98 protein-coding genes and 1 riboswitch (1 of these 99 running past the window's edge) are annotated in these 115,343 nt (G+C 70.9%); of the genes, 54 read left to right on the forward strand and 44 right to left on the reverse strand.

The window, feature by feature from the left end; all coding sequences use genetic code 11:
- Positions 1-331: 331 nt before the first annotated feature.
- Positions 332-5,164 carry a polymorphic toxin-type HINT domain-containing protein gene (locus AB0C35_RS27910; protein WP_358461763.1) on the forward strand — a complete coding sequence of 1,611 codons (4,833 nt, stop codon included), beginning with the start codon at positions 332-334 and terminating at the stop codon, positions 5,162-5,164.
- Between the two features lie 7 nt (positions 5,165-5,171).
- Positions 5,172-5,609, forward strand: a complete 438-nt coding sequence (locus AB0C35_RS27915) for an SUKH-3 domain-containing protein (protein WP_358461766.1) — start codon at positions 5,172-5,174, stop codon at positions 5,607-5,609.
- A 635-nt stretch (positions 5,610-6,244) separates the two neighbouring features.
- Here the strand turns inward: AB0C35_RS27915 and AB0C35_RS27920 are convergent.
- From AB0C35_RS27920 to AB0C35_RS27945, 6 genes are all read right to left on the reverse strand, one after another.
- Positions 6,245-6,424, reverse strand: coding sequence for an IS30 family transposase (locus AB0C35_RS27920; protein ID WP_358461769.1), 180 nt, complete (start codon positions 6,422-6,424; stop codon positions 6,245-6,247).
- Positions 6,425-6,861: 437 nt separating this feature from the next.
- Complete coding sequence (locus AB0C35_RS27925; RefSeq protein ID WP_358461772.1) at positions 6,862-7,902, reverse strand: IS3 family transposase; 1,041 nt, start codon at positions 7,900-7,902, stop codon at positions 6,862-6,864.
- Positions 7,899-8,318, reverse strand: coding sequence for a hypothetical protein (locus AB0C35_RS27930; RefSeq protein ID WP_358461775.1), 420 nt, complete (start codon positions 8,316-8,318; stop codon positions 7,899-7,901). The genes AB0C35_RS27925 and AB0C35_RS27930 overlap by 4 nt, the downstream gene beginning before the upstream one ends.
- Before the next feature lie 119 nt (positions 8,319-8,437).
- On the reverse strand, positions 8,438-8,650 hold the full coding sequence (locus AB0C35_RS27935; RefSeq protein WP_358461778.1) for a hypothetical protein: 213 nt from the start codon (positions 8,648-8,650) through the stop codon (positions 8,438-8,440).
- Positions 8,651-8,653: 3 nt separating this feature from the next.
- Positions 8,654-9,499, reverse strand: a complete 846-nt coding sequence (locus AB0C35_RS27940) for an IS110 family transposase (protein ID WP_358461781.1) — start codon at positions 9,497-9,499, stop codon at positions 8,654-8,656.
- 91 nt (positions 9,500-9,590) lie between these two features.
- Positions 9,591-10,289 carry an IS30 family transposase gene (locus AB0C35_RS27945; RefSeq protein ID WP_358461784.1) on the reverse strand — a complete coding sequence of 233 codons (699 nt, stop codon included), beginning with the start codon at positions 10,287-10,289 and terminating at the stop codon, positions 9,591-9,593.
- Between the two features lie 385 nt (positions 10,290-10,674).
- On the opposite strand from AB0C35_RS27945, the gene AB0C35_RS27950 reads away from it, so the two are divergent.
- Positions 10,675-11,577 carry a hypothetical protein gene (locus AB0C35_RS27950; RefSeq protein ID WP_358461787.1) on the forward strand — a complete coding sequence of 301 codons (903 nt, stop codon included), beginning with the start codon at positions 10,675-10,677 and terminating at the stop codon, positions 11,575-11,577.
- A 13-nt stretch (positions 11,578-11,590) separates the two neighbouring features.
- On the opposite strand, the gene AB0C35_RS27955 is transcribed toward AB0C35_RS27950, so the two are convergent.
- From AB0C35_RS27955 to AB0C35_RS27965, 3 genes are all read right to left on the reverse strand, one after another.
- On the reverse strand, positions 11,591-11,788 hold the full coding sequence (locus tag AB0C35_RS27955; RefSeq protein WP_358461789.1) for a DUF397 domain-containing protein: 198 nt from the start codon (positions 11,786-11,788) through the stop codon (positions 11,591-11,593).
- The gene (locus AB0C35_RS27960; RefSeq protein WP_358461792.1) at positions 11,785-12,606 is read right to left on the reverse strand and encodes a helix-turn-helix transcriptional regulator; all 822 of its coding nucleotides are present in this window, start codon (positions 12,604-12,606) and stop codon (positions 11,785-11,787) included. The genes AB0C35_RS27955 and AB0C35_RS27960 overlap by 4 nt, the downstream gene beginning before the upstream one ends.
- Positions 12,607-12,708: 102 nt before the next feature.
- Positions 12,709-13,710 carry an SGNH/GDSL hydrolase family protein gene (locus AB0C35_RS27965; protein WP_358461795.1) on the reverse strand — a complete coding sequence of 334 codons (1,002 nt, stop codon included), beginning with the start codon at positions 13,708-13,710 and terminating at the stop codon, positions 12,709-12,711.
- 187 nt (positions 13,711-13,897) lie between these two features.
- Here AB0C35_RS27965 and AB0C35_RS27970 point away from each other — a divergent pair, with 187 nt between their 5' ends.
- Positions 13,898-15,289 carry a cystathionine beta-synthase gene (locus AB0C35_RS27970; protein WP_358461798.1) on the forward strand — a complete coding sequence of 464 codons (1,392 nt, stop codon included), beginning with the start codon at positions 13,898-13,900 and terminating at the stop codon, positions 15,287-15,289.
- 160 nt (positions 15,290-15,449) lie between these two features.
- Here AB0C35_RS27970 and AB0C35_RS27975 read toward each other — a convergent pair whose 3' ends face one another.
- On the reverse strand, positions 15,450-17,606 hold the full coding sequence (locus tag AB0C35_RS27975; RefSeq protein ID WP_358461801.1) for an MMPL family transporter: 2,157 nt from the start codon (positions 17,604-17,606) through the stop codon (positions 15,450-15,452).
- Between the two features lie 170 nt (positions 17,607-17,776).
- Between AB0C35_RS27975 and AB0C35_RS27980 the strand changes: the two genes are divergently transcribed.
- Together AB0C35_RS27980 and AB0C35_RS27985 are read left to right on the forward strand one after the other, a co-directional pair.
- Positions 17,777-18,934: a cystathionine gamma-synthase gene (locus AB0C35_RS27980; RefSeq protein ID WP_358461804.1), complete on the forward strand. Its 1,158-nt coding sequence runs from the start codon at positions 17,777-17,779 to the stop codon at positions 18,932-18,934.
- Positions 18,935-18,982: 48 nt separating this feature from the next.
- Entirely contained in the window at positions 18,983-20,074 is a 1,092-nt protein-coding gene (locus AB0C35_RS27985; protein WP_358461807.1) for an alpha/beta hydrolase, read from the forward strand.
- Between the two features lie 36 nt (positions 20,075-20,110).
- Here the strand turns inward: AB0C35_RS27985 and AB0C35_RS27990 are convergent, their stop codons facing one another.
- The 3 genes from AB0C35_RS27990 to AB0C35_RS28000 are packed head-to-tail and all read right to left on the reverse strand — an operon-like array spanning position 20,111 to position 24,287.
- Positions 20,111-20,671, reverse strand: a complete 561-nt coding sequence (locus tag AB0C35_RS27990; protein ID WP_358461810.1) for a hypothetical protein — start codon at positions 20,669-20,671, stop codon at positions 20,111-20,113.
- 27 nt (positions 20,672-20,698) lie between these two features.
- Positions 20,699-22,813: a hypothetical protein gene (locus AB0C35_RS27995; RefSeq protein ID WP_358461813.1), complete on the reverse strand. Its 2,115-nt coding sequence runs from the start codon at positions 22,811-22,813 to the stop codon at positions 20,699-20,701.
- Between the two features lie 37 nt (positions 22,814-22,850).
- Complete coding sequence (locus AB0C35_RS28000) at positions 22,851-24,287, reverse strand: sigma 54-interacting transcriptional regulator (protein WP_358461816.1); 1,437 nt, start codon at positions 24,285-24,287, stop codon at positions 22,851-22,853.
- A 206-nt stretch (positions 24,288-24,493) separates the two neighbouring features.
- On the opposite strand from AB0C35_RS28000, the gene AB0C35_RS28005 reads away from it, so the two are divergent.
- The 3 genes from AB0C35_RS28005 to ilvA are packed head-to-tail and all read left to right on the forward strand — an operon-like array spanning position 24,494 to position 27,913.
- Positions 24,494-25,657: an FIST N-terminal domain-containing protein gene (locus AB0C35_RS28005; RefSeq protein ID WP_358461819.1), complete on the forward strand. Its 1,164-nt coding sequence runs from the start codon at positions 24,494-24,496 to the stop codon at positions 25,655-25,657.
- Positions 25,658-25,671: 14 nt separating this feature from the next.
- Positions 25,672-26,649, forward strand: coding sequence for an ROK family protein (locus AB0C35_RS28010; protein ID WP_358462118.1), 978 nt, complete (start codon positions 25,672-25,674; stop codon positions 26,647-26,649).
- Between the two features lie 25 nt (positions 26,650-26,674).
- The gene (gene ilvA, locus AB0C35_RS28015; RefSeq protein ID WP_358461822.1) at positions 26,675-27,913 is read left to right on the forward strand and encodes a threonine ammonia-lyase; all 1,239 of its coding nucleotides are present in this window, start codon (positions 26,675-26,677) and stop codon (positions 27,911-27,913) included.
- A 79-nt stretch (positions 27,914-27,992) separates the two neighbouring features.
- Here ilvA and AB0C35_RS28020 read toward each other — a convergent pair whose 3' ends face one another.
- The 5 genes from AB0C35_RS28020 to hppD all read right to left on the reverse strand — a co-directional run bounded on the left by AB0C35_RS28020 (position 27,993) and on the right by hppD (position 34,335).
- Positions 27,993-29,414 (reverse strand): M1 family metallopeptidase, encoded by a 1,422-nt coding sequence (locus tag AB0C35_RS28020; protein ID WP_358461824.1) that lies wholly within the window; start codon positions 29,412-29,414, stop codon positions 27,993-27,995.
- A 284-nt stretch (positions 29,415-29,698) separates the two neighbouring features.
- Positions 29,699-31,270: a M1 family metallopeptidase gene (locus AB0C35_RS28025; RefSeq protein ID WP_358462121.1), complete on the reverse strand. Its 1,572-nt coding sequence runs from the start codon at positions 31,268-31,270 to the stop codon at positions 29,699-29,701.
- A 58-nt stretch (positions 31,271-31,328) separates the two neighbouring features.
- The gene (locus tag AB0C35_RS28030) at positions 31,329-32,117 is read right to left on the reverse strand and encodes an RDD family protein (RefSeq protein WP_358461827.1); all 789 of its coding nucleotides are present in this window, start codon (positions 32,115-32,117) and stop codon (positions 31,329-31,331) included.
- Between the two features lie 77 nt (positions 32,118-32,194).
- Positions 32,195-33,106, reverse strand: a complete 912-nt coding sequence (locus tag AB0C35_RS28035; protein WP_358461830.1) for an RDD family protein — start codon at positions 33,104-33,106, stop codon at positions 32,195-32,197.
- A 104-nt stretch (positions 33,107-33,210) separates the two neighbouring features.
- On the reverse strand, positions 33,211-34,335 hold the full coding sequence (gene hppD, locus AB0C35_RS28040; RefSeq protein ID WP_358461833.1) for a 4-hydroxyphenylpyruvate dioxygenase: 1,125 nt from the start codon (positions 34,333-34,335) through the stop codon (positions 33,211-33,213).
- A gap of 128 nt (positions 34,336-34,463) precedes the next feature.
- Here hppD and AB0C35_RS28045 point away from each other — a divergent pair, with 128 nt between their 5' ends.
- On the forward strand, positions 34,464-34,973 hold the full coding sequence (locus AB0C35_RS28045; RefSeq protein ID WP_358461836.1) for an Lrp/AsnC family transcriptional regulator: 510 nt from the start codon (positions 34,464-34,466) through the stop codon (positions 34,971-34,973).
- 63 nt (positions 34,974-35,036) lie between these two features.
- On the opposite strand, the gene greA is transcribed toward AB0C35_RS28045, so the two are convergent.
- Together greA and AB0C35_RS28055 are read right to left on the reverse strand one after the other, a co-directional pair.
- Positions 35,037-35,537, reverse strand: coding sequence for a transcription elongation factor GreA (greA, locus tag AB0C35_RS28050; RefSeq protein WP_358461839.1), 501 nt, complete (start codon positions 35,535-35,537; stop codon positions 35,037-35,039).
- 229 nt (positions 35,538-35,766) lie between these two features.
- Positions 35,767-36,150 (reverse strand): DUF4307 domain-containing protein, encoded by a 384-nt coding sequence (locus AB0C35_RS28055; RefSeq protein ID WP_358461842.1) that lies wholly within the window; start codon positions 36,148-36,150, stop codon positions 35,767-35,769.
- A 175-nt stretch (positions 36,151-36,325) separates the two neighbouring features.
- Here AB0C35_RS28055 and mca point away from each other — a divergent pair, with 175 nt between their 5' ends.
- From mca to AB0C35_RS28070, 3 genes are read left to right on the forward strand one after another with little or no spacing between them, the layout of a single operon-like run.
- Positions 36,326-37,189 carry a mycothiol conjugate amidase Mca gene (mca, locus tag AB0C35_RS28060; protein ID WP_358462124.1) on the forward strand — a complete coding sequence of 288 codons (864 nt, stop codon included), beginning with the start codon at positions 36,326-36,328 and terminating at the stop codon, positions 37,187-37,189.
- Positions 37,180-37,437: a hypothetical protein gene (locus tag AB0C35_RS28065; RefSeq protein ID WP_358461845.1), complete on the forward strand. Its 258-nt coding sequence runs from the start codon at positions 37,180-37,182 to the stop codon at positions 37,435-37,437. Before mca ends, AB0C35_RS28065 begins: the two co-directional genes overlap by 10 nt.
- Positions 37,438-37,483: 46 nt before the next feature.
- Positions 37,484-38,089: a tetratricopeptide repeat protein gene (locus AB0C35_RS28070; RefSeq protein ID WP_358461848.1), complete on the forward strand. Its 606-nt coding sequence runs from the start codon at positions 37,484-37,486 to the stop codon at positions 38,087-38,089.
- 31 nt (positions 38,090-38,120) lie between these two features.
- Here the strand turns inward: AB0C35_RS28070 and AB0C35_RS28075 are convergent, their stop codons facing one another.
- Positions 38,121-38,600, reverse strand: a complete 480-nt coding sequence (locus AB0C35_RS28075) for a pyridoxamine 5'-phosphate oxidase family protein (RefSeq protein ID WP_358461851.1) — start codon at positions 38,598-38,600, stop codon at positions 38,121-38,123.
- Between the two features lie 84 nt (positions 38,601-38,684).
- Between AB0C35_RS28075 and AB0C35_RS28080 the strand changes: the two genes are divergently transcribed.
- The 4 genes from AB0C35_RS28080 to AB0C35_RS28095 all read left to right on the forward strand — a co-directional run bounded on the left by AB0C35_RS28080 (position 38,685) and on the right by AB0C35_RS28095 (position 44,443).
- Entirely contained in the window at positions 38,685-39,653 is a 969-nt protein-coding gene (locus AB0C35_RS28080) for a ribonuclease Z (RefSeq protein WP_358461854.1), read from the forward strand.
- On the forward strand, positions 39,646-41,004 hold the full coding sequence (locus tag AB0C35_RS28085) for an NAD(P)/FAD-dependent oxidoreductase (RefSeq protein WP_358461857.1): 1,359 nt from the start codon (positions 39,646-39,648) through the stop codon (positions 41,002-41,004). The genes AB0C35_RS28080 and AB0C35_RS28085 overlap by 8 nt, the downstream gene beginning before the upstream one ends.
- A 50-nt stretch (positions 41,005-41,054) precedes the next feature.
- A complete protein-coding gene (locus AB0C35_RS28090) occupies positions 41,055-43,040 on the forward strand; it encodes a thioredoxin domain-containing protein (RefSeq protein WP_358461860.1) in 1,986 nt (661 codons plus the stop codon).
- Between the two features lie 227 nt (positions 43,041-43,267).
- On the forward strand, positions 43,268-44,443 hold the full coding sequence (locus tag AB0C35_RS28095) for a C40 family peptidase (protein WP_358461862.1): 1,176 nt from the start codon (positions 43,268-43,270) through the stop codon (positions 44,441-44,443).
- A gap of 4 nt (positions 44,444-44,447) precedes the next feature.
- Here the strand turns inward: AB0C35_RS28095 and AB0C35_RS28100 are convergent, their stop codons facing one another.
- Positions 44,448-45,083, reverse strand: a complete 636-nt coding sequence (locus tag AB0C35_RS28100; RefSeq protein ID WP_358461864.1) for a TetR family transcriptional regulator — start codon at positions 45,081-45,083, stop codon at positions 44,448-44,450.
- The gene (locus AB0C35_RS28105) at positions 45,064-46,617 is read right to left on the reverse strand and encodes a DHA2 family efflux MFS transporter permease subunit (protein WP_358461867.1); all 1,554 of its coding nucleotides are present in this window, start codon (positions 46,615-46,617) and stop codon (positions 45,064-45,066) included. The genes AB0C35_RS28100 and AB0C35_RS28105 overlap by 20 nt, the downstream gene beginning before the upstream one ends.
- A 101-nt stretch (positions 46,618-46,718) precedes the next feature.
- On the opposite strand from AB0C35_RS28105, the gene AB0C35_RS28110 reads away from it, so the two are divergent.
- From AB0C35_RS28110 to AB0C35_RS28130, 5 genes are all read left to right on the forward strand, one after another.
- Positions 46,719-47,240: a hypothetical protein gene (locus AB0C35_RS28110; protein WP_358461870.1), complete on the forward strand. Its 522-nt coding sequence runs from the start codon at positions 46,719-46,721 to the stop codon at positions 47,238-47,240.
- Positions 47,241-47,389: 149 nt separating this feature from the next.
- Entirely contained in the window at positions 47,390-47,980 is a 591-nt protein-coding gene (locus AB0C35_RS28115; RefSeq protein WP_358461873.1) for a hypothetical protein, read from the forward strand.
- 144 nt (positions 47,981-48,124) lie between these two features.
- Positions 48,125-48,949, forward strand: a complete 825-nt coding sequence (locus tag AB0C35_RS28120; RefSeq protein ID WP_358462127.1) for an isoprenyl transferase — start codon at positions 48,125-48,127, stop codon at positions 48,947-48,949.
- Positions 48,950-49,195: 246 nt separating this feature from the next.
- Positions 49,196-50,533, forward strand: coding sequence for a PhoH family protein (locus AB0C35_RS28125; RefSeq protein ID WP_358462129.1), 1,338 nt, complete (start codon positions 49,196-49,198; stop codon positions 50,531-50,533).
- Between the two features lie 605 nt (positions 50,534-51,138).
- Entirely contained in the window at positions 51,139-52,053 is a 915-nt protein-coding gene (locus tag AB0C35_RS28130) for a lytic transglycosylase domain-containing protein (RefSeq protein WP_358461876.1), read from the forward strand.
- A 60-nt stretch (positions 52,054-52,113) separates the two neighbouring features.
- On the opposite strand, the gene AB0C35_RS28135 is transcribed toward AB0C35_RS28130, so the two are convergent.
- From AB0C35_RS28135 to AB0C35_RS28150, 4 genes are all read right to left on the reverse strand, one after another.
- Entirely contained in the window at positions 52,114-53,508 is a 1,395-nt protein-coding gene (locus AB0C35_RS28135; protein WP_358461879.1) for a class II fumarate hydratase, read from the reverse strand.
- 97 nt (positions 53,509-53,605) lie between these two features.
- On the reverse strand, positions 53,606-54,865 hold the full coding sequence (locus tag AB0C35_RS28140) for a serine/threonine-protein kinase (protein ID WP_358461882.1): 1,260 nt from the start codon (positions 54,863-54,865) through the stop codon (positions 53,606-53,608).
- 149 nt (positions 54,866-55,014) lie between these two features.
- Complete coding sequence (locus AB0C35_RS28145; protein ID WP_358461885.1) at positions 55,015-56,700, reverse strand: fumarate hydratase; 1,686 nt, start codon at positions 56,698-56,700, stop codon at positions 55,015-55,017.
- A 1-nt stretch (position 56,701) separates the two neighbouring features.
- Positions 56,702-57,658, reverse strand: a complete 957-nt coding sequence (locus AB0C35_RS28150; RefSeq protein ID WP_358461888.1) for a DMT family transporter — start codon at positions 57,656-57,658, stop codon at positions 56,702-56,704.
- Positions 57,659-57,772: 114 nt separating this feature from the next.
- Between AB0C35_RS28150 and AB0C35_RS28155 the strand changes: the two genes are divergently transcribed.
- Positions 57,773-59,194 (forward strand): PLP-dependent aminotransferase family protein, encoded by a 1,422-nt coding sequence (locus tag AB0C35_RS28155; RefSeq protein ID WP_358461891.1) that lies wholly within the window; start codon positions 57,773-57,775, stop codon positions 59,192-59,194.
- Between the two features lie 29 nt (positions 59,195-59,223).
- A complete protein-coding gene (locus AB0C35_RS28160) occupies positions 59,224-59,454 on the forward strand; it encodes a hypothetical protein (RefSeq protein ID WP_358461894.1) in 231 nt (76 codons plus the stop codon).
- A gap of 326 nt (positions 59,455-59,780) precedes the next feature.
- Here the strand turns inward: AB0C35_RS28160 and AB0C35_RS28165 are convergent, their stop codons facing one another.
- The 3 genes from AB0C35_RS28165 to AB0C35_RS28175 form a co-directional block, all read right to left on the reverse strand.
- Positions 59,781-61,028 carry an MFS transporter gene (locus AB0C35_RS28165; RefSeq protein ID WP_358461897.1) on the reverse strand — a complete coding sequence of 416 codons (1,248 nt, stop codon included), beginning with the start codon at positions 61,026-61,028 and terminating at the stop codon, positions 59,781-59,783.
- Between the two features lie 79 nt (positions 61,029-61,107).
- On the reverse strand, positions 61,108-61,950 hold the full coding sequence (locus tag AB0C35_RS28170) for an ABC transporter permease (protein ID WP_358461900.1): 843 nt from the start codon (positions 61,948-61,950) through the stop codon (positions 61,108-61,110).
- Between the two features lie 50 nt (positions 61,951-62,000).
- Positions 62,001-62,957: an ABC transporter ATP-binding protein gene (locus AB0C35_RS28175; protein WP_358461903.1), complete on the reverse strand. Its 957-nt coding sequence runs from the start codon at positions 62,955-62,957 to the stop codon at positions 62,001-62,003.
- 83 nt (positions 62,958-63,040) lie between these two features.
- On the opposite strand from AB0C35_RS28175, the gene AB0C35_RS28180 reads away from it, so the two are divergent.
- Positions 63,041-63,661 (forward strand): DUF1707 domain-containing protein, encoded by a 621-nt coding sequence (locus AB0C35_RS28180; protein ID WP_358461906.1) that lies wholly within the window; start codon positions 63,041-63,043, stop codon positions 63,659-63,661.
- Here the strand turns inward: AB0C35_RS28180 and glpX are convergent.
- A complete protein-coding gene (gene glpX, locus AB0C35_RS28185; protein ID WP_358461909.1) occupies positions 63,658-64,692 on the reverse strand; it encodes a class II fructose-bisphosphatase in 1,035 nt (344 codons plus the stop codon). The two genes, AB0C35_RS28180 and glpX, sit on opposite strands and share 4 nt — an antisense overlap.
- A 190-nt stretch (positions 64,693-64,882) precedes the next feature.
- Here glpX and AB0C35_RS28190 point away from each other — a divergent pair, with 190 nt between their 5' ends.
- Both AB0C35_RS28190 and AB0C35_RS28195 read left to right on the forward strand, forming a co-directional pair.
- Complete coding sequence (locus AB0C35_RS28190; RefSeq protein ID WP_358461912.1) at positions 64,883-65,548, forward strand: TetR/AcrR family transcriptional regulator; 666 nt, start codon at positions 64,883-64,885, stop codon at positions 65,546-65,548.
- A gap of 20 nt (positions 65,549-65,568) precedes the next feature.
- Entirely contained in the window at positions 65,569-66,342 is a 774-nt protein-coding gene (locus tag AB0C35_RS28195) for a DUF4245 domain-containing protein (protein WP_358461915.1), read from the forward strand.
- A 6-nt stretch (positions 66,343-66,348) separates the two neighbouring features.
- On the opposite strand, the gene AB0C35_RS28200 is transcribed toward AB0C35_RS28195, so the two are convergent.
- Together AB0C35_RS28200 and xseA are read right to left on the reverse strand one after the other, a co-directional pair.
- Positions 66,349-66,585 carry an exodeoxyribonuclease VII small subunit gene (locus AB0C35_RS28200; protein WP_358461918.1) on the reverse strand — a complete coding sequence of 79 codons (237 nt, stop codon included), beginning with the start codon at positions 66,583-66,585 and terminating at the stop codon, positions 66,349-66,351.
- Between the two features lie 52 nt (positions 66,586-66,637).
- Positions 66,638-67,852, reverse strand: a complete 1,215-nt coding sequence (gene xseA / locus AB0C35_RS28205; RefSeq protein WP_358461921.1) for an exodeoxyribonuclease VII large subunit — start codon at positions 67,850-67,852, stop codon at positions 66,638-66,640.
- Positions 67,853-67,902: 50 nt separating this feature from the next.
- Between xseA and AB0C35_RS28210 the strand changes: the two genes are divergently transcribed.
- Positions 67,903-68,322: a MarR family transcriptional regulator gene (locus AB0C35_RS28210; RefSeq protein ID WP_358462132.1), complete on the forward strand. Its 420-nt coding sequence runs from the start codon at positions 67,903-67,905 to the stop codon at positions 68,320-68,322.
- 75 nt (positions 68,323-68,397) lie between these two features.
- Here the strand turns inward: AB0C35_RS28210 and AB0C35_RS28215 are convergent, their stop codons facing one another.
- A complete protein-coding gene (locus AB0C35_RS28215; protein ID WP_358461924.1) occupies positions 68,398-69,399 on the reverse strand; it encodes a hypothetical protein in 1,002 nt (333 codons plus the stop codon).
- 184 nt (positions 69,400-69,583) lie between these two features.
- Here AB0C35_RS28215 and AB0C35_RS28220 point away from each other — a divergent pair, with 184 nt between their 5' ends.
- On the forward strand, positions 69,584-70,549 hold the full coding sequence (locus AB0C35_RS28220) for a 4-hydroxy-3-methylbut-2-enyl diphosphate reductase (protein WP_358461927.1): 966 nt from the start codon (positions 69,584-69,586) through the stop codon (positions 70,547-70,549).
- 24 nt (positions 70,550-70,573) lie between these two features.
- On the opposite strand, the gene AB0C35_RS28225 is transcribed toward AB0C35_RS28220, so the two are convergent.
- Both AB0C35_RS28225 and rmuC read right to left on the reverse strand, forming a co-directional pair.
- The gene (locus AB0C35_RS28225) at positions 70,574-71,140 is read right to left on the reverse strand and encodes a DUF6542 domain-containing protein (RefSeq protein ID WP_358461930.1); all 567 of its coding nucleotides are present in this window, start codon (positions 71,138-71,140) and stop codon (positions 70,574-70,576) included.
- A gap of 56 nt (positions 71,141-71,196) precedes the next feature.
- Positions 71,197-72,597 carry a DNA recombination protein RmuC gene (gene rmuC, locus AB0C35_RS28230; RefSeq protein WP_358461933.1) on the reverse strand — a complete coding sequence of 467 codons (1,401 nt, stop codon included), beginning with the start codon at positions 72,595-72,597 and terminating at the stop codon, positions 71,197-71,199.
- Between the two features lie 154 nt (positions 72,598-72,751).
- On the opposite strand from rmuC, the gene ychF reads away from it, so the two are divergent.
- The 8 genes from ychF (at position 72,752) to AB0C35_RS28270 (ending at position 85,850) form a co-directional block, all read left to right on the forward strand.
- On the forward strand, positions 72,752-73,843 hold the full coding sequence (gene ychF / locus AB0C35_RS28235) for a redox-regulated ATPase YchF (protein WP_358461936.1): 1,092 nt from the start codon (positions 72,752-72,754) through the stop codon (positions 73,841-73,843).
- Between the two features lie 535 nt (positions 73,844-74,378).
- Positions 74,379-75,398, forward strand: a complete 1,020-nt coding sequence (locus AB0C35_RS28240) for a conjugal transfer protein (protein ID WP_358461939.1) — start codon at positions 74,379-74,381, stop codon at positions 75,396-75,398.
- A 62-nt stretch (positions 75,399-75,460) separates the two neighbouring features.
- Positions 75,461-75,745 (forward strand): hypothetical protein, encoded by a 285-nt coding sequence (locus AB0C35_RS28245; RefSeq protein ID WP_358461942.1) that lies wholly within the window; start codon positions 75,461-75,463, stop codon positions 75,743-75,745.
- Between the two features lie 56 nt (positions 75,746-75,801).
- Positions 75,802-78,948, forward strand: coding sequence for a TcpE family conjugal transfer membrane protein (locus AB0C35_RS28250; RefSeq protein WP_358461945.1), 3,147 nt, complete (start codon positions 75,802-75,804; stop codon positions 78,946-78,948).
- A 157-nt stretch (positions 78,949-79,105) separates the two neighbouring features.
- Positions 79,106-81,595 (forward strand): ATP-binding protein, encoded by a 2,490-nt coding sequence (locus AB0C35_RS28255; protein WP_358461948.1) that lies wholly within the window; start codon positions 79,106-79,108, stop codon positions 81,593-81,595.
- On the forward strand, positions 81,592-84,123 hold the full coding sequence (locus AB0C35_RS28260) for a type IV secretion system protein (RefSeq protein ID WP_358461951.1): 2,532 nt from the start codon (positions 81,592-81,594) through the stop codon (positions 84,121-84,123). The genes AB0C35_RS28255 and AB0C35_RS28260 overlap by 4 nt, the downstream gene beginning before the upstream one ends.
- 42 nt (positions 84,124-84,165) lie before the next feature.
- Positions 84,166-84,798: a hypothetical protein gene (locus tag AB0C35_RS28265; protein WP_358461954.1), complete on the forward strand. Its 633-nt coding sequence runs from the start codon at positions 84,166-84,168 to the stop codon at positions 84,796-84,798.
- Complete coding sequence (locus AB0C35_RS28270; RefSeq protein ID WP_358461957.1) at positions 84,795-85,850, forward strand: NlpC/P60 family protein; 1,056 nt, start codon at positions 84,795-84,797, stop codon at positions 85,848-85,850. The genes AB0C35_RS28265 and AB0C35_RS28270 overlap by 4 nt, the downstream gene beginning before the upstream one ends.
- 43 nt (positions 85,851-85,893) lie before the next feature.
- Here AB0C35_RS28270 and AB0C35_RS28275 read toward each other — a convergent pair whose 3' ends face one another.
- On the reverse strand, positions 85,894-86,418 hold the full coding sequence (locus AB0C35_RS28275) for a MarR family winged helix-turn-helix transcriptional regulator (RefSeq protein ID WP_358461960.1): 525 nt from the start codon (positions 86,416-86,418) through the stop codon (positions 85,894-85,896).
- A 60-nt stretch (positions 86,419-86,478) separates the two neighbouring features.
- On the opposite strand from AB0C35_RS28275, the gene AB0C35_RS28280 reads away from it, so the two are divergent.
- The 3 genes from AB0C35_RS28280 (at position 86,479) to AB0C35_RS28290 (ending at position 88,983) form a co-directional block, all read left to right on the forward strand.
- A complete protein-coding gene (locus AB0C35_RS28280; RefSeq protein WP_358461963.1) occupies positions 86,479-87,765 on the forward strand; it encodes an amidohydrolase family protein in 1,287 nt (428 codons plus the stop codon).
- A gap of 92 nt (positions 87,766-87,857) precedes the next feature.
- Positions 87,858-88,568 (forward strand): Mut7-C RNAse domain-containing protein, encoded by a 711-nt coding sequence (locus AB0C35_RS28285; protein WP_358462134.1) that lies wholly within the window; start codon positions 87,858-87,860, stop codon positions 88,566-88,568.
- A gap of 19 nt (positions 88,569-88,587) precedes the next feature.
- A complete protein-coding gene (locus AB0C35_RS28290) occupies positions 88,588-88,983 on the forward strand; it encodes a (deoxy)nucleoside triphosphate pyrophosphohydrolase (RefSeq protein ID WP_358461966.1) in 396 nt (131 codons plus the stop codon).
- Positions 88,984-89,025: 42 nt separating this feature from the next.
- Here AB0C35_RS28290 and AB0C35_RS28295 read toward each other — a convergent pair whose 3' ends face one another.
- Entirely contained in the window at positions 89,026-90,039 is a 1,014-nt protein-coding gene (locus AB0C35_RS28295) for a C40 family peptidase (RefSeq protein ID WP_358461969.1), read from the reverse strand.
- A gap of 7 nt (positions 90,040-90,046) precedes the next feature.
- Positions 90,047-90,181: riboswitch (cyclic di-AMP (ydaO/yuaA leader) on the reverse strand.
- A gap of 191 nt (positions 90,182-90,372) precedes the next feature.
- On the opposite strand from AB0C35_RS28295, the gene typA reads away from it, so the two are divergent.
- A complete protein-coding gene (gene typA / locus AB0C35_RS28300) occupies positions 90,373-92,226 on the forward strand; it encodes a translational GTPase TypA (RefSeq protein WP_358461972.1) in 1,854 nt (617 codons plus the stop codon).
- Between the two features lie 107 nt (positions 92,227-92,333).
- Here the strand turns inward: typA and AB0C35_RS28305 are convergent, their stop codons facing one another.
- From AB0C35_RS28305 to AB0C35_RS28330, 6 genes are all read right to left on the reverse strand, one after another.
- On the reverse strand, positions 92,334-93,713 hold the full coding sequence (locus AB0C35_RS28305) for an FHA domain-containing protein (protein WP_358461975.1): 1,380 nt from the start codon (positions 93,711-93,713) through the stop codon (positions 92,334-92,336).
- Positions 93,701-94,432 (reverse strand): 4Fe-4S single cluster domain-containing protein, encoded by a 732-nt coding sequence (locus AB0C35_RS28310; protein WP_358461978.1) that lies wholly within the window; start codon positions 94,430-94,432, stop codon positions 93,701-93,703. The genes AB0C35_RS28305 and AB0C35_RS28310 overlap by 13 nt, the downstream gene beginning before the upstream one ends.
- 14 nt (positions 94,433-94,446) lie before the next feature.
- Positions 94,447-96,378 (reverse strand): AAA family ATPase, encoded by a 1,932-nt coding sequence (locus AB0C35_RS28315; RefSeq protein ID WP_358461981.1) that lies wholly within the window; start codon positions 96,376-96,378, stop codon positions 94,447-94,449.
- Positions 96,379-96,482: 104 nt separating this feature from the next.
- The gene (locus AB0C35_RS28320; RefSeq protein WP_358461984.1) at positions 96,483-97,610 is read right to left on the reverse strand and encodes a response regulator receiver protein; all 1,128 of its coding nucleotides are present in this window, start codon (positions 97,608-97,610) and stop codon (positions 96,483-96,485) included.
- The gene (locus tag AB0C35_RS28325; protein WP_358461986.1) at positions 97,607-99,964 is read right to left on the reverse strand and encodes a serine/threonine-protein kinase; all 2,358 of its coding nucleotides are present in this window, start codon (positions 99,962-99,964) and stop codon (positions 97,607-97,609) included. Before AB0C35_RS28325 ends, AB0C35_RS28320 begins: the two co-directional genes overlap by 4 nt.
- A gap of 12 nt (positions 99,965-99,976) precedes the next feature.
- The gene (locus tag AB0C35_RS28330; protein WP_358461989.1) at positions 99,977-100,264 is read right to left on the reverse strand and encodes a DUF4282 domain-containing protein; all 288 of its coding nucleotides are present in this window, start codon (positions 100,262-100,264) and stop codon (positions 99,977-99,979) included.
- Positions 100,265-101,206: 942 nt separating this feature from the next.
- Here AB0C35_RS28330 and AB0C35_RS28335 point away from each other — a divergent pair.
- From AB0C35_RS28335 to AB0C35_RS28395, 13 genes are all read left to right on the forward strand, one after another.
- Complete coding sequence (locus AB0C35_RS28335; protein WP_358461991.1) at positions 101,207-102,922, forward strand: hypothetical protein; 1,716 nt, start codon at positions 101,207-101,209, stop codon at positions 102,920-102,922.
- Positions 102,923-102,991: 69 nt separating this feature from the next.
- A complete protein-coding gene (gene cpaB, locus AB0C35_RS28340; RefSeq protein WP_358461994.1) occupies positions 102,992-103,666 on the forward strand; it encodes a Flp pilus assembly protein CpaB in 675 nt (224 codons plus the stop codon).
- Positions 103,667-103,673: 7 nt separating this feature from the next.
- Positions 103,674-105,254: an AAA family ATPase gene (locus AB0C35_RS28345; protein WP_358461997.1), complete on the forward strand. Its 1,581-nt coding sequence runs from the start codon at positions 103,674-103,676 to the stop codon at positions 105,252-105,254.
- 5 nt (positions 105,255-105,259) lie between these two features.
- A complete protein-coding gene (locus tag AB0C35_RS28350) occupies positions 105,260-105,640 on the forward strand; it encodes a TadE family protein (RefSeq protein WP_358461999.1) in 381 nt (126 codons plus the stop codon).
- 3 nt (positions 105,641-105,643) lie between these two features.
- A complete protein-coding gene (locus tag AB0C35_RS28355) occupies positions 105,644-107,029 on the forward strand; it encodes a CpaF family protein (protein ID WP_358462002.1) in 1,386 nt (461 codons plus the stop codon).
- Positions 107,030-107,054: 25 nt separating this feature from the next.
- Positions 107,055-107,993, forward strand: coding sequence for a type II secretion system F family protein (locus tag AB0C35_RS28360; protein WP_358462005.1), 939 nt, complete (start codon positions 107,055-107,057; stop codon positions 107,991-107,993).
- 7 nt (positions 107,994-108,000) lie between these two features.
- Complete coding sequence (locus tag AB0C35_RS28365; RefSeq protein ID WP_358462008.1) at positions 108,001-108,888, forward strand: type II secretion system F family protein; 888 nt, start codon at positions 108,001-108,003, stop codon at positions 108,886-108,888.
- Positions 108,872-110,077 (forward strand): sensor histidine kinase, encoded by a 1,206-nt coding sequence (locus AB0C35_RS28370; protein ID WP_358462011.1) that lies wholly within the window; start codon positions 108,872-108,874, stop codon positions 110,075-110,077. The genes AB0C35_RS28365 and AB0C35_RS28370 overlap by 17 nt, the downstream gene beginning before the upstream one ends.
- A gap of 1 nt (position 110,078) precedes the next feature.
- On the forward strand, positions 110,079-110,822 hold the full coding sequence (locus AB0C35_RS28375) for a response regulator transcription factor (protein ID WP_358462014.1): 744 nt from the start codon (positions 110,079-110,081) through the stop codon (positions 110,820-110,822).
- Between the two features lie 171 nt (positions 110,823-110,993).
- On the forward strand, positions 110,994-111,224 hold the full coding sequence (locus tag AB0C35_RS28380) for a hypothetical protein (RefSeq protein ID WP_358462017.1): 231 nt from the start codon (positions 110,994-110,996) through the stop codon (positions 111,222-111,224).
- A 173-nt stretch (positions 111,225-111,397) separates the two neighbouring features.
- Positions 111,398-112,906, forward strand: coding sequence for an OmpA family protein (locus AB0C35_RS28385; RefSeq protein WP_358462020.1), 1,509 nt, complete (start codon positions 111,398-111,400; stop codon positions 112,904-112,906).
- 2 nt (positions 112,907-112,908) lie between these two features.
- Positions 112,909-114,315 carry a hypothetical protein gene (locus AB0C35_RS28390; RefSeq protein ID WP_358462023.1) on the forward strand — a complete coding sequence of 469 codons (1,407 nt, stop codon included), beginning with the start codon at positions 112,909-112,911 and terminating at the stop codon, positions 114,313-114,315.
- A gap of 241 nt (positions 114,316-114,556) precedes the next feature.
- A protein-coding gene (locus AB0C35_RS28395; protein WP_358462026.1) for a hypothetical protein crosses the window boundary here: on the forward strand, positions 114,557-115,343 show its 5' portion. It continues 569 nt past the right edge of the window; the window shows 787 of its 1,356 coding nt (coding positions 1-787); its start codon is at positions 114,557-114,559; its stop codon lies off the right edge, out of view.

Consider the following 115,343-nt stretch of genomic DNA (forward strand, 5'->3'; position numbering starts at 1 on the left):
CACCTTCACCTACTCGGCCAAGGGCCTGCTCGGAGAACTCATCGACGGCGCCGGGTCGTCCCAGCCCAAGGTATTCGGGTTCCAGTACGACGCCACCCAGGGCAACAAGAACGTCAAACTCGTCAAGGTCACCGACCCCCGCGGCAACGCCACCGACCTGGCCTACTACGACACCCCCCAAGACGACCCCAAATTCAAATGGTCACTCAAGACCATCACCGACCGGCTGAACTACCCCACGTCTTTCACCTACACCGACCCTGACGGCACCCAGGGGCAGCAGGTCCAGACCGTTGTCACCGACGCCGAAAACCGCGCCACCACCTACCTGATGGACGGCAAGGGGCAGCCGACCGACCTCACCAACGCCAAGAACCAGACCACCAAACTCGGCTGGGACGACGACAACAACGTCACCCGTCTTGAGGAACCACCGGCCACCACAGGCGCCACCCCAGCCGTCTCCACCTGGGTCTACGACCCCAAGACCGGCTACCCCGCCGAAATCAAGAACGCCGAAGCGGTCAAGAACGGCTGGTCCGGCACCACCCTGACCTACCAGACCGGTCTGACCGGCCACATCGCCGACCTCATCGCCAAACAGACACCTGAGGGACGCACTCACACCTTCGACTACACCCCCGAAGGGGACCTGTCCTCGGTCACCGACCCTCTCGGCACTGCCACACCGACCGAGGGCGACTACACCAGCACCTACACCTACGACACCTGGGGCCAACTCAAGACCGCCACGGACGCCAACGGCAACACCACCACTAACAACGAATTCGGGCCACACGGCTATCCGAAGGCAATTAGCGACGCCCTCAATGAGACCACCCGCTTCGTCTACGACGAACGCGGTCAGGTCACCAAGGTCACCGACCCCCTCAGCCACGACACCACCCAGGCCTACGACGCATTTGGCCGCCCCTTGGAGAGCACGAAACCCAAGGACCAGTCCGACGGCGTCTTCATCACCACCCCAGCGCCCGAGTACGACCCCAACGACAACGTCGTACGTACAACGGCTCCCAACGGCGCCGTCATCACCACCGCCTACGACGCTGCAGACCAGCCCACGACGACCTATGCGCCCAAGGACGAGCCGACCGACCCCGAACGCAAGACCACCCTCACCTACGACAAGGTCGGCAACCTCAAGACCCAGACCGAGCCCAAGGGCAATCTGACCGTTACCGAAGGCGACTACACCGTCACCAACACCTACGACGAGATCTACCAGCTCGTCGAGACGGTCAACTCCAAGGGCGAGAAGGTCACCAGCAGCTACGACGACGCCGGAAACCTGGTCGAGGTCGTCGACCCCAAGAAGAACGCAACGCCCGATACGGGCGACTACACCACGCGGTACGCCTACGACCTGAACCACCGCACGACCACTGTCACCGACGCGGCGGGTCAGACGACCTCCACCGCCTACGACCATGACGGCCTGCCGATCGAGACGACCGACCAGGAGAACAACAAGACCACCGTCGAATACGACGCCCGCGGCAAGCCGTACCAGGTGAAGGTCCCGCACACCACCGACGGCGGCGACATCGTCTACAACACCACCCGGTACGAGTACGACCAGGCCGGCAACCAGACCAAGACGATCACCCCGCGGGGCGTGGCCACAACAACGGCCGACGACTTCACCGAGCAGACGGTCTACGACGCGCTGAACCGCCCGAAGGAACGGCTCACTGCCTACGACCCGGGTGACGCCCGATACAACGCGCCGAACCGCACGATCTTCGACTACGACCCGGCCGGACGGATGACCAAGGTGTCGGTTCCGCCGTCCGAGGGCCAGACCGTCCGCAACGACACCACCTACACCTACTTCGACAACGGCTGGACCCGCACCTCCACCGACCCTTGGGACATCCTCACCCGGTACGACTACAACGAGCTGGGCCAGCAGACGTCCAACACCCTCACCTCCGGTGGCGGTTCCTCGTCACGGACGATGAGCTGGGAGTACTACGTCTCGGGGAACCTTAAGGCCCGCAGTGACAGCGGGATCCCGGTCGGCAAGCGCGTCGTCCTGGTCGACAACTCCGACTACAACAACACCGCCGAGAACCCGGGCGGCGCTTGGACGGCCGGGACCGCCGACCAGCAGTACGGCTACAACGTCCACACCCGCCCCGCCGGAGACGGCACGGGTCAGTTCGTGTGGCAGCTCACCATCCCCCAAGACGGCGACTACGAAGTCTTCGTCCGCCACCCGAACATCTCGGGCGCTGCCCCGGACGCCAAGATCACCGTCACCCACAACGCCGGCGACACCACCAAGACCGTCGACCAGGGCGCCAACGGCGGCGAATGGGTCAGCCTGGGCAATTTCGCCTTCACCCAGAACGGCCTCCACAAGATCACGCTGTCCGATGCGGCCACCGCCGGCACGACGCTCGTCGCCGACGCCGTGAAGCTCGTCCGCGACAACTCCGGCGACACCGACAACGAGCGCAAGAACTTCACCTACCGCTACGACCCCAACGGCAACCTCATCGAGGTCGGCGACAACTCACCGGGCGCGAAGTACGACGTCTACACCAACACCTACGACGACCTGAACCGCGTCACGCAGGTGGAAGAGAAGACCGCAACCACCACAGGCAACACCACCGCGTTCACCTACGACGCCAACGGCAACGTCACCACCCGCACCCACGACGAGACCTGGTCGAAGATCGAGTACAACCCACTCGACTTGGTCAACAAGGTCACCAACGCCGAATCGGCGTCGGCCGCGATCAAGCGCATATCGGCCTTCACCTACACGCCCCGCGGGCAGTTGGAATCACAGACCAAGCCCAACGGCAATACCGTCGCCTTCACCTACACCCTCGACGGGCTGATCTCCGAGCAGGCCGAGACCAAGAGCAGCGGCGGAACCATTGCACAGCACAACCTCACCTACACACCCAATGGCAACATCGCCACCGACACCGCCAAACTCCAAAACGCCGACAACCCAGCCGCGCTCCTCGAAACCACCTACAACTACACCTACGACCCCCAGGACCGCGTCGCGGAGATCACCAAGACCGGTCACGCCGCCGGCACCGAGACCTACACGCACGACGCAAACCACAACGTGGTCACCCAGACGGTCCAGGGCACGACCACCACCCACAACTACGACCGCAACCGGCTGCTGACCTCATCGGCCAACGGCATCACCTCCACCTACAACTACGACCCGCTCGGCCGCCTCGACACCGTCTCCACCGGCGGCCAGATCAGCGAGCGGTACCGCTACGACGGCTTCGACCGCACCATCTCCCACACCGCCGGGACCGGTGGATCGGCCGAGACCACGACCTACACCTACGACCCCTTCGACCGCACCACATCCCAGACCAAGAGCGGCCAGACCACCGATCTGACCTACCTGGGCACCAGCGGCGAGGTGCTCACCGAAAAGGTCGCCGGTCAGCTCACCAAGTCCTATGAGTACTCCGCCTGGGGCAGCCGCCTCACCCAACTCAAGCAAGGCGACACCGGTGAGGAGATCTCCCAGTACACCTACCACCCCCGCGGCGACGTCGAGGCGATCACCAAACCCAACGGTGACACCCGCGCGACCTACGGCTACACCGCCTACGGCGAGAACGACACCGCCAACTTCACCGGAGTCGACAAACCCGACCCCGCCAATCCCGACGCCGAACCGTACAACTCCTACCGGTTCAACGCCCACCGCTGGGACCAAACGTCCGGCACCTACGACATGGGGTTCCGTAATTACGACCCCGGCCTCAACCGGTTCCTCACCCGAGACATGTACGGCGGCGCCCTGGCCGACCTCGGCCTGGCCACCGACCCCTTCACCATGAACCGCTACGCCTTCGCCGGCGGCAACCCCATCACACGCATCGAGATCAACGGCCACTTCAGCTGGGAAAGCATCGGGAACTTCGCCGCTGGAGTCGCCCAATACACAGTCGAGAACACGGCAGTGGGCCCGCAGGCCGTGGCCAAATACGCATTCGGGTACGACTACAGCGCCAACTTCAAAAAGGACCTTGAGGCAGGAGGCGTCGAAACCGACTCAGGCGCCTTCCAAGCCGGCTGGTGGAGCGCCGAGATCGCCACATGGTTCCTGCCCGGCAACGCCGCAGCCAAAGGCGCAGGCAAACTCGACGATCTCGCCGGCCACGCCGACGAAGCCGCCGATGCCGCGGGCAATGCCACCAGCAAAGCCAGCAAACCATCCAAGAAGCAAGCCACGCGCGGGCCCTCCAAAGCAGCCAACGCATGCCGCAAACCCAGCAGCTTTACCCCCGGCACCCTCGTCCTGATGGCCGACGGCACCGCCAAGGCCATCGACAATATCCAAACGGGTGACGCAGTTATCGCCACCGACCCTGAAACCGGCGACACCCGCCCCCGCCAGGTGACCGACACCATCACCAGCGAAGGCGACAAGACCCTCGTCACCATCACCATTGACACGGACAGCAAACAAGGCGGCAAAACCGCCGAAATCACCGCCACCGACGAGCACCCATTCTGGCTCCCCGACCACGGTCGCTGGGCCAACGCCGAAGACCTCCAACCCGGCATGTGGCTCCGCACCAACACCGGAACCTGGACCCAAATCACTGCCGTCGCTGTCGACACCAAACACCAGCGCGTCCACAACCTCACTGTTCAACGCACCCGCACCTACCATGTCGTCGGGGCCGGAACAGCGGTCCTCGTTCACAACACGCCTGTAGACGGCTGCGGTACGCTAGCTACAGATCCGGTCGCGGCCTCTAAGAATCTTGCAGATGAGGTGGGGAGGAACCCGCAATATGTGAGGAGCACACGACCGGGAATGGCGGAGGCTCTGCTCCCTAAGGGAGGTCCGATGATTACGGCGACAAGTGTTCGAGGGGAGGTTGCGCCCAAACTGCATCCCAGAGTGCAGAGAATTCTAAACGGTATCCGCAAGAAGAAGAGGGGGCGGGGGCATGGTAGGTGCGGGCTTCCGGTCGCAATATCGGAGGCGTTGAATAACGGAATCGATCCGTGCAGGGCGACAGCGGCTGCCCATCGTATCCACAACAATATGAACAACCCTGCACACGGGACCCCTGCAGGCCCTTGTCTCAGCTGCCGAGTCTTGGCGAAGCGCTTTAAGATCAAGTTCCTGACCTGAGGTGTGAATGTTCTCACGAAACCACAGATTCGAAAAGAAGTTGCGCCAAGCGGGTTGGTATCCGGGCCGCGAAGCAGATACATCTCACTGGATCTCCTGGCTCGAAAATGAAGGTTATGAAGTTCATGATGCCGCAGCAATATTCTTGGCAGAGTATGGGGGTCTGATTTTCACTGATTCAGGTCCAGGTATCACGGTGGGTCGTGACCCATTTGCGGTGGATCCTCGTCAAGTGGGCAGCGAATGCGAAATCATTGAGGGCTGGAGTGAAAAACTCGACAAAAATATCATCCCTCTAGGGATGACCACTCAAGAAATGTTCGAATTTGGCATTGATGAAGATGAAAATATGTACATATTTTCACATGCATGCCAGTTCCTGGGGAGGGGGCGGGACGGATTGAAAGCGCTTGTTCTTGGTATTGAGGGAAAAATCATAGAATAGCGATTCTTCTGTGCGGGGTCCAATAACTAAGAGGCTCGGAACGTTCAGAGGGTGGCGGCGGGAACTGGGGAGGCTCTCACTGGCCGAAGCGTGCTGTGGAAAGGCGTGGACGACGCCGTCTTATAACCGGTGTGGAGCCGGGCAGTGGACGGCGGCCGGGAGGGAGTCGGAGGCGGTCGTAGTACCGATCGAGCCGCAGGTGAGTTGCTCACCAGCCTCAACGGCAACCCCCGTCCCGACTTGGGCCAAATTTAGTGCGCAAGTCAGCCGCCTGGTTGATGGCTTCGAGGGCGTGGCTGAGGTCGTCGGGTAGGGGTCGGCGGCGGTGATTGCGCGGGGTCCGGCCTGGATCTGGATGGTGCGGTAGCGGCGGGCTGTGCGGACGGCTTATCCGCATTGTTGGGCGTGCGCGCGCCGACAGGCTGGGATCGTCACCCAACTCAAGAAAGGCAATTACAGATTCTGAGATATCAAGTAGATACAGCTGCCGGTATGGCCAGTCGGGTGAGTGGACCCTGTCCTCAACCGGTGGAAGCAACTCCGCTGGTCAGTAGCTCGGCGAACACTTCTTTGGGCTTCTTGTAGCCGAAGATAGCGCGGGGCCGGTTGTTGAGTTCGTCGGCGACGGCCTGTAGTTAGTCCGGGTCGCCTGTGATCGTGGTGCCTTTGGGGAAATACTCCCGCAGCCAGCGGTTGGTGTTCTCGTTGGTGCCGCGCTCCCACGGGGAGTGCGGATGGGCGAAGTACACCGGCAGGCGGGCCTTGAGGGTGATCGCGGCGTGGTCGGCCATCTCCGGCCCGCAGTCCCAGGTCATCCCTGAAGGAGCGGGGCCGGTCAAGTGGTGGCCTGAGGTGATTGTTGTTGTCTTGGGTCCGTTTCCCTGCTCGGTTCCGGGCGGTTTGAGGGCGTGCCGGGGTGGCGTCCGGGGTCAAGATGGAGCGCCCGGAGGCGGAGCCGAGGACGTACGATCTTGAGGTCGGACGGTGTGACCGGCGGATACTGCTGGTCGCCGGGCGGTGTGGGGTTGTGGGTTACGTGCCCCAGGTGCAGTCGTCTCCGAGAGGGGGCAGTCCGGCTGCGGTCATCCCTTCGTCTGGGTCCTCCCGGCCGCGCGGGAGGGGGCATGGGGCGTTTCACGTGTGGCCTGGCGGGGTCAATCAGAGACGCGTTCACGCCACCGGCGCCGGTGGGGAACAGACCTGCGGGCGACCCGGTAGGTGTCAAGTCAAACGGGACAGGGGCCAGTGATCGCTAGGCGGCGTGTTTCTCGTGGTCAGGGCTGGTTTGGTCGGTGGTGTCTTCGTCGGGTCGGTTGATCTGCGCGACGGTGGGGATCTTGGGCAGGGTGGGCGTCTGGGTGAACCGTCGCGGGTTGGCCGCGCGGAACGCCGCGATGGTGGCGGCTCGTTTGTGCTGGATCGCCTGTGCGGTGCCGATGTGCAGGGTGAACGGCGTATGGAGCCCGATCCCGGCGTGGTAATGCCGGTGATTGTAGTGGTCGAAGAAATGGTGGCAGAACGTCTCGGCCTCGTCGAGCGAGTCGAACCTGGCCGGGAACGCCGGGCAGTACTTCAAGGTTTTGAACTGCGCCTCGCTGTAGGGGTTGTCGTTGCTCACCTTCGGGCGGGAGTGGGACTTGATGATGTCCAGGTCGGCCAGTAGTTCGGTCACCGGCGTGAAGGTCATCGAGGTCCCGTTGTCGGAGTGGATGGTGCCGGGCACGATCCCGCCGTTGGCGGCGAACGAGTTCTGCATGAACTGCGCGGCCAGCTCACCCGACTCGCGCAGGTGGACCTCCCAGTGCACGACGTGGCGGGAGAAGATGTCGAGCATCACATACAGGTCATAGAACTGGCGTGGCCCCGGACCTGGAAGTTTCGTGATGTCCCAACTCCAGATCTGGTTGGGGGCGTGCGCGGACAGATAGGGCTTGGTGCGCGCCTGGTGCCTGGCTTGGGCGCGCCGCTCCCGGACCTGGTCGCGCCTGCGTAGTTCCCGGTACATCGTCGACACCGACGCCAGGTACACCCCCTCGTCCAGCAGCGCAGCCCACACCTGCCGGGGTGCCTTGTCGGCGAACCGGCCGCTGTTGAGCATGGCGACCAGTCCAGCCCGCTCGGTCTCGCTCAGCGCGTTCGGCGGCGCCGGCCGTGCCGCCGGCTCACTGTTTTCCGGCACCGGGTTCCGCCGTCGGTAGAAACTGCTGCGCGGCACACCCGACAATGCGCACGAGGCGCGAATCGGCAGATGCTCGACCAGCAGGGAAAGGGTTTCGTCCCGGCAGCGGGTCACGAATTCTCGGTGTCCGCGCTCTCGGACATCGTTTCCAAGAGCGCGATACCTTTTCCCATAATGTCCAGGGCGGCCTCGGTCTGCTTGAGTTTCCTGGCCATCGCCGCGTTCTGCCGCTCCAGCCGCGCCTTCTCCTTGCGCAACTGCTCCAACTCGGTCTGCTCCGGCGTCTTCTCCTTCTTGACGGCCGGACGACCCGTTCCCGAAGCCGTCAACTCACCGGCGTCGCGCTGCCGACGCCACAACTGAACGCTGGACTCATAAAGTCCTTCACGGCGCAGCAACGCGCCCTTGTCGCCATGCTCGGCCGCGTCGTACTCCTCGACCATCCGCAACTTGTAGGCGGCAGTGAAGGTCCGCCGCTTGGGCCGGCCGGTCCGCGACCCGTCACCAGAAGGAAGATCGTGGCTGGTCATCGTCACTCTGCTCAGTACCCGTTCTCACCCTGTTCACATCAGTTAGGGAACTTCATCCCCTCGTGTCCCACCTGAGCCTGACACAGAGGGACCTCGCGCCGGTCCACGGCCGGAACGTCTCATGCCGCCGCGCCCTGCGGGGGCGTGTCCGATGGTAGGTCCAGGGCGCGGATGTGTCCGTCGCGCATGCCGTAGAAGACCAGGGTGGCCAGGTAGCGGGCGGCGGCGACCTTGGCGATGTTGTTGGCCTGCTTGCCGCGGCGGGCCAGGATGCGGTCGCGGACCGCGCGGATCGGGGAGCCGGCGCGTTGCCGCTGGACCGCTTCGATCAAGGTTCACCGCAGGATCGGTGAGCCCTGCTTGGTGATGTGCCCGCGGGCGACCTTGACATCGGACTCGCGGTGCCGCGGGGTGAGCCCGGCCCAGCACGCCAGCTTCTCTGGGCGGGTGAAGCGGGTGATGTCGCCGATCTCGGCGACGATGACGGCGGCCAGGACCGGGCCGATCCCCGGCAGCGCCTGGATCGCGGCATAGCCGGCGTGGCCGCGCAGCAGCTCGGCGATGACCTCCTCCAGCAGGTCGATCTCACCGGTGTAGATCTCGATCAGCGACCGCAGCGAGGCGATCTTGCCGCGGTAGGGCTGCGGCACCGGCAGCTCCTCCAGCCACGCGGTGCCGGCCTTGCCGAACAGGTCCGAATGGGTGACCGGGATGCCGAGCTTGGCCAAAACGGCGTGCACCTGGTCCTTGCAGCTGGTGCGCATCGCCACCAGCTTGCCCCGGTAGCGGGTCAATTCCCGCAGGTCCCGCACGTCGGTCGGCGCGATCCACGCCTCCGGGAGCCTTCCCATCCGCAGCAGATCGGCCAGATCGGCGGCGTCCCGCTCATCGTTCTTGACCCGCCGGTAGGTGAACGCCTTCACCCCCAGCGGGTGCGCCAGATGCACCTCGGCTCCGGCCAGCGCGAGGGTGTCGGCCGCCCAATACCACCCGTACGTCGCTTCGAGCACGACCTTCGGGCGCACGCCGGCCTTGGCGATCTCCGCCCGCAACGCCGCCGGCGAATTGCTGATCCGGGCCTTGCCCAGCCGCTCACCCTCAGGCGTCATCCGCACCAGCACCGATCTTCTGCGGTGCAGGTCCATTCCCACGATCTGCTGTCCGTCGTACCCTGCGGACATAGGGGCCTCCATCCTCGACGGGATTGGTGTGATGACCCCGAGTGTCCGCCGGATACCCGGAACCGTCACCAGGAGCGGAGGCCCCGCTCCTTCATCGCATCAGCGACCGGCGCACCACGTCCGGCAGCCCGCGGACCTGGTCGATGACGGCCTCGGACACGGTGGCGGCGTCCCGCCCGGCAAGCGGCACCAGCACCACGAACCGCGACACCCGCTCCACCAGCGTGCCCACCGCGGTCTTGCCGTCCTTGCCGACGACGAGATCCCCCTCCCAGTGCCCGGGAACCTGCCGGTCGACGGCGTCGGCGGGCCGCTCCTCGATCCACCGGATCCCGCGGATCCGCGGCGCCCGGGGGGCGCGGCCGTGCGCCGGCTTGCGGCGAGTGCGGCCTGAGCGCAACGTCAGGCACTGGCGGGCCAGTTCACCCTTGGGCAGTGCGTAGATCCAGCCGTAGATCGCCTCGTGGGACACCCTCACATGCTGGTCGCCGGGGTGGTCGATCGGCACCCGCCCGGCCACCTGCTGCGGCGACCAGCCCTGCTTGAGCAGTTCGACCACCACCAGCCGCAGGTAGGCGTCGGCGTCGATCTTGCGGGTCTTGGCCCGCTGCCGCGCCCGCTGCGCCGTCCGGTCGGCCCGCGCGGCCCGGTACCGGTCCCGCCCGCCGTGCCGGGCGATCTCGCGAGACACGATGCTCGGGCAGCGTCCGATCCGTTCCGCGATGGCCTTGCTCTCCAGTCCCTCGGCGATTCCCCGGGAAATCTCCTCCCGGTCCTGCAATGTCAGCATTTGACGCACCGCCCCCACGGCAACTCCCCCCGGCGATCAACTCGCCGAGCAGAACTACACCACTGCGAGATCAGTTGCTACGACCGGTTGAGGGCAGGGACCACTCGACTGGCCATCGGTAAAATTCAGTAGTGGATTGACGGGCCCCGGTCCCATCTCAAGGCTCTTGTGGCGGTGGCGGTGGCGGTGGCGGTGGCGGTGGCGGCGGCGCGGATGCGGTGGGATTCGGCGAATGACCCGCTGGGAGAAGACCTATCCGCCCACGCCTTTCGACGGTGCGCCGGTGCTGCCGTGGCCCAGCGGAAGCGCTCCCCCCGACCTTCCGGAGGGCAAGGCCGGTATTTCGGTCTGGATCCGGACCATGCGGACGGATAACAAGCACTACGTGGAGCCGAAGGCTGTCGGGGTGGACGGCCGGCCGGTGTGGCACGGGGTCGGCCGGATGGTCGCGGTTACCGAACCCGGCGAGCATCTCGTCGAGGTGTGGGGGCACGGCTCGGCGGAGACGGTGCGCGGTATCCGGGCCGAGGCCGGGCAGGTCGCGGAACTGGACTACCGGATGCCCGCCAGCATGGGCGGCGCGGAGGGCGTGCTCGTTCCGGCGCCGGGATCGAGGCGGCGCCGCATGGGGTCGGGTGTGCGGTGGGGATGGGTGCCCATTCTGGTGGTCTCCGCGGCCTGGCTCATCGACGAGTGGCGCGATCTTCCCGAGACCTCCGCCGTCGGTGTCGGCGTCCTGGTCTGCGCCGTGCTCGCGGGCGTCCTGGCGGTGGCCGTCAAGCAGCGCGCCGACCGCCGGTACCGCGTCAGGATGTCGCACGAGGCCGGTGCCGACCCGCGGGCCGCCGAAACCGGGATGTTCCTCGCCGACGGCCGGTGCCCAGCGGGAATCGCCGAAGGGGACATTGGGGCCCTGCTGATCACCGAGACCGCGGAGCGGAAATACTCGTGGAACGGTCTCGGCTTCGGGCGGCGACCGGTGACCGACCCGAACGCTTGGCTGCCGTGGCCCACCCTGGCCATCGACGGTGCGCGGCGTCCGTTCGCCTGGCGGTCCTGGTGCTACCGTCTGCCGCCCGGCGCGCACGAGGTGACGGTGGAGCCGGCCAGTGACCGTCCGAAAAGCGAAACGGCCGCGGTGAAGGTGGAGATCGCGCCCGGCAGGGTCACCCGGGTAGACCTGCGGGTCAAGGCGGACGTCGCGGTGCAGGCGCGCGACCGGGACGTTCCGACCGAACCGGCCGGTTTCGAGGCGACCGCCGACCTGAAGGTCTCCGCCCCGTCCTGAGGTAGGCGCCCGGCTATCGCCCTTGCTTGATCCTGGTGATGAGCGTGCGCCAATCTCCCGCCGCGAGAACCAGCTTCGGCCCGTCGGGGTCCTTCGAGTCGCGGACGGCCACGGCCGGGCTGAGCGCCGCCACCTCGACGCATTCGCCGCCACTCTCAGCGCTGTAGCTGCTCTTGCGCCATCTTGCGGACGACAGGTCCGGATTGATCATGTGCCCTCCACGGCGTCCTTCAGAAGTTTCAGGGAGTCATCAGCGGACATCGCCGCACTTCTGATCAAGTCGTAGCTTAGTCGGTACTCTTGGACGGAGGCCTCGTGGTCGGTGAGATGTCCGCCCGTGTAACCCTCGGTGTAAACGAGAGTGGCTCTGGTGTGGAACTCCAGGATGGTGAACGCGCCCAGGAGGCCCCCGTATGCGCCTGCGGTGATGGGGACGATCTGGATTGAGATGTTGTAGCGTTCTGCCTCCTCGATCAGGCGTCGGTACTGGCTGCGCATGACCTCCGAGTTGCCGAGCACACGGCGGATCGCCCATTCCTCGAAGATGGCCACGATGCGTGGCGGATGCAGCCGCGTGAGGATCTGCTGCCGCTGCATCCGGTCGGTCACCAGGGCATCGGTCTCCTCCTCGCCCCGGCCGGACTTCAACACTTCGCGGGCGTACTCAGGCGATTGGAACAGGCCGTGGATGACGAGCGGGTTGAAGATGTACATCGTCGAGGCGATGGACTCGTGTTTGACGTACTCGGGGAAGCCTGGCGGGAGGGCGGCGTAGCGGCGGGTTTCGGTGATGAGCTTCCACAGGCGGTGGAACAAGCCGTTCGTCTTGAAGAATGTGTCGAGGTCCTCCGCGAACTTCTCGGACGGGACGGCCTTCGCGCTCTCGATCTGGCTGATCCACTGCGGCGTGTAGCCGAGGACTTCGGCGAGCTCGACCTTCCTCAGGCCGGCCTGCTCGCGCCAGGCGGTCACTTCGGTCGCGAACGCGCGGATGGCGGGTGCGTCGTGCGGGTCCTTCTGCGCTCCCATGGAGACTCCCGGGGGTAGAGCCGGATGGCGCTGTCACCTCGGGAATATCACACTCGGAAGCGAAGTGTTGCTGAAAGTGACGAACATCGGTCGCTGGCCGAGTCAGGCCGGGTCGTGGGTTGCCGGGGTGGGCGATGTGTCGTCCGTGGTGACCGTGCGGCGGCGAAGGAGGGTGGCCCAGCGGCCGCGGGGGCCGCGTTCCTTGCCCTCGACGGACGCGCCGCGCACCTCGGTGCCCGAGAGCTCGGCGGCCTCGGCCGCGGCCAGGTAGACGGGCAGGACGCCGTCGCCGAGCAGGTCGCCGACGTCGGGTTCCAGGCCCAGCGCGGACGCCATCGACGGCAGCACCGCGGCGCACGCGGACGCGTACCCGCGGGCGGACGGGTGATAGCGGTCCTCGCTGAACATCGAGCGCGGGTCGGCGGCGAACTCGCGGCCGAGCAGGTCGCCGAGCGACACCGAGCGGGCGCCGCGCTCGACGGCCGCGATGGTCTGGGCGGCGGCGAGCTGGCGGCTGGCGCGGCGGGCGATGAACCTGAGCGGCTGCATCAGCGGCTTGACGGTGCCGAGGTCGGGACAGGTGCCGACGACGACGTGGCTGCCTCTGGCGCGCAGGCGTTCGACGGCGTCCGCGAGGTGGCGGACGGATTCGGCGGGCGGCACCCGGCCGGTCACGTCGTTGCCGCCGATCATGATGACGGCGATGTCGGGGCGGGCTTGCAGCGCCCGGTCGACCTGGCCGCGGAGGGCCTGCGAGCGGGACCCGGAGCGGGCGACGTTCGTCAGCCGGACGGGACGGTCCGCGATCGCCGACAGCCCCGCCGCCAGGAGCGCGGCGGGCGTCTCGTCGGGAGTGTGGACGCCGAGGCCGGCGGCGGTGGAGTCGCCGATCATGACCAGGGACAGCGGGGCGCCGCCGAGCGTCCCGCCGTACAGGCCGTCGGCCACCGGCGGGTCGCCGTTGGGCGTCGCCGTGATCATCCTGCGGGCGAGCTTGGCCTCCACCACGACGAGCCCGAACGTGATGCCGCCGAGGGCGGTGATGCCCCCGCCCCCGTACGCTGCGGCCGCCGCGATCCGGCGTGCCGTGAATGCTCTCAACATGATCCGCTGACCCTCCGTGATTAAGTTCCTTCCCCCCGCCCCGGGTGTTGATGCCTGCGGGCATCGGTCTCGGATACCGTCGGGAGGAGGGAAACCATCCGGACCCGCGTCCGGTATACCGCCGAACAGGCGGGCTGAGCAGGGACGCAACGCTCAGATCAACACACTGAACGACAAGGATGTCGCGGTGCACGTACACGACTCGCTCGTCGAACTGATGGGCAACACCCCGCTCGTTCGACTGCGCAAGGTGATCGGCGACAGCACGACCGGCGGCCGGCGGCCGCAGGTGATCGCCAAGGTGGAGTACTTCAACCCCGGTGGCTCGGTGAAGGACCGCATCGCGGTCCGCATGATCGACGCGGCCGAGCAGTCCGGCGAACTCTCGCCGAACGGCACGATCGTCGAGCCGACGTCCGGCAACACCGGGGTGGGGCTCGCCATCGTGGCGCAGGAGCGCGGCTACCGCTGCGTCTTCGTCTGCCCCGACAAGGTCGCCAAGGACAAGATCGACGTGCTGCGCGCGTACGGCGCCGAGGTCGTGGTCTGCCCGTCGGCGGTGTCGCCCGAGCACCCGGACTCCTACTACTCGGTGTCGGACCGGCTGGCCGCGGAGATCCCCGGCGCGTGGAAGCCGAACCAGTACACCAACCAGCAGAACCCGCGCTCGCACTACGAGACGACCGGACCGGAGATCTGGGAGCAGACCGAGGGCCGCGTCACGCACTTCGTGGCGGGCATCGGCACCGGCGGGACGATCAGCGGCACCGGGCGGTACCTCAAGGAGGTCTCCGGCGGGAAGGTGCAGATCGTCGGGGTGGACCCGGAGGGTTCGGTGTACTCCGGCGGCACCGGCCGGCCCTACCTCATCGAGGGCGTCGGCGAGGACATCTGGCCCGAGACCTACGACCGGGACATCTGCGACGAGATCATCGCGGTGTCCGACAAGGACTCGTTCAACATGACCCGGCGGCTGGCCCGCGAGGAGGCGCTGCTGGTCGGCGGGTCCTGCGGGATGGCGGTCGTCGCCGCGCTGCGCGTCGCCGCGCGGGCCGACCCGGACGCGGTGATCGTGGTGCTGCTGCCCGACGGCGGCCGCGGCTACCTCACCAAGATCTTCAACGACGAGTGGATGGCCGACTACGGCTTCCTCATCCCCTCCACCGAGGAGGCCCGGGTCGGCGAGGTGCTCACCCGCAAGAGCCGGACGCTGCCGGAGTTCGTGCACGTCCACCCGCACGAGAGCGTGCAGACCGCGATCTCGATCATGCGCGAGTACGAGGTGTCGCAGCTTCCGGTGATGAAGGAGGAGCCGCCGGTCATGGCGGCCGAGGTGGTCGGCTCCGTGGTGGAGAGCGACCTGCTCGACATCCTCGTCCGGGAGCGCGCCAAGCTGGCCGAGCCGGTCGAGATGCACATGTCGGAGCCGCTGCCGACGCTCGGGTCCGGTGAGCCGGTCAGCAAGGCCGTGGGCGTGCTGGAGAAGTCCGGTGCGGCCGTCGTCCTCGTGGACGGCAAGCCCAAGGGCCTCGTCACCCGCCAGGACCTCCTCGCCTTCCTCGCCGCGTCCACCACCTGACGCCGCCGCCGGACGAATAGAGGCGCCGGACGAATAGAGGCGCCGGAGACCGTCGTGGTCTCCGGCGCCTCGTTCTTCCCCGAAGGGTGTCGGGTTGCGGAGCCCGGCCGTGGGCGGCATTTCGGGCCGGGCTCCGCAACCCGACGTCTAGGGGTCCGGGCTACCGCTGCCCGGACGGGGCGAAGTCCTCCCGCGTGTCGGCGGGCTTGAGCGTCTTCTTCGGCTCGTCCGCGTGCCCCGGCCACCAGGCCTTGTGGCCCAGCAGCGCGGTGATGCCCGGCACCAGGAAGATCGCCATGATGAAGGCCGACAGCGCGATCCCCAGCGCGATGGAGAAGCCCATCTGCTGCAGCATCGACACCTTGGCCAACAGCATCACCGAGAACGTGCCGGCCAGGATCAGCCCGGCCGCGGCGACCGTCGGCCCGCCGTGCTGGACCGCCAGCGCGGCGGCCTTGCGCGGCTCGTGGCCCTCCTTGGCCTCCTCGCGCAGCCGCGCGGTCATCAGGATGTTGTAGTCGGTCCCGATGGCCAGCACGAACAGATACAGCATGATCGGCAGGTGGAAGATCTCACCGGGCTGGCCCAGCAGACCCTGGAAGACGTACACCGCGGATCCCATGGTCGCGGCGAAGCCGAGCAGCACCGCCGGGACCAGGTACAGCGGGGCGACCACGGAGCGCAGCAGCATCAGCAGGATCAGCGCGATGAGCACCCCGGCGACCGGAAGGATCACCGAGAGGTCGCGGTTGACCACCTTGTTGATGTCGCTGTAGATCGCGGTCTCGCCGCCGACGAACACCTCGGTGCCCTCCGGCGCGATGTCGTGCACCGCCGGCCCGAGGTCGTTCTTGACCAGGTTGATCGATTCGTTGTTGACCGGGTTGCCGTTCAGGACCAGCTTGACCTCTCCCACCTTGGGATCGACCGTGCTGAGCTCCGCGGGCTGGACGCCGCCGACGCCGGGCAGCGACTTGGCCTGCTGCCCCCAGGCGTCCAGCTCCGCCTTGGTGAGCGGCTGCCCGTCGGTGGAGCGGACCATGACCTGCACCGGGGTGGTCTGCCCGGCCGGGAAGCCCTTCTTCATGTCCTCGGTGGCCTGCGCGGACTCGGTGTCCTGCGGGAAGCTGGACTGGAAGTCGTAGTCGGACTTGAAGCCGATCGCGCCGGACGCCAGCGCGACCAGCAGGGCGCCCGCCCCGATCGCGACCAGGGCCGGACGCGCGCCGACCATCCGGCCGAGCCGCGCCGAGGTGGTGCCCTTCGGCTGCTTCTTCCAGGACTTGGACGGCCAGAACACCGCCGGGCCGATCAGCGACAGGATCGCGGGGAACAGCGTCAGCGAGGTGATGCCCATCACCACGACGCCGATGGCGAGCGAGGGGCCCCAGGCGGCGAAGATGCCGAACGAGGCCAGCATCAGCACCAGGAACGTGACCGCGATCGCGGCCGCCGCGGAGGTGATGACCTCGCCGACCCGCTCCACCGCCGAGATCAGCGCGGTCTTGCGGTCCTCGCCGGCGCGCAGCCGCTCCCGGTAGCGGAACAGCAGGAACAGGTAGTAGTCGGCGCCGACGCCGAACATCACGATGGTCAGGATGATCTGCAGGCTGTCGTCACCGGAGAAGTCCAGCACCTTGGACGCGGCGCCGATCAGGCCCATCGACAGCTGCTCGGTCGCGATGATCACGATGATCGGCAGGATCGCCGCCAGCGGCGCCCGGAAGATCACCAGGATCAGCCCGATGATCAGGGCGAAGGTCGCGATGGTGATGAGCGCGAAGGACTGGGTGAAGGAGTCCTCGTTGTCGACGAACGAGGCGACCTGGCCGCCGACCTTGGCCTCCAGCCCGCTGCCGAGTTGTTTCGGCAGCTCGGCGCGGATGTCCTTGACCGCCTGGCTCTGATCCTGGGCCGCCTCGCCGGTCACCGTCTCCATGGGCACGGTGATCAGCTGGATCGACTTGTTGGGGGCGATCGCTTCCGGAGCGGTCATGAAGCCCTGGACCGTCGGGTACTTCTTCGCCGACAGGTTCTTCGCCGCCTCCGCCACCTTGGCGCTGTCGGCCGGGGTGAGCTTCCCGCCGTCGGACCGCTGCACCACGATCAGCGAGGACATCTCCGTCTGCTGCGGGAACGCCTTCTCGGCGATCTCGGCGGCCTGCACGGACTCGTACTTGGACGGCAGGAACTCGCCCTGGTCGGACTCGGTGGTGAGCTTGGGGGACAGGGCGATGACGAGGATCGCGACCACTAGCCAGGCCGCGATCGTCCACCACGGGTGTCTCACGACGAAGTGCGCGAGCCGAGCGAACATGGGGCTTCCTCAGTTCAGGGTGATGGGAATCAAGGTCAAAAGGGATACCTGTAAAACGGTAGAGACCGGACGGGGCTTTGGGGTCACCCGCTGCGCTGAAATAGAGGCTGATACCTCCGGGGGAGCGCCTCCTCCTCTAGGAGGGGAGCGGGGTGGATAGCCTCGTACCCATGGACAACGAAGTTCAGAGAGGTTTCGAGACCCTGGCCATCCACGCCGGGCAGGAGCCCGACCCCACCACCGGTGCGGTCGTCACGCCGATCTACCAGGTATCAACGTACAAGCAGGACGGCGTGGGCGGGCTCCGCGGCGGCTACGAATACTCCCGGTCGGCGAACCCGACCCGTACCGCGCTGGAGGTATGCCTCGCCGAAGCGGAGGCCGGCTCGCGGGGACTGGCGTTCGCCTCCGGGCTCGCCGCCGAGGACGCTCTGCTGCGCGCGGTCTGCCGGCCCGGCGACCACGTGATCATCCCGGACGACGCCTACGGCGGCACCTACCGGCTGTTCGCCAAGGTGGCCGAGCCGTGGGGTGTGACGTTCGACTCAGTGCCGCTCGGGGACGTCGCGGCCGTGCGGGCGGCGGTCCGCCCCGAGACGAAGATCATCTGGGTGGAGACGCCGACGAACCCGCTGCTCGGCATCGCCGACATCGCGGCGCTCGCGGCCGTCGCCCACGACGCGGGCGCGCTGCTGGTCGTCGACAACACGTTCGCCTCGCCGTATCTGCAGCGCCCGCTGGAACTCGGCGCCGACGTGGTCGTCCACTCGACCACCAAGTACATCGGCGGCCACTCCGACGTCGTCGGCGGCGCGCTGATCGTGTCGGACGCGGAGCTCGGCGAGCGGCTGGCGTTCCACCAGAACGCGATGGGCGCCGTCGCGGGCCCGTTCGACGCCTGGCTCACCCTGCGGGGGATCAAGACGCTGGGCGTGCGGATGGACCGGCACTGCGCGAACGCGGAGCGGATCGTCGAGATGCTGGAGCGGCACCCGGCCGTCCGGCGGGTCCTGTACCCGGGGCTGCCCGGCCACCCGGGGCACGACGTCGCCGCCAAGCAGATGAAGGCGTTCGGCGGCATGGTCTCGTTCCGGATGGAGTCGGAGGAGGCCGCCGTCGGCGTGTGCGAGCGGACGAAGCTGTTCACGCTCGGCGAGTCGCTCGGCGGCGTCGAGTCGCTGATCGAGCACCCGGGCCGGATGACGCACGCCTCGGCGGCCGGGTCGCCGCTGGAGGTCCCCGGTGACCTGGTGCGGCTGTCGGTCGGGATCGAGGACGTCGACGATCTTCTGCGGGATCTTGAGCGGGCTCTGTCCCACGCCACTTGATCAAACATCTATACTCGGCGCGCCAGGTTCGTAAAGAAGGGGCCCGGGGTGCGCAAAGTTCTGGTCTGTGGTGCGGCGTTCGCCGCGACGTGTGTCTCCGCCGTAGCCATTCCGGGCGGAGCCCAGGCGACGACTCCGTCGCCGTCGTCGTCCGTCCCGTCCACGGCCCCCACCGGGGAGCCGGGGACGGCCACTCCCTCCGGCGCGCCGACCGCCCCCGGTTCGCAGTCGCCCTCCACGTCCTCCACGACACACCCCCGCGAGGGGGAGGCGTCGGCGGACGGCGAGCCGGACGGCACCGTCTCGGCGCAGGCGGTCATGGTCACCCCCGAGCTGCCGAAGTTCCGCACGTACGCCTACGGCAAGGCCGCCCTCCAGAAGGTCGACGCCTACTGGCGCGAGACCGCGCCCGGGGCCACGTCCCGTCCGGCCGTGCTGTTCCTGCACGGCGGCTCCTGGAAGGTGGGCGACAAGGGCGGCGGCTGGGGCTACTTCGCGCGCCGGCTGGCCGACGACGGCTTCGTCGTCATGTCGGCGAACTACCGGCTGACGCCGAAGGCGCAGTGGCCGGCGCAGCGTGACGACGCGCTGGCCGTCGTCACGTTCATCAAGCGGCACGCCCGGACGTGGAACGTCGACCCGCAGCGCATCGCCGTGGTCGGGTCGTCGGCCGGGGGGCACCTCGCGACCCAGCTCGGCACGTTCGGGACCGGCGCCGCGCGGGTCCGCGGCGTGGTCGCGCTGTCGCCGCCGAACAACCCGTACCTGGCCTACCGGGACGGCGGGAAGCCGACCGCCACGCCCAGCCGGCGGAACCTGCGGCAGGCCGTGGTGGACCTCGTTCGCTGCGTCCCCGACGACCCCGCGGCCACCGAATGCCTGACCCGGCTGGAGGACGCCAACAGCTCGACGCACGTCTCCGCCGGGGACGCGCCGATGCTCCTCATCCACGGCAGCGAGGAGTTCGTCCCGGTCACCCACAGCACCGCGCTGGCGAGCTCGCTGCGCGCCGCGGGCGTGCCGGTCACCCTCAAGACCGTCGAGGGCGACATGCACGCCGGGGAGCTGCTGGACGACGCGGGCACCTACCCGATGATCGTGAACTGGCTCAAGAACCGCCTGAAGCCCGGCCCCGAATAGCCGTCGGCCGGGCCGCCGCTCAGCCGTTCCAGACCATCAGCCGTTCCACACCATCAGCAACAGGATCACGAGCCAGATCAGCGCGACGACGCCGGAGATGGCGGCCATCCGCCCGCGCTCCACCTGGGCGATGTCGCCGTCCGCCGCGGCGGGCCGCTTCTCCTCGGCCGCGCCGTCGCCGCCGTCTTCGCGGTCCTTCCCGTCCTTGCCGTCCTCGCCCTCCGTCGCGGCGGGCTTGCCCGCGGCCGCCGCCTGCGCCTCGACGCCGGCCGACTCGGCCGCGGCGACCTCCAGCAGATGCGCCGCCTTGCGCTGGTCGCGCTCGACGATCAGCAGCAGCACGAGCGCGACGATGAACAGCGTCATCGACGCCGACAGCCACACCTCCGCCAGGTCGCCCTGGGCCAGCAGCAGCCCGAACAGGAAGATCCCCAGGGTGCCGACGCCGTAGATCTGGGTGACCCGGTGGAGGTAGCGCACCACGACCACGTTGCGCTTGCGGATGTAGCGCGGGGTGGACATGGTCGCCGCCGTCAGCGGCCCCAGCGTGAAGATCGCGAACCCGATGTGGAAGAACAGCAGCAGGTGGTCGGCCATGACGCAGACCCTAGCCCGCCGGCCCCGCTAGCGGCGGGCACGGCGCACTCTGAGGTAGTCGCTCACGACATATTCGCCGAGCCGGTCGGCGTCGGGCGCGAAGACGCGGCCGCCGTTGCGCCGCGCGACCTCCTCCACGAACGAGACGAGGCGGCGGTCCTCGGCGAGCATGAAGAAGTTCATGCAGGCGCCCCGCCGGGTCATCTTGTCGACCTCGGCGAGCGTCAGGACGAGCGTGTCGGTGGACGGCGGGTAGTCGAACAGCGAGCGGCCGTCCGGACGCAGGTGCGCGGTCGGCTCGCCGTCGGTGACGACGAGGACGATCGGCTCGAAGTCGGGATGCCGGTCCAGATGCCGTCCCGCGATCATCAGCGCGTGGTGCAGGTTGGTGCCCTGGACCATGTCCCAGTCCAGGCCCGCCATCTCCGTCGGGTGCAGGACCCGCGCGTAGTTGGAGAACCCGATGATCTGGATGGCGTCCTGCGGGAACTTGCTGGTCACCAGCGTGTGCAGGGCGAGCGTCGTCTGTTTGGCGACCGCCCACGTCCCGCGCAGGACCATCGAGTACGACAGGTCGACCAGCAGGCAGACGGCCGCGCCGGTGCGCCGCTCCGTCTCGTGCACCTCGAAGTCGTCCACGCCCAGTCTCACGCCGGGTTTCACACCATCGGGTTTCACACCACTGGGCTTCAAAACACCGGGCTTCACGCCGTCGGGGCTCCGTGTCCCGTCGCCGGTGATCTCCACGACGTCGGCCGTGCCCGGCTCCACGACCTTCGCGGTCGCCGGCCTCGCGGTGCCGCCGTCCATGACGCTGCGGCGGATGGCGTTGCTCACCGTCCGGACCACGTCGAGGGGCTGCTCGTCGCCGAACCGCCACTCCCGGCTCGCCCCGGTCAACTCGCCCGCCTGGCCCGCGTCCCGCTGGTCGTGGTCGCCCTGCCGGCCGGACGTCAGCTGCGCGAACACGCGGCGCAGCGCCGTCTCGCCGAGCCGCCGCACCGCCTTCGGAGTCAGCTCCAGCTTGCCGCGGTTGCGCCGCAGGAAGCCCTGCCGCTCCAGCTCCGCCTCGATGCGGCGCAGCGCGCTCAGGTCGTCGACGGCCTGCCGGCCGAGCGCCCGCCGGACGGCGTCCTCGTCGATGTCGTCGAGCCGCGCCCCCGGATACTCCTGCCCGAGCGCCGCCTCCAGCTCGCTGAGGTCGGCCAGCTCCGCCAGCGCGGTCGTGGCGTCGCCCATGCCGAGCGGGTCCTCGCCGGTCATCTGCTCGGACTGGCCCCAGCCGAGGTCGGGACGGCGGGCCCGCAGCGCGTCGCCGAGCCGGGTCATCTCCATGGCGAGGCCCGCGTCCTGCATGGCCTGCTCCATCAGCCCGCCCAGCTCCGCGCGCTGCTCCGGGCTGAGGGAGGCGAGCAGCCGGTCCATCGCGGCGGCGCGGCGGGCGAGGGAGTCGACCAGCTCCTCCAGGTTCTGCGGGTTGTCGGGGAACATGTCCCCGTACTCGCCCATGAAGCGGTCGAAGTCCTCCTGGGTGTGCTCGCCGCGGGCGTCGCGGTCCAGCATCTGGTTCAGCGCGCCCATCATGTCCTTGACCCGCTCCATGGCGGCCGGGTCCTGGTTCTCCAGGGCCTGCTTCATGCCCTGGAACTGCGCGTCCAGCACCTCGCGCCGCAGCAGGTCCTTCAGCCGCTCGAACGTCTGCCGGGCGGCGTCGGAGCGCCAGTCGTAGTCCGACAGCCGGCGGATCGCCTGGGACGTGTCGGACGGCAGCGTGTCCAGTTCCGCCTCGCGCAGCCGCGCCTCGTCGCCCGGGTCGGGGAACAGCTCGGCCCGCTCCTGCCCGATCGCGGTGTCCAGCAGCGCGCGGGCCTGCTCCAGCGTCCCGTCCAGCCGGCCCTGGTCGCGCAGGGCGCGGCGCCGGTCCCGCACCTGGCGGAGCATGTCGTCGAGGCCCCGCCCGCCGTTCGGCATGCCGCCCCGCGCGCCCGGCAGGCCGCGCCGCAGCAGATCCCGCAGCGCCTCGTCCGGGCGGGTGCCGTCCAGAACCGAGTCGCCCATCGCGTCGAGGGCGGCACGGACGTCGTAGGGCGGGGCGAGCGGGTCGGGCCCGTCCTCGTAGGCGCCGTAGCGGTATCGGCTCATCGAATCTCCTTGCGCGTGGAGAATTCAGGTCCGGACGTCACGTCCGGTAGGTGGCCGTCCCGTCGGATCGTCCCTCGGCGACGTCCTTGGACAGCCGCCTGGTGAGGAACAGCCCCTCCAGGGCGAACTCCAGCGCGGCCGCGGCCTGCCCGGGGGACTCCCCGCTCATGCCGAGCCGCTCCATGATCTTGGCGAGGCCGGGAACCCGGCCGATGCGGCGCAGCAGTTCCGTCGCCGCCACCAGCTCGCCCGACTCGACGATCTCGCCGGAGTCGAACTTGTCCAGCAGCCCGTTCAGATCGGCGGCGCCCAGCGTCCGCCGGTAGGTCTCGGCGATGGCGCGGCGCAGCAGATGCTCCAGCACCTCCTGCTCGCGGCCCTCCTCGCTGACCTCGAACTCCACCTTGCCCATCAGCGACGGGACGACCGCGGGCAGGTCGCAGACCCGCGCGACGGCGTGCTCCTCGCCGGTCAGCGCCGCGCGCCGCACCGCGCCCGCCGCGACGGTCTCGGCGCCCGCGAGCGCGAACCGCGCCGACACCCCGGACCGGGCGTCCACCGCCGTCGACTCCCGGACGAGGCGGGTGAACCGGCCGATGATCTCGATGAGATGGTCGGGCACCTCGGCGGGCAGGCCGGACAGGTCGGCGAAGTCGGACTCCTGGCGGATCAGCGCCAGCTCGGCGTCCAGCTCCAGGGGGTAGTGGGTGCGGATCTCGGCGCCGAAGCGGTCCTTCAGCGGGGTGATGATGCGGCCCCGGTTGGTGTAGTCCTCCGGGTTGGCGGACGCGACGAGCAGCACGTCCAGCGGCAGCCGCAGCGCGTAGCCGCGGACCTGCACGTCGCGTTCCTCAAGGACGTTCAGCAGCGCCACCTGGATCCGCTCGGCGAGGTCGGGCAGCTCGTTGATCGAGAAGATGCCCCGGTTGGTGCGCGGGACCAGCCCGAAGTGGACGGTCTCCGGGTCGCCGAGCGTGCGGCCCTCCGCCACCTTGATCGGGTCGACGTCGCCGATGAGGTCGCCGACGCTCGTGTCGGGCGTGGCGAGCTTCTCGCCGTACCGGTCGTCGCGGTGGCGCCACTCGACCGGCAGTTCGTCGCCCAGTTCGCCGGCCAGCCGGCGGCAGCGCACGCACACCGGCGCGTACGGGTGGTCGTTGATCTCGCAGCCCGCGACCACCGGGGTCCACTCGTCCAGCAGCCCGGCCAGGGTGCGGATCAGCCGCGTCTTGCCCTGCCCTCGCTCGCCCAGCAGCACCAGGTCGTGCCCGGCGAGCAGGGCGCGTTCGAGATGCGGCAGGACGGTGTCGTCGAACCCGAGGATCCCGGGGAAGCGCGGCTCCCCGGATCGCAGCCGGACGAGCAGGTTGTGGCGGATCTCGGCCTTCACCGAACGCTGGACGTGACCACTGGTGCGCAGTTCGCCCAGTGTGGTCTCGCTGGGTGGGGATTCACGCGGTGTGGATGAACGCACGCGATCGACATTACGTCCCCCGTACGCGGAATCGCACCCCGCCGGAGCATTCGCCGGAGGATTCGCCGGAGGAATCGATCGCCAGACGATTCGTCCGGGCCTGTCCTGGCCTGCGCGGATCGGGCGATGTTTGGGTGGAGGGCGCGCGGCGGGGGAGACTGGAGATGTGAAGCAGCCGGCGATAACCAGTGAGGGAGGCGGCGCCGATGGCGCGATTCGGTGATGGCCTGGCCCTCGGACCCGACCTGTGCGAAGCGGCCGTGTCGGCGGTCGAGCAGGCGCTCGCTCCGCTCAGCGCGGCGCCCGACCTGGTCTGCGTCTTCATGACGGGCGACGACCCGGAGGCGTTCGAGGCGGCGGCGCTGGCCGCGGCGCGCGCGGCCGGGCCCGCGGTGCTGCTGGGCTGCAGCGCGTCCGGGGTGATCGGCGCCGGGCGCGGCGTGGAGGACGCGGGCGCGGTCAGCGCGTGGGCGGCGGTGCTGCCCGGCGCGCGGCTCGACCCGTTCCGGCTGGAGACGCTGAAGGCCGACGACCGCCTGATCGTGGTCGGCATGCCCGAGGCTCAGGACGACGACGTGGTCGGCGTGCTGCTGACCGACCCGTACAGCTTCCCGGTGGACGCGTTCGTCGAGCGCTCCGACGACGCGCTGCCCGGACTTCCCCTGGTCGGCGGTCTCGCGGAGGGCCGCGAGCGCGGCGACGCGCGGTTGTTCGTCGGCGGCGAGGTCTACCGGGACGGCGCGGTCGGCATCGTGATCGGCGGGTCCGTGGCCGCCGCGACGGTGGTCAGCCAGGGTGCCCGGCCGATCGGCCCCGACATGGTGGTGACCAGGGCGGACGAGAACGTCCTGTACGAGCTGGCGGGCGTGCCCGCGCTGGAGAAGCTGGAGCAGATCGTCCTCGAACTGCCCGAGGACGAGCAGGAACTGGCCGGGCGCGGGCTGCTGATCGGCGTCGCCATGGACGAGTACGCCGACGTGCACGAGCACGGCGACTTCCTCGTCCGCGGGGTGGTGGGCGCCGACACCGACAGCGGCGCCATCGCGATCGGCGACGTGGTGGACGTGGGCCGCACCGTCCGGTTCCAGGTCCGCGACGCCGGAGCCGCCGACGAGGACCTCGCCGCGCTGCTCGACCGGTTCGACATGGCGCCGGTCGAGGGCGCGCTGCTGTTCTCCTGCAACGGGCGCGGACAGGCGATGTTCCCCGACTCCGACCATGACGCCCGCGTCCTCGACCGCGCGTTCGGCCCCGCCGGGGTGGGCGGCTTCTTCGGCGCCGGCGAGATCGGCCCGGTCGCGGGACGCAACCACGTCCACGGCTTCACCGCGTCCATCCTCGCGTTCGGCCGGGCGGGAGACTCCGTTTGAGCGGCGCGGACGCCATGGGCGGGCCGGACACCCCACCGGCGTCCGGCGCCCCCGTCCTGGCGGTGGACGTCGGCGGGACGAAGCTGGCCGCGGCGCTCGTCGAACCCGGCGGGCGCATCGCCGCCTACGACCGCGTCGCCACCCCGAGCGGGCCCGAACTGGACGCCGACGGTCTGTGGCGGACGCTGGAGTCCCTGCTCGCCAAACTCGTCGCCGACGCGGGCGACCCGCCGCTCGCGGGCGTCGGCGCGGGCTGCGGAGGGCCGATGACCTGGCCCGCCGCCGAGGTGTCCCCGCTCAACATCCCGGCGTGGCGGCACGGTTTCCCCCTGCGGGCCAGGCTCCGCGACCGCTATCCGGGCCTGCCCGTCCGCATCCACAACGACGCGATCTGCGTCGCGGTCGGCGAGCACTGGCGCGGTGCGGGACGCGGCCGCGACAACGTCCTCGGCATGGTGGTGTCCACGGGCGTCGGCGGCGGGCTCGTCCTCGGCGGCCGGCTCATCAACGGCGGCACCGGCAACGCCGGGCACATCGGGCACGTCATCGTCGACCCCGACGGGCCGCCCTGCGCGTGCGGAGGCCGGGGCTGCCTGGAGGCGATCGCGCGCGGTCCCGGGCTGGTCGCCTGGGCGCAGGAGCAGGGCTGGCGGCACGGGAACCGGGACGTGACCGGCGTCGAGCTGGCCGCCGACGCCCGCCGGGCGCACCCGGTCGCCGTCGCCGCGATGCGCCGCGCCGGGCGCGCCATCGGCATCGCGATCGCGTCCGCGACGCACCTGTGCGACCTGGAGGTCGCGGCGATCGGCGGCGGCGTGTCCCAGGCGGGGGCGCTGCTGTTCGACCCGCTGGAGGAGGCGTTCCGCGCGCACGCCCGGATGGAGTTCGCGCGCCGTGTCCGGATCGTCCCTGCGGCGCTCGGCCAGACCGCCGGGCTCGTCGGCGCCGCCGCCCTGGTCTTCGCGCAAGATCGCTATTGGAGTGCGGGCTGAGCGTGGCGGGTGCGAGGATCCACCTATGAGCGAACGCGGAATGAGCGCCGTCAGCGTCGACGGCGTTCGCGCCGCCCGGGAGCTGCTCCGCGAGGTGGTCGTCCCCACCCCGATGATCCCCTCCCGGGTGCTGTCGGAGCAGATCGGCGGGCCCGTCCTGCTGAAGTGCGAGAACCTGCAGCGCACCGGCTCTTTCAAGATCCGCGGCGCGTATGTGCGGATCGCCGGGCTGACCGAGGCCGAACGCGCGGGCGGCGTCGTCGCGGCCAGCGCGGGCAACCACGCGCAGGGCGTCGCGCTCGCCGCGTCCATGCTCGGCTGCAAGGCGACGGTGTTCATGCCGGTGGGCGCGCCGCTCCCCAAGATCGCCGCGACCCGGGGCTACGGCGCCGAGGTCGTCTTCCCTGGCCCGACCGTCGACGACTGCCTCGTCGCCGCGCAGGAGTACGCCGACGAGCACGGCGCGGTGTTCATCCACCCGTTCGACCACCCGGACGTCGTCACCGGGCAGGCCACGATCGGCCTGGAGATCATGGAGCAGTGCCCGGACGTCCGGACGATCGTGGCGCCGGTCGGCGGCGGCGGTCTGATGGCGGGCATCGCCGCCGCGGTCAAGGGCGTGGCGGCGGAGACCGGCGGGCGGAAGATCAAGACGCTCGGCGCGCAGGCCAAGCGCGCCGCCGCGTTCCCGCCGTCGCTCGCCGCGGGGAAACCCGTCCAGGTCGAGCTCGAGCCGACGATGGCGGACGGGATCGCCGTCGGCCGCCCCGGCGACCTGACCTACGACATGTTCACCGACCTGGTGGACGCGGTCGTCACCGTGACCGAGGAGTCCATCTCCCAGGCGCTGCTGCTGTGCCTCGAACGTGCCAAGCAGGTCGTCGAACCCGCGGGCGCGGCCGGGGTGGCAGCGATACTGGAGCACTCGTACGCGGTCGAGCCGCCCGTGGTGGTGCTGCTGTCCGGCGGCAACATCGATCCGCTGCTGCTGTCGAAGGTGCTGCGGCACGGCCTCGCGGGCGCGGGACGCTACCTCGTCGTCCGCTGCCGGCTGAAGGACCGCCCCGGCGCCCTCGTGACACTGCTCAGCGAACTCGCCGAGCTGGGCGTGAACGTCCTGGACGTGATGCACGAGCGGGTCGCGGCCCGCCTGCACGTCGAGGAGGCCGAGGTCCTCATGCACCTGGAGACGCGCGGCACCGGCCATTCGGAGGACGTCATAGGACGCCTGCGCGAAAAGGGCTACACCCTCACGCTGAGCTGACCGCGGCCGGCGGTGGCCGCGGCCGGCGGTGGCCGCGGTCAGCTGCGCGTGAGGTGTGCGGATGGTGGGTGCGGTGCCGCTACAGGGCCGGCTTGCCCTCGGAGTAGAGCCACGCGTCGGCCCACTCGTCCAGGTTCTTGCCGGACAGCTCCGCGGCGAAGCGGACGAAGTCCTCCGTCGAGGCGTTGCCGTAGCGGTACTCGGCCGGCCACGCCTTGAGCAGCCGGTAGAACGCCCCGTCGCCGATGATCGTGCGAAGGACATGGACGGCCATGGCTCCGCGGTCGTAGACCAGACCGTCGAAGATGTGGTCGCGGCCGGGATCGGACACGACGCCGTTCCACAGGCCGTCGCTCGCCGGGGTGGCGTAGACGGCGTCGAAGCTCTCCTGGACGGGCGTGCCGGCGGACTCCTCGGCGTAGAGCCACTCGGAGTACGTCGCGAAGCCCTCGTTCAGCCAGATGTCGGCCCACCGCTCCGGCGACACCGAGTCCCCGAACCACTGGTGGCCCAGCTCGTGCGCGAGAAGCGCCTCGCTCGGGATCCGGCCCAGCCGGCTGCCGAGGTCGTACACCGGGCGGCCCTGCGTCTCCAGCGCGTACCGGAAGCCGCCGTTGACCACGATCCCGCCCGTCGAGGTGAACGGGTAGCGGCCGTACAGCGCCGACTGGAAGTCGGTGACCTCGGCGGTCTGCCGGTGGAACTTCTCCGCGTCGTCCGGCTTGATGGCCATGGCGTGGTCGGTGGCCGTCAGGTTCGGTGTTCCGTCGGCGGTCCGGCCGGTGAGGACGTCGTACTTGCCGATCGCGAGCATCGACAGCTCGCTGGCCATCGGGTGGCGCATCACCCAGCGCGTGGTCGTCCAGCCGTTCCGCGTCCACGTGCCGCGCAGGTCGCCGTTGGACAGCGTCGTGAGGCCCTGGGGCGCCGACAGCGTGAACGTGTACGTCGCCTTGTCGGTCGGGTGGTCGTTCACGGGGAAGACCGTCGCGGCGCCGAACGGCTGGTTCACCATCACCGCGCCGTCGGGCGTCGGCACCCAGCCGGACGTGCCCAGCGTCGCGTCGTTGACCGTCTGCGGGACGCCCGAGTAGGCGACGGTCACGGTGAAGTGCCGGTGCTTCCGAAGCCCCTTGGGCGGGGTGATGACCAGCTCCTGGGCGCCCGTCCGCTCGTAGGACGCCCGTTGCCCGTCCACCTTCAGCGACGAGATGGTGAGCGGGCCGAGGAAGTCCAGGTTGAACCGGGACAGGTTCTGCGTGGCCCGCGCCTTGATCTTGGTGACGGCCCGGATCCCCTTCGTGTCCGGGTCGTACTTCAGCCCGATGTCATAGTGGGCGACGTCGTAGCCGCCGTTGCCCATGTCGGGAAAGTAGGGGTCGCCCGCTCCCGGCGCGCCGGGTGTGAACCGCGCCGTGGCGCCGGCGGGCGCCGCCGACACGGCGAGGGCCGCGGTGACGGCCAGCGTCACGGCGGCGAGGGCTCTGGGGGTTCTGCTCATCGGCCTCGTCCTCGGTGCTCCTCGGTGACGGCCGCCGGTAAGTCGCGACGGCCGTGATCAAGACTTTCCTGTGAACTGGACCGTTTCAAGCGCGATCCGGTCTCAAATCCGTGGGTACAGGGTGGAATTTGTGGCCGGATCCGGCACCCGGCCGCCCGATGGTGACGCGGGCGCCGCCGGACGGCACGCCGACCCGCCGGGCCTGCCCCCGGTATTTACCAGACCTTGGCCCCACTGCCCGGGCTGCCCCGCCAGCCGGGCTGTCGGGCTGTCGGGCTGCCGGGTTATTTCGAAGGACGGCCCTTCTCGTACAGCCAGTCTTCGAAGAACGAGTCGAGCTTCTTGGCCGAGACCTTGTTCGCCGTCGCGATGAACTGCTTCGTCGTCCCGCTGGAGTGCCGCCGCTCCTTCGCCCACGTCTTGAGGATGTCGTAGAAGGTGGCCCCGCCGACCTTCTCGCGCAGCGCGACCAGCGTCATCCCGCCGCGGTCGTACACCGAGCGGCCGAACATCTGCTTGCGGCCCGGATCGCCGGGCGGGTTGTCCCACAGCTCCCGCGCGGCGGGGCTCTCGTAGCGCTGATCGAACTGCGACTGGACGCTCTGGCCCCCCGACTTCTCCTCCCACAGCCACTCGGCGTAGGTGGCGAAACCCTCGTTCAGCCAGATGTCCTGCCACTTGGTGACGCTGACGCTGTCGCCGAACCACTGGTGCGCCAGCTCGTGCGCCACGATCGTCGGCTGGAGGCCGAACGACCCGTACACCGGACGCGTCTGCGTCTCCAGCGCGAACCCGACCTCCGCGTTGTCGATCAGCCCGCCCGAGGAGGTGAACGGGTACGGGCCGAACAGCTTCGCGAACTCCTCGGTGATCTCGGAGTTCAGATCGTGGAAGGTGCCGAGGTCGACCGCGAAGACGGAGGGGTCGACGGCGGTGATGACCTTGACGCCGCTCGGCGTCTCACTCGTCCGCACCTCGAACCGGCCGACGGTGACCGTCGCCAGGTAGGTGGCCATCGGCGCCTTGACGTGCCACTTCGACGTCGTCTGCGCGCGGTGCCCGATCGGCTCGACTCCCGGGACGCCCGTGCTCGGCGGGCCGCCCGGGCCCGTCCCAGGCGGAACTCCAGGCTGGCCGGGCGTCCCGCCGCCACCGGAACCGGTGGGCGGCGTCTCCGGCTCGCCGTTGGCGATCGCCGTCAGCCCCGCCGGGACCGTGATCTCGAAGTCGAACGTGGCCTTGTCGCTCGGATGGTCGTTGCTCGGGAACCAGGTGTGGGCGCCGCTGGGCTGGCACGCCACGAACACGCCGTCGGACGTGCGGATCCAGCCGTAGGTGCCGAGCACCGGGTCCGACACCGGCTCCGGCGTCCCCGCGTACTCGATCACGGCGGTGAACTTCGCGCCCTTCTTCAGCGGCTCCGCCGGGGTGATCTCCAGCTCGCTGCCGCCGCGCTGCTGCCGCGCGGGCTTGCCGTCCACCTTGATCGACGAGACCTGGAGGCCGGTCAGATCGAGGTTGAAACGGGCGAGCGGCTCGGTCGCCTTCGCGGTGATCGTCGCGGTGCCGTCCAGCTGCTGCGCGCCGTCCGGGTCGATGTTCAGCTTCAACCCGTAGTGCTGGACGTCATAGCCGCCGTTGCCGTCGCCGGGCACGTAGTCGTCGCCGGCGGTCGTCGGCCCCACCGGGCCGGACGCGGCCGAGCCCGGCCCCGACGGCTCCGGATCGTCGTCGAAGGGGGACAGCTGACAGCTCGCGGTCAGCGACCCCGCGACGGCGAGAGCGGCCAGGCCCGCGGCGCCACGGAACGCGGTCCGCGAGCCGTGGCGGCGAGGGCTGGGGGACTTTCCGGCCATATGCACGCCGCCAAGCCTGCCCGGCAGGAGGCTCGCAGAGCAACTCCAATGGTCCCGGTCAGCGGTGGGCGTACGGGTCGGGGACGTTCGGGCCCGCCTTCACGACGACGGTGCGTGCCACCTTGCAGTGCAGTGCCTGCTTCCGTTTGTCCCACAGGATCCACAGGACGTCGATCAGCCCGATGCAGCCGCAGATGCCCCCGAGGACGCTGTAGAACGCGGAACGCCCCGCGGCCTGCCCGGTGGTGATCGCCCGCCCGTCGTCCTCCCGGACGACCCTGATCCCCAGCAGCTTCTTGCCGAGCGTCTGCCCCCACCTGGCGTGCATCAGCCAGTAGTAGAAGAAGCCCAGCACCACACCGATCGCGTTGCTCGACAGCTGGGCGCCGCTGTACATCGACTCGCCCGTTTCCGGGTTGAAGACGCGGTTCCAGTCGACGAACGGCAGCGACAGCAGGCTGGTGACGATGCCGACGAGGACGAGGTCCACGATGGCGGCGCCGAGCCGCGCCCAGCGGCTCGCCAGCCCCTGCGACGGATCGGCGTAGCCGCCCATGCCGCCGTAACCCGCCGCCGCCCCGTATCCGGGCTGCTCCCCGTATCCGGGGTACTTCGGCAGCTCCTGCCCGTACCCCGGCTGCTGCCCGTACGGCTGCTGCTGCCCATAGGGCTGCTCTTGCCCGTATCCCGGCTGCTGTTGGCCGTACGGTTGATCCTGCCCGTACGGTTGCTCACCGCCGTAGGGTCGGCCGCCGTACGGTCCAGGCTGCTCGGGCTGCTGCCGGTCCCCGTGCGGCCGGTCTTCCGGCTCTCCCCCGGACGCGGGGTCGTTCGGCGGTTGCGTCATGCCGCAAAGAGTGGCCGAGCCGCCGCCGTCCAAACCTCGCCGCGTCCGGGAGTCTCGCAGTGTTTACCCGCGGATGATCAAAGCTTGCCGGGATCGCCGGGCACCTCGGTCCGGGCGTACGGGTTCGGCATCCACGGCTGCGCCTTCACCACCAGCGTCCCGGCCACCTTGTCGTGCAGGGCCTGGCGCCGGTCGTCCCACAGGATCCAGGCGTTGTCGAGCATGCCGAGCATGCCGATGAGGGCCCCGGCGGGCACCAGGAAGTTGACCAGAGCCGTCGTGATCGTGATGGCGTAGACGAACGCCTGCCTGCCGATCGCCTGGCCCCAGCTCACCGCGGACTGGTCGGCTGCGCTCACCAGCCGGATGCCGAGGGCCTTCTTGCCGAGCGTCTGGCCCCACTTGGCGTGCATGACGGTGAAGTACACGAAACCGACCAGGAACACGACCGCGTACCCGGCCAGCAGCAGCGGGACGTTGTAGAGGTCCATCGGGTTGGTGATCGGCTCACCGGACGTCACCGACTCCTGCATCTTGTCCCAGCGGATGGAGATCAGGACCGCGGGTGTGGCCACGAAGCTGAGGACGAGGGAGTCCAGGATTCCGGCGCCGAGCCGCGCCCAGCGCCCCGCCAGCATGTCCTGCGGGCCGCCCGGCCCAGGGTACGGATAGCCGGCGTACGGCGATCCCGGAGGGCCGTAACCGGGCTGGACCGGCGGTCCGTAGCCGGGCTGGACGGGCGGTCCGTAGCCGGGCTGCGGCTGCCCCGCCTGGCCATGACCGGCCGCCGGCGCGGGGACGGGAGGGGCCTGGCCGGGCTGCGCGCCGTACGTGCCCTGGTACGGCGGCGGACGCTCGGGGGTGGCGTCCTCGGCGGCCGGGACCTCGTCGGCGGCCGGGGCGGCCGGGGCGGGGACGTCGGCGGCCTGCGGGTCCGGGGCCTGCCAGTCGCCGCCCGGGGGCTGGGAGTTCTGCGGCGGTTCGCTCATGCGCCACAGTGTGCCGGTTACCGGGGACGCGTGGTCACCTCGCGTGCGGCCGGATCCCGGACGCGGGCGCGTCCGGGATCCGGATCCGCCGGGCGGCGGGCGCCTCACAGGTTGCCGCGGCGCTCCTGCTCCCGCTCGATCGCCTCGAACAGCGCCTTGAAGTTGCCCTTGCCGAAGCCCAGCGAGCCGTGGCGCTCGATCAACTCGAAGAACACCGTCGGCCGGTCCTGGACGGGCTTGGTGAAGATCTGCAGCAGGTAGCCGTCCTCGTCGCGGTCGACGAGGATCCGGCGCTTCTGCAGCTCCTCGATCGGGACGCGCACCTCGCCGATGCGCTCCCGCAGCTCCGGGTCCTCGTAGTAGGAGTCGGGGCTCTCCAGGAACTCCACGCCCGCGGCCCGCATCCGGTCGACCGTGGCGAGGATGTCGCCCGTGGCGAGCGCGATGTGCTGCACGCCCGGCCCGCCGTAGAACTCCAGGTACTCGTCGATCTGCGACTTGCGCCTGCTCTCCGCCGGCTCGTTCAGCGGGAACTTGACCTTGCGCGTCCCGTCCGCGACGACCTTGGACATCAGCGCCGAGTACTCGGTCGCGATGTCGTCGCCGACGAACTCGGCCATGTCGGTGAACCCCATGACCCGGTGGTAGAAGTCGGCCCACTCGTCCATGCGCTCGACGTTGCCGACGCAGTGGTCGATCGCCTGGAAGTACCGCCCGGGGGAGCGACCCCCCGGACCCCCCGAGGACCGCTCACCCGGCTCCACGACGGGGCCGGCCGGCGCGTATCCCGGCAGGTACGGGCCGGTGTAGTTGGAGCGGTCGACCAGCGAGTGGCGGGTCTCGCCGTAGGTGGCGATCGCCGCGACCGTCACCTTGCCGAAATCGTCCTCGAGGACCTGCGGCTCCTGCAGGCCCGTCGCGCCCTTCGCGAGCGCGTGCCGGTAGGCGGACTCGACGTCGGGGACCTCGATCGCGAGGTCGACCACGCCGTCGCCGTGCTCGGCGATGTGCCGGCCGATCGCGGTTCCCGCCTTCACCGGGCCGCGGAACACGAACCGGGCGCCGCCCGACTCCAGTACGTGCACCGCCTCGTCGGGGCTGCCGTTCTCCGGGCCGCGGTAGGCGACCCTGCGCATGCCGAACGCGGTCGAGTAGTAGTGCGCCGCCTGCTTGGCGTTGCCGACGGCGAAGACGACGGCGTCCATGCCCTTGACCGGAAACTCATCCATGCCACCCAATCTGGACATGCATCTACAAGGTGCGCAAGGGTGTCTTAGAACACTGGGCAATCTGTACAGACAATCGCGATATCGACCGGTCGCCCTGTGCATGGTGACCATGACCGCCGGAGGGTGGCATGCCGATCGACGAACTGGACGGCCGGCTCATCGAGCTGTTCACCGCCGAACCCCGTGTGGGCGTGCTGGAGGCGTCCCGGCGGCTCGGGGTCGCGCGCGGCACCGTCCAGGCGCGGCTCGACCGGCTGGCCCGAGACGGCGTCATCGCGGGACACGGCCCCGAGATCGACCCGGCCGCGCTCGGCTACGGGGTGACGGCGTTCGTGACGCTGCAACTGCGGCAGAGCCGGGGGCGGGGGCAGAGCGGGCACGACCCCGTCGCCGCGCGGCTCGCGCAGGTGCCCGAGGTGATGGAGGCCCACACCATCACCGGCCCCGGGGACATGCTGTGCCGCGTCGTCGCGCGCAGCAACACCGACCTGCAGCGCGTCATCGACGTGATCGTGGACGTGGAGGGCGTGGAGCGGGCGTCCTCGGTGATCTCGCTGGCCACCCAGGTCCGCTACCGCACCCTCCCGCTGGTCCGCGCCGCTGCCGGCGCCGGGCCCCGGAGACACCCCTCGGACTGAAGTGGGGACGGGGTGCCCGGCAGCACCCCGTCCCCAGAAAAGTTCTTCAGACGTCGCCGGGGGCTACGCGGCCCCGTAAGGGGTGGCGTCGAGGATCTCGACCGTCATGCCGCGGCCGTTCGGCAGCGAGTAGGTGGCCTTGTCGCCGACCTTCTTGCCGTTGATGGCGGCGCCGAGCGGCGACTTGGGCGAGTAGACGTCGATGGGAGCGCCGACCTCCTCGCGGGACGCGAGCAGGAACGTGACCTCTTCGTCGTCACCCTCGAACGAGACCGTGACGGTCATCCCGGGGCCGACGACGCCCTCGGTGCGCGGCGCCTCGCCGACGCGCGCGTTCTCCAGGATGCCCTGAAGCTGGAGGATGCGGCCCTCGATCTTGCCCTGCTCCTCCTTGGCCGCGTGGTAGCCGCCGTTCTCGCGCAGGTCGCCTTCCTCCCGCGCCGCCTCGATCTTCTGAGCGATCTCGATGCGGCCCGGGCCCGACAAGTGCTCCAGCTCAGACTTGAGCCGGTCGTACGCCTCCTGGGTCAGCCAGGTGACGTTGTCAGCGCGGGTCTCGGTCACGGGTACTCCTCATCCACATGTTGCGATCTAGGCCCGCCCGTGGCAGACGGGGGTCACATCGACATGAAGTGCGGCCGGGTGAAACCTCTAGCCTATCCGGTGTGTGCGGGTAAAGGTTCCCTGAACTCGGCGTCTGCAATCCGCCAATCGTATTTTCGCATTCACCCGGCGTATCGGCCGCCAGGTGGCCGCGCCCGGCGGCGGTCCGGGCCGGTCAGGGGCGGGTGCGTCAGACCGCGTGGCATTCGTGGATCCTCGCCCCGGTCGCGCGCCGCGCCGTCCGCAGCGTCTCCGTCCCCTTCATGCCGGACGTGCCCGCCGGCACGACGACCTCTTTCTCCGCCAGCACCTCGAACTTCTCGTCGAAGGCGTCGACCGTGCAGCGCACCTCGTCGCCCTCTCCCTTGGCCACCTGGAAGTTGATCTCCACCGAGGTGTCGGTGATGTCATAGGTGATCGTCTGTGCGACGATGCCGGGCGTCTGCCCGGCGTTCACCGCGATGATCCCGAAGCCGCCCGCGGCCAGCGCCGAGAGCACGCCGATGACCACCAGCCCGAACCGTCCCTGCCGGGGCCCGGTGGGCGCCGCTGTCTTCGACACGCTCGTCGTCATGGCGGGGAATCTCCGTGCGGTGTGCGGACGTTGTCAGGGACAATTCTCGTCTGCCATGGCGCGTGCCTCGAACCGGGGCCGCTCGAACGGTCCGAACAGGAGAACACAGGTGTCCGAGGTCATCGACGATGCGACGCTCGAACGGCCGCGCGGAGGCGACGAGCCGCTGCGCCTCATGGCGGTGCACGCCCACCCCGACGACGAGTCCAGCAAGGGCGCGGCCACGATGGCCCGGTACGTCGCCGAAGGCGTCGAGGTCCTCGTCGTCACCTGCACGGGCGGGGAGCGCGGCGACATCCTGAACCCGGCCATGGACCGGCCCGAGGTCAAGGCCGACATCGGCAAGGTCCGCGAGGCGGAGATGGCGCGGGCCCGCGAGATCCTCGGCGTCCGGCAGAGCTGGCTCGGCTTCGTCGACTCCGGCTTCCCCGAAGGCGACCCGCCGCCGCCGCTTCCGGAGGGCTGCTTCGCGGTGGAGCCGCTGGAGACCGCCACCGAACCGCTGGTGCGCGCCGTCCGCGAATTCCGCCCGCACGTGATGCTCACCTACGACGAGAAGGGCGGCTACCCCCACCCCGACCACGTGAAATGCCACGAGGTGTCGATGGAGGCGTTCGAGGCCGCGGGCGACCCGGACCGCTACCCGGGCACCGGTGAGCCCTGGCAGCCGCTCAAGCTCTACTACCACCTGACCTTCAACAAGGACCGCATCCTCGCCCTGCACACCGCGATGGAGAAGGCCGGCCTGGAATCCCCCTACGGCGACTGGATCAAGCGCTTCGACGAAGAGAGCGACAAGCGCGCCAAGTGGGAGGTGACCACCCGCGTCCCCTGCGCCGACCACTTCGAGACCAGGGACCGCGCCCTGCTCGCCCACGCCACCCAGATCGACCCCAACGGCTTCTGGTTCGTCGTCCCGCTGGACGTCCAGCGCGAGGCATGGCCGACCGAGGACTACCATTTGGCCAGGTCCCTTATCGACACCGAACTGCCGGAGGACGACCTGTTCGCCGGCATCCGGGAGAAGGTGTGTCTGTAGTGCTTACGCTCACCGCAGTGCAGGTCGGCGCCATCCCACTGAACGACGACACGGTCAGCCCGGGCTTCCTGGGGTTCGGCGTCTTCCTCGCCCTCGTGGTCGCGACCGTCCTCCTCGTCCGCTCGATGAGCAAGCAGCTGAAGAAGATCCAGGCGCCCCGGGAGGCCGACCTGGTGCAGCAGGAATGGGAGCGCGCCGAGGCGGAGAAGGCGGCGAAGTCGAAGTCCGGGCCCGCCGACGACGCCTGACCGGCGGCCCGGTTCGATCCGGCCGCGTCCGGGGAGGACCCTCGACGTGCGTGCGAACTTCGAGGACTCCGACCGGGACGCCGCGCACCGCGGCGCCCTCGACCGCCATCTCGCCGCCGCGGCCGCCGGCGAGGGGGACATCGAGGCCGCGGGCCTGGCGCTCCTGGAACGGGAGCGCTGGACGGAGGCGGCCGAAGTCCTGGAGGAGGGCCTGCGCCTCGCCGAGCAGGGCGGCGACCGCCACGCCGTCCTGGTGGCCCGCCACAACCTCGCCCGCGCACTGACCCGGACGGGCGACACCGGCCGCGCGATCGGGCTGCTCGGCCCGCTCCCGGACGAGTTCGCCGCACTCCCGGAACCCGACCAGCCCAACCGCGCCCGCGCCCTGGCGAGCCTCGGCGAGGCGTACCTGCGGGCGCACCGTCCCGTCGCGGCGATCAACTTCTTCGGCCAGGCGCTGGAGATCCTCCGCAAGGAGAACGCCGTCGACCAGCAGGCCGGGATGTTCGTCCACATCGCCGACGCGGCCCGGCAACGCGGCGACCGCGCCGCCGAGGGCGCGGCACTGGACCGCGCCGTCGAACTCTACGAGTCCATTCCCAGCCCCGAGGCGGCGCCGCTGGCCGAACGCCGCGCCGCCCTCACCCGCTGACGCGGGTGGGCCCGCGTGCGGGCCGCGGCGGTCACGCCTTGCCGTGGTCCCAGCTGACGACCTTGTCGGGGTCCATGACGATGAGGACGCGCTTGGCCAGCGCCTGCTCGATGCCCTCGGCGATGACCGGGTCGACCGGGGCGCCCATCTCGGGGACGGGCAGCCCCGCCATCCGGGAGCCGACGACCATGCCGACCTTGCTCCTGGGCTCGGGGTCCTCGATGACGAGGCCGCGCCCGTAGAGGGCGACGCCGCGCAGCTCGTTGTACTCCACGCCGTCCTCGACCAGGCACGTCATGGTGGGGTCGCGGCGCAGGTTCAGCACCTTCTGCGACGACTTGTACGTGGTGAAGGCGATCTTGCCGTCGAGCAGCGCGTAGAACATCGTCACCAGGTGCGGCTCGCCGTCCTTGCCGACCGTGGCGACCTGGACCTTGAAGTTGGCGGCGAGGTAGGACGCCACCTCGTCCGGCGTCATCTTGATCTTCTCGCGCTTGCTGCTCCCGGCCAACGGACCCTCCTAGATGCTGCGCGCCTACGACGCGCCCACAATAACCAAGCGCTTGCAACCGCCCGGTACCGGCACCATGGGGGGATGTCGGCCCGCGATCTGATCGTCCTCGGCTCCGCCAGCGCGGTGCCCACCAAGGCACGCAACCACAACGGCTATCTGCTGCGCTGGGACGGCCACGGCCTGCTGTTCGACCCGGGCGAGGGCACCCAGCGGCAGATGACGCACGCCGGGGTCTCGGCGACCGACGTGACCTGGATCTGCGTGACCCACTTCCACGGCGACCACTGCCTCGGCGTGCCCGGCGTCGTCCAGCGCATCGCCCGCGACGGCGTCGCGCACCCGGTGGACGCGGCGTTCCCGGCCAGCGGCGGACGCTACTGGGAACGGCTCAGGAACGCGGCCGTCTTCCGCGACACCGACGTGATCCGCGAACGGCCCGTCTCCGGCGAGCGGATGCCGCTCGACACCGGCGACGCCCCGTTCACCCTGGTCGCGCGGCGGCTGTCCCATCCGGTCGAGGCCTACGGGTACCGGCTGGAGGAGCCCGGCGGCCGGACGATGCTGCCCGCCGAACTGGCCGCGCGGGGCGTGCGGGGGCCGCTGGTCAGGCGGCTCCAGGAGGACGGCCGGGTCACCGCCCCGGACGGCCGGACGGTCACGCTCGAAGAGTGCAGCGTCCCCCGTCCCGGCCAGACGTTCGCGTTCGTCATGGACACCCGGCTCTGCGACGGCGTCCGGGAACTGGCCGACGGCGTGGACATGCTGGTCATCGAGTCCACGTTCCTGCACGAGGACGCCGCCCTCGCCACCGAGTACGGCCACCTCACCTCGGTCCAGGCGGCGACGGTCGCCGCGGAGGCAGGCGTCCGGCACCTCGTCCTGACGCACTTCTCGGAGCGGTACCGCGCAGAGGACGAACCCCGGTTCACCGCCGAGGCGTCCGCCGTGTTCAAGGGCGACATCACCCTCGTTCACGACCTCGACCGGATTCCGATGCCACCACGCCGCCTAACCGCACGGCATCGCGGGCAGGACACCCCACATGGCTGACGAAGTCGATGTTGTCGTGATCGGTATGGGTCCAGGGGGAGAGGACGCGGCGGGGAGGCTGGCCGAGGCGGGCCTGTCCGTAGTCGCCGTCGAGTCCCGGCTGGTCGGCGGCGAATGCCCGTACTACGCCTGCGTGCCCACCAAGATGATGGTCCGCGCCGCCGGCCTCCTGGCCGAGGGCGGCCGCGTGCCGGGCATGGCGGGCGACTCCTCCGTCCGCCCCGACTGGACGCCGGTCGCGACCCGGATCCGCGACGAGGCGACCGACGCGTGGGACGACAAGGTCGCCGCCGACCGCCTCACCGGCAAGGGCGCCGAACTCGTCCGGGGCGAGGGCCGCATCACCGGCCCCCGCGAGGTCACGGTGAACGGCCGGGTCTTCCGCGCCCGCCGCGGCATCGTCCTCAACACCGGCACCGCCCCCACCGCCCCGCCCATCGACGGCCTCGCCGGCACCCCGTTCTGGACGAACCGCGAAGCGGTCCAGGCCACCGAGGCCCCCGGGTCGCTCATCGTCCTCGGTGGAGGGGTCGTCGGCGCCGAGATGGCGCAGGTGTTCTCCCGCTTCGACAGCCGCGTCACCGTGGTCGAGGCCGCCGACCGCATCCTCCTCAACGAGGAACCGGAGTCCGGCGACCTCCTCCGCGACGTCTTCGAACGCGAGGGCATCGGCGTCCGCACCGGCGTGAACGTCACCGCCGTCACCCACGACAACGACGAGTTCACCGTGAACCTCGGCGACGAGGCCCTCACCGCCGAGCGCTTCCTCGTGGCGACCGGCCGCCGCCCCAACCTCAAGGGCCTCGGCCTGGAGAACGCCGGCCTGGACGAGAACGCCGGCCGGATCCAGGTGGACGGCCACATGCGCGCCGCCGACGGCGTGTGGGCGATCGGCGACATCACCGGCATGGGCGCGTTCACGCACGTCTCCATGTACCAGGCGGCCATCGCCGTCCGCGACATCCTCGGCGAGGAGGGCGCACCCGCCGTCTACCGCGCCGTCCCCCGCGTCACCTTCACCGACCCCGAGATCGCATCCGTCGGCCTGACCGAAGCGCAGGCCCGCGACCAGAACCTCCCCGTCCGCACCGGCACCGCCAAGCTCCCCGAGTCGGCGCGCGGCTGGATCCACAAGGTCGGCAACGACGGCTTCATCAAGCTCGTCGAGAACACCGAATGGGGCACCCTCGTCGGCGCCACCGCGGTGGGCCCGTCCGGCGGCGAGATCCTCGGCGCCCTCGCCGTCGCCGTCCACACCGAGGCCCCCACCACCGCCCTCCGCGAAATGATGTACGCCTACCCCACCTTCCACCGAGCCATAGAAACCGCCCTCACCAACCTCACCGACTGACTCCCGCCAGGGGGAGTGAGTCGGCGGCCGGATCGGGCAGGATCGGTGGCATGAACCGGCTCAAGGACGCGACAAGCCCGTACCTGCTCCAGCACGCCGGCAACCCGGTGGACTGGTGGGAGTGGAACGACGAGGCGTTCGCCGAGGCGCGACGGCGAGATGTCCCAGTTCTCCTTTCTGTCGGATATGCGGCTTGCCACTGGTGTCATGTGATGGCGCATCAGTCGTTTGAGGACGACGAGACCGCGCGGGTCATGAACGAGCTGTTCGTCAATATCAAGGTGGATCGGGAGGAACGTCCGGACATCGACGCCGTCTACATGGAGGCGACCCAGGCCATGACCGGCCAGGGCGGGTGGCCGATGACGGTGTTCATGACGCCGGACGGGCATCCGTTCTACTGCGGGACGTATTTCCCGCGGGCGCAGTTCCGGGCGTTGCTGCAGGCCGTCCACAAGGCGTGGACGGAGCAGCGCGACGACGTGGTCGGGCAGGGGCAGCAGGTCGTCGCGGCGCTCACCTCGCGGGAGTCGGGGCTGGCGGGGACGCAGGCGCCCGGTGCGGAGATGCTCGCGCACGCGGTGAAGGTGCTCGCCGGGTCGTACGACGCGGCGCGCGGCGGGTTCGGGGGTGCGCCGAAGTTCCCGCCGTCGATGGCGCTGGAGTTCCTGCTGCGGCACCATGCGCGGACGGGTGACGAGGAGTCGCTCGCGATGGCGGGGCACACCCTGGAGGCGATGGCCCGGGGCGGGCTGTACGACCAGCTCGGCGGCGGGTTCGCCCGGTACTCGGTGGACGCGCGGTGGGTCGTCCCGCACTTCGAGAAGATGCTCTACGACAACGCGCTGCTGGCGCGGGTGTACGCGCACTGGTGGCGGCTGGCCGGGGCGCCGTTCGCGCGGCGGGTCGCGCTGGAGACGTGCGACTGGATGCTGCGGGACCTGCGGACGAACGAGGGCGGGCTCTCGTCGGCCTTGGACGCCGACAGTGAGGGCGTCGAGGGCAAGTACTACGTGTGGACGCCGGGGCAGCTGCGTGAGGTGCTCGGTGATGAGGACGGGGCCTTCGCGGAGAGCCTGTTCGAGGTGACGGGGACGTTCGAGCAGGGGACGTCCGTGCTGCAGCTTCTGCACGACCCCGAGGACGTTGAGCGGTACGAGCGTGTGCGGACGGCGTTGTTGTCGGCGCGCGCGCACAGGGTGCCTCCGGCTCGGGATGACAAGGTCGTCGCGGCGTGGAACGGGCTTGCGATCGCCGCGCTGGCCGAGTGCGGTGCGCTGTTCGACCGGCCGGATCTCGTCCGGGCCGCCGAGGAGGCGGCGCGGCTGCTGGTCGACGTGCACATGCGGGACGGGCGGCTCGCGCGGACGTCCAAGGACGGGACGGCGGGCGCGAACGCCGGCGTGCTGGAGGACTACGCCGACGTGGCCGAGGGCCTGCTCGCCCTGCACGGCGTCACGGGGGATCCGCATCACCTGCGGCTGGCCGGTGAGCTGCTGAACACCGTCCTCGAACGGTTCGGGGACGGGTCCGGCGGGTTCTACGACACCGCCGACGACGCGGAGCGGCTGTTCCGGCGTCCGCAGGACCCGACGGACAACGCGACGCCCTCGGGGCAGTTCGCTGCCGCGGGCGCGCTGCTGTCGTTCGCGGCGCTCACGGCGTCGGACTGGCACCGGCAGGCCGCCGAGGCGGCGCTCGGCCCGGCGGGGACGCTGGCCGACAAGCACGCCCGGTTCGCGGGCTGGGGGCTGGCGGTCGCGGAGGCGCACGCGACGGGTCCGGTGGAGATCGCGGTGATCGGCGACCGGGACGACGACCGCACGCGGGCGCTGCACCGGACCGCGCTCATGGCGGTCGCGCCGGGCGCGGTGGTGAGCGTCGGCCCGCCGGACGCGGAGGGCGTCCCGCTGCTGGAGGGGCGCGGTCTCGTGGAGGGGGTTCCGGCGGCGTACGTGTGCCGCGGGTTCGTCTGCCGGCTGCCCGTGACGTCCACGGCCGAGCTGACCCGCGAACTACGTGCGCAATTGGACTGAGGGTCCACTTTGTGGCACTGTGACCTTGATCTCGTCACCGCTTGGTGTTACCACTGAGTAGCAGGGCTTGAGCTGACCGAATGGGGCGAGGCGGACGAGGGTGGCGCGTGATCGGCCGGGTATCTGGACGGTGGCCCGCCAAGTGAGTCATAGTCGTGTCTCAGTCAGGGTCGTGTCTCAATCAGGGTCGTGATGCGGGGCCGGGCGACCGTCGAGGGAGTGTGGCAGTGGGAAAGCCGAACCGCCGGATCCTACCGACGATCATCGGCATTTCCGTCGTCACGACCCTCTCCGTCAACGTCGCGGTCCTGGTCGCGCGGAGCGGCGACGACCCGGCGCCCCCCACGCGCAGCGAGCAGCGCGCCCGGTACGTGGCGGCGTCCGGCAGCACGAGCGTGTCGCCCAGCGCGGTCGCGCCGCTCGGCAAGCGCCTCACCCCGCATGTGCTGGTCGCGGCGTCCTCCACGCTTCCCGCCGACGTGGTCCAGAAGGTCCGCGGCGCCAAGGGCGTGAAGGGCGTCGAGGTCGTGGACGCCGTGCAGGGCATGGTCGCCGGCAAGCAGGTCGGGCTGATGGGCGTCAACCCGTCCACGTTCCGCAACTACACGCCGAAGCCCACCGCCAAGTCGGACGCGCTGTGGCGCAACGTCGCGTCCGGCGACGTGGCGATCTCGTTCACGATGGGCCACGACGGCGGCGTCAAGCTCGGCAGCCAGGTCCCCGTCGGAGGCAAGCGCGAGCAGTCGCAGCTGCGTGTCGGCGCGTACGCGACGATGGGCATCAGCGACGTCGACGCGGTCATCTCGCACGCCACCGCGCAGGCGCTCGGCATGCCCACCGGCAACGCGATGCTGATCAGCGTCCCGAAGGCCGAGCCGAAGACGTTTATCAAGAAGCTCGGCAAGGTGCTGCCGAAGGGCGCCAAGGCGGTCGCGGTCAACCCGGAGATCGACTTCCCGGCGGCCGGGGACGTGCCCACCGCGGCCGGCCAGGTCATGACCGCCCGGCAGGTGCAGACCGTGATCAAGGCCGCCTACACGCGGCTCGGCTGGCCGTACGTGTGGGGCGGCGAGTCCGAGGCCGAGGGCGGCTACGACTGCTCCGGCCTCATGCAGTACGCGTTCGCCAAGGCCGGGATCCACCTCCCGCGCGTCGCCGCCGACCAGGCGCGGACGGGCTGGGTCATCCCCTACAGCAAGGCCCAGCCGGGCGACATGCTGATCTGGGCCAACGACCCGACCGCGCCGGGCTACATCTCGCACATCGCCCTCTACCTGGGCAAGGGCAAGATGATCGCCGCTCCGCGCCGGGGCACCGTGGTGCAGATCCAGAACGTCTACACCCGCAACATGCGCGGCGCCGTCCGGGTCAGCCCCAAGCTGCTGGCCTCCAGGAGCCGGTGAGCGGCTACAGCGGGCAGCCGCGGCTCAGGAAGTCCAGGTTCTGGTCGATGACGTCCCCCAGGTGCTCGTCCGGGGTGCCCAGCCACCGGTAGATCGCCCCCTGCAGGACGCCCAGGACGGCCCAGCAGAACGTGTCGACGCCGGGGTCGTCGAGGCGCCTTCCGGTGCGTTCGGAGATGATCTCCGTCAGCACGGCGTGGGTGCCCGTGCTCATCGACTCGAACATGCGCGCCCGCACGGCGGGGACCTCGGCGGCCAGCTTCATCCGGGTCCTGATGACCTGCAGGTCCTCGTCGAGCAGCAGCGGGAGGATCTCGCGGAGCGTGGCGCGCAGCGCGTCCAGGGGCGGCAGGTCCGCCGGCTGGTCGCGGAACACCTCCGCCATGATCGGGTCGTACTCGTCGGTGATGACGACGTCTTCCTTGGTGGGGAAGTAGCGGAAGAACGTGCTCGGCGAGATCTCCGCCGCCGCCGCGATCTGCTCGACGGTCGTCGCGTCGTAGCCCTGCTCGCCGAAGAGCCGGAGGGCGTGCTCCTGGACGGCCCTCCGGGTCCTCAGCTTCTTGCGCTCGCGCAGCGGGAGCCGGGAGAGCCGGTCCTGCAGCCGGTCGATCGGATGCTCAGGGTTGGACGTGCTCATGTGCCGATTCTCGGGCATCGGCGGCGGGAGCCGCATCCTCGCGCTCGCGTCCCGGCTGGAAGAGCCAGAGGAGGACGCCCGCCGCCGCGGCGGCGACCGCGCACGCGGCGAACACGGCGTTCATCCCGTGGACGTAGGCGTCCCGGGCCGAGGCGAGCAGCGCGCCGTCGTTCAGCCGGCTCGCGACGGCGACGGCGCCGCCGACGGAGTCGCGGGCCGCGCCGGCCGCCTCGGCGGGGAGCCCGCCGGTGGACACGCGGTCGCGGTACACCGCCGACAGCAGGCTGCCGAGCCCCGCGACGCCGAGCGTCCCGCCGGTCTGGCGGAGCGTCTGGACGAGGCCCGAACCGCGTCCGGCCTGGTCGGCGGGGAGCGCGGCCAGCACCGCGTCCATCGCCGGGACGAGGGTCAGGCCGCAGCCGAGGCCGAGAACCAGCAGCCACGGCACGGTGGCGGAGTAGTCGTCCCCGGTGGCGGTGAGCGCGCCCCAGCCGAAGCCCGCCGCGAGCACGAACAGGCCCGCCACCAGGATCGGCTTGTGGCCCGTGCGGTGCGCCAGCCGGTCGGTGGCGAGCCCGCCCGCCATGAGGCCGAGCAGCATCGGGGTCAGCCGCAGGCCGGTGTCGAAGACGCCGTTGCCCTGGACCGCCTCCAGGTACTGCGGCAGGACGAACAGCGCGCCCGCCATCATCAGGTTCGCCGTGATGGCGGCGGCCATCGCCCACGCGAACCGGGGCGCGCGCAGGAGGCGCGTGTCCAGCATCGGGTCCGGGGCCCGCCGCTCCCAGAGTGCGAACCCGGCCAGCAGGACGGCCGCGAGCGCGAACGAGCCGAGCACGGCCGGGTCGCCCCACCCGCGCACGGGCGCCTCGATGACGCCGTACACGAGGGCGACGATGGCGCCCATCGACAGCAGCGCGCCGATCCCGTCGACGCGTGGCGCGGACGGGTCCCGGGTCTCGGGCAGCAGCACCGCCACCGCGATGCCGCCGGCCACGACGATCGGCACGTTGATCAGGAAGATCGAGCCCCACCAGAAGTTCTCCAGCAGCCAGCCGCCGAGCAGCGGCCCGAGCGGCAGCCCGAGCGCCATCGAGGACGACCAGATCGCGACGGCCCGGGTGCGTTCGCGCGGCGGGAAGATCGCGGGGAGCATCGACATCGACAGCGGTGTCACGATCGCCGCGCCGAGGCCCATGAACACGCGTGCCGCTATGACGCCGCCGGGGCCGCCGGCGAAGGCGCCCGCGAACGAGGTGGCGCCGAAGATCGCGAGGCCGGCCAGCAGGAGCCGTTTGCGGCCGAACCTGTCGCCGAGCAGCCCGGCCGGGAGCAGCAGCGCCCCGAACACCAGCAGGTAGGAGCCGACGATCCACTGCAGCGCGCCGGTGCTCGCCCGCAACTCCTCCGACAGCGTGGTCAGCGCCACGTTGAGGATCGTCATGTCGAACCCGAGCGCCAGCATGCTGAGCGCCAGCGCGCCCAGCCCGAACCAGCGCCGGTTGCGCCCCACGTCCATGATGGAAACCTCCAAGTGACAGAAGCTATGAAATGAGAGTAACTCTCAAGTAGTAGTCAATGTCAATCAGGGAGGAAGGCTGGCTAAACGGGTCGGCGGCTTGTAATTTTGATTACATGGATACGAGTGAAACGGCGGAGCAGCTACGCGGGTGGTTCTCCGGACGGCTGCCCGAGGAGTGGTTCGAGGGCCCGCCCGACGTCGTCCTCGACCGCGAGGAGGTCAGCGTCGTCGGCCGCCTGCCCGAACCCCCCGCCGCGGCGGAGGCGTCCGAGGCCGAACGGGCCGGCGTGATCGCCGGGCACGTCCAGCGGTTCCGCGAGGAGACCCGCGACCGGCGCATCGGCATCGCCCGCGAAGCCGAGCACCGCTTCGGCCACAAGGTCTCCTGGGGCGTCGAATGCGGCGGCGAGCGGGAGATGTTCACCACGCTGTCGGTGCCGGTCATGACGCGGCTGCGGCAGCCGGAGCGGCGCGTCCTGGACACCCTCGTCGAGGCCGGGGTCGCCCGCAGCCGCAGCGACGCGCTCGCCTGGTGCGTGCGGCTCGTCGGCAAGAACACCGACGAGTGGCTCACCGAGCTGCGCACTGCGCTGCAGTACGTCGAACGCGCCCGCGCCGCCGGCCCGCAGGCCTGACCGAGGACGCCGCCGCCCCGCCGCGGGACCGGCCGCGATCATTACCCGATCTCGATGATCACTGGGTGTGATCATGGGGTCGACCTCGCCTACTGTGCCTGAAAGCCGCCATGGACGCGGACGGGACGCGGCGAGGGGGTGGTCCGGCGGTGAGGGGCCTGCGCTGTCTGGACGGCTCCGACCTCGCGGTGGTGCCGGTCGCGTCCCTCGACCGCGGCGGCACCCCGTTCGAGGTCACGCTGGAGCTGTGGCGCGACGGCGACTCGTTCGGCGCGGTGGGGGAGCGGTGCGGCTACTTCCTGGCCGGGCTCGCCGTCCGGGTCGCCGCCGCCAGGGCCGACGGATCGCCGCAGGCCGCCCGCTGGCCCGACCCCGACGACCGCTTCCCTGACCCGCTCCCCGGCGACCCCGCCCGCGAGCCCGAACTGTTCGCGTTCCGGTATCGCGACCGCGGCGACGTGGTCAGCACCGGCGAGCTGCGCTGCGCGCTCCGCACGTCCTCGATGTGGGTCGGCCGGCAGCAGTCCGCCGCGGGACGGTGGCGGGTCGCGCGGCGGGCCGTCCTGGAGGCGTGGGGCGCGAGCGGGCGGGGCGTCCGCGCGGTGCTCACCTCCGCCGACCTGGCCCGCTTCCTCGCCGATGTGCTCGCCGAGGCGGAGCGGGCCCGGGCGGGCCGGCGCGTCCGCCCGGCGCCGCCCGCGCAGCGGCCCGGCGCCGAGGAGCTGAGAAGGCGGAACTGAGAAGCCGAGCGGAGAAGTATGAACCTAGGGCCATAATTGAGCGTCTTTCCGTCAGAGAGACGGTCGCTCGAAGGGAAGCCCATGGGGGTTCGGCGTACGGGAAAGCCGCGCGGCGGGATGTCGCGCGGCGGACGGAGGGACGGCGTGCGCCGCCGCCCCTCCGAAGGCGGGCGGCTCACCACCGCCGTCCGCCGCAGCGGCCCGTACGCGGCCGTCCGCGACGCCGTCTACCGGATGTACGAACGCCGGGTCGAGGCGTCGCTGCCGACCGACGTCACACCCCGGCACGTCGGCGTGATACTGGACGGGAACCGGCGCTGGGCCAGGGCGATGGGCCTGGCCGACGTCAACTCCGGGCACCAGCGCGGCGCCGCGAAGATCTCCGAGCTGCTGCAGTGGAGCGCGGAGGCCGGGGTCGAGGTCGTCACCCTGTGGCTGCTGTCCACCGACAACCTGAACCGCCCGGCCGTGGAGCTGGAGCCACTGCTGGAGATCATCGAGAACACCGTCGGCAAGCTCGCCGCCGACGGCTGGAACGTCAAGCCCGTCGGCGCCCTCGACCTGCTGCCCGATAAGACCGCCCGCGTCCTTAAAGATGCGGGTGAAGCCACATCTGGCGCTCCCGGCCTGATTGTGAACGTCGCCGTTGGGTATGGAGGTAGGCGTGAGATCGCTGATGCGGTGCGCTCACTGCTCATCGAGCAGGCGAGTCGTGGCACCAGCATCGAGGAACTCGCCGAGTCCCTCGACGTGGAGCACATCGCGGAGCATCTCTACACGCGCGGCCAGCCGGACCCGGACCTGGTCATCCGCACCTCGGGGGAGCAGCGTCTCTCCGGCTTCATGCTCTGGCAGAGCGCCCACTCGGAGTTCCACTTCTGCGAGGTCCACTGGCCGGACTTCCGCAAGGTGGACTTCCTCCGGGCGATGCGCTCGTACGCCGCGCGGCACCGGCGCTTCGGCTCCTGACGGTCAACCTCCGATCATCGCTCCCGGCCGTTCCCCGAGCGGGGGGACCGGCCGCGCGGGGGCGTGCCGCTTCCGGGGGGACCGCTCCCCGGGCCCCGCGGGGCAGTGCGGCCGGGGCCGTCGCGCCACCGGTACGTCCCCCATAGTCAGGGAGATCGAGTGGCCACAACCTCCGCGCGCCGTCCCGGCAACTCCGGCAACACGTCCGGGAACACCTCCGGAGCACCCGTCCCGGGTCGTTCCGGGGTGTGTGGGGGGTCGTCCCTCCACACCGAACAGGACCGGCGCACGTACGTCCTCGACACCAGCGTCCTGCTCGCCGACCCCGGGGCGATGACCCGGTTCGCCGAGCACGAGGTCGTACTCCCCATCGTCGTCATCTCCGAGCTCGAGGCCAAGCGCCACCACCCCGAGCTCGGATACTTCGCCCGGCAGGCCCTGCGCACGCTCGACGACCTGCGCCTGCGGCACGGCCGGCTGGACGAGCCCGTGTCGGTCGAGGGGCCGGACGGCGACCAGGGCGGCACGCTCCGCGTCGAGCTGAACCACTCCGATCCGAGCGTGCTGCCGGACGGTTTCCGGCTCGGCGACAACGACACCCGGATCCTGTCGGTCGCGGCGTGGCTGGCCCACGAGGGCCGCGACGTCGTCTTGGTCTCCAAGGACCTGCCGATGCGGGTGAAGGCGTCCGCGGTCGGCCTGGCCGCCGAGGAGTACCGGGCGGAGCTGGCGGTCGTGGAGTCCGGCTGGACCGGGATGCGCGAGCTGGAGGTGCCCGCGAACCTCGTCGAGGAGATGTTCGAGACGGGCGCCGCGGACATGGAGGAGGCGCGGGACCTGCCGTGCCACACCGGGCTGCGGCTGCTGTCGGAGAAGGGCTCGGCCCTCGGCCGGACGCAGCCGGACAAGTCCGTGCGGCTGGTGCGCGGCGACCGGGAGGTGTTCGGGCTGCGCGGCCGGTCGGCCGAGCAGCGGATCGCGCTCGACCTGCTGATGGACGAGGACGTCGGGATCGTCTCGCTCGGCGGGCGGGCCGGCACGGGCAAGTCGGCCCTCGCCCTGTGCGCGGGCCTGGAGGCCGTGATGGAGCGCCGGCGGCACCGCAAGGTCGTGGTGTTCCGCCCCCTGTACGCGGTCGGCGGGCAGGAGCTCGGCTACCTGCCGGGCACCGAGAACGAGAAGATGTCGCCGTGGGGCCAGGCCGTCTACGACACCCTGTCGGCGGTGACGACCCCGGAGGTCATCGACGAGGTCGTGGACCGTGACATGTTGGAGGTCCTGCCGCTCACGCACATCCGCGGCCGCTCCCTGCACGACGCGTTCGTGATCGTGGACGAGGCGCAGTCGCTGGAGCGCGGCGTGCTGCTGACCGTGCTGTCGCGGATCGGCGCGGGGTCGCGGGTCGTGCTGACCCACGACGTGGCGCAGCGCGACAACCTGCGGGTCGGACGGCATGACGGCGTCGCGGCGGTGGTGGAGCGGCTCAAGGGCCACCCGCTGTTCGCGCACGTCACGCTGACGCGGTCGGAGCGGTCGCCGATCGCCGAACTGGTCACCGACATGCTCGGCGACGTCGGGGCCTGACAACGGCTCGAAGGCGAACCCCGGCGGCAGATGCGCCGCCGGGGTCCGCCGTCGCCGGGCCTCGCGGTCGCCGGGCCTCGCGGTCGCCGGGCCTCGCGGTCGCCGGGCCTCGCCGTCGGGACGCCGGCGGAATCTCTACGGAGTGTGATCGTTAAACCCCGTAGCGTGGATTTGTGAGTAAGGTCACAATTGCTCATCCGGCGGCGAAGATCCCCTGGTCCCGTCGGGGTTTTGGCAATGTTCCGGTCAAGTTGACAACCGTCCCACCCGCAGCAATTGTCTCGTTTCGGTTGCGGAGCATCCCTCGGCCTCAGGCATTGTGGCTCCCCGTAAGCACCCCCGGACGGTGCCGGGCCTGAGCGCGTCCCCCTGGGAAACACGCGTGACGGACGCGGCGCCGGCCCGGGTCCGGAGACCGCCTCGCCTGCGGGCGGCCGGCCGGGCCGGGGGTGGAAGCAGTTCGCCCGCGTGTCCATGCGCGTGCGACCGTCGGAAGGACCGCCTTGTACGGAGACCGTCCCGGGTCCCCTAGGCGAGACGAACGACAGAGCTTTGCCCCCCGGGAGCCGTGGCCCGCCGCGGCCCCCACCCCCCAGACCCCCATCATGGCGTCCGACCCGCTCGCCTCCGAGCCCCGGCCCACGGCGCCCCAGCCCGCGGTATCGCGGCACTCGGCGCCGCACGAGGACGACGTGAGGGTCGCCGGCGACGACCGCACCCGCGTCGGCCGGCCCGCCGGTGACACGCTCGGCTTCCAGGCCGCCCCGGACGTGCCGCCCGGCGCCCCCGGCGGGGGCCCCCACGACGAGATCGCGTCCGGCCATCGCGCGCCGCGCGGCGCCGCCTCACGGGCGGGCACCGGCAAGCGCAACGGGATGCGGGTCGCCGCGGTCCTCGCGGGCGCCGTGGTCGCGGTCGGCGGCGGCGCCGTCGCCGCGTTCGCGCTGACCGGCGGCTCCGGCGACGACGGGGCGACCGTCGAGCCGACCAGGCGGCTGGCCGACCCGGCGCCGAAGGTCGACCCGAAGGTCCTGGAGGAGCAGCGGCGCAAGCTGGCCCTGGAACGCGCCTCCCGCGAGACGCGCGCCGACGGCGGCAAGGGACCGGCCCTGCGCCCGAAGGGCGAGCCGCTCCCGACCAAGACGCCGGAGAAGAAGAAGGACGAGGGCGACGGCGGCGGTGGCGGCGGTGTCCCGACCGGTGACCCGGTCCCGGCCGGCGAGGCGCAGCGGATCGCCAAGAAGCTGATGCCGAGCTTCGGTTTCACCGGCGACGGCCAGTTCTCCTGCCTGGTGAAGCTGTGGGACAAGGAGAGCGGCTGGAACGTCCACGCCGACAACCCCTCGTCCGAGGCGTACGGCATCCCGCAGGCCAACCCCGGCTCCAAGATGGCCACCGCCGGGCCCGACTGGCAGAACAACGCCACCACGCAGATCAAGTGGGGCCTGGGCTACATCAAGAACCGCTACGACACCCCGTGTGGCGCATGGTCGCACTCCCAGAACGTCGGCTGGTACTGAGGCGCAGGCGCGTCCCGGGCGCCGTGACAGGCCCTGGGACGCGCCGGACCCCGCGGGACGTCACGACGAGCCGGTCATCCCCAGCACGTCGAGGGCCTCGTCCAGCTGCCCGACGGTCAGTTTCCCGTCGTCCACGTAACCGCGCTCCAGCACGACCTCGCGGATCGTCCTGCGTTCCCTGAGCGCCTGCTTGGCGACCTTCGCCGCCTCTTCGTAGCCGATGTAGCGGTTCAGCGGCGTCACGATCGACGGCGAGGACTCGGCGTACTCGCGCATCCGCTCCACGTCCGCCTCGATGCCGTCCACGCAGCGGTCGGCGAACAGCCGCGACACGTTCGCCAGCAGCGTCACCGACTCCAGGACGTTGCGGGCCAGCATCGGCAGCATCACGTTCAGCTCGAAGCTGCCGGACGCGCCGCCGAACGCGATCGCCGCGTCGTTGCCGATGACCTGCGCGGCGACCTGCGTGACCGCCTCGGGGAGCACCGGGTTCACCTTCCCCGGCATGATCGACGAACCGGGCTGCAGGTCCGGCAGCCGGATCTCGGCCAGCCCCGCCCGCGGCCCGGAGCCCATCCAGCGCAGATCATTCGCGATCTTGGTGAGGCTCACCGCCACGGTGCGCAGCGCGCCGCTCGCCTCGACCAGGCCGTCCCGCGCGCCCTGCGCCTCGAAGTGGTCGCGGGCCTCGGTCAGCGGAAGTCCGGTGACCCGCGCGATCTCCGCGGTGACGCGGCCGCCGAAGCCGTCCGGGGTGTTGATGCCGGTGCCGACCGCGGTCCCGCCGAGCGGCAGTTCCGCCAGCCGGGGCAGGACGGCCTCCAGCCGCTCCACGCCGTGCCCGATCTGCGCCGCGTACCCGCCGAACTCCTGGCCCAGCGTCACCGGCGTCGCGTCCATCAGGTGGGTGCGGCCCGACTTCACCACCGTCCGGAACTCGTCCGCCTTGCGCGCCAGCGCGTCTTGCAGATGGCGCAGCGCGGGGATCAGATCGTTCAGGACGGCCCCGGTCGCCGCGATGTGGATGGACGACGGGAACACGTCGTTGGACGACTGAGAGGCGTTCACGTGGTCGTTCGGGTGCACGGGCCGGCCGAGCCGCTCCTCCGCCAGCGTCGCCACGACCTCGTTGGCGTTCATGTTGGACGACGTCCCGGACCCGGTCTGGAACACGTCGATGGGGAATTGGTCGTCCCACCGGCCGTCCGCGACCTCCCGGGCGGCGTCGGTGATCGCGGCCGCGAGGTCCTTGTCGAGCACGCCGAGTTCGGCGTTCACCGTCGCCGCCGCGGCCTTGACGTGGCCCAGCGCGGCGATGTGCGCGGACTCCAGCGGCCGTCCCGAGATCGGGAAGTTCTCCACCGCGCGCTGCGTCTGCGCCCGCCACTTCGCCGCAGCCGGGACCCGGACCTCTCCCATGGAGTCATGCTCGACCCGGAACTCCTGCTCACCCATGACACGCCCCTCCGAACCGGAAACCGTCACCGCCGTCTTCCATGGCAGCTTCTCAGGTGGCTACCCGATTCCCGCGCGGAGGCATCTGGGACCAGGATCACTCCTTGTTCAGGGTGTAGTTCTTGCGCTCTCCCGGCTGGCCGACGGGTTTCTGCTCTCCGTTCACCCAGACGTCGCAGGCCGACGCGTCGTAGATCACCGCGTTGATGCGCGGCTGGTCGTACTGCCGCGCCTCGTCCTTCTTCAGGGTCTCGTCGCTGAGCACGGTGATCGCGTCGCCCGGCACCGACACGAAGATCTTGCACGCGTCGGTGCGGGCCCGGACGACCAGCGTGCTGGTCTCGACTCCGGGCGGGGCCTGTGCGCTGCGGCCCGCGGGGCTGGACGTCGTCGCGGTGGGGGAGGGGCCGGGGCCCTCCTTCATCATGCCGACGATGAGCGCGGTGGCGCCGATGCCGCAGGAGGCGACGGTCGCGCCGATGAGCGCGATCACGGCCATCAGCCGGTAGCGGGGCGTCGCCGGCCGGCGTCCCGACCGGGGACCGGCCAGGGCGCGTTCGAGGCGGTCGACCGCGCGGGCGTGGCTGAGGCGGCGGGTCGGGTTCTTCTCCAGCAGCCCGGTGATCACCGGCGCGAGCGCGCCGGCGTTGTGCGGGGCGGGGGTCGACTCGTTCGCCAGGGCGCTCAGCGTCGCCATCACGTTGTCGCGCTCGAACGGCGGATGGCCCTCCAGCGCCGCGAACAGCGTCGCGCCGAGCGACCACAGGTCCGACCGCGGGGTGGCCTTCTCCCCGGCGGCGACCTCGGGCGCGACGTACGCGGGCGAACCCATGAAGTGGCCCGTCTTCGTCAGGCTGGCCGAGCCCGAGGAGAACGCGAGGCCGAAGTCGGTGAGCACGACGCGGTCGCCGTCCAGCAGCACGTTGCTGGGCTTGAGGTCGCGGTGCACGATGCCGGCCTTGTGCGCGGTGTTGAGGGCGTCCAGCAGGGCACGGCCGATGTGCGCGACGCGTTCGGGCGGCAGGGGCCCCGAGCGCTCCAGGAGGTGTTCGAGGCTGGGCGCCTCGATCATCTCCATCACGATCCAGGGACGGCCCTGTTCGATGACCACGTCGTACACCTCGACGATGGAGTGCGTGCGCAGCTGAGCGGGGGCGCGCGCCTCTCGGAGGGTACGGCGGTAGAAGACCACCCGGTCGTCCTCGGAGAGGTCTTCGGGGAGGCGCAGCTCTTTGATCGCCACGGCGCGATCGAGAAGCTCGTCATGCCCTCTCCAGACCGTGCCGTTGGCACCCTGACCTATTTCCGAGACCAGCCGGTAGCGCGTCGCTAGAACGAGGCGCTCTGACTGTGACATGGCGGAAAAGATACCGGAGTGGCCAGGCGGTCATCGGGGAGACCTCATTACCAACTTGGATTTTGGGCCGATAATGTGACCTACCGGCCAGAAACATAGCGAAAGGGCGGCCGACGGCCCTCCGGCGGGCCGTCAGCCGCTGCCGATCGTCAGCGCCTGCCGATGGTGAGGACGGGCCCGGTCGTGTCGGCGAAGAAGTCCTCGCCCTTGTCGTCCACCACGATGAACGCGGGGAAATCCTCCACCTCGATCTTCCAGACGGCCTCCATGCCGAGTTCCGGGTACTCCAGGACCTCCACCTTCTTGATGCAGTCCTGGGCGAGCCGTGCGGCGGGGCCGCCGATGGAACCGAGGTAGAAGCCGCCGTGCTCCCTGCAGGCGTCGGTCACCTGCTTCGACCGGTTGCCCTTGGCCAGCATGACCAGCGAGCCGCCGGCCGCCTGGAACTGCTCGACGTAGGAGTCCATCCGCCCGGCCGTGGTCGGGCCGAAGGAGCCGGACGCGTAGCCCTCCGGCGTCTTGGCCGGCCCCGCGTAGTAGACGGCGTGGTCGCGCATGTACTGCGGCATCGGCTCGCCCGCGTCCAGCCGCTCCTTGATCTTGGCGTGCGCGATGTCGCGGGCGACGATGAGCGGCCCGGTCAGCGACAGCCGCGTTTTCACGGGGTACCGGGACAGCTCGGCGCGGATCTCCGCCATCGGGCGGTTGAGGTCGATGCGGACCACCTGACCCTCAGAGCCGCTCCCACCGCCGTTGATCGCACTCCCCCCACCCACCCCGATGTGCTCGTCGGTGGTCTCCGGCATGTACTGCGCCGGGTCGGTCTCCAGCCGCTCCAGGAACACGCCCTCCGCGGTGATCTTGGCGAGGGCCTGCCGGTCGGCGCTGCACGACACCGCCATCGCCACCGGGCAGGACGCGCCGTGCCGCGGCAGCCGGATGACCCGCACGTCGTGGCAGAAGTACTTGCCGCCGAACTGCGCGCCGATGCCGAGCTTCTGCGTCAGTTCGAACACCTGGAGCTCCAGTTCCAGGTCGCGGAAGCCGTGGCCGAGCGGCGAGCCCTCGGACGGCATCGTGTCCAGGTAGTGCGCGGAGGCGTACTTGGCCGTCTTCAGCGCGTACTCGGCGGAGGTGCCGCCGACCACGATCGCCAGGTGGTACGGCGGGCACGCGGCCGTGCCGAGCGAGCGGATCTTCTCCTCCAGGAAGGACATCATCCGCTTCGGGTTCAGGACGGCCTTGGTCTCCTGGAAGAGGTACGACTTGTTCGCGCTGCCGCCGCCCTTGGCCATGAACAGGAACTTGTACGCCTCGCCGGGCGCCGCGTACAGCTCGATCTGCGCGGGCAGGTTGCTGCCGGTGTTCTTCTCGTCCCACATCGTCACCGGCGCCATCTGCGAGTAGCGCAGGTTCAGCTTCGTGTACGCGTCGTACACGCCGCGGGAGATGTGCTCCTCGTCGTTCCCGTCGGTCAGGACGTGCTGGCCGCGCTTGCCCATCACGATCGCGGTGCCGGTGTCCTGGCACATGGGCAGGACGCCGCCGGACGAGATCCCCGCGTTCTTCAGCAGGTCCAGCGCGACGAACCGGTCGTTCGGGGACGCCTCCGGGTCGTCCAGGATCCGGCGGAGCTGCGCCAGGTGCGCGGGACGCAGCAGGTGCGCGATGTCGCGCATCGCGGTCTCGGTGAGCAGCCGCAGCGCCTCCGGCTCGACCTGCAGGAACGTCCGCCCGTTCGCTTCGAACGTGGAGACCCCGTCGGAGGTCAGGAGCCGGTAGTCGGTCTCGTCGGGGCCGAGCGGCAGCAGGTCGGTGTAGGAGAACTCAGGCATCTCAGGCAGATCCTCGCGCGATTCCGATGGGGGCCGGATCACAGGTTACGCACTCGGCGGCCGCGGGCCGACGGGGGGCGACGCGGGTGCGCAGGCCGGCGACGACCCCCGCCGCGACCAGCGCGGCCCCGGCCAGGTCCGCCGGACCGGGCCGGCCGAGGCCGAGCGCGACCGTCGTGATCACCGCGCTGACCGGGATCAGTCCCGCGAACAGCCCCGCGCGGTCGGCCCCGAGCCGTCCGATCGCGTCGTACCAGAGCAGGAACGCGATGGTGGTGACGACGACCGACAGGTACGTGAAGCCGGCCAGCTCACCGGCCGTCGGGACGCGCAGCACCGCCGTCCCGTCCACGGCGACGCCGACGGCCAGCAGCATCGGCGCGGCCAGGGCGGCCGAGTAGGCCGAGACCCGCAGCGGGCCGAGCCTGGGCAGCAGCGGGACGGCCAGCAGCGAGAAGCACACCTCGCCGGCGAGGGCGCCGAGCGAGAGCAGCAGCCCGCGGACGCTGCCGCTCCCGAGTCCGTTGGCGAGCGCGGCCCCGGCCGCCACCGCGCACGCCGCCAGCACGACCGGCGGGGCGGGCCGGCGGCCCTCCAGCAGCGGGCCGGCCAGCGCGAGGACGATCGGGACCGCCGCGATCACCGTGCCGATCGTCGCGGGGCTCGTGTCCCGGGTGGCCGCGACGATGCACACGTTGAACGCGACGAGCCCGGTCGCGGCCAGCGCCGCGAGGAGGGCCCAGTCACGCGGCGACGGCCGCCGCGCGGGCCCGCCGGCGAACCGGACGACGGCCAGCAGGATGAGCGCGGCGACCGCGTACCGGGCGGCCTGCCCGCCGAAGACGGGATACCCGGCGATGGTCGCGGACACGGCGGTCAGCGTCCCGACGAGGAACATCGCGGACCCGGCACCGGCCGTGCCGAGCCCGCCGGACGAGCGAGCGGCGATCAGGTTCATGCCATGGGACGCTAGAGCGCGCTTGGTACCCTAAACAGAGCCAATTGGATCGCGCGAAGCTGGACCATTGAGATTCCCGTGACGCGCAGCCTCCCTTCCGGCGCTGAGTGTCATGTGACCGACCTTCATCTCCCCCTCGACCGGGCCGCCGGACGGCTGGCGGCCCAGATCGCCGCCGGCTTCCGCTCGTCCGTGCGATCCGGCCGGCTGACCGCGGGGACGCGGCTGCCGTCGAGCCGGGACCTGGCCCGCGACCTGGACGTCTCCCGCGGCGTCGTCGTCGCGGCCTACGAACAGCTGACCGCCGAGGGATTCCTCGTCGCGCGGCGCGGCGACGGCACCCGCATCGCGCCGCTGGCCAGGCCCGACGACGGAGCCGCGCCACGGACGCGCGGCGCCGCGCCCCCGGCCCCCGAGCCCCGCCCGGAGCCCGCGCTCCCGTACGACCTGTGGCCGAGCCAGCCCGACCTGTCCGCCTTCCCCCGCGAACGGTGGATCGCCGCCGCCCGCGCCGCGCTGCGCACGCTCCCGCACGACGTGCTCACCTACCCCGACCCGAGCGGCGTCCCGGTCCTGCGCGCGGAGCTGGCCGGATACCTCGCCCGCGTCCGCGCGGCCCACACCGGCCCCGGCCGCGTCGTGGTCATGAACGGGGTGGCGCACGGCCTGTCGGCCCTCCTGCGGCTGCTGCGCGCCGGCGGCCACACGGCCCTCGCCGTCGAGGACCCGACCAGCGTCCGGCAGCTGCCGATGATCGAGGCGTCCGGCCTGCGGGTCGTCCGCGTCCCCGTGGACGGCGAGGGCGTGGACGTCGACGCGCTCGCCGCCACCGGGGCGCGCGCCGTCCTCGTGACGCCCGCGCACCAGTACCCGACGGGCGTCGTCCTGTCCCCGGCCCGCCGCGCCGAACTGATCGCCTGGGCGCGGGGCGTGGACGGCCTGATCCTGGAGGACGACTACGACGCCGAGTTCCGCTATGACCGCGAGCCCGTCGGCTGCCTCCAGGGAGTCGACCCGGACCGCGTCGTCCTGCTCGGCTCGGTGAGCAAGTCCCTCGCGCCCGCGCTGCGCCTCGGCTGGGCCGTCGCGCCGCCGGCCATGGCCGCGCGGCTGCGCGAGCACCGCGAGAACACCGACCTCGGCGGACCCGTCCTGGAGCAGTACGCCCTCGCCGAGTTCCTGCGCGGCGGCGGATACGACCGGCACCTGCGCACGATGCGGCGGCGCTACCGGTCCCGGCGGGACGCCCTCGCCGAGGCGCTGAGCGTCCACCTGCCGGGCGCCACGGTTCACGGCGTCTCAGCGGGCATCCACCTCTATGTGGAACTACCCGCCGGACGCGACGAGGACGAGGTCGTCGCCCGCGCCGCACGGGCCGGCGTGTCGGTCGCGGGCGCCAGGACCATGTGGTCCCCGGCACGCGCGGGCCAGGCCCCGCCGGCACTCGTCCTCGGCTACGCCAGGCTCACCGAGACCCGCCTGGTCGAGGCGGCGGAACTCCTTGGTCAAGCGGTTACTCACGGTGCTGAGGGGTAGGACCAGCATCCCCTGTGTAGGAGGTATGCATGAGTCTGGAAGAGGCCGCGCGGCAGCTGAAGATGGCCGGCCACGATGCGCAGGTGGCCTTCGACTGTGTCGGCCTTGGCGACCTCGAAAGGGCACAGGAGCACGCCGTCACCCTCCGCGCCGCAGCCGATGCCGCCGAAGTCGCGCTCAGCCGCGCCCTCCAGGACCTAACCCCCGAACAGGCCATGGCCGAAGGCGAAAGGGCCATCATCGCCATGGAGGATGCGTGATCTTCCAGGGGGGCGACCCCCTGGAACCCCCGTTACGAGCCGGTCGATCCTCACGCCACGGCTCGGGTGTGTTGTGACCGTGCTGGTCGGTGCCGTGTCGCTGCGGTCGCCCGGCTCGGCGGGCATGCGCCCTCCGCTCGCTGCGCTCGCTCCACGCGCCTGCCCGTGCACCGGTGGCTGAGGTTCAAACTGCCGGGCGCTCCATGGCGTTGCCCCCTGGACTAACACATCACGGGTCGGGCGGCCGGAGGGCGTTCAACGCCCGGAGGTCGCACGACCCGCCGAGCCGGGTGACCGCAGCGACACGCCGCTGACCGGTTGGGTCCCTACACACCGGAACCGTGGCGTGAGGATCGACCGGCTCGCGACGGGGGTTCCAGGGGGTCGCCCCCCTGGGCAGGCACAGCAAAGCCCTTGGCTGTTAGGAAAACTACGAGGATCAGGGCTGTTGGGGCGATGAACGCAAGGCGCAGGCCGTGGTCGGGGCTGAGGGGGGCGATGGCGCCGACGATGGCGGCGCCCAGGACGAAGCCGACGTAGTTGAAGATGTTCACGCGGGCCACGGCCACGCCCAGTCCGGTCGGGTCGACCCGGCCGGCGGCGGTGAAGCAGACCGGGGCGATCACGCTGAGGCCGAGCCCGGCGACCGCGAACGCGGCGATGGCGAAGGCCGCGTTCGGCGCGGCGACCACGCCGAGCATGCCGACGATGCCGACGGCGCCGCCGAGGCGCACGACCCGCACGGGGCCCGAGCGGCGGACGGCGAGGTCGGCGACGCCGCGGCTGACCACCATGGCGATCTGGTACGCGACGTAGCCGAGGGGCGCGACCCAGTCGGCGCTGGACAGTTCGTCGTCGAGGTACTTGGCGCCGTAGTTGGAGATGGCCGCGTCGGCGAGGTAGGCGACGGCCATCGCGGCGCCGACGATGAGGATCGGCCGCCAGGGGACGCTGCGTCCCGCGGCCTTCAGCTCCGCGGCGGTCGGCCCGTCGCCCTCCTCGGCGCGGCGGTAGAGGCGGTGGCCGGTGGCGGCGGACGCGGCGACCGCGACGGCGGCGGCGATCGCGAAGCACGCGAACAGCGGCAGGTCGATCTTGTTGGAGAGGGACGCCCAGAGGCCGCCGAGGATGCCGGCGACGCTCCACACCGCGTAGAAGCCGGTGATCAGGCTGACCCCGTACCGGCGTTCGACGGCGACCGCCTGCGCGTTCATCGAGGCGTCCACCGCGCCGACGAACAGGCCGAACGCGGCGACGGCGACGTACAGGGCGACGTCGTTGTCGCCGGTGAGGCCGATCAGCGCGATCGTGACGGCGACCGCGGGCTGCGACACCCGCAGCACCGGTCCGCTGCCGAACCGCTGGAACAGGGCGCCGGACGCGACGCTGCCCACCCCGGCGACCAGCGGGACCATCAGCAGCACCAGCGACAGCGTGGCGTCGCTGAGGTGGTGGGCCTTCTGCATCTGCGGGACCTGCGTCACGAGGGACGCGAAGCAGAGCCCCTGGACGGCGAACGCCGTGTAGGCGGACAACCGGGCCTGCCGGTCCCGCGTGGTGATGCCCTGGCTCATGCGGCCCGACCCCTCTGAGCTGCCGAATGTGAAGAAAGTTCGCGTCAGCGTAGGGACAGGGTACGCGTCCGGTCAACGGTCAGTCGATGAGGCGATTGCGCATGCCGCGGACGGCGATGACCCACATCAGGGCCGCGAAGAGCACCAGGGCGCCGAAGTGCCCGAGGTCGGCGAGCGGGTCCAGGCCGAACACCGCGTCCCTGACCAGCTCGACGCAGTGGTAGAGCGGGTTGAGGTACGCGGCCTTCTGCGCCCAGCCCGGCAGCGCGTCGACCGGGAAGAACGTCCCGGCGATCAGGAACAGCGGGGTCACCACGCCGGTGATCACATAGTCGAACGAGTTGATGGACGGGACCACCGACGACGTCCACGTCCCGAACAGCCCGAAGCCCAGCGCGGTGAAGAACGTCACGAACGGGACGAGCAGCATCCCGAACGAGGGGTCGAGGCCGAAGAACAGCGCCACCACGAGCGGCGTGCACGAGTACACCGCCGACTTGGCCGCGATCCACAGCGCTTCGGCCGTCACCAGCTCGTGGACGTCGACGGGCGTGGCGAGCATCGCGTCGTAGGTGTGCTGGAACACGCGCCTGATGTAGCCGTTGAACATGCCAGGGAACACCGAGGTGAACAGCGCCGCCACCCCGACGACGCCGGTCGCGACGAAGTCCAGGTACCGGTAGTCGCCGATCATCGCGATCATCGAGCCGAACCCGTAGCCGAAGGCGAGCAGGAAGAACGTCGGCTCCACCATCGAGGCGAACGACTGCGACTTCCAGTACCGCTTGTACAGGGCCAGCTCGTGCCGCCAGATGCCGGCCACCGGCGCGAACTCGAAGCGCCGGAGCCGCGGCGCCTGGACGGTCTTTCCCGCTCCCTGCGGGAGGGCGACTTCCCGCACCCCCCGGTTCGCTCCGCTCATTCCTGCTCCTTGCGGGGGGTCGACCCCCCGCACCCCCCGGTTCGCTCCGCTCATTCCACACGCTCCCCGGTCAGTACGACGAACACGTCCTCGAGGCTGGCGGCGCGGCGCACGCCGTCCGGGCCCAGTTCGTCCTCCAGGGACGGCGGGATGGTCTCCGCCTTCAGCACCGACACCGACGGGCCGGTGCGGCGCGTGGAAAGCCCGGCGCCCCTGGCGATCCGCTCCACCTCCGTCAGCCGGCCGGGCGGCCCGTAGTGCTCGACGACCCGGTCGCCCGCGTACTCGGCCACCAGCGCCGACGGCGAGCCCCGGGCGATGACGCGGCCGTGCGACATCAGCGCGCACTCGTCCGCGAGCCGCTCGGCCTCCTCGATGTAGTGCGTGGACATCAGGACGGTCGTGCCCCCGGCGCGCAGCCCGTCGATCAGCCCCCACAGCTCGGCCCGCACCTGCGGGTCGAGCCCGACGGTCGGCTCGTCCAGCAGCACCAGCGCGGGACTGTGCACCAGCCCGCGCGCGATCAGCAGCCGCCGCCGCATGCCGCCGGACAGGTCGTCCACCTTGGTGAGCTGCTTCCCGGTCAGGTGCGCCAGTGCCAGCGCGTCGTCCACCGCCTGGCGCCGCGCCCGGCGCGGCACCCGGTACAGGTGCGCGAACACCTCCAGGTTCTCGCGGGCGGTCAGCTCCTCGTCGAGGTTGTCCTGCTGCGGGACGACGCCCATCACGGCCCGCGCGCGCTTGGCCTCCCGCGGGACCTGGAAGCCCAGCACGTGGATGCCGCCCTCGTCGGCGATCGCCTGCGCGGTCAGCATCTTCATCGTGGTCGACTTGCCGGCGCCGTTCGGGCCGAGAAGCCCCAGGCAGACCCCCGCGGGCACCTCGAGGTCGAGCCCGTCCACGGCGGTGAAGTCGCCGAAGCGCTTGACGACGCCGCGAAGACTGATCGCCGCCGCCGCGCCGGGGTCCCGCCGGGCGTCCTCGACCCGGGCTCGTTGCAAAGTCATAACCTCACAGTACGGAGAGGGCCGGACATGACCCCAACGGTTTTCCGGGCGGCGCCGCGCCGCCCGGAGGTTAATCTCTAGGTGTGGACGTCCCCCATCGCCCGGCCGCCGAAAAGGTGACACGCGTGCGCGACCTGCGCGCGTCCGACGCCGACCGGGAACGCGTCGTCGCCGTGCTCGGCGAGGCGCTCGCGGACGGCAGGCTCACGATGGACGAGCACGGCGACCGCACGTCCCGCGCGTACGCCGCCCGCACCCTCGGCGAACTCACCGGCCTCACCGGCGACCTCAGCCCCGAGGAGGCCCAGCCCATCCTCGTGGACGACCGCCCGGTCTCGGTCTTCTTCGGCCGCACCCGCCGCGACGGACGCTGGGTCGTCCCGGTGAAGCTCCCGCTGCTCGCCCTGTTCGGAACGGTCGAACTGGACCTGCGCGAGGCCGTCCTGCAGCGCCGCCACATCGTGGTCGACTCCCTGGTCCTCGGCGGCCGGATCCGTCTCCTCGTCCCCGACGGGGTCCGCGTGGACATCACCGGCCGCACCATCCTCACCACGCGGGACGTGCGCGCCCGTCCCGCGGCCGAGGGCCCGACCATCGAGGTCGGCGGCACCATGATCTTCGGCTCCGTGCGCGCCCGCGCCCCCCGGCTCCCGCTGCGCACACGGTTCCGCAACCGCCTCACCCGCGGCGGGCGGAACGGCTAGACAGCCGTGTCGAAGTTGATCGCGCTGTAGGCGCGGAGCTTGTTCAGCTTGTGCTCGCTGGAGATCGACCGGATCGTCCCGCTGCGGGACCGCATGACCAGCGAATGCGTGACCGCCGTGCCCTTGTCGTAGCGGACGCCGTCGACCAGCTCGCCGTCGGTGATGCCGGTCGCGGCGAAGAACACGTCGTCCGAGGTCACCAGGTCGTCGGTGGTCAGCACCCGGCCCAGCTCGTGACCGGCGGCGGTCGCCTTCGCCCGCTCCTCGTCGTCCTGCGGCCACAACCGGCCCTGGATCACCCCGCCCAGCGCCCTGATCGCGCAGGCGGCGATGATGCCCTCCGGCGTGCCGCCGATGCCGAGCAGCAGGTCCACGCCGGTACCGGGGCGGCACGCCATGATCGCGCCGGCGACGTCGCCGTCCATGATGAACTTGATCCGCGCCCCGGCCTCGCGGACCTCCTTGACGATGCCCTCGTGGCGCGGCCGGTCCAGGATGCAGACGGTCACGTCGTGGGGCGAGGAGCCCTTGGCCCGCGCGATCGCGCGGATGTTGTCGGCGATCGGGCGCTCGATGTCGACCGCGTCGGCCGCCTCCGGGCCCGTCACCAGCTTCTCCATGTAGAACACGGCGGACGGGTCGAACATCGACCCGCGCGGCGCGACCGACAGCACCGCGATCGCGTTGTTCATGCCGAGCGCGGTCAGCCGGGTCCCGTCCACCGGGTCGACGGCGACGTCGCACTCGGCGCCGGAGCCGTCCCCGACCTGCTCGCCGTTGAACAGCATCGGCGCGTGGTCCTTCTCGCCTTCGCCGATGACCACGACGCCCTTCATGGACACGGTGTTGATCAACTGGCGCATGGCGTTGACGGCGGCGCCGTCGGCGCCGTTCTTGTCACCCCGGCCGACCCAGCGGGCCGCGGCCATGGCGGCGGCCTCGGTCACGCGGACCAGCTCCATCGCCAGGTTGCGGTCCGGGGCCTCGGGCTCGGTCGTGAGGGGAGAGGAAACGGTGGTCTCATCGGACATGGCGCGGCAGCCCCTTCGGTCGGCGATGACTCGGATTCTCCGTGGACCGGACGCCCTGCCACAAATTGGACCAGACCAACCGGGCGCGGGACGTCTCGGCCGGTGAACACGTACCGCGTGGGGACCGGATTTGACGGTCCCACGGGCAAGGGATCGTTTCCCCATGGGAGAGGGCGTAATCTCAGGCGTCATGAGCAGCCACATCGACGTCCCGTCCGGCGGGGTGACACAGAACGGGGACGCGCGGGCCGCCGACGTCCCCGCGCGGACCTCCGACCGCGGGGCCGCCACGCGCGGCGCCCTCCTGGCCGCGGCGAGGGACGTCTTCTGTGAGTCGGGCTTCGCCCAGGCCGCGGTGACCGACATCGTCGCCAAGGCGGGCGCCAGCGTCGGCAGCCTTTACCACCACTTCAACGGCAAGGCCGACCTGTACCTGACGCTGTTCGAGGAGTTCCAGGGCGGGCAGCAGGAGCGCACCCGCGAGGCGATCAACGCCGTCCGGGAGGCGGGCGAGACCGACCCGATGCGGCAGTTCATCGCCGGCGCCGGCGCCTACCTCAACGGCTGCCTGGAGGAGCGGGACGTCGCCCGGCTGTTCATCTCCGGCGACGGGCCGCCCGGCTTCGACCGCGTCATGCGGCAGCGGCTCAACAAGTGGGCGCGCCGCAACGCCGCGCTGTTCCACACCGCCGACGGCGGCGTGGACGAGGCCCTGGTCATGGTGCTGACCGGCGCGATGGCGGGCGCGGTGTCGGAGATCTCGCTGATGGACGACGAGGACGCCGCCCGCAAGCTCGCCGACGAGATCATGGGCATCGTCGGCACGATCAGGAACCCCCGTACCGAGCAGCGCTGACCGTGCGGGATCCTGGACGGGTGACCGACAAGACCCCATCCTCCGTCCCGGAGGCCGAGGACGCCCCGCGCGGAGATGACGCCCCGCGCGGGGAGGACATCCCGCGCGAGCAGGACGCCCCGCGCGAGGGGGACGCGCCTCCCGAGGGGGACGCGCCTCCCGGGAGCGGCGCTCCCGCCGGGCGGCCCGTGGTGCAGGTGAGCCCCGCCGTGCACAAGCGGCTGACCACGGGGCTCGGCGGTTTCGCGCTGGCGATGGGCGCGTGCCTGCTGCTCGTGCTGGCGATCTATGCCGCCACGCCCCGCAGCGACGAGGAGATCCTGCCGACCGTCGACTACAGCTCGCAGCTGTGGGCGATGACCAACGACGCGCCCTACACCGCGTACGCGCCCGAGGGGCTTCCGGCGGCCTGGCGTCCCACCAGCTCACGGCTGCACGGCCTCGGCGAGGGCGGCGGCGAGCCCGTCGCCTGGCACCTCGGGTTCCTGACGCCCAGCGACGAGTACGCGGCGCTGGAGCAGAGCGACGAGAAGGCGTCCGAGTACATCCCGCGCATGGCCAACAGCAGCAAGCCGACCGGCACGATGCAGGTGAACGGCCAGACGTGGACCAAGTACCACCGCAAGGACAAGCACGCGAACACCCTCGCCCTCACCGTGCCGGGCGGGCCGAGCCTGGTGGTGACCGGCACGGCGACCTACGAGGAACTCGCGATCCTGGCGGGCTCGCTCAAGCCGCAGACCGGGAAGGACGCGCCCCTCGTCCCCTCCGGCGCGGCCACGCCGCGTTCCTGACGAGCCTCAGAACGGTGCCCCGGCGTCGTCCTCGCCGGGCTGGGCCATCGCCGCGGCCAGCCGCGCCCGGGCGCCCTCCAGCCACTCCTCGCAGATCGCGGCGAGCTTCTCGCCCCGCTCCCACAGGGCGAGGGACTCCTCCAGCGTCAGCCCGCCGGCCTCCAGCCGCTTGACGACATCGGCCAGCTCGTCCCGTGCCTGCTCGTACGACGGCTTGTCCGCCGTCTCCTTCTCGTCCGCCATTCGCCCCACTCTTTCATCCATGAGGGACAACCCCCATACCCTCGGGAAGCGTTCACGACCCTGCGCGTTCGGTGACCGTGACGCCGAGACGGCCGTCCGACAGCCGGACGTGGAGGTGCTCGCCGTCCTTGACCGACGCGGACTCGCGCACGACCGACGCGTCCTCGCGCTGGACGATCGCGTACCCGCGCTCCAGCGTCGCGGCGGGCGACAGGGCCAGCAGCCGGGCGCGGGTGTGCGACAGCTCGTCCCCGGCCCGGTCCAGCGCGCCGGACAGGCAGCGCCGCGCCCGGTCGCGCAGCGCCAGGACCCGCTCGGACTGCCGCTCGACCTCCCGCACCGGGTCGGCCAGCGCCGGCCTCGACCGGATGGCCTTCAGCCACGCCCGCTCCCGTTCCACGCCGCCCGCCAGGCAGCGCCGCCCCCGGTCGCGCAGCTGCCGGACGAGCTGAAGCTGCTCGCGCACGTCCGGCACGGCCTTCTTCGCCGCGTCGGTCGGGGTGGACGCCCGCACGTCCGCGACGAGGTCCAGGATCGGCGAGTCCTGCTCGTGCCCGATCGCGCTGACGACCGGGGTGCGGGCGGCGGCGACCGCGCGGACCAGCGCCTCGTCCGAGAACGGCAGCAGGTCCTCCATCGCGCCGCCGCCCCGCGCGATGATGATCACGTCGATCTCGGGGTCGGCGTCCAGCGCCCGCAGCGCCTCCATCACCTCGCCGACCGCGTACGAGCCCTGCACCGCGGTGTTCTCCACCCGGAACGACACCGCCGGCCAGCGCCGCCGCGCGTTCTCCAGGACGTCGTGCTCCGCGTCGGAGTCGCGCCCGCAGATCAGCCCGATTTTGCCGGGCAGGAACGGCAGCGCGCGCTTGCGCTCGGGGCGGAACAGGCCCTCGGAGGCCAGCACCCGCTTGAGCCGCTCCAGGCGGGCCAGCAGCTCGCCGACGCCGACCGGCCTGACCTCCAGGGCGCTGAGCGAGAACGACCCCCGGTTGATCCAGAAGTCGGGCTTGGCGTGGACGACGACGCGGGCGCCGTCGGTGACCGCCGGCCCGGCGGCCTCGAACACCGCGCGGGGGCCGACGACCCGCACCGACATGTTCGCCACGGGATCGCGCAGCGTCAGATAGACCGTCCCGCCGCGGGCGTTGAGGTCGGTGATCTGGCCCTCGACCCAGATGCGGCCGAGCTTGCCGATCCAGCCGCTCACGGCCTGCAGAACCGTCCGCACCGGGACGGGCGATTCGGCCGAGGTCTCCATTGCCATGCGGGCAGCCTACGGTGATGTCCGTGACTCCGAGGAGAGTGACCTTGACCGTGTCCGACCGTGAGCTCGCCGAGGGCCTCAACCAGCGGCTCCGCGACGTCGTGCTGATGCTGCGCCGGGTCAGCGCCGACCAGCCGATCACCAGCCAGCAGCTGTCCGTGCTCGGCTCCCTGGAGAACGGGCCGCGCCGGATGACGGAGCTGGCCGCCGAGCACGGCGTCCGGCTCCCGACCATGACCGCCCAGATCAACCGGCTCGAACGCGACGGGCTGATCACGCGCGGCCGGGACGGCGCCGACGCCCGCGTCGTCACCGCCGGGCTCACCGCGACGGGACGCGACCGGCTGGCCGCCGGACGCGAACGCAGGATCGGCATCCTCGCGGAACGGCTCGCGCACCTGACGGAAGAGGAGCGCGCCGCGGTCGCCGAGGCACTGCCCGCCCTGGGCAAGCTCTTCGGCACGCCGTGAACGGTGGGCGGGAGTCGTCCACGCATGCGAAAGGCCCCCGGACTGTCGCCGGGGGCCCTTCTCAGGTCGTCGTGCTCAGTTGAGGCCGTTGAGCTTCGCGATGCGGCGCTCGTACATGCGGATGACATCCTCGCGGGCGGCGTGCTTGCGCTCGTACTCGCGCAGCAGCTTCACCTGGTCGACGGTCAGGCCGCGCAGGCGCGCCCGCAGCTGCGGCAGCGTGGCGCTGTCGTAGTCCGGGACGGGCAGATCCTCCGCGATGTGCGCGGCCTCGGCGGGCGCGGCGGGCTTGGACTCGGGCTTCGGCTCGAACGCCGCGTCGTCCTTGGCCTTCGCGTCGTCCTTGGCCTTCGCGTCGTCCTTGGCCTTCGCGTCGTCCTTGGCCTTCGCCTCGTCCTTCGCCTTGGGCTCGGGCTTCGCCTTCGGCGCGGCCTTGGGCTTGTCAGCGGGCTTCTCGGCCGGCTTGGGCCTGGCGGGCTCGGCGGCCTTCGGGCTCGGCGCGGGCTCGGCCTGCGGCGCGGGCTCCGGCTTCGGCTCGGCCGGCGTCGGCTTCGGCGCGGGCTTGGCGAAGGGACCGGCCTTCTCCGCGGGATCGGTCTTGCCGGCGGTGCCGGTCTTGTCCGCGGGGACGCCCGGCTCGGCCCGGTGCTTGCCCGGCGCCGCGGGCTTCGGCGGCTTCGGCGGAGGCCCCGGGCGGGTGTGCTTGGGCGTGTGCCTCGCCCCGGCCCCGGGCTTGCCGATCGTGATCTCCTCGCCGGCCTTCCGCGCGGCCGCCGTCCCCGGCCCGGCCCGACGGGCCGGCTCAGGCTCGGGCTCCTCGCCGCGGACGCGCTCCGCCACCCGGCCGACGACCTTCTCGGCGGTGGTCTGGACGTCGTCGCGCAGCCGCCCGAGCACCGGCTTCACGCCGCCGCCCTCGGTGATCTCCTTGTAGTCCCGGGTCACCCGGTCACCGAGCAGCAGCGCCCGGCCGACGCCGAACATGGCCAGCCGGACGGCGTGCAGCGGGAGGTCGCGGACCTGTTCGCCCACCGAGTCCTGGACCTGCTGCTTGAGGCGGCGCGGCGATCTCGTCATCGTCTTTCCTCTTCCTTGCCGTCCTGATCACCGGATCGGGTCATGCGGCTTCGTCTCTTCGAACCTCACTCTGCCCCATGGTGCGAGTGCGGTCACCTCGGGTTAATGGAATTCTGTCCAAAAGCGGCGTGCGGTGGGTCACACGGGTGCACGGCCCCCGCGCGGTCACTCGTACGATAGGGGCATGACCGCCAACAGCCAGCGCCGTGTCCTGCTCGCCAAACCGCGTGGTTACTGCGCGGGCGTCGACCGCGCCGTGGAGACGGTCGAGATCGCCCTGGAGAAGTACGGGGCCCCGATCTACGTCCGCAAGCAGATCGTCCACAACGTCCACGTCGTCAAGACGCTGGAGGAACGCGGTGCGATCTTCGTGGACGAGACCGAGGAGGTCCCCGAAGGCGCGATCGTCGTCTTCTCCGCGCACGGCGTCGCGCCGTCCGTGCACGAAGAGGCCAAGGGCCTCGACCTGCGCACCATCGACGCGACCTGCCCGCTGGTCACCAAGGTCCACAAGGAGGCCGTGCGGTTCGCCGCCGACGACTACGACATCCTGCTGATCGGCCACGAGGGCCACGAGGAGGTCATCGGCACCACCGGCGAGGCCCCCGACCACATCCACCTCGTGGACGGCCCCGACGACGTCGCCAACGTCACCGTCCGCGACCCCGAGAAGGTGGCGTGGCTGTCCCAGACCACGCTGTCGGTGGACGAGACCATCGCCACCGTCGAGAAGCTCCGTGAGCGGTTCCCCAAGCTGATGGACCCGCCGTCCGACGACATCTGCTACGCCACGCAGAACCGGCAGGTCGCGGTGAAGGACATGGCCGCGCAGTCCCAGCTCGTCATCGTGGTCGGCTCCACGAACTCGTCCAACTCCGTCCGCCTGGTCGAGGTGGCCAAGGAGCACGGCGCCGACGACGCCCATCTCGTCGACTACGCCGAGCAGATCGACCCGGCCTGGCTGGAGGGCGTCACCACGGTCGGCGTCACCAGCGGCGCGTCCGTCCCGGACGAACTGGTCCAGGGCGTCCTGGCCTGGCTGGCGGAGCGGGGCTTCGGCGAGGCGGAGGAGATCGAGTCCGTCCGGGAGCACATGCGCTTCTCGCTCCCGAAGGAACTCCGCAAGGACCTCCGGATCACCCCGGTCTAAACGCTCGGTCCGCATCTGACCGGGTCAGTCCACATCGCCGTGGTGGAGGCGGCGCTCCTGCGTCGTGGTGGGCGACTCGTCCCACCGGACCGGGTTCTCGTTCTCCTCCTTCTCGAAGAGACGGACCCCGGCGAGCTTGTCCCGCAGTTCCCTGACGTTGGTCATCAGCCCGCGGGCCAGGCAGATCCCCACGACCAGCAGCGTGCCGAAGAACAGCCACGGCGCCGTCGACGCGAGCGTGGTGAGCAGGCCGACGGTGACGCCGCGCACCAGCGACCCGTTGCCGAGCGTGGTGGCGAACTCGACCGCGAACGCGGCCGCGAAGAACACCAGCGGCGGGCTGACGACGAGGGTGAGCAGGTCGGCCGGGCGGGTCGCGAACGCGGCGAGCGCGCAGCCGATCGCGAAGCCGGCGCCGGCGAGCAGCGGCACGCCGACCCAGCGCGACAGCAGCCCGCACACCACCGCGGTGCCGAACATGACGACGATGCCGCCGCGTCCGGTGAGGGTGATCGGGCCCGCCGGCGAGGCGGCCGCGTGCGATCGCGGGGCGTGCGATCGCGGGGAGAGCGCACCGCGCCGACGTCGCACTGGACCCCCAGAGGCCGGCGACGCCCCGCTCGGCGCGTCGCGTACCGACGATGAACTCATGGCCACCTCTTTCGCCGATCTCGCCGATCTCGCCGATCTCGCCGATCGAACCGGTCAATCTGCTCGGGGATGGCCCGTCCGCCGAAACCTACCGGTTCCACGGCCGAGTCAGGCTGAGCCTTCTCCTCATCGGGGTTGCGGTCGTCCTGCAGGGGGACGGGACGTTCGTCCAGATCGGTCTCGAAGGGTTCGTCGTGTCCGGTCAGTTCGGCCGCGGAGAGCGAGCGGGGGCCTTCTTCGACCGGGCGGGGACCGTCCAGGTCGTCGTCGACCACGCCCAGATCGTTCAGCTTGCGCGCACTGACCAGCACGCGTGTCTCCAGCGAGCCGACCGTCCGGTTGTAGGACTTGATCGCGCCGGTCAGGGCGCGGCCCAGTTCGTCGACGTGCTGGCCCATCGTGCCCAGCCGCTCGTATAGCTCCCTGCCCAGATCGAAGACCGCGCGGGCGTTGCGGGAGAGGGCGGCCTGCTGCCACGCGTACGACGCCGTCCGGAGCATCGTGATGAGGGTCGTCGGCGTGGCGATGTGCACCCGGCGGCGCATCGCGTACTCCAGCAGGCCGGGGTCGCGGTCCAGGGCGGGCGCCAGGAACGCCTCGCCGGGGATGAACAGCACGACGAACTCCGGCGCGGGGCTGAACGCCTGCCAGTACGACTTCGTCGCCAGGCGGTCGACGTGGTCGCGCAGATGGCGGGCGTGCGCGTCCAGCCGTACGGGATCGCCGCTCTCCGCGGCCTGCAGGTACGCGGCCAGCGAGACCTTGGAGTCGACCACGATGTTCTTGCCGCCGGCCAGCCGCACCACCATGTCGGGACGGACGGTGCCGTCGACTGTGAAGGAACTGGCCTGCTCGTCGAAGTCGCAGTGGTGCGCCATCCCGGCCAGCTCCACGACGCGGCGGAGCTGGAGCTCCCCCCACCGCCCTCGCGCCTCGGGCCGCTGCAGCGCACGGACGAGCGACTGCGTCTCGCGGCGCAGCTGGTCGGAGCTCTGCCGGACGAAGTCGACCTGCTTGGCCAGCATCGCGTGCGACTCCCGGCGGCCCGTCTCGACCTCCCGGAGCTGCTCCTCCACCTTGGCGAGCGTCTCCTTGAGCGGCGCGACCAGGTGCTCGACGGCCTGCTGCCGCCGCTGCAGCTCGCCCGCCGCCTCGACCCCCGCCGCCTTGAGCCGGGCGTCCGCCAGTTCGAGGAAACGCTGGTTGCTGGCGTCCAGCGCCTTCGCGGACAGGCTCTCGAAGTGCTCGGCCATCCGCTCCTCGGCGTAGGCGAGCTTCTCCTCGGCCGCCCTCGCCCGCGCGATCAGCGCGCCCTGCCGGCCCGTCGCGAGTGCGTACCCGGCGACGGCGCCGAACACGGCTCCGACGAGGAGGCCGGCGAACAGCGCGAGGTCCATCCGTTCATCGTGACAGCGCGGCGCCGAACCGCGACCGCGACGCGCCGGGACGCCCCACGGCACCGGACATTCGGCGCAGCGTTCACCAGTCCGTGGCCCGCCGGACGATCCGGGCAGCCCGAGGGGTCCCCGGACGGCCATAAACTTGGCGGCCGTGAGCCTCTCCATCGGAATCGTCGGGCTGCCCAACGTCGGCAAGTCCACCCTGTTCAACGCGCTGACCAAGAACGATGCACTCGCCGCGAACTACCCGTTCGCGACGATCGAGCCCAATGTCGGCGTGGTCGGGGTGCCCGACCCGCGGCTGGCCGTGCTGGCGGAGATCTTCGGCTCGCAGAAGATCATCCCCGCGACGATGGAGTTCGTCGACATCGCCGGCATCGTCAAGGGCGCGTCCGAGGGACAGGGCCTCGGCAACAAGTTCCTCGCCAACATCCGGGAGACCAACGCGATCTGCCAGGTCATCCGGGCGTTCGAGGACGCCGACGTCACCCATGTGGACGGCGAGGTGGCCCCGTCCCGCGACATCGAGACGATCAACACCGAGCTGATCCTGGCCGACCTCCAGACGATCGAGAAGGCGCTGCCGCGTCTCGACAAGGAGGCCCGCACCAAGAAGGACAAGGACAAGCTCGCCGTCGTCGACGCCGTGAACGCCGCGCAGAAGCTCCTGGACGACGGCGTCACGCTCTTCGCGGGCGCCGAGAAGGCCGGGATCGACCTGGCGCTCCTGCGTGAACTGCACCTGCTCACCGCCAAGCCGTTCCTCTACGTCTTCAACCTCGACGAGGGCGAGCTGACCGACGAGGCGATGCGCGCGCGGCTGCGCGACCTCGTCGCCCCCGCCGAGGCGATCTTCCTGGACGCCAAGATCGAGGCCGAGCTGATCGAACTGCCCGACGACGAGGCGCTCGAACTGCTCCAGGGCATGGGCCAGGAGGAGTCGGGGCTGTCGCAGCTCGTCCGGATCGGGTTCGCGACCCTCGGCCTGCAGACGTACCTGACGGCGGGCCCCAAGGAGGCGCGGGCCTGGACGATCCGCAAGGGCGCCACCGCCCCGGAGGCCGCCGGCGTCATCCACACCGACTTCCAGCGCGGCTTCATCAAGGCCGAGGTCGTCTCGTTCGGCGACCTCACCGCCGCGGGCTCCATGGCGGCGGCCCGCACGGCCGGCAAGGTCCGCATGGAGGGCAAGGAGTACGTCATGCAGGACGGCGACGTCGTGGAGTTCCGCTTCAACGTCTGATCGCACCGCGAGGCCGCGGCGTCGTGGCGTCCGGCCCGGCCGGCTCCATGGAGCCGCCGCCGATGTCGGCCAGCAGCATCGGGCCCGTGCCGGGATTCTGAACAGGGCCGTGACCTGTGTGATTTTGGCAACAGCGGGTGTCGGTGGTGATGAAGTGGCCACTGAGCTGGGCGTTCTGTCAGTAGATGTCCCGAATCCGACACTGTGCCGGATTCTTTCGGGAACAAATTGCGGTCGCCGCCGCCACCCGGTAACCAACTGACTCCCGGCTCGTGCCGCTTGTCCGGAACCTGGACCTGCGCACTGTTCGGAGCCTTGGATAGGGGATCGTCACCGTTTGGCAATCCTCCCCGTTCCTGCTGAGGTGGATTGCATTATCCACAACCGCGCGCCGGGGCTGTGCTTCCCTGGGATGCGCTGGAACAATTGACGCTCGTGGTTACGCTGGGCCCGAGGTGGGTTCAGAAAAGGCCACCGGCAACATGACCGGACACATGACCGCGCCGACCGGGGGCGAGGCGCGAGCGGAGGCAGGATGGCTCGCAGGTCGGCCGTGCGACGCGGCCGTGACACCGCCGTAGTCGAGGAGACGGCGGCGCCCGGGAGGGCGCTCTCGTCGGCCGTCGACCCGTGGGACCTGCCTTCGGGCGATCAGCGCCGCGACCGCTCGGGCGGCGGGCGCGGAGGCGGCCGCTGGGGCGGCTCCGGCGGGCGCTGGTGGGTGTGGGCCGGACGCGCCGTGCTCTGGGCGCTGATCATCGTCATCCTCGTCAACGGCGTCCGCGCCCCGTTCGAGCGCTACACCGCCGAAGAGACCTCCGGGGGCACCACGCCCGGCGCCAAGCCCCCGAAGGGCGCGGCGTTCCCCAGCAGCGCCGCCGGCGCGTTCGCGATCCAGTTCGCCAACGTCTATCTCAACTACGACCAGAAGAACGCCCCCGCCCGCGAGACCCAATTGCGGACCTTCCTGCCCGACGGCGCCGACCCCCAATTCGGCTGGAACGGCGTCGGCAAGATGCAGGTGCAGTCCGTCCAGGTGGCCGGAGTGGACGCCCGCGACGCCAACAACGCGACCGTGACGCTGCTCGCCCGCACGTCCGACAAGTGGCTGCGCCTCGCCGTTCCCGTGTACGCGGACAAGAGCGGCTCCCTGGTCGTGTCCGCCCGTCCCGCGCTGCTTCCCCCGCCCACCAAGGCGCAGCTTCCCCAGGGTGACGTCGGGAACCGCGACGCCGCGCTCGAAAGCGAGCTCCAGCCCTTCCTCGGCACCTTCTTCCAGGAGTACGCGACCGGAAACCAGGAGGCCCTGTCGCGCTTCTCCGACGGGGCGACCATCGCCGGTCTGGCCAACTCCGTGACCTTCGTGCAGGTCAAGGAGGTCGTCGCGCCGAAGGGATCCTCGGGCGAGCGCACCGTCACCGCGACCGTCGTATGGCAGCCGGCCGCGGGCGGCGGTGGCGAACTGGAGCAGACCTACCAGCTCGCCATGGTGAAGAAGGGCAACAAGTGGCTCGTCCGCGACATCCGCGGCACCACCCGACCGAACGCATCATGAAAGGCCTCGGTTTGAACGAATCGACCCCCAGCGAATCCGCCGACCAAGGAAGGTAGCCATCGATGCTGCAACACATCTTGGCGTCTATTCCTTACGAACTCCTTGCGGCGCCCGGAGACGAACTCAAGACCGATCAGCTCGCCGACTGGCTGCGGCAGATATTCGGTCCGCTTTTCCTGGTGATCGTCTCCATTGTGGCGATCTTCTTCCTGTTCACCCGTGAAATCACGCGTTTCGTCCAATTCATCGTGCTGGCGATCGGAATCGGAGTGGTCTTCTACGTGCCCAACATCATCGAGACCACGGCCAAGGCGATAGCCACGGCCCTCGGCGTGGACGTCTCCTGACCCCGGACCGAGGTCGGCGGACGGACCCGTGCTCGCGCAGTTAGGGGAGTAGGGGCTTGGATCTACCCACGTACACGAACATCTGGCGCATCGAGAAGCGGCTGTACAAGCTGTACGACCTGCGGCTGCCCATGCCGCTGCCGCTCGTCCAGATCGGCGTGTTCCTTGGCGTGTTCGTGCCCTGGATCCTGCTGCTCAGGCTGTTCGGGATCCCCTTCGAATCCCCCTGGCACGTCCTGTACATCGTCCCGCCGGGCGTGCTGACCTGGCTCGCCACCCGTCCCGTCATCGAGGGCAAGAGGCTCACCGAACTGCTGCTCTCCCAGGGCCGCTACCTCGCCGAGCCCCGCACCTGGTGCCGCCTCACCCCGATCCGGGAACCCCGCGAGGTCGTCATCGTCGCCCGCGTCTGGCGCCGCGCCGAGGCCCCCGCCCCCGTCGCCGCCGCGGAACGTGCCGCGATCAAGTCCCGCCGCAGACGCAGGGCCGCCGCCCGGCCGGCCGCCGCCCAGCCGGCCGCGATGCCGACCCCGGCCATGCTCGCGCGCCCGACCACCGCCACCGCACCGCCCTCCCTGGTCGAGTACGCCGCCCACCACGACGTCCCCGTCCCCGCCGCCGAGGCCGCGCCCGCACCGCCCAAGCCCTGGCGCCGCACCACCCGCGACATCTCCCACGAGGACGACGTCCAGCCGGCCCCCGCGGAACTGGAACACCCCCCGGCGACCCCGCAACTGGAGGCCCCGCCGTCCGGCAAGCGCGCCCTGGCCTCCGGGGTCCGCCGCCCCGGCGCCCCCGCCGAGTTCTGGCAGGCCACGCCGCCGCCCACTCGTCCCGACATCCCCCAGCAGCCCCGGGCCGACGTCCGCAGGGCCGCCGAAGAGATCGCGAACGGCACCTCCGCACCCCCCGCTTCAGGCGAGCACCAGACCGCCCACCCGACCAGCCGGACACCCACGGGAGAACCGCCGCGCCAGACGCCGCCCCCCACCCCCGGCGAGGGCTCGCGCGTCCGGGTCCCCGGTGGTGAAGCCCCGCCGAGCGGCACCCCGCAGCCGTTCCAGTCCCCGCCGCCGCCCCCCGGTGAGGAGCCAGGTGCCCGCCCGACCGGGCGAGCGTCCGGTGTGGAGCCGCCGGTGAGCGGCACCGGCCAGCCGCGTCAGTCCCCGCCGCCGGCCCCCGGTGAGGAGCCGGGTGCCAGGTCAGCCGGGCGAACGTCCGGTGCGGAGCCGTTGGCGAGCGGCACCGGCCAGTCGCGTCAGTCTTCGCCGACTGCGCCCGGTGAGGAGCCGGGTGCCCGGGTCGCCGGGAGTGCGTCCGGTGGTGAAGCTCCGGTGAGCGACACTGGGCAGCCGCGCCGGTCCCAGCCGCCTGCGCCCGGTGAGGAGCCGGGTGCCCGGGTCGCCGGGAGTGCGTTCGGTGCGGGGCCGTCGGTTGGTGGGCAGTCGCGTCAGGTTCCGCCGCCTGCGCTCGGTGAGGAGCCGGGTGTTCGGTCCGGGGCGGAGGCGTCGGTGGGCGGTGCCGGGCAGACGGGGCAAGTCCCACCATCGGTCCCCGGTGAGGAGACGGGCGTTCGGGTGGCCGGGCGTTCCGGTGGCGATGTGCCGGTGAGTGGTGCTGGGCAGCCGGGTCCCGGGGGCGGTGAGCGGGAGGCCGCGGACGGGGCGGCCGGGCATGAGCGTCGTGAGCCGGTCTGGTCCGAGGGGGAGAGGCGGCGGGACGTCCGGCGGGAGTCGGGGGTGCCCGCGGCCGAGCCGCGGCGGTCCGGTGGAGAGGCCGGTGACAAGAAGGTCGCCGGAGAGAAGAAGTCCGCCTCGCGGCGGGAACCGGAGCGGGCCGTTCCGCCCGCCGCCGCTCAGGCGCCGTCCGACGACGCCGGTGTGCGGGAGACGCGGCGGGATCTGCCGCGGCCCTGGGCGCCGCCGCAGCGGGGGGCCGGGCGGCCGCCCGCGGCGCGGCCCGAGGTTCCGGGGCCGACGAGGCCGGACATTCCCATGGTGCCGGGGGCCTTCGGGGCGCGGCCGAGCGAGGCGGCCGGGCCGCCGCCGGCGGCCGGCGCTCCGCGGATGGAGGCGCCGCGGCCGTGGTCGGAGGGGCTGTCCAAGCCGCGCCCCGCGCCGGCCGACGGTCCCCCGTGGCCCGGCGCCCCCGAGGCCGTGCCGGAGGCGGGGCCCGCGCAGGTCGAGCCGCCTCCGGTGGAGGAGCAGGCGCCGCCGCGTGAGGTGCGGTCGCAGCCGGCGTCGCCGGTGCGGCCGCGGCCGTTGCCGCCACCGCCGGCGCCGCCGCCGTCCGGGCCGGCGATCACGCCGCCGGATCCCGAGCACGAGGTCAGCGGCGGCGGGCTGCGGCGGCTGTTCCACGCGGTCGGCGGCGGGCACGGCGACGTCGACGCCGAGTACCAGCAGCGGCTGCAGCAGCCGTTCCACGGGACGCGGCACGTCGTCGTGCTCGGGTGCACCGGCGGGGCGGGGCAGACGGTGACCGCGCTGATGCTCGGGCACACGTTCGCGCAGCACAACGGGGAGCCGGTCGTCGCCATCGACGTGAACCCCGGGCCGGGCGCGCTGGCGCGGCGGACGCGCAGCGACACCAACGAGACGCTCACCGGGCTCATCACGCGCGCCGACCAGGTCGGCAGCCTGACCGCGATGCGCCGGTACACCTCGCAGGCCAAGTCGGGCCTCGACGTGATCGCGGCGGGCAAGAACCCGCTGCAGGCGCTCGACGACCGCGACTACGCGCTGGCCATCCGCACGATCGACAAGTTCTACTCGGTGACGCTGCTGGACGCGGCGGCCGCGGTGGTCGCGCGCGTCCTGCCGTACGCCGACCAGATCGTGCTCGTCGCGCCGGCCAGCGCCGACGCGCCGCGTGCCGTCGCGATGACGTTCGAGTGGCTCGACGGCCACGGGTACGAGGAGTTGCGGTCCCGCGCGGTGACGGTCATCAACGGGGTGAGCCGCCGCAGCATGGACGACGTCGAGCAGGCCGAGGCCGTCGCGCGGGGGCGTTGCCGGGCGCTGGTGCGCATTCCATGGGACGATCATCTGAGCATGGACCGCGCGCCGCGCAACGAGCTGAAGTCGTTGCGGACGCCGACGCGGCGTGCCTATCTTGCGCTCGCCGGCGTGGTCGCCGGTGGTTTCACCGTCATGCCCGAGCGTTACCAGGAGCTTCAGCAGGAGCAGGAGGCCACCCGATGAGCGCCCCTCGCGGGCATCGAGCGGAGACCGGGACGGGCCGGGCGCGGCTGGCGGGCGCGCCTGACCTGGATGACCGCCCGGACGGGAAAGACTCTCTCCGGCAACCCTGCGCGGTCGCCGGCGCGCCGGGACAATGGACCGCGGTGGGGGTGAGGGCGTGAGCAAGTCCAGCAGGCTGGCCGTGCGGTACTTCGACGACCGCGTGCTGTTCACCGACACCGCCGCCTGGGCGTACTTCCGGCTGCCCACGGTGTCGTACGAGTTCACCACGGGGGAGGAGCGCGAGGCGCTCGCCACCAACATCACCATCGCGCTCGCCGGCATCCGCATGCAGGACGCCGAGGTGCACCTGCGAATCGCGCACCGGACGTATCCGGCGGCGGACTGGGCGCTGGCGCTGGACCGCACGTCCGACGCCGGGCCCGGGTGGCGGGAGTACCTGGAGGAGACCTACGCGCACGTGTGGGCCAAGGACTTCTGGACCAAAGAGGTCTACCTCGGGGTCCGGCTCGGGCCGCGCGGCATGGGCGCGCAGCTGTCCGGCGGCGTGCTGTCGCAGTTCCTCGGCTTCTACAAGCGCAGCGAGAACGTTCTGGGCGTCCACGACGACGCGATCGACAAGAAGGAGATCGCGCGCTGGACGGACCAGGCCGAGCGGGTCGGGCGCGCACTCGGCGGATCGGCCCTGTACGCGAGGCACGCCACCTCCAACGAAGTGGCGTGGCTGTTCCAGCACGCGGTGTCGGGTTCGCTGGCGGATCCGCCGCCGTCCGCCGTGTCGCGCCGGACGTGGGGCAAAGGCGAGATCGAGTCGCTCGTCGAGGGCGCCATTCACAACGGGCGCTCCTACCTGAGGGTGGAGCAGCCGAACTTCACGGGTGCGGGCGGTGGCGCGACGGCCGCGTCGTACGTCGCGTACCTGTCGTTCGCGCGGTTCCCGGACCTGATGCCGTTCCCGGACGGCGAACCGTGGCTCCACTACGCCGACGCCCTCCCGTTCCCCGTGGAGATCAGCGCGCGGATGAAGCTGATCCCGCCGGCGAAGGCGTCCAAGGACGTCTCGCGAAAGCTGGCGCACGCCCGCGACATGGACCAGCACATCCGGGAGGCGGGCGCGGAGGCGCCGATCGCGCTGGCGGAGCAGATCGACGCGGCGCGGATGCTGGAGCACGGCATCACCAAGGAGCGGCTGCCGTTCGTGTACGGGTGGCACCGGCTGATCGTGTCCGCGCCGACCGAGGACCTGCTCGCCCAGCGGGTGGACGCGGTCGTGGAGCACTACCGCGACATCGGCATCGACGTGGTCAACTCGACCGGCGACCAGTTCTCGCTGTTCCTGGAGTCGCTGCCCGGCGACCAGATCAGGCTGAACGCCTACGCGCAGCGCCAGCCGCTGCGGACGATCGCGGGCGGCATGCCGATCGCGACGGTCGACCTGGGCGACCGCCCGGACGAGCACGACGAGGGCTGGATCGGCCCGTACATCGGTGAGACGCTCGGCCGCGCCCGCGCCATCGTGCACTTCGACCCGCTCGTCGCCGCGGCGCGGAACCGTCCGACCGCCGTGGCGATCACCGGTGAGCCCGGCGGCGGCAAGACCACCCTCGCGCTGCTGCTGATCTACCAGATGGCGCTGCGCGGCGTGACGATCGCGGCGATCGACCCGAAGGGCGACGCGGAGTCGCTGGTGGAGCTGCTGAAGTCGCGGGGCCGCCAGGCGCGGATCCTGCCGCTCGGCTCCGCGGCGCCCGGCCTGCTCGACCCGTTCTCGTTCGGCGACGACCTCGCGACGAAGAAGATGATGGCGACCGAGACGCTGCGGCTGCTGCTGCCGAGGATGTCGGAGGAGCGCGAATCCGCGATGATCCAGGCGGTCAGCGCGGTCGCGAACGCGGAACGGCCGTCGCTCGGACGCGTCGTCGACCATCTCGAGGCGACCGAGGACCCCGCGTCCAAGAACCTCGGCGCGGTGCTCCGGTCGATGTCGGAGATGCATCTGGCGCGGCTGTGCTTCGACCCGTCCGGCGGCGAGCGCATCGACACCGCCGGCTGGACGACGGTGTTCACGCTGGGCGGCCTGACCCTCCCGGACGTCGCGATCTCGCGGGAGGACTACTCCTACGAGCAGCGGCTGTCGGTCGCGCTGATGTACCTGGTGTCGCAGTTCGCGCGGCGGCTCATGCACGGGCTCGACCGGCGGCTGCCCAAGGCGATCTTCCTGGACGAGGCATGGGCCATCACCGCGACGCCCGAGGGCGCCAAGCTGGTGCCCGAGGTGTCGCGGATGGGCCGGTCCCGCAACACCGCGTTGATCCTCGTCTCCCAGAACGCGGGCGACCTGCTGAACGAGCAGGTGACCAACTGCCTGTCGTCGGTGTTCTCCTTCCGTTCCACCGAACGCGTCGAGGTAAGCAACGTCATGTCGCTCCTCGGCGTGGAGGCGTCCGACGAGCACAAGGCCGTGCTGCGCAACCTCGGCAACGGCGAGTGCGTCTTCCGTGACCTCGACGGCCGAGCGGGACGCATCGGCGTCGACCTGATCTCCGAGGAACTGCAGCGTTGGCTGGACACCAACCCGACCCGGTCCCATCCGGGCTCACCCGAACTCACCGCCGCGGGGGCCGAGGTCGAGGAGGTCAGTCGATGAGGGGTCCCCGCGACCGGATGGCGCGCCTGCAGCGCTCACCCGGCGAAGGGCTCGACCGCGCGGTCCTCGACCGCCGGACCCGGCGCCGCCGCAGGCGCCCGCGCACCCGCCGCTCGGTGATGCTGCTGACCTTCATGGCGCTGTTCATGCTGGGGCCGCTGTCGCCCGCGTCGGCGGCGATCCCGGACCCGTGGACTCCGAACGACCTGTGCAGCCCGGCGGACAACCCGGCGCCGGAGCGGTACGCCTCGGGAACGGACGGCATGATCAAGCCGCCGGACTACCCGAGCGAGAAGCTGAAGAACACGCCGGTCGAGAATCTGACCTACTACGACCGGTACGGCATGGCCGGGCAGTCCTGGTACGCGGTCGACATGGGCTGCTCGGACGCGATGGCGATGACGGGCAACGCCATCGCCAACACCGTGTTCACGCTCGTCCGGGCGGTCGACCGGACCACGATCAGCGTCTACCAGGCGGCCGCGTCGCCGTCCCTGCTCGACTGGCTGAAGGACACCGTCGACGGCGTCATCAGCGACATGGGCGAGACGTTCAACGCGCGCTACTGGTCCTGGGTGGTCATCCTCGGTGCGATGTGGCTGGCCTGGTGGGGCCTGGTCCGCAAGCGGGCGAGCAAGGTCACCGAGGGCGTGATCTGGATGGTCGTCGCGATGGTGGCGCTGGTCTGGCTGATCGCGCGGCCTTCGGACTTCACCACGCTCGGAACGCAGACGTCGGAGGCGACGAGCGCCGCGTTCAACGCCGCGTTGCCGCAGAGCAACACCGAGGGCGGGATATGCATCCCGAGACCCGACGGCAAACCGGATCCGGCGGCGTCGGAGAACCTGGACGAGACATCCCGCAACGCGAACAGACTGTGGGTGGCCCTGGTCTGCAAGCCGTGGCTGCAGGGCGAGTTCGGCACCACCGATCCCAACGCGAAGATCGTCAAGGAGAACGCCGACAAGCTGCTCTGGTCGCAGGCGGTCGACCTGCCGGAGACGTACGGCCCCAACAACCAGGCCGACCTCGGGAAGAAGGCCGACGCCTACAAGGACGTGACCAAGAACATCAAGGAGGAGCATCCCGACACCTACGCGCTCTTCCAGGGCAAGAACTGGGAGAACCGGCTGGCGGTCGCGTTCGGCGCACTGTTCGCGGCGCTCATCGCGGGCATCCTCATCATGGTCATCGCCATCGCGCTGATCGTGGTGAAGATCGCGTTCCTGCTGCTCCTGGTGGCGGGGCCCATCTTCCTCGGGATCGGGATCCATCCCGGCATCGGACGGGTGATCGCCATCCGATGGCTGGAGTTGCTGCTGTCCATGCTGCTGAAACAGGCGGCGCTGATCGGCGTGCTGTCGCTGCTGCTGTGGGCGTACGGGCTGATCCTCGGTGAGGCACTGCCGTGGGGGCTGCAGATCCTGCTCATCGCGCTGGTGACGTTCGCGGCGTTCGTCTACCGAAGGCCGTTCCAGCATCTGTTCTCCGCGGTGGGCTACGGCGCCGTGGGGGCGCGTGAGAAGAGCGAGGCACAGCTCAACAGGTCCGTCACCGAGGCGCGCCGGAGCACGATGGCGGTCGCCACCGCGGCACCGGGCGCGGCCGGTGCGGGTTTCGCCCGCTGGGCCAGGCGCGAGGCGACCTCCGAGGCCGTCGCCCCGGCCGCACAGGGCGATGTGACTCCCGGAACGGCGGTGGCGGCCGACCGGCGGGCCGCCGGCGAGGGCGAGGGCCCGTCGCCGGAGGACGCGCCGGTGCTCGCGGCCAAGCCGCGCGGCGCGGGTGCCGCGGCGGCGCAGGCGGGACGTTCCCGGCGGGGTGCTCCTCCGCTGAACCTGCCGTCCCGCGCGGGTGCCCTCGGCGACCAGCCCTCCGACGGCGGCGCCGCCGGTGGTGCGGCGGCGGGCGCGGCACGTCCGGGCGGTGTCGCGGGCGGCGTGGCCGGCGCCAGAGCGGGCGGCGGCGGACGGAAGTCCCCCGGTGCGGGCTCCGGCACGGGGACCGCCCGCCCGGCCTCCTGGACGGGACGCGGCGGAACCGGCGGCGGCATCACCGGCGGAGGCGGAGGCGGGTCAGGCGGCAACGGCCCCTCGGGCGGCTCGGGTGGCTCGGGCGGTTCCGGTGGAAGGTCCGGCGGGTCCGGCGGGTCCGGCGGAGGCAACGGCTCCGGCAACGGTGGCGGCTCTGGCAATGGTGGCGGTGGGGGCGGCGGCTGGTTCGGCGGCAGCGGGCGTTCGTCCGGTCCCGCCGACCGCGGCCGCGGCCGCTCGGGCGGCGCTTCGGGCGGCGGCTCCGGTGGTTCCGGCGGTGGTTCCGGTGGTTCCGGCGGCGGGTCGGGCGACCGCGGATCGAACGTCCCCAGGCCGCGGGGCGGCGCGGGCGGCGCCCCTTCGGGATCCCGGCCGCAGGGCGAACGGCCGCAGGCTCCACCGCTGTGGGGCAGGCGCGGTGAGCAGGAGGGTCCGCCGCTGCCGTTCTGGCTGCGTCCACCGGACCGACCGTCCGGTGACCGAGACGACGAGTGAATCTCACCCACCAGGCCCCCCGAGAATGAAGAAGACTCAGCGATGAACCTGAACGACCGCCGGCGCAGGCTTCTCTTCGCAGGGCTCGTGGTCGTACTCGCCGCCGTCGGCGTCTACCTGACGGTCGCCGGGCCCGGAGGCGAGGCGGACGATCCGGGCCCGGGGCCTGCCGCCACGGGCGCCCCGACCACCCCGGCGTCATCGCCGCCGGGGATCGAGGGCGCCGTCAACCCGGGCGATTTCGACATCTACCGGCTGCTGCCGTTCTCCCAGACGGAGTTCGCCACCGCGGCGGACCTGGCGCGCCGTTTCGTCGCCGCGTACGGGACGTACCGTTTCGACGAGACGCCCCAGACCTACACGGGACGGCTGTCGGGCCTGGTCACCGGCGAGCTCCGGGCACAACTCGAACGGGACGCGGCGACGCCCGGGCTGCTGGAGGAACGGCGCCGGGACCAGATCGTCGCGGAGGGTTCGGCGACCCTCGACCGGGTGCGCAACATCGAGGACAACTCGATCGTCTTCGTGGTGACGGGCCGGCAGCAGATCACCGAGGGCGACACCGGGAGCAGCGACAGCAAGCAGTACGCGGTGACCGTGGCGAGGGAAGGCGGCTCGCTGAGGGTGTACGCCTTCCAGCCTGCGGACGTGGGGCAGGCGGGTGACACGGGATGACCGTCCGCAGCATGCTGATCGTCGGGGCGCTCGGCGTCGCTGCGATGATGTTCGCAGGGCTGATCTTCGTTCCGCTCCTGTTCGGCGGGGGGCGGTTCATGTTCGGCCACGGCTCCAACTGCGTGGACGTATCGGAGGCCGGGGCCCAGCCCGAGGCGGCCGACGACGCGCAGGCCATCCCCTCGAACTACCTCGGCATCTACAGGGACGCGGGCAAGAAGTACGGCATCCCCTGGAACCTGCTGGCCGCCGTCGGCAAGGTCGAGACCGACCACGGCAGGTCGAACCTTCCCGGTGTCGCCAGTGGCGAGAACTATGCGGGCGCCGGCGGGCCCATGCAGTTCCTCGCCGCGACGTTCAAGTCGTTCGGGGTGGACGGGAACAAGGACGGCCGCAAGGACCGCTACGACCCGGAGGACGCGATCCCCTCCGCCGCCAACTACCTCAAGCACTCGGGTGCCCCGGACCGGATGCGGTCCGCGCTCTTCGCCTACAACCACTCGTGGGACTACGTGAACCTCGTCCTGGAGTGGGCCGAGCGATATGTCGGCGGCGACTTCGAGGTCGTCCAGGCGACCGGCGTCAACTGTGAGGACAACGAGCTGCCCGCGGACGTCGGCGACATCGTCAAGCGGATCATCTCCTTCGCGATGGCGCAGCGCGGCAAGCCGTACGTGTTCGGCGCCAACGGCCCCGACGCGTGGGACTGCTCCAGCCTCCTCCAGGCCGCCTACCGGACGGTCGGCCTCGACATCCCGCGCACGACCTTCCAGCAGTGGCCGTTCGGCGTGAAGATCGACAAGGGCGACGAGCAGCCCGGCGACCTGGTGTTCTTCAACTCCGGCCCGGGGACGTCGTCGAACAATCCCGGCCATGTCGGAATGGTGATCGACGACAACAAGATGATCGTGGCGAGCTGCTCGACATGCGTCCCGGCGATCGGCGTGAAGCCCTACAAGCGCTCCGACTGGGTGGGCGTGACCCGGCCCCTCGCCCGGCCCGACTTCAAGAGGAAGGTCAGCGAGCTGGCCGGGGCGCGGCCGGGCGGCTGAACGGGTGGCAGGGCGCTGAGCCACCGGCTCCCTCCGGCCGCCATCACCGGAACCGGCGCCTGCCGATGACGAGCACGATGTCCCGCAGTGCGTCGGCCGCCTCCCGGACGTCTTCGGGCGGCACCCCCGCCAGGATCTCCTCGTGGGCGACGCGCGACGCCTCCATCGCACGCTCGGTGACGCGCAGCCCCTCCCCGGTGAGCTGGACGAAGCGGCTCCGGGCGTCTCCCGCGTTGGCCTCCCGCTCGACGTATCCGGCCCTCTGGAGCCGCTGCAGGACGTTGCTCGTCCCGCCCGAGGTGAGGAACGCCGACCGGGTGAGCTCGCTCGGACGCTGCCGGTACGGCTCGCCCGCGCGGCGCAGGACGGTCAGCACCTCGAACTCGGCGTAGGTGAGTCCGAGTCCGGTGAGTTCGGCGCGCATGGCCTGCTGGACCAGCATGGTGATCCGCCCGGCGCGCTTGCTGACCTCCAGCATCGCGATCAGCGGTTCGGGCAGGCCGTCCCGCCGCCACGTCTGCGCCACTCCGTCGATGTCGTCGCGTGGCCCGCCGTCGTCTGCCTGCACGACCCGAGAATACTCGCTCCGCACATTGCTTTTTAGAAAGCTTCTCTCTAACCTTTACGCATGACTTCATTGCTTCTGCGAAACGGCCTGGTCATCGACACCGTGCCCGCACCGGCCGTGCTCGGACACGCCGATGTGCTCATCGAGGACGACCGGATCACCGCGGTGGGCCCCGAACGGCAGGCTCCCCCCGGTACCGAGGTGATCGACGCGACGGGTCACATCGTCGTCCCGGGTTTCGTCGACACCCACCGGCACACCTGGCAGGCGGGCATCCGCGCGATCCTCCCCGACAGCACCCTCCCCGCCTACGTGGACCGCGTCATCCGCGACCTCGCGCCCCGGTACCGTCCCGACGACGTGTACACCGGAACCCTCGCCGGTGCCCTGGAGTGCCTCGACTCCGGCGTCACCACCCTGGTCGACTGGTCGCACATCCAGCTCGGCCCCGGCCACACGGACGCCGCCGTCGCCGCCTTGCGCGCGTCGGGCGTCCGGGCCGTGTTCGCCTACTGCTACGGCGCCGACGACGACCTCGGCGCACTCGCCGCCGAGACGACTCGCGTCCGCCGCGAGTACTTCGACACGCCCGGCGGGACGGTCACGATGAGCATGGCCGCGGCCGGCCCCGAGATCGCCGGTGAGGAGCGCGCGCTCCTCGAATGGAGGCTGGCCCGCGACCTCGCCCTGCCCGTCACCACGCACATGGGCGGCTACGGCGCCGAGAGCGCCGCGCGCGGTCTGGCGTTCCTCGACGCCAACGGGCTGATGGAGCACCCGACGATGTACGTGCACGCCAACTTCTACACCGGCGAAACCTTCGAACGGATCGCCGCCCACGGCGGGACGGTCTCCGTCGCCCCCGGCATCGAGGCCGCCCTGGACATCGGCCCGCCGCCCACCGGCCGGGCCCGTGCGGCGGGCGTCCCGACCGGGCTCGGCGCCGACACCGTCGTCAGCGGCCCGGGGGACATGTTCTCCGTGATGCGGGCCGCCTACTTCCTGGAGCGCGGACGCCCGGACGGCGCCGGCCTCCGGTTCACCGCCGCCGACGCGCTGCGGATGGCCACAATCGAGGGTGCCGAGGCCGCCGGCCTCGCGGACGTCACGGGCTCCCTGACCCCGGGCAAGAAGGCGGACGTCCTCGTCCTGCGCACCGACACGCTGGGTGTCGCGGCGGCCCACGACCCCATCGCGGCCGTGGTCCTCGCCGCCGACACCCGCAACGTCGACACCGTCCTCGTCGGCGGCCGCGCGGTCAAGCGCGGGGGAGCCCTGCAGGGCCACGACGTCCCGTCCCTGCTGACCTCGCTCACGGCCTCGGCCGGACGCCTGACCGCCGCCTGACGCGAATAATGCGGCGGGGAACCGCCGGTACGCGTGGCATGCTGATCGGCGTGGAGCCCGAGATAACCATCCGAGTCGCCGACGAGCTGCTGATGTTCCTGCCCGCCGCGCGGCGGGAGACCGTGAACCGGCTGGCCTACGACGGGACCTCGACGCTGGGCCACCTCGTGGAGTCGCTCGGCGTCCCGCTGCCCGAGGCCGGCCCGATGACCGTCGACGGTGACCCGGCCGGTCCCGGCACCCGCCCGGACCCCGGCGCCGACGTACGCGTGGAGGCGGTGCCGCGCCCGCAGCCCGTCCCGCTGGATCCCGGCCAGGTCGCCCCCCGCTTCCTCCTGGACGTGCACCTGGGCACGCTGGCCCGGCGGATGCGCCTCCTCGGCCTCGACACCGCCTACCACAACGACATGGACGACCCGGCGCTCGTCGTCCAGGCCAACGACGAACACCGCGTCCTGCTCACCCAGGACCGCGGGCTCCTCCGCCGCCGCGCGCTGTGGTTCGGCGCGTACGTCCGCGGCTCCCGCCCGGACGACCAGCTCCGCGACCTCCTGGACCGGTTCGCTCCCGTGCTCCGCCCGTGGACGCGCTGCACCGCGTGCAACGGTGAACTCGTCCCGGTCGACAAGCAGGAGATCGAGGGCGACCTGGAGGCGGGCACCCGCCGCAGCTACGACGTCTACGGCCGCTGCGCGGACTGTGGTCAGCTCTACTGGCGCGGCGCGCACGGCGGCCACCTGGAGGAGATCGTCCGGGCCGCGACACGCCAGGTCGAGACCGGACGGGCCGGAAGCGCCGTCTGACAGCAGGGAAGAGGAGCCGGTGGCGAAAGATCTCGTGGTGGTCGGTGCGGCGATCATTTCCGATGGACGGCTGCTGAGCGCGCAGCGCGCCGAACCGCCGCACATGGCCGGCGGCTGGGAGCTGCCCGGCGGAAAGGTCGACCCGGGCGAGACGGACGAGGACGCGCTGGTGCGCGAGTGCCACGAGGAACTCGCCATCAAGATCCGGCTGACCGGCCGGATCGGCGGCGACTGGCGCCTGAGTGAACGCAGCCTGCTGCGGGTGTGGACCGCACAGATCATCGAGGGCGAGCCGCAGGCCCTGGAACACCTGGCCCTCCGCTGGCTGACCCCGGACGAGCTGTACGACGTCGCCTGGCTCCCCGGCGACCTCCCCGTCATCGGCGCCCTCGCCGAACGCGGCTTGGAAAAGTGACGAGGGCTTCCCGCCGCGCCGCGGGAAGCCCCCGACGTCTTCTCAGGAGATGCGGTTGGCGCCCGCGTAGTCGGAGCGGTCCGACATCTTGGAGATCTTCACCACATCGCCGGTCTGCGGGGCGTGCAGGTACTTGCCGTCGCTGAGGTAGATGCCCATGTGGTGGAGGCTGCCGCCGAAGTAGACCAGGTCGCCCGAGCGGAGCTGGCTCCTGGAGACCTTGGAACCGAGTCCGTACAGGGCGCCGGTGTAGTGCGGGAGCCCGCGCTTGCCGATCTGGGCGTAGGCCCAAACGACGAGCCCTGAGCAGTCGAAGCTGTTCGGCCCAGCGGCGGCCCACACGTACGGCGAGCCGAGTTTGGTGAGCGCCTTGCGGGCCATGTCGGCCGGTGCGCCCGAGCCCTTCACGGTCGCGCGCAGGCCGCTGCGGGGGTCGCTGACGCGCGTGGTGGTCAGCTTGTCGAGGCGCTTAGTCACCTCGGCGACCTTCTGCCTGGCCGCCTCGCGGGCCTTCTCGGCGTCCGCGGTGGCCTTCTGAACCTGCGCCGTCTTCGCCTCGGCGGTGCGCTGCGCGGTCTCGGCCTGCTTGATCTGCTTCTGCAGCGCCTGGACGGTGGTGATCTGGCTCTGCGTCAGGTAGGCGCGTTCGGACAGCCCCTCGGGCGAGCCGTCGGCGCCGAAGATCACGTCGGGGGCGCCGGTCATGTAGTTCGCGGCGGCCATCCGTCCGAGCTGCTCGCGGGCGGGGGCCGCCTGGGCGCGCAGCGCCGCGGCCTGCTTGGCGGCGGCGTACTCGGCCTTCTTGGCGTTGCCCAGGTCCACGCGTGTCTTGTTGAACTTCTCGGTGAGGATCTCGGCCTCTTCGTTCAGCGCGTCCAGGCTTTTGCGCAGCCCCTCCTCCGTCGTCGGAGTGGGGGTCGGGGAGACCGCGGCGGCTAGCTGGAACGGCGACGAGGCGTGGGCGGCGACGGGCGCGGTGGCGCCGAGGCCGATCAGGAGCATCGTGGCCGTGGCGGCGGGCGTGAAGCGCCGCCACCGTTGTGGAGCCGGTGCCAAGCCGGTGTTCTCCTCTCCTCGCGCGCCTACCGGGTTAGCTGACGGGTTCGGGCCAGGAGTCGCCCTACGACGTACGTCGATTCACCCCAGGGACCTGGGTCCCCGGCTCTCCCGTACGCGGGAGATTCGGCGCTCCGGTCGCAGCCCCGGGGGAGGGGGCTCCGGACGACCGGATCTCGGGCAGATTACAAAGAACGAGCAAAGTTGGCGAATCGGGGCCCCGGTGACGGATGGGGCGGCCTTCTCCGAACGGGGTGCGGGCACGGGCAAGTAGAATGGCCGATGCCGTGTTTCTGCGGCGGATCCCGAACTCTCACCCAAGGCGAGCCCCGCATGCCCATCTCCACGCGCGATGACCTCCGGAACGTCGCGATCGTCGCTCACGTCGACCACGGAAAGACGACGCTGGTCGACGCCATGCTCTGGCAGTCCGGGGCCTTCCGGGAGAACCAGAACGTCGATGACCGCGTGATGGACTCCGACGACCTGGAGCGCGAGAAGGGGATCACCATTCTCGCCAAGAACACCGCCGTGCGGCACAACGGGATGACGATCAACATCATCGACACCCCGGGCCACGCCGACTTCGGCGGCGAGGTGGAGCGCGGGCTGTCCATGGTGGACGGCGTCGTCCTGCTGGTGGACGCCAGCGAGGGCCCGCTCCCGCAGACCCGCTTCGTGCTGCGCAAGGCGCTCGCCGCGCGGCTGCCGGTGATCCTCGTCGTGAACAAGACCGACCGCCCCGACGCCCGCATCGACGAGGTCGTGGACGAGACGTACGAGCTGTTCATGGACCTCGACGCCGACGAGGACCAGATCGACTTCCCGATCGTGTACGCGTCGGGCCGCGCCGGACGGGCGTCGCTGGACAAGCCCGCCGACGGCACCATGCCCGGCAGCGACGACCTGGAACCGCTGTTCAAGGTCATCACCGAGACGATCCCGGCGCCGTCCTTCGACCCGGACGTCCCGCTGCGGGCGCACGTCACCAACCTGGACGCCTCCAGCTACCTCGGCCGGATCGCGCTGTGCCGGGTGCACGCCGGGACGATCAAGAAGGGCCAGCAGGTCGCCTGGTGCCGCCATGACGGCAGCATCGAGCGGGTGAAGATCACCGAGCTGCTGATGACCGACGCGCTCGACCGCAAGCCCGCGCAGGAGGCGGGGCCGGGCGACATCATCGCGATCGCCGGCATCCCCGACATCATGATCGGCGACACCATCGCCGACCCCGACGACCCGCGTCCGCTGCCGCTGATCACCGTGGACGAGCCCGCGATCTCCATGACGGTCGGCACCAACACCGGGCCGATGGCGGGACGCGAGAAGAACACCAAGGTCACCGCCCGGATGGTCAAGGACCGGCTGGAGCGCGAGCTGGTCGGCAACGTGTCCATCAAGGTGCTGCCGACCGAGCGCCCCGACGCGTGGGAGGTGCAGGGCCGCGGCGAGCTGGCCCTGGCGATCCTGGTCGAGAACATGCGCCGCGAGGGCTACGAGCTGACCGTCGGCAAGCCGCAGGTGGTCGTCAGGGTCGTCGACGGCAAGAAGCACGAGCCGGTCGAGCGGCTCACCATCGACATCCCCGAGGAGCATCTCGGCGCCGTCACGCAGCTGCTGGCGGTCCGCAAAGGCCGCATGGAGCAGATGACCAACCACGGCACCGGCTGGATCCGGCTGGAGTTCCTGGTCCCGGCGCGCGCCCTCATCGGCTTCCGCACCGAGTTCATGACCGAGACCCGCGGCACCGGCATGGCGCACCACGTGTTCGAGGCCTACGAGCCCTGGTTCGGCGAGCTGCGGACCCGTCCGTCCGGCTCCCTCGTCGCCGACCGCTCCGGCGCCGCCACCGCGTACGCGATCACGAACCTGCAGGACCGCGGCACGTTCTTCGTCGGCCCGACGACCGAGGTGTACGAGGGCATGATCGTCGGGGAGAACACCCGGGCCGACGACATGGACGTCAACATCACCAAGGAGAAGAAGCTCACGAACATGCGGTCGTCCACCGGTGACGAGCTGGAGCGGCTCACCCCGCCGCGGCTGCTGTCGCTGGAGGAGGCCCTGGAGTTCTGCCGCGAGGACGAGTGCGTCGAGGTCACCCCGCGCGCCGTCCGCATCCGCAAGGTGGTGCTGGCCGCCAAAGAGCGCGAGCGCATGCGCGCCCGCACCAAGCGCGCCGGCTAGTTCGTTCCCGTCCGGCGGGACGACGGTCTGGCGAAGCGACGGTCAGGCGAACGCAGAGGGCGGCCCCGCGGTCATGAGAACCGCGGGGCCGCCCTCTGCCGTGCTGCTCAGTTCAGCTGGACGGTCCCGGTCACATCGGCGGCCAGGCGGAGCTGGTCGCCGTTGCGGAGGGGGGCCTCCACGCCGCGGGGGAGCCGTTCGCCGTTGACGAACGTCCCGTTGGTGGAGCCCTCGTCACGCACCCACGCCGTCCCGGACGGGTCGAGCCACACCGTGGAGTGGCGGCGCGACACGTTGTCGTACTGCGTGAACGTGGCCGCGACGGGCGACTGGCCCGCGTCCCGGCCCAGCACGAGATGCTGCCCGACGGAGACCTTCAGCTCGCCCGTGGGGAACATCACACGCAGGATCGGCGTCCCCTTCTGCGGCAGCGGGCGCAGGCACGAGTCGCACTGCGCGGCGCCGGGGTTGCTCAGCACCGCCTCGCAGTACGGGCACATGAACGCCGTGCTGTCCGGGGCCGGTGGACGCTGCTGACCCTGGTTGTGGTCGGGCGGCAGCAGCGTCGCCTCACGGCCGTGCTGCGGCGGCATCGGCGGCTGGCCGCCGCCGTGCTGCTGAGGCGGCTGGCCGAACTGGTGGTCGGCCGGGCCGGGCTGCGGCAGGCCGTACTGGTCCTGCTGTGGCTGCTGCTGGTACTGGTCCTGCGGCGGGTACTGCGGCTCGCGCTGCTGGTACTGGTCCTGGGGCGGCGAGAACTGCTGGTCCTGCGGCGGGAACTGCTGGTCCGGCGGGGGGTACTGCTGCTCCGGCTGCTGGTACTGGTCCTGCATCGGAGCCTGCTGCTGCGGCTGAGGCGGCCCCCACGGGTCCGGCTGCTGCTGTTGCTGTTGCTGCTGGGGCACTCCCCACGGGTCCCCGGGCGCCTGCTGCTGCGGCATCGGCGGCTGGCCGCCGCCGTGCTGGGGCTGCCCTCCGTGCTGCTGGTTCTGGGGCTGGCCGTACTGGGGCTGCCCGTGTTGAGGCTGCCCGTGTTGAGGCTGCCCGTGCTGGGGTTGACCGTGCTGTGGTTGACCGTGCTGGGGCTGCCCGGGCTGGGCCTGACCGTGCTGCTCGGAAGCCTGGGGCATGGGCGGTGACGCCCACGGGTCCTGCTGCTGCTGGGGCTGGCCCCACGGGTCCTGCGACTGGCCGGGCGGGCCCGGCGGCTGGTGCGGGGCCTGCTGCTGGGGCGCCTGCTGCTGGTACGGGTCGTGCTGGGGCGCCTGCTGGTACGGCTGGCCGTGCTGTGGCGGGGCGCCGTACTGCTGGCCGCCCTGCTGTGCTCCCTGCGGCGGGTAGCCCTGCCGCTGCTGGTCGTCGTACCCGCCCGGCGCCTGCCGGTGGGCGCCGCCGCCGGCGCGGGCCAGGTTGGCCCCGCAGCTCATGCACAGCAGGTCGCCCTGCTGGAACGGCTCGTCACAGACAGGACAGTTCAAGGTCGCCATGACACATCCCCCGAGCGCACCCCGGCGCGGTCCAGCCTCGACGTGAGGCGCTCCATGTCACCTCTTCGCGGGATCCCGATGTAGTACACCCGCCTTCCCTCCGGCCCTTCGTCCACGGACACCTGTACTCGGGGCCCTGTTTCATCTCCAGTCTTCCCGATGTCGGCCAGTGCCCCGTACCGTTCGCGCCCCAGCGGGGACAGCGGTACGACGCGCTGGTTCGCCGACCCTCTCCAGAGTAGAGAGCCGCCCTCGGGGTGTCGCCCCCCAGGGTTGAGTCGGTCGACGTACGGCCCCGTGATCACGGCATCGCACATGTCCAGGATCTCGCGCGTCTCTCCGATGCGGTCGAGCCGAGAGTAGACATATCCGCTGTAGACCAATATGTCCATCGCAATCGTCTCACGGTCGCGGTCGTCTCGCCACGCGCGGATCCCCCTCAGCAGGGACGCCAGCGCGGCCGGCTGCTGGAACGGCTCACCACCGGAGACGGTGACCCCGTCGACCGGCCCCGGCAGGGAGTCCAGCCAGCCGAGCACCGCCCCGACGGGCACGGACTTACCTGGATCGGCGTCCCACGTGTCCCGCGACAGGCAGCCTGGGCAGTGCAGCGTGCAGCCCTGCGTCCAGATGCCCGCGCGGGTGCCGGGGCCGAGTGTGGTCACCGGATAGTGCGCCTTGGAGAGAAGCAGAGTCTCCTCCCGGCCGCCTCCGGCCACGGGCCGTCCGGAGGTCACTGGAGATCCAGATGGACGATGCTGCCCTCGCGCCGGATTCCCGTCACGGTGACCTTCTCCTCCGGCACCAGTTCGCGGTCGAACAGCGCGCGCGCCAGCGGGTTGACGAAGTACGACTCCAGCGCCATGCCGATGCCGCGGCCGCCCTTGGCCAGTTCCTCGGTGCACCACCCGCGGAGCTTCTCCAGCGGCTCGCCCTTCACGGCGAGGACCAGCCGGTGCTCGTCGGTCACCCGCCTGCAGATGTTCGCGAACTGCAGATCGAAGATCTTCTGCGCCGCCTCGCCGGAGATGAAGTCGAACACCACGATGTTGTCGCCGAACCGGTTGAGCAGCTCCGGCCGGTTGAGCACCTCGGTGAAATGGTCGGCGACGGCGGTCTTGATGCGCTGCTCCACCTCTTCGTACGACATCCCCGGTGTGATGTTCTGCACTCTGTCCGCCGAGACCCCGTCCGCCGCACCGTGCGCCGACGCGGCGCGGGTCGTCAGGTCGCGGCCGGGGACGAACATCCCCAGGTTCGAGGTGAAGATCAGGATGGACTCGGAGAAGTGCACGGTGTTGCCGCGCCCGTCGGTGAGCCGGCCGTCCTCCAGGATCTGGAGGAACTTGTCCAGGATCCGCGGGTGCGCCTTCTCGATCTCGTCGAAGAGGATGACCCGGAACGGGTCCTCGCGGACGGCGTTGGTCAGCTCCCCGCCCGCCTCGTGGCCCACGTACCCGGGCGGGGACCCGATCAGCCGGTCCCCGGAGCCCTCGCCGGAGAACTCGCTCATGTCGAAGCGGAGATAAGCCGACTCGTCCCCGAAGACCAGCTCGGTGATCGCCTTGGCCAGCTCCGTCTTGCCGGTGCCGGTCGGGCCCGCGAAGAACAGCACCCCGCGCGGACGGCTGCCGGACCGGGTCGCCTGCGCGCCCGACAGGCCGAGCACCGCCCGCTTCAGTATGTCGAGGGTCTTGGTGACGGCCTGCGGCTGCCCGATCACCCGATCCGGGACGCGCTTCTCCCCCTCCAGCACGCGGCGCCGCAGATGGCCGCGGCTCCACGGGTTGTCGAGCACGCCGAGCTTGTAGGTGCGGACCGCGTCCGGCAGATCGGCCAGGTCGACGTTGCGCTCCTTGGCCAGCCGGGTCACCTCGATCATCGACTGGAGGGTGAGCCCGTCGGCCTGCTCGGCGAACGCGTCGCACGCCGCCGCGGCCACCTCGTCCGCCCCGACGTCGCTGACCCCGAACGCGCGGGCCAGCAGCCGCGCGGTCTCCTGCCGGTCGCCGAGATGCGGGCGCGGGATCGTGATCTCGCGGATGGACTCGTTGTCGGTCGTCAGCCACGGCGGCAGGTCACCGGGCCGCTCCACCAGCCACACGATCGGGTTGTAGAGCGGCTTCGGCCGCGGCCCCGTCACCCGGACGGGCCGGGCGCTGCGCGACAGCTTCGCGCAGACCCGGAAGAAGTCGCGTTCGGCCGGCTCCAGGTCCGTCGGGCTCCGGGCGATCCGCGACGCCGAGTCGATCACGAACGCGGCGCGGATGTTCTCCTTCGGCCGGGCCACCGCGGCCAGATGCCGGGTCAGCCCCTCCAGCGACGGCTTGTCATCGGCCTTGATCTTGCCGAGCAGCCCCTCGGCCGCCTGCGCGGCCTCGTCCGCGCCCACGTCGCCGCCGCCCGGGTAGACCTGCAGGCCGTCCACCGGGTCGTACACGATCATGCAGGACGCGCCGCTGGACCGCAGCGTCTCCCACAGCAGCCCGCGCAGCGGCAGCAGCCGCGCCGCCCCGCCGCCCTCCAGCGGCGGCGCGAGGAAGCTGTCGTACAGGTTGCCCGACAGGACGTACTGGGAGTGCACCGAAAGGGTCGCGTCCAGCTCCCGGATGAACGGCGGCCAGCCCTGCAGCCGCCCCCCGAGCGTCGGCGATTCAATGCTCATACATGCTCCCTCGCGGGGTCACGAACCCCCGCGCCCCCCGGTTCACACCGCTCATCCGAGTACTCCGCTCCACTCCGATCACGCCCCCGGGCGCTTCCGGCACTTCACTTGTGACGCTCCCGGTGGCGCTCGCGTTGGCCCGCACGGCCCCTAGTCTGCCCCGGCGCGGCCGAAACGGGCAGCTCGCGGACCCCCGGCTCCAGCCGCCACGCCACGTCCGAGCGGATCCCGGCGCCGGCCAGCCGGTCCCTGGCGGCCTCGAACGCCTCGCACCACTCCCGCTCCCGCTCCACGTCCACCCGCCGGTCGTCCTCGCTCTGCGCGGGCCGCTCGCGCACCATCGACGCCCGCACGTGCGCGGCGTCGTCGACCCGCATCCGGACGCTGTGGTCGGGCCAGCCGCCCTTCGTCAGCGTCACGGTGCCGTCCTCGGCCGTCATCGTCTCGAACCCGGCCTGGACCTCGTACCCCAGGTCCTCGAACGCCGTGGTGATCGAGTCGAGGACGTAGCGGCGTTCGGCCTCGGCCTGCTCGGCGGCGTCGCGCTCGGCGGCCCGGCGGCGCTCCTCGTCCCGGCGCTCCTCGGTGCGGCGGTTGGCGGCCTGGATCCGCAGCCGCACCTCCTGCAGGACGCCCTCGGCCTCCTCCGCCGTGCCGATCCCGGCGAGCAGCCCCGCCGCCTCCGCGACGGCCCGCCGCTCCGCCTCGGCCACGTCGGGCAGCAGCCGGGTCATGATTCTTTCGAGGTTCGCGCGGACGTCGTCCGCCGGGCGCGGCGGCGGCGCGCTCCGCTCCGTGTCGGCCTGGAGCGCTTCGGCGGGGGCCGTGAAGATCTGCGTGGTGACCTGGGCGGCGAGATGCTCCGACAGGCTCCGCTCGGCCTCGTCCAGGACGGGGTCCGCGGCGGCGCACCAGGCGGTCAGCTCCTCGGCGGACTGCTCGCCGGGCTGGAGCCGCTCCGGAAGCGCCACCTCCGCGCCGATCTTCGCGCCGGTCTCGGCGAGCGCCGCGATGCGCGCGTTGCGCTCCACGACCTCGCGCAGGGCCCGCTCGTGCGTCTCGACCTCGGCCAGGGCCGCCGCCCGCGCCTCGGCGCGTCCCTCGGCGAGCGCGGCGAGCGCCTCGGCCCCCCGCCCCGCCAGCCCCGCGCCGCGGCCGAGAACACGGTTCATGCCCAGGCTGAGCACCACCGCGGCGTCCAGGACGACGTCCGCCTCGATCCCGCTGCTCAAAAGGTCCCTCCGGTCGTCCGCGTCTGGCGCCATTGGTGCAGCCGCACGCCCGCCCCCACGGCGTGTGCGGCGGGCCCCACGATGAGCAGGAGAAGCCACAGCATGCTCGCGATGGACGTCAGCGCCCCGAGCAGGAGCACGATGAGCAGCAGCGGAATCGTCCCGGCGAGCAGCAGGAACCCGCAGCCGCGCCGCCCGGTGCTCTGCGCCGCGCCCGTCATCGTCTGGGACGCCTTCGACAGGCCGCGGCCGCTCGCACCGAGGAAACCGGAGATCATCGACCACGGCCCCTGGGGCAGATAGTCCTTGCCCTGCGTGCGCGCCAGGAAGACCTCGCTGCCGCAGTGCACCGCCCAGGCGAGCACGGAGAAGACGGCCAGGACGCCGAACGGGACGCCCGAGGACGACCTCTGCAGTCCGACCGAGGCCGTCCCGTCGCCGTCGCCGCCGCCGAACAGCGAGCCGACGACCCAGCTTCCGAGAAGCCAGAAGAACAGGAACGGCAGCGTCCAGAGCACGGCCCGCGTCGTCGCCGAACCGCGTCCGGCGAGCCGCTGCCGTTCCCGCTCCTCCCACTGCGCGCGGAGCGCCTCGTCCCGCAGCCGCGCGGCGTTCAGGTCGCGTGCCCGCGCCTCGGTCTCCACGACGGCCTCGGCCGCGGCGAGCGTCACCGCGAGCAGCCGCAGCGGATCGTCGCCCGCGCCGTCCGCCAGCCACGTGAACCACGGCACCGGGTCGGCGATCGACTCGCGCGCCCGCGCCGCGCCCTCGGCGATCAGCCGGTGCGTCTCGGCGGGACGCGCCGCGAGCGCGAGCAGCGTGAGCAGGACGGCGGGCGGCTCCTCGGCCCCGGCGTCGGGCAGCCGCCTCGCGAGCCCCTGCGGCATCGAGTCCTGGTCGCGCAGCCAGCGCGCCAGGTCGTTCCAGGCCGACACGTGGGCGCGCCACTGGTCGTCGACCCGGGACAGGTCCTCGCCGGTCTCGAACCCGGCCAGGACGTGCAGGAGGTGGTGCTCCCACAGCGCCCGCCCGATGAGGCAGGCGGTGCGATGGTCGGCGTGGCGGCGATCGTCGGCCAGGACGGCGAGACCGGCCAGGTCGCCGGCGGTCAGCCGCCGGCCGAGGAAGTGCGGGGGGAGCGCCGGATCCAGCCACCGCACCAGATGCAGCAGCTTCACGTCCGGGGCCAGAGCCGTCATGAGGTAGCCGTCGACGAGCCCGATGCGGCTGTCGTCCGGAATCTCCGCGAGCCACTCGCGCAGGCTCCGCCACGCCTCGCCCGACTCTCCGCGTCCGAAGAAGTACTGTGCGGCGTGGTCCCAGTTCTCGACGAGCGCGCGGGCCAGCTCGTCCCGGCGGGTGTAGCGGTGTCCCCTGAACGGGAGGCCGCTGCCCGCCTCGGCCTGGACGCTCTCCTCCGCGACGGGCGGCGAACCGCCCTCCAGCCACGCGTCGACCTGCTCGCCCGTCCACCTTCTGCGCGGGTCGCGGGCCAGCAGGCCCCGGCACAGCAGCCGCAGCCTCGGGTCGGCGACGTCGTCCGCGCTCACCGGACGCGTCGCCAGATGGTCGACCACGACGGTCTCGCTCAGGCCCTCGAACGGCGCCCGGCCCGTGGCCAGCTCCCGGACGATCATGCCGAGCGACCACCAGTCGCGGGCGGGCGACACCTGCCCCGACAGCGACTCCGGCGCCGCGTAGGCCAGCGTCCGCGACGACGACGCGAACACCACGCTCTGGTCGAGCACCTTGCTCAGCCCGAAGTCGGCGATCGCCAGCCGCACCGGATCGGAGCCCAGCACCAGGACGTTCTCCGGCTTCAGGTCGCGGTGGACGATGCCCGCCCGGTGCAGCGCCGTCAGCCCCGCCGCGAGCTGCGCCGCGATCTCACCCGCCGTCCCGGCCGGCAGCGGACCCTCCCGCATCAGCGCCCGGAGATTGCCGTCCGGCGCGTACGCGGCGACCTCGTAGTCGCGCCCGTCCGCGTGCCCGGTCTCCAGGATCCGCAGCACGTGCGGCGAATCCAGCGCGGGCAGCTTCGCCCACACCTCCCGGTCGGCGTTGTACCCGCGGCGGAAGATCTTCGCCACGTACTCGTCGCCCCGCGCGTCCCGCACCAGCAGCAGATCCGACTCGGCGCCCTGCACCGGCAGTTCCGCGATCGCCTCGTACCGCTCGCCGAGCACCGCGGGGAGCCGCATCAGCGAGTCGCCGGCGGCCGCCCCGTCCCGCCATGTCTGCGAGGCCGGGCGCGGCCCCGGCACCCGCGAGTCGCGCCGCGTCGCACCGGCGTCGCGGCGCGTGTCCCGTGGCGGGGGACCGCCACCGGGCCCGGTCCCGTCGAACTCGCCCACCGGCAGCTCCGTCTAGTCCTTGTCCTTGATGGCCCGCAGGTACTCGCTGATCTTGAACTGGTTGATCACGAACTCCATGAGGATCCGAACCGTCAGCAGCTGGAACACCCAGAGGAGCGGAGCCGCGACGAGCAGCAGGAGCGCGAGGAACGTCGCGCCCTGCGCGAGCCACGCCAGCCCGTACCCGGCCACGACGAGCGCCACCATGCTGATCAGAACCAGCGCGATCACGTAAATGATCTTGACCAGCCTGGCGGTGATCATGTGGTCGAAGTTCATGTCGAACAGAGACCCGATCAAGCTCTTCTGCGCTGGACCGCTCGGCGGAGGTGCCCAGCCCTGCTGCTGGTCCTGCGGCCCGAAGCCGGGGCCGGGCGGACGGGGGCCGGGGACCGCGCCCGGTTGCTGCTGTTGCGGCGGAACGGAGTAAGGGCCACTGGGCTGTTCGCGCGGCGGAGGGCCGTACGGACCGCCCGGTTGACCCGGCCCCGGAGGGCGCGGTGTGTGACCAGGGTCCGGTGGGTTCGTCATCGCCGTCGTCTCCAGTGTGGGCCGCCTACACGGAGACTCTAAAGCCTGCGCCCGGCCCCGCGCTGGAACGAGCCGCGCGGCGACGGCGCCATGGGGAGGCCCGGGTCTCCGGTCCTGCATCGGGAATCTCAACCGCACACCCCCGGCACTCTCTGTAGCCGGGCCTGGCGCGGCGCAAGCGCCCCACCTGCGACATTAATGGTCCACTCTTCAATTACATTGGTCATAACTTCGCTGTGTAGTCATGTCCAGGGCCCTGGGGCCTAATTTTTGGCCGACTGTGGTCTTTTGCTCCGGTGTTGATCAGCTCCGTCCACTCCGGGACAATGCTGTGGGGCCATGCCACTCCCGGGAGGCGAAGTGGACGTTTTGTACCTGCCGCGGGTGGCCGAGAGTGCTCGCGGGCACCGCCTCCGACTGCCCCGGCAGCTCTGCGATCAGCGTTTCCCCAGGTCAGACGGCAACATCCAGATTCCTCGAACTTGTTGTCCGGTGAGTGGAACCGGGGGCATGCGGGCGCCATCGAACAATGCGGTGCCACGGTTCAATTGCGATTCACCCGCGGGAAGGGCTAATCGCTTGAGTCGTGACAACCGCGGTGACTAACGTCAGCGTACTCGCAACCAGGCGAAAAGCGGTCGCGGGTGATCGTCCGCTGTGGAGAACAGGAGGGGGCGGCCCGGTGAGGCCCGACAATGAGCCGAGGCGCCCGTGACAGCGGTCGTACTCGCCGGTGACTTTCCGAGCACGGGGATCCTGCAGGCCACCGTGGCCCAGCGGTTCGGCCTGGGCGGCGGCGGCGAAGTGCCGCCCGCCTTCATCGATCACATGGCGTACGCGCTCGGCCGGCGGGAAGCCGTGCTGGTGATCTACCCGTCGTGGAAGGGCGCCGAGGCGCACCGGCTCGTCCGGCTGGCCCGCTCCGCCCTGCTCACCGACCGCATCGCCGGCCTGCCGCTCGACGTTCCCCCGCTCGCCCTCTCGCTGATCGCCGACCAGTTGACGTTCGCGTCCTCCTACGCCCGGCCCGGAGTCCTCGCGAGCCTCGCCCTGCGGCTGTGCGAGAGCGTCTACGCCGGAGCCTGGGTCAACAGCGTCGCCCGCCTGGAGCACATCAAGACCGGGCTCGCGGCGCACGTGTCGTCCTACCTGCCGGGCAACGGCTTCTCGGTGTCGGCGGGGCCTCACCCCGCGGTGCACCGCATCACCTCGGTCAAGCCCGTCGCCGAGCCGGCCTCGCGCCCGGTCGATCCCGTGCTGATGCTGTTCAGCCACGAGAACGGCGACGTCGACTGGCTTCAGCACAAGCTGTGTCCGGCGATCGCGGCGGTCTCGATGACCCCGGTGGCCCCGCAGCCGATGAGCGCCGAATACTGGGGCGCCAAGAAGTACGCCGAGTTCGTGGCCTTCAGCGGGCACCCGCAGGCGCTGCAGGGGCTGCTCGCGGGATCCGACTACCGGCCCTGCGGTTGGTGCGGCGAGCCGACCGCCCTCCCCGAGTGCCCGTTCTGCTTCATGGTCCAGCCGGGCGACGGTTCCGCCTCCGCCCCCCAGCCCTTCCACGGACGGACGCAGCCGCCGAGCCCGCAACCCCAGCCCGCCCAGCCGCAGCCGGTTCAATCGCACCCGGTTCAGGGCCAGCCCGTTCAGGCACAGCCGGTTCAGCCTCAGCCGGTTCAGGCCCAGCCGGCTCAGCCTCAGCCGGCTCAGCCCCAACCGGTTCAGCCGCAGCCCGTGCAGCCTCAGCCCGTGCAGCCGCCGGCCGCCCGCCCGCAGCCGTCCGCGCCGCAGGTCCCCGCACCGGACGAAACCCGGCCGGAGTACCCGGAGGCCCCGCCCACACGGCCGCAGAGTCCGCAGCCTCAGGAGGGCCGGCCCCAGCGACCCCAGTGGCCGCGTTCCCTGCACCCGCACGACCCGCACATGGTCACGCCCGTCTCGGAGGCCGAGGAGACGTCCGAGCCGCCGACGCGCAGGGAACCCGTCCTCGCGGCGCCGGTCCGGACACGCGCGCAGACACCGCCGAACTCCTGGGGCAACTCCGCCTCACCCGATCACCCCGCCTCACCGGATTACGCAGCCTCACCCGATCATCCCGCCCCGCCAGATCACCCCGCGCCGCCCGAGTCCCGCCGGACCGGCGACGCGGTCCCGCCCGCCGACACTCCCGAGCCCGCCGACACTCCCGAACCCGCCGACACCCCTGAACCTGAAGACCTCACGGACACTCCCGAATCCGCCGACGTCGAGGCCGACGCCGACGAGGTGCCCCCGTCCGAGGGCGCGTCGTCCATCGGGCGGCTCCTCAACGGTGCCGCATCCCGGCAGGCGGAGCCGCTCGACCCCGAGCGGGCGTCCCGGACGGCGCCGGACGACGACGACTGGCCGCGCGCCGGCACCGTCACCTTCCGTCCGCGCCCCCGCTGAAGCCTCCCGACCCCCGGACCAGAGAAACGGAGTCCCATGAACCCGCGCCAGCGCCGTGGAGTTCTGCTGATGATCCTGGCTGCGCTCGGCGCCGTTGCCGTATTCGTCAGCATCATCGGTTACGTCGGCTCTGTTCGGGCCGAGGTCGGTGTGAAGACCGACGTGCTCAAGCTCAAACGGCCGATCAAGGCGTTCGCCCCGATCACCGAGGACGACCTCGAACGCGTCCGGGTGCCGAAGAAGTGGTCGCCGGACACGATGGTCACCGACGTCGCGCAGCTCGAGGGCAAGGTCGCCGCGGCCGACCTCCCGGCCGGGTCCCACCTGCAGACCGGCATGCTCGTCCCCGGCCCCACGCTGCAGCCCGGCCAGCGCGAGATCGCCATCATGATCGACGCCGAGACCGGGGTGGCCGGCAAGGTCCACGAGGGCATGCCCGTCGACATCTACGCCACCTACCAGAAGCAGAACGGCGACAAGCAGCAGTCCTGCGCGGCGCGGATCGTCAAGGCGGCCCGGGTCATCCAGATCGGCCAGGAGACCAAGGTCAAGGACGAGCGGAACTCCTCGGTGACCGAGTCGCAGGTGCCGATGACGTTCGCGCTCAGCGCCGCGGACAGCCTGAAGCTCACCCGCGAGGAGAGCTTCGCCAACAAGATCAGGCTCGCGCTCATCGGCGGGTCGGGGACGGGCGTCGACGGCGTCAAGCTCCCCCCGGTCTGCGAGACGATCCCGGCGAGGTGAGCCCGCGATGACCATTCAAGTACTGCTCGGGATCGAGGACCGCGACCTCGCCTCCTCGCTCACCGGCCAGTTCCGCGAGCTGGCCGACATCAAGGTCATCGCGGTGGAGACGACGTCCAGCCATCTGGCGAGCACGGTCGCGACCGTCCCGCAACTGGACGTGGTGCTGGTGCACCAGGGCCTCGGGCCGCTGCCGGCGCTCGACCTGATCCGCGACATGGTGGTCCGCCAGCCGCAGCTCGCCGTCATCCTGATCGCCGACGAGGCGACCGCGGAGACGCTGTCGGGGGCGATGGCGGCCGGCGCGCGCGGGGTCATCTCGAACGAGCCGACCCTGTCGGAGCTGCAGAACCGCGTCCACCAGGCGTCGGAGTGGTCGCGCACCATGCGGCGGCATTTCACCTCCGCGGAGGTGCCGGGGCAGGGCGGCCGGCTGGCCCGGCTGGTGACCCTGTGCGGGGCGAAGGGCGGCGTCGGCACGACCACCCTGGCGATCCATCTCGCGATCGCGGCGTCCAGCGCGGGGCAGACGGTCTGCCTGGTCGACATGGACCTGCAGAACGGCGACATCCCGGGCTATCTGGACGTCCAGCACCGGCACAGCATCGCCGACCTCGCCGCCGCGGCCGGCGACCTGGACGGGGCGGTGGTCGCCGAGGCGCTGTTCGTCCACCCGTCGGGACCGCATCTGCTGCTGGCGCCCGGGCAGGGCGAGGACGCCGAGGAGATCTCCGCGCGGGCCGTCCGGCAGATCCTCACCGTCGTCCGGTCCCGGTATGACGTGGTGATCGTGGACGGCGGCACGCACGTCGCCGACGCCAACGCGATGGCCGTGGAACTCGCGGACGAGGCGGTCATCGTCGCCACCCCGGACGTGCCGGCGCTGCGGTCCGCGCGGCGGCTGGCGCGGATGTTCGCGCGGCTCGCGATCCGCAAGGAGGAGGACATGAGCGTCCTGCTCACGCGGCAGGACAAGCGCAACGAGATCCAGCCCGACCTGGCGCGCAAGATGGTCGGCTCCCCGCTGCGCGGCGTGGCGGTGCCGGCGGTGTTCCGGGCACTGGAGGAGGCCGCGAACACCGGCACGCCGGCGGCGGTGAAGAACTCCGACTTCCGCAAGGCGGTCGGCAGGGCCGCCGCCGACCTGGGCCTGCTCGGCACCGCGCCGCAGCCGGAGCCCGCCGCGCCGCCGCCCCCGCAGAAGCAGGGCGACGCGGGCGCCGTCGCGGTGGAATTCGCCGGGATCCTCCCGCTCATCGTGCTCATCTTCCTGCTGGTGTGGCAGGTCGTCCTGGTCGGGCTGACCTCCACCTACTCCAGTCACGCGGCCAACGAGGCGGCCCGAGCGGTGGCGGTGATCGGGTACGACAAGGGCGCCACCCCGGAGGCCAAGGCCAACCGGGAGGAGGTCCGCCGCCGCGCGATCAGCCGCATCAAGGGCGACTGGAAGGACCGCGAGCATCTGACGATCAACGTCGTGGACGGCTACGCCGTGGTCACCATCGACACCCCGATCCTCATCCCGGGGCTGCGCAGTTCGTGGGGGATCGAGACCAGAACCAAGATCGTCGACGAGGGTGAGGGGTGAGGGCCGTGGCGGTGGACCGAACCCGGCGCCGGGGCGACAAGGGCGCGGTGGCGCTCGAGTTCGCGGGCTCGGTGCCCATCGCGTTCTTCATCATCTTCCTCTCCTTCCAGGCCTACATCTCCTTCACCACGGTGTCGCGCGTGGAGAACATCGCGCGCACCGGGGCCCGCGAGGCCAGCCAGCGGTACGAGCCCGGACTGTGCGTCGAGTACGCCAACAGCGTCCGGCCCACATGGCTGAACGACTACGAGATCGAGGGCGGAACCACCACGGTGGACGGCACCGACGCCGTCTACTGCCACGTGGAGGCGAAGCTCCCGCTCCTCTTCAAGGGCGTGCCCTTGGACTACACCGTGAAGCGCACCGTCACGTTGCCGCTGGGGTGAGCGATGGCACTCAAGGATCGCCTCGAAGACGACCGGTCGGCCAGCGACCGGACGAGCAAGAACACCGTCCAGCACTGGCGGCAGCGGCTGCTGGAGGAGATCAACCTCGACGAGCTCGCGCGGCTGACGATGGCGCAGCGGCGGGCCCGGCTGGAGAAGGTCGTCGGGCTGCTGGTGGCACGGGAGGGGCCGGTCCTCGCCGCCGGGGAGCGCGCCAACCTGATCCGCCGGGTGGTGGACGAGGCGCTCGGCCTCGGTGTGCTGGAACCGCTGCTCGCCGACCCGAACGTCACCGAGATCATGGTGAACGGCCCCGACTCGATCTTCGTGGAGCGGGCCGGCCGGGTGCACCGGCTGGACACCGGGTTCGCCAGCGAGGAGCAGCTCTACCAGACCATCGACCGGATCGTGGCGCAGGTCAACCGGCGCGTGGACGAGTCGAGCCCGATGGTGGACGCGCGCCTGCCCACCGGCGAGCGGGTCAACGTGATCGTGCCGCCGCTGTCGCTCGTCGGGCCCATCCTGACGATCCGGCGCTTCCCTCGGGCCTACTCGATCGAGGAACTGGTCGGCATGGGGTCGATGGACCCGGCCACCGGCATGCTGCTGGCCGCGTTCGTCCGTGCCCGGCTGAACCTGGTCATCTCGGGCGGTACCGGCACGGGGAAGACGACGATGCTGAACGCGCTGTCGGCGTTCGTCCCCGATCACGAGCGCATCATCACGATCGAGGACTCCGCCGAGCTTCAGCTGAAGCAGGAGCACGTCATCCCGCTGGAGTCGCGTCCGGCCAACATCGAGGGCAAGGGCGCGATCACGATCCGCGACCTGGTCCGCAACGCGCTGCGCATGCGCCCGGACCGGATCATCGTCGGTGAGGTCCGCGGCGGCGAGACGCTCGACATGCTCCAGGCGATGAACACCGGCCATGACGGTTCGCTGGTGACGGTGCACGCCAACTCGACCGAGGACACCGTGCACCGCCTCCAGACGCTGGCCAGCATGAGCGACGTCAAGCTGCCGTTCGAGGCGATCCGCGACCAGATCGCCAGCGCCGTCGACGTGGTGGTCCAGCTGAGCCGCGGCCCGGACGGGTCCCGCCGGATCACCGAGGTGGCGGTGGTGGACCCGGCCCGGCGCGACGCGTCCGCGCTGCGGCCGGCCCTGCGGTTCGAGCCTCGGCCGATCGGCCCGGACCGTGAGGTACGCGGCGTGTTCCGGCCGCTGCCGCTGCCGGACGCACTGCTCAGCAAGCTGTTCCACGCGGGTGAGAGCGTCCCGCCGTCGTTCGCCCGTCCCACGGGCGGCGGCGCCCAGGGCGGGGGACACGGGAGCGGGCCTCCGGCGGGCGGCGGGATGAACGGCCACGGGCCGCGGGTGGGCCCATGAACCGCATCGACGAGGAGACGAGGGGGTGTCCGCCGTGAGCCTGCCACTGCCGGTGATTCTGCTGATGCTGGTGGCGACCCTGGCGCTGGCCGTCTGGGGCGTCGGCGACCTGATGATCGGCTGGGGGCAGCGCAGCCGCCTGGTCGCCCGTTCCGCGCTGGTCTCCGACGACAGGATGACCGGCCTGATGGGGCGGCTGGACGTCGCGATCCGCCGCACGTCCGCCGGCAAGTCGCTCGCCCGGCGGCTGGCGGCCTCGGGGATGCGGATCCGGGTGTCGACGTTCCTCGCGCTGATGACGGCGACCGGCACCCTCACGATCTTTCTGATCGGCCAGTGGATGGCCCCGGTCTTCGGGATCGCCGCCGCGATCGGCGTCGGCTTCGCGTTCTTCGCCTATGTCCGGCGCCGGGAGGAACGGCGCCGGGAGGAGTTCATCGCCCAGCTGCCCGAGCTCGCCCGGGTGCTGTCCAACGCCACCCACGCCGGCCTCGTCATGCGCACCGCCATCGAGATCGCGGCGGACGAGTTGGCGGACCCGGCCGGGGAGGAACTGCGCCGCACCGCGGACGGGCTGCGGCTCGGCCAGCCCGTGGACGAGGCGCTCCGCGACCTCGGCGAGCGGCTGCCGTCCCGCGAGCTCGGGGTGCTGATCAGCACCTTGCTGGTGTCCGCGCGGGCGGGCGGCTCGCTGGTCACCGCGCTGCGCACCATCGCGACCACGCTGGAGGAGCGCAAGGAGATCCGCCGCGAGGTCAAGACGATCATGGGCGAGGCGGTCGTCACCAACTGGGCGATCGGGCTGCTCGGGATCGCCGGCCTGGCGATGGTCAACGTGATCATGCCGGACGCGCTGCGGGTGATGAGCGGCAAGCCCGTGGGCCAGATCATCCTGGGCGTCGCCGCCGGCCTGTTCATCACCAGCCTGCTGATCATCCGCAGGATGACCCGGATCGACGTGTGAGGTGAACGTGGTCATCTACGCCATGGCGGCCGGCGGGGCACTGTGCGTGCTCATGGGTGTCATCGGACTGGCCCAGCTGACCGCCGGCGACCGGGTCGCCACGTCCGCGGTCCCGCTCGCCCAGAAGCCCGACAAGCAGGAGACGTTCGTCCTGGACGTCATCGCCGACTTCCTGGGCAGCCCGTTCGCCCGGATGACGATGGAGCTGCTGGGCCCGTGGCGGTTGAAGATCCGTAAGCGGATCGACGCGGCGGGCCGCCCCGGCGGAATGACCGTGGAGACCTACGCCCGCCGGACCGCGGGCTACGCGACGCTGTTCGGGCTGCTCGGCCTCGGGCTCATCGCCAACGGCCAGGCCCCGTTCGGGATCCTCGCCTTCCTCGGCTGCCTGCAGACGGAACTGATCCTCTACAGCAAGCGGGTGGCACGGCAGGACAACATCCAGCGGTCGATGCCGGACTTCCTGGACGTGCTGGCCGTCACGGTCAGCGCGGGGCTGAGCTTCCGCCTGGCGCTGGCACGCGTCGCCGAGAGCATGCCGGGCCCGCTGTCGGAGGAGTTCATGGTGGCGCTGCGGCAGATGGAACTCGGCACGCCCCGGCGGGAGGCGTTCGAGGATCTGCGGAACCGCAACAGCTCCGAGGCGGTGAACCTGTTCGTCACGGCGATCCTGCAGGCGGAGGAACTCGGCGCGCCCCTCGGGACCGCGCTGGTCGACATCGGCGGCGACATGCGGCGCGAGGCCGCCCAGTGGGCCAAGCGCAAGGCGCAGCGGACCACACCGAAGATCACCGCGATCACGATGTCGATGACGCTCCCGGCACTGATGATGGTCGTTCTCGGTGCCCTGTTCATCGGCTCGGGAATGGGTGGCGCAGGTGGGATCCTCGGATAGCGGGGGCGGGGTGTTCCCGGAACGCGTCGGATCGGCCTTCCGGATGCTCATGGAGATCCGGATGCTGACCACGGCGCTCAGCATGCTGCTGTTACCGCGCGAGCAACTGACGGTCGGCGTGTTCGTCCTCATGTTCGCGATGGTCCTGCTGTCCTGGGGGACGGCGCGGCAGTGGCGGGTCGTCGCCCCACGCGTCGCCGCCCACCCTTCCCTCTACACGCTCGATATGTTCCTTTCATTCGCGGTCCTGAGCGTCGGCGGGATAGCGGGTCCGTACTTCCTGTCCACCGTCGCCACGGCCACTGTGGCCGGGCTCCTCTACCGGTGGCAGGGAATGCTGGCCGTGGCCGGTCTCCAGATTCTCGTCTACTACCTCACGTACGCGCTGACCGCGTCCCAGGCGGGAGAATTGACCTTCCAGGCGCTGCTGGGCCAGCCCCTTTATTACCCGCTTGCGGGATTCGCCGGGGTCGCGCTTCGCCGTCTGCTGGACGATTACGCGGCCAAGGACGCCGCGCTGCGACAGGCTCAGGTCCTCGCGGCGGCGTCCCAGGAAAGGGCCAGGCTCGCCCGCGAAATGCACGACTCCCTGGCCAAGACGCTCCGCGGCATTGCGCTCGCGGCGTCCGCGCTGCCGGTGTGGGCGTCCCGGGACCAGACGCGCGCCGCACTGGAGGCCGAGCAGATCGCGACCGCCGCGGCGGTCGCATCCAATGAGGCGCGCGATCTGCTCACGGAACTGCGGGACGACGCCGTCACACGTTCCCTGCACGAGGCCCTGCGGGAGGCCGCGGACCGCTGGGCGGAGGAGACCGGGACCACTGTGACATGCGATCTCGACGCCGACGTCGAGCCGGAGCTGCGTATGCGCCATGAGGCGGTCGCGATTCTCCGTGAAGTGCTGACCAATGTCGAACGGCACGCGAAAGCGGCTTCGGTGAAGGTGAGGCTCGTGAAGGAAAAGGATGACCTCGTGCTGACCATCGTCGACGACGGCGAGGGTTTCCGGCCCCGGCAGCTGACGGAACTGGCGCGGGAAGGCCACTACGGCCTGATCGGCCTGCACGAACGCGCCCAGCGTGTCGGCGGTACGGTGACGATCTCCTCCCGGCCGGGGGGCGGTACCACCGTCTCCGTCCGGCTTCCCGTGGACGTGTCCGGTGATGTTCGTCTGGCGGAGGTGAGCTGACATGGGTGTTCCGCGCGTGGTGGTTGTCGACGACAACGTGGTTGTCCGTTCGGGCCTGGTCTCTCTGGTGGAGGCGTCCGGCGCCGAGGTCGTCGGCGAGGCGGGGGACGGGCGCACGGCCATCGAGCTGGTCGACCGGCTCAAGCCGGACCTGGTGCTGCTGGACGTGCAGATGCCGCTGATGGACGGGGTGGCCGCAGCCGAGATCCTCAGCGCCAAGACGCGCGTCATCATGCTCACCTATACCGAAGACCCGAAGGTCGTCAGGGCGGCCATCGGGAACGGCGCCGTCGGCTATCTGGTGCACGGTTCCTTCACGCCCGAGGAACTGACGGCCGCGGTCCACGGCGTGGTGGACGGCTCGAACCCGCTTTCTCCGGCCGCGGTCTCGGCATTGGTCGGCGCGGTCCGGCGCGATTCCCAGAGCACCCGCGACTCCCAGAGCACCGGGGATTCGCAGGCGAGGCTGGATTCGCGGCCCGGGCAGACGCCGGATGGGCCCGCGCGCGAGAAGTTCGTCCCGGTGGTGCGAAAGGCCGGCGACTTCGGATTGTCCGCCCGCGAGGCCGATGTCATGCGCCTCATCGCGCGGGGACGCTCCAACGGCCAGATCGCCCAGCACTTGTTCCTGGCCGAGAAGACTGTCAAGAATCATGTGAACCGCATTTATGCCAAGCTCGGCGTCACCTCGCGGGCTGCGGCGATCGCCCAATGGATGGGCACGTCGGAAGAGGGGGACGGGTGATGTGGGCCGTCACCGCGATCGGAATAGGCCGGCCGTCTTGGGTCCACAGACCCCATCGAGGTTGGGTCCGAGAGGCGGCCATAATTGGGCCGCTGGGCCCTGGGGAAGGCGATCTGGATTCCCTAATGTTGTCTGTGTCAGGGCGAGACAGAAACAGCCGGGAGGCACCAGATGAACTCGCTGATCCCCCTCTACGTCACCCTTCAGACTTTCGTTCAGGACCGCGCCCAGCAACTCAAGGACCGGCACGACCGCGGTGTCAGCGCGCTGGAGTACGGCGCCCTCATCGTGGTCGCCGCGCTGGTCGTCGGCATCCTGTACGGCCTCATCAACGACACCGTCAAGGAGAAGGTCTCCACGGCGATCAGCGACCTGTTCAACCCGGGTGGCGGCTCCAGCTGATCCTGGAGGGACCGCGAGCCAGGACCGGCCTGAAGCGATCCGTCAACGCCCGATGGGGAGAACCGCAGCAGCTGCGGTTCTCCCCATCGGGCGTTGACGCATGTCCACGTTGTTAGAGAGGAATCATGAATTATCGCGTGACCGCGGGAAGGCGCGCCGCTCGTTATGGTGCGGTGCCGCTCGCTCTCATTCTCGCCCTCTCCGGATGTGGTGGCGACGACAAGCCTGAGGCCGGGAAATCGACGCCGCCGCAGGGAAAGACGACGCCGGGCGGCGAACTCAAGCCGATCGCCTCGATGCCATTGCAGGACAAGGACGGTCCCGCGCATGTCGATCTGCTCGCGCTGAGCCGGACGGGGGGGAACACGGTCACCGCCCGGCTCAAGATCGTCAATGATGGGGACAAGCCGATCGACCTGACGACGAGCCTCAACGAACCCGGGCAGGCCGACGATCCGAATCTCGGCGACTCGCTGTCGGCCAGCGGGATCGGCCTGCTGGACGCCCGGAACGAGAAGATGTACTTCCCGCTGCAGAAGAAGGGCAACTCGGACAACTGCGTCTGTACGCGGCTGCACAACAACCCGGTGAAGCCGGGCGGGTACATCAACGTCTACGCGACATTCCCGTCGCCTCCCGCGAACGTCCAGAAGGCCACGCTGATCGTCCCGCTCTCCGTCCCCTTCCCGGATGTGCCGATCACCGACGCCCCGGTCGAGCCGCTCAAGACCCAGATCGACCCGACCAAGGTCGAACTGAGCCAGCCGAGGGTCCTCGACGTGCGCAGTCTCACCGAGGGCACCGAGAAGTCGGTGGACGACGACCCGAACGACCGGTCGGTGCGATTGTCCGCCGACGTCCTGTTCGCCATCAACAAGGCCGACCTCACCCCGCGGGCGGAACAGCTTCTTCAGGAGGTCGCCAAGCAGATCGACGCCTCCAAAGGCACCACGGTCAAGGTCGACGGGCACGCGGACAAGACCGGCAACGACGCGATCAACCAGCCGCTCTCGGAGCGCCGCGCGAAGGCGGTCGCCGACCGGCTGAAGAGCCTGGTGACCCGGCAGGGCGTGACCTATGAGCCGGCGGGGCACGGCTCGAAGGAGCCGGTCGCGAGCAACGACACCGAAGAGGGACGCCGCAAGAACCGGCGGGTCACGGTCACGTTCGCGCGCCCCCCGGCGCCCGCGCCGCCGCCCGTGAAGGGTGAGCCGTACAAGCGAGGCTCCTCGGCCGTGCTGGGCTCCGCGACGTTCCAGGCGGCCGAGGCCAAGGGCCTCAAGGTCGAGGTCAACAGCCTGCACCGCGACTCGTCCGGGTTGACGATCCTGGTGTGGACACTGCGCAACACCGGGCAGGGCAAGCCGGACGTCGGTCAGAAGTTCGAGAAGACCGCCGCCGTCCACGGCGCCGATCCGCAGCCGAGCAGGCTGGGAACCTCCGGTGGCGTGATGCTGTTCGACTCCGCCAACCAGGTCCGCTACAACTCGCTGAGCATTCAGACCGGCCCCTGCGTCTGCAGCATCGTGGGCGGAGACGAGGCGCGGAAGGTGATCGGGCCGGGGGAGAGCATCGTCTACTGGAACGCCTACAAACCGCCGGCGAACGCGGCCAACCTTGAAATGCAGGTTCCGTGGGACCGGGGCGCCGACGCCGTCGTGAAGGGACTCACGATCAAGTAGAGGTGGACACTCGGTTTCTTCCCGGCATGGCGGGGCTGTTCTCCCTGCTGTTCCTCATCCTCGGATGGATGCTCGGGTTCAGCGAGCTGAGCGACAACTCCTTCATGGTGCACCTGGCGACCGGGCATTGGATTCTCGACCATTGGGTGCCGCGCGAGGACCTCTACTCCTTCACCGCCCCAGGTGTCTCGTGGGTGGCCCAATCGTGGCTCGCGGAAGCCGTCTACGCCCTCATCGACCGATCGGTGGGCCCGCACGGCGTCCAAATGCTGGACATGACGACCGGTGGGCTGATCGCGCTGCTGTCCTACCGCCTCGCCTATCGCGTGCAGCGAGACCGCGGGGCATCGGCGTTTCTCGTCATCGCCGCATTGGCGCCGGCGACGCGGCTGTGGGTGGAACGCCCACTGTTCTTCGGCGTCCTCGCGATGCTCGCGCTCGTCTGGATCGTGGAGATCCCGGATTCGCGTGCCGGTCACCGGCCGCTGCTGTTCCTGCCGCCCTTGATGTGGGTGTGGGCGAGCGTGCACGGATCATTCATGCTGGGGTTCGCGTACCTGTTCGTCCATCTCGGCGGACGGTGGCTGGACGGCCACCCACCGTGGCGTGGCCGGGAGTTGCGTTTGACGCAGGCGGCCGTCCTCGGGTTCGCGGCTGCTTTCGTGAACCCCTATGGGCCCGCGCTCGTGTTCTTCCCCGTCCGGCTCCTCGGCAGGGGCGACATCCTCGGGCAGCTCGTCGAATGGAGGTCACCGGACTTCCACACTCCGCTCGGCATCCTGTTCGCCATCTGGATCGTCGTGATCGTGGCGGCGCTCGGCCTCGCGCGGACCCGGCCGTCCCGCCGCGATGTCCTGCTCCTCGGGTTCTCGCTGCTGATCTCGTTGTGGGCGATGCGGAACATCGCGGTCGCGCCGCTGATCGGCCTGCCGATCGCCGCCCGGATGCTGCAGCGCGAGCGGCGCGAGGACGCGCGGAGCCGCCTCTCCCTCGCGATCGCGGCCATGGCACTTCTCGTCGCGGCGCAATGGACGGTGGGTCATCTGACACGGCCGGCGTACAACTTGGGCGACTATCCCGTCGCCGCGATGCGTGCGGTTGCGGACCACGGACTGCTCGGGCGCCGGCTGTTCACCACCGATCAGTGGGCCGGCTATGTCATCCACGCCTACCGGCCGCGGCAGAAGGTGTTCCTGGACGACCGTTACGACATGTACCCCACAGCGTTGATCAAGGATTATCTGCAGGCGCGGGAACAACCCGGGAAATGGCGTTCTCTCGAGGACCGATACCGGATCGACGTGGTCGTCTGGCCGACAAATGAGCCGCTCACGCAAACTCTTCGAAGGGACCCGAACTGGCGGTGCGTGCACGCGGACGGCAAGGCCACGGTGTTCACTCGCCGGTAAACGGGCAGGTCGGGCCCGTCTTGGGTCTCAGGACCCTGTTCCCGCCAGAAGCGCTGCTGTTAGTTTCGGTGGCCATGCGGGGAATCACTGGCCCGCTCTTTGTCCGGCCGCGTGAGAGGCGCGAGCGGTGAATGTGCTCGTCTCGGAGGACGAACGGCAAGACGCCGGCGGTGGCGATGGGCCCGCGTGGAGGCCGCGCCTGCGGCTGCCGTCCGCGCGTACCCGTTCCGCGGTCCTCTGGATGGCGCTCGCTTTCATGAGCGGCCTGGATCCGCTCGACGACAATTCCTTTTTGACGCACCTGCGGACCGGGCACTGGATCCTCGACCACGGGATACCCCGGGAGGACGTCTACTCCTACACCGCGTCCGGCACCTCGTGGATCGCCCAGTCCTGGCTGGTCGAGGCGCTCTACGCGGTGCTCGACAAGGTCACCGGGCCGACGGGCATTCTGGTGCTGGACGGCCTTGTGAACGCCGTCCTCGCCTATCTGGCGTTCGGGCTGGCCGACCGGCTGCGCGGAGGCGGACGGACCGCTCACATCGTGCTGCCGACGCTCACGGTGTCGCTGCATTTCTGGGTCGAGCGTCCACTGCTCTTCGGCGTCCTGGCGATGCTCGCCCTGCTGTGGATCGTCGAAGTCCCCGATTCCTGGGCAGGACGGCGTCCACTGGTCTCCGTGCCCATCCTGATGTGCCTCTGGGTGAACGTCCACGGTTCGTTCGCGCTGGGCTTCACCTATATCGCGTTGCACCTGATCGGGAGACGGCTGGACGGCGCGGCGCCGTGGAAAGGCAGGGAACGTCATTTGATCCAGGCCGCGGCACTCGGGCTCGCGGCGTGTTTCATCAACCCCTACGGGTACCGCCTGGTGCTCTTCCCGGTGGAGTTGCTGTCGAGAGGCGACGTCCTCAGGAACGTCCAGGAATGGCAGTCACCCGACTTCAGGTCCACCCTCGGCGTCACCTTCGCCATCTGGATCGCGGTGTTCCTCGCCGTGCTTGCGCGGGCGCCCGGCAGAGCGTCCC

This window comes from Spirillospora sp. NPDC048819 (genome assembly GCF_040650055.1).
In the GTDB taxonomy this organism is placed as follows: domain Bacteria; phylum Actinomycetota; class Actinomycetes; order Streptosporangiales; family Streptosporangiaceae; genus Spirillospora.

Coding starts and splice junctions, on each gene's coding strand:
- AB0C35_RS27910 (WP_358461763.1), top strand. CDS start 332: ATGGACGGCAAGGGGCAGCCGACCGACCTCACCAACGCCAAGAACCAG.
- AB0C35_RS27915 (WP_358461766.1), top strand. CDS start 5,172: ATGTTCTCACGAAACCACAGATTCGAAAAGAAGTTGCGCCAAGCGGGT.
- AB0C35_RS27920 (WP_358461769.1), bottom strand. CDS start 6,424: ATGACCTGGGACTGCGGGCCGGAGATGGCCGACCACGCCGCGATCACC.
- AB0C35_RS27930 (WP_358461775.1), bottom strand. CDS start 8,318: ATGACCAGCCACGATCTTCCTTCTGGTGACGGGTCGCGGACCGGCCGG.
- AB0C35_RS27940 (WP_358461781.1), bottom strand. CDS start 9,499: ATGTCCGCAGGGTACGACGGACAGCAGATCGTGGGAATGGACCTGCAC.
- AB0C35_RS27945 (WP_358461784.1), bottom strand. CDS start 10,289: ATGCTGACATTGCAGGACCGGGAGGAGATTTCCCGGGGAATCGCCGAG.
- AB0C35_RS27955 (WP_358461789.1), bottom strand. CDS start 11,788: ATGATCAATCCGGACCTGTCGTCCGCAAGATGGCGCAAGAGCAGCTAC.
- AB0C35_RS27960 (WP_358461792.1), bottom strand. CDS start 12,606: ATGGGAGCGCAGAAGGACCCGCACGACGCACCCGCCATCCGCGCGTTC.
- AB0C35_RS27965 (WP_358461795.1), bottom strand. CDS start 13,710: ATGTTGAGAGCATTCACGGCACGCCGGATCGCGGCGGCCGCAGCGTAC.
- AB0C35_RS27975 (WP_358461801.1), bottom strand. CDS start 17,606: ATGTTCGCTCGGCTCGCGCACTTCGTCGTGAGACACCCGTGGTGGACG.
- AB0C35_RS27980 (WP_358461804.1), top strand. CDS start 17,777: ATGGACAACGAAGTTCAGAGAGGTTTCGAGACCCTGGCCATCCACGCC.
- AB0C35_RS27990 (WP_358461810.1), bottom strand. CDS start 20,671: ATGGCCGACCACCTGCTGCTGTTCTTCCACATCGGGTTCGCGATCTTC.
- AB0C35_RS27995 (WP_358461813.1), bottom strand. CDS start 22,813: ATGAGCCGATACCGCTACGGCGCCTACGAGGACGGGCCCGACCCGCTC.
- AB0C35_RS28005 (WP_358461819.1), top strand. CDS start 24,494: ATGGCGCGATTCGGTGATGGCCTGGCCCTCGGACCCGACCTGTGCGAA.
- AB0C35_RS28010 (WP_358462118.1), top strand. CDS start 25,672: ATGGGCGGGCCGGACACCCCACCGGCGTCCGGCGCCCCCGTCCTGGCG.
- ilvA (WP_358461822.1), top strand. CDS start 26,675: ATGAGCGAACGCGGAATGAGCGCCGTCAGCGTCGACGGCGTTCGCGCC.
- AB0C35_RS28020 (WP_358461824.1), bottom strand. CDS start 29,414: ATGAGCAGAACCCCCAGAGCCCTCGCCGCCGTGACGCTGGCCGTCACC.
- AB0C35_RS28025 (WP_358462121.1), bottom strand. CDS start 31,270: ATGGCCGGAAAGTCCCCCAGCCCTCGCCGCCACGGCTCGCGGACCGCG.
- AB0C35_RS28030 (WP_358461827.1), bottom strand. CDS start 32,117: ATGACGCAACCGCCGAACGACCCCGCGTCCGGGGGAGAGCCGGAAGAC.
- AB0C35_RS28035 (WP_358461830.1), bottom strand. CDS start 33,106: ATGAGCGAACCGCCGCAGAACTCCCAGCCCCCGGGCGGCGACTGGCAG.
- hppD (WP_358461833.1), bottom strand. CDS start 34,335: ATGGATGAGTTTCCGGTCAAGGGCATGGACGCCGTCGTCTTCGCCGTC.
- AB0C35_RS28045 (WP_358461836.1), top strand. CDS start 34,464: ATGCCGATCGACGAACTGGACGGCCGGCTCATCGAGCTGTTCACCGCC.
- AB0C35_RS28055 (WP_358461842.1), bottom strand. CDS start 36,150: ATGACGACGAGCGTGTCGAAGACAGCGGCGCCCACCGGGCCCCGGCAG.
- mca (WP_358462124.1), top strand. CDS start 36,326: ATGGCGGTGCACGCCCACCCCGACGACGAGTCCAGCAAGGGCGCGGCC.
- AB0C35_RS28080 (WP_358461854.1), top strand. CDS start 38,685: ATGTCGGCCCGCGATCTGATCGTCCTCGGCTCCGCCAGCGCGGTGCCC.
- AB0C35_RS28085 (WP_358461857.1), top strand. CDS start 39,646: ATGGCTGACGAAGTCGATGTTGTCGTGATCGGTATGGGTCCAGGGGGA.
- AB0C35_RS28090 (WP_358461860.1), top strand. CDS start 41,055: ATGAACCGGCTCAAGGACGCGACAAGCCCGTACCTGCTCCAGCACGCC.
- AB0C35_RS28100 (WP_358461864.1), bottom strand. CDS start 45,083: ATGAGCACGTCCAACCCTGAGCATCCGATCGACCGGCTGCAGGACCGG.
- AB0C35_RS28110 (WP_358461870.1), top strand. CDS start 46,719: ATGGATACGAGTGAAACGGCGGAGCAGCTACGCGGGTGGTTCTCCGGA.
- AB0C35_RS28130 (WP_358461876.1), top strand. CDS start 51,139: ATGGCGTCCGACCCGCTCGCCTCCGAGCCCCGGCCCACGGCGCCCCAG.
- AB0C35_RS28135 (WP_358461879.1), bottom strand. CDS start 53,508: ATGGGTGAGCAGGAGTTCCGGGTCGAGCATGACTCCATGGGAGAGGTC.
- AB0C35_RS28140 (WP_358461882.1), bottom strand. CDS start 54,865: ATGTCACAGTCAGAGCGCCTCGTTCTAGCGACGCGCTACCGGCTGGTC.
- AB0C35_RS28145 (WP_358461885.1), bottom strand. CDS start 56,700: ATGCCTGAGTTCTCCTACACCGACCTGCTGCCGCTCGGCCCCGACGAG.
- AB0C35_RS28150 (WP_358461888.1), bottom strand. CDS start 57,658: ATGAACCTGATCGCCGCTCGCTCGTCCGGCGGGCTCGGCACGGCCGGT.
- AB0C35_RS28160 (WP_358461894.1), top strand. CDS start 59,224: ATGAGTCTGGAAGAGGCCGCGCGGCAGCTGAAGATGGCCGGCCACGAT.
- AB0C35_RS28165 (WP_358461897.1), bottom strand. CDS start 61,028: ATGAGCCAGGGCATCACCACGCGGGACCGGCAGGCCCGGTTGTCCGCC.
- AB0C35_RS28170 (WP_358461900.1), bottom strand. CDS start 61,950: ATGAGCGGAGCGAACCGGGGGGTGCGGGAAGTCGCCCTCCCGCAGGGA.
- AB0C35_RS28175 (WP_358461903.1), bottom strand. CDS start 62,957: ATGACTTTGCAACGAGCCCGGGTCGAGGACGCCCGGCGGGACCCCGGC.
- glpX (WP_358461909.1), bottom strand. CDS start 64,692: ATGTCCGATGAGACCACCGTTTCCTCTCCCCTCACGACCGAGCCCGAG.
- AB0C35_RS28190 (WP_358461912.1), top strand. CDS start 64,883: ATGAGCAGCCACATCGACGTCCCGTCCGGCGGGGTGACACAGAACGGG.
- AB0C35_RS28200 (WP_358461918.1), bottom strand. CDS start 66,585: ATGGCGGACGAGAAGGAGACGGCGGACAAGCCGTCGTACGAGCAGGCA.
- xseA (WP_358461921.1), bottom strand. CDS start 67,852: ATGGCAATGGAGACCTCGGCCGAATCGCCCGTCCCGGTGCGGACGGTT.
- AB0C35_RS28215 (WP_358461924.1), bottom strand. CDS start 69,399: ATGACGAGATCGCCGCGCCGCCTCAAGCAGCAGGTCCAGGACTCGGTG.
- AB0C35_RS28220 (WP_358461927.1), top strand. CDS start 69,584: ATGACCGCCAACAGCCAGCGCCGTGTCCTGCTCGCCAAACCGCGTGGT.
- rmuC (WP_358461933.1), bottom strand. CDS start 72,597: ATGGACCTCGCGCTGTTCGCCGGCCTCCTCGTCGGAGCCGTGTTCGGC.
- AB0C35_RS28240 (WP_358461939.1), top strand. CDS start 74,379: ATGGCTCGCAGGTCGGCCGTGCGACGCGGCCGTGACACCGCCGTAGTC.
- AB0C35_RS28245 (WP_358461942.1), top strand. CDS start 75,461: ATGCTGCAACACATCTTGGCGTCTATTCCTTACGAACTCCTTGCGGCG.
- AB0C35_RS28260 (WP_358461951.1), top strand. CDS start 81,592: ATGAGGGGTCCCCGCGACCGGATGGCGCGCCTGCAGCGCTCACCCGGC.
- AB0C35_RS28265 (WP_358461954.1), top strand. CDS start 84,166: ATGAACCTGAACGACCGCCGGCGCAGGCTTCTCTTCGCAGGGCTCGTG.
- AB0C35_RS28270 (WP_358461957.1), top strand. CDS start 84,795: ATGACCGTCCGCAGCATGCTGATCGTCGGGGCGCTCGGCGTCGCTGCG.
- AB0C35_RS28280 (WP_358461963.1), top strand. CDS start 86,479: ATGACTTCATTGCTTCTGCGAAACGGCCTGGTCATCGACACCGTGCCC.
- AB0C35_RS28285 (WP_358462134.1), top strand. CDS start 87,858: ATGTTCCTGCCCGCCGCGCGGCGGGAGACCGTGAACCGGCTGGCCTAC.
- typA (WP_358461972.1), top strand. CDS start 90,373: ATGCCCATCTCCACGCGCGATGACCTCCGGAACGTCGCGATCGTCGCT.
- AB0C35_RS28305 (WP_358461975.1), bottom strand. CDS start 93,713: ATGGCGACCTTGAACTGTCCTGTCTGTGACGAGCCGTTCCAGCAGGGC.
- AB0C35_RS28315 (WP_358461981.1), bottom strand. CDS start 96,378: ATGAGCATTGAATCGCCGACGCTCGGGGGGCGGCTGCAGGGCTGGCCG.
- cpaB (WP_358461994.1), top strand. CDS start 102,992: ATGATCCTGGCTGCGCTCGGCGCCGTTGCCGTATTCGTCAGCATCATC.
- AB0C35_RS28345 (WP_358461997.1), top strand. CDS start 103,674: ATGACCATTCAAGTACTGCTCGGGATCGAGGACCGCGACCTCGCCTCC.
- AB0C35_RS28355 (WP_358462002.1), top strand. CDS start 105,644: ATGGCACTCAAGGATCGCCTCGAAGACGACCGGTCGGCCAGCGACCGG.
- AB0C35_RS28375 (WP_358462014.1), top strand. CDS start 110,079: ATGGGTGTTCCGCGCGTGGTGGTTGTCGACGACAACGTGGTTGTCCGT.
- AB0C35_RS28380 (WP_358462017.1), top strand. CDS start 110,994: ATGAACTCGCTGATCCCCCTCTACGTCACCCTTCAGACTTTCGTTCAG.